Below are 115343 nucleotides of genomic sequence, written 5' to 3' on the forward strand. Positions count from 1 at the left end.
GGTTCCAGCGCCTCAAGGCCGGGCTGTTGCGCACCTCCTCGCAGCTTTCCGGCCAGATTGCCGCGCTTTTCACCAAGCGCAAGCTGGATGAGGAAACGCTGGAAGAGCTGGAAGACCTGCTGATCCGCGCCGATCTTGGCGTGGAAACCGCCATGCGCGTGACCGGCGCCTTGTCTTCCGAGCGCTATGGCAAGGATGTGACGGGAGAAGATGTCACTCGCATCATGGCGGGGGAAATCACCCGTGTTCTGCTGCCTGTCGCAAAGCCGCTGGCGCTCGATCTCAATCACAAGCCGCATGTCATTCTGGTGGTCGGCGTCAATGGCACGGGAAAGACCACGACCATCGGCAAGCTCGCGGCAAAGCTCTCCGGCGCAGGTCTCAAGGTCATGCTGGCGGCAGGCGATACCTTCCGCGCCGCGGCCATCGAGCAGTTGAAGATCTGGGCCGACCGCACCGGCTCCACCTTTATCGGCACCAGGCTTGGGGCCGATGCCGCAGGCCTTGCCTATGACGCCTTCGAAAAGGCAAAGGCCGAGAAATCCGATGTGCTGATTATCGACACCGCAGGCCGGTTGCAGAACAAGACCGAGCTGATGGCGGAGCTTGAGAAGATCGTGCGCGTCCTCGGCAAGCTCGACCCGGAAGCGCCGCACACCGTGTTGCAGACGCTGGATGCCACCACGGGCCAGAACGCCATGCAGCAGGTGGAGATTTTCCGCAATGTCGCAGGCGTCAACGGCCTGGTGATGACCAAACTGGATGGCACGGCGCGCGGCGGTATTCTCGTGGCCATTGCCGCCAAGCACAGGCTGCCGGTCTATTTCATCGGCGTCGGTGAAGGGGTAGACGATCTCGAACCCTTCGAGGCAGAGGATTTCGCCCGCGCCATTGCCGGCATCGGTGGGTAGCGCAGCGAAAACCGGGCGGAATTTCTGCATGTCCTGGAAACACCAGAAGAAGAAGAATGGCATGAACACGCAACATCAAGCCCCATCACCCAATAGCGCCGAACAGCATCACCCCCTGCTGAAGCTGGCGCTTGAGCTTGGACCGCTGCTCGTCTTCTTCTTCGGCAATCTGCGCGGTGAATGGCTGGCGCGGACTTTCCCCGTGCTTTCCAGCATCGGCAGCCCGCTGCTGATTGCAACAGCACTGTTCATGGTCGCCACCATTGTCGCGCTGGTCATTTCCCGCATCGTTTTCAAGCATTTGCCGCTCATGCCCTTTGTGTCCGGCGTCGTGGTGCTGGTGTTCGGCTCGTTGTCCCTCTGGCTGCATGACGATACCTTCATCAAGATGAAGCCAACCATCGTCAACACATTGTTCGGCACCGTGCTGCTGGGCGGCCTGTTCTTCGGCAAATCACTGCTCGGTTATGTCTTCAACGCCGCGTTTCAGCTCGATGACGAGGGCTGGCGCAAGCTCACCCTGCGCTGGGGCATATTCTTCCTGTTTCTCGCCGTGCTGAACGAAGTGGTCTGGCGCAATTTTTCCGATGCCGTCTGGGTGAATTTCAAGGTTTGGGGCACCATGCCCATCACCATTCTCTTCACGCTGGCGCAAATGCCGCTGGTCATGAAACATTCCCTGCCGGACGAGAGGACAACCGAAAACGACAAGCGGCCATGAGCACGCAAGCCCGGACCGGCACCCGTTTCTGGCTCAGCGTCGCCGCGCTGTTGCTACTGGTGCAAATCGTCGGCGAAGCGATGATGGGGCGGGTGTGGCTCTGCACCTGCGGCAGCGTCAAACTCTTCGAACCCGTCGTGAACAGTGCCGGAAACTCCCAGCATATCGCCGATTGGTACACGCCCTCCCACATCATCCACGGATTTCTGTTCTTCGCCCTCGGATGGGTTTTCCTGCGCAAAAAACCACTCGCTCCACGAATGGCGCTTGCCGTCTTCATCGAGGCTTTCTGGGAACTTCTGGAAAACTCTCCCGTCATTATCGATCGTTACCGCGCCACCACCATGGCCGTTGGTTATGAGGGCGACAGCATTCTCAATTCCGGCATGGATACCGTTTTCATGGCCGCAGGTTTTCTGTTTGCCGCCCGCGCGCCGGTCTGGCTGACGATCGCGATTGCGCTATGTTTCGAATTATTGACCGGCTATCTCATCCGCGACAACCTGACGCTAAACGTGCTGATGCTGGTCTGGCCCGTGGAGGCGGTGAGGAACTGGCAGGCTGGCGGATGACCATGAAGGCGATTTCGGGAGCCCTGCGCGGCACACCTGAGGCGCATCGGAGGAATGGATGAGTATCAGCATGATCGCCCTGCTATTGGTGGCGGGATTTCTATCAGGCGCCATCAATGCGGTGGCTGGCGGCGGCACCTTCTTGACCTTCGGCGCGTTGACGCTGGCAGGCCTGCCGCCCATTTCCGCCAATGCCACCTCGTCCATCGTACAGTTTCCCGGCTATATCACGTCAACGCTCGCCTATTGGCAGGAGATCCGCCGTTCATGGAAAAGTGCCGTGGCGCTGGTGGTGGTTTCCATAATGGGCGGCGCCATGGGGGCACTGACACTTCTCGCCCTTGATAATCCCTCTTTTCGGGCTCTGGTGCCGTGGCTTTTGGCGGGCGCCACCACGCTGTTTGCACTCGGCCCCCTGCTCAAGCCGAAAGTCGGGTCGGAGCAGCCGGTCATCACGCCCAAGGGTATTGCGGGCCAATTCTTCACCGCGCTTTATGGCGGCTTTTTCGGCGCGGGCATGGGCATCATGATGCTGGCGGTCCTGGGTCTGGCGGCGGGCGGAAGCTACCATCACCTCAATGCGCTGAAGAACCTTCTGGCCATCGTCATCGCCGCGATTGCCATCATCATCTTCGTGGGCGGCGGCATCATCGCCTGGACGCAAGCCGCCATCATGCTGCCAGCCGTGGCGCTCGGCGGCTATGCAGGCGTGTGGATGGCCCGGCGCGTACCACAAACCGCCATGCGGCTTGTGGTGATTGCGGTTGGTGCGGCACTGACGGCGTATTACTTTTTGACCGGCTGAGGAAGCAGGTCGGGGCGGCGCTCGCGCGTCAAGGCTAGGGCCTGTTGCTCGCGCCATGCCTCGATGGCGGCGTGGTTTCCGGAGGTCAGAATGGCCGGAATTTCGCGGCCCTCGAAAAGCTGCGGGCGCGTATAATGCGGATGCTCCAGCAAACCGCCCTCAAAACTTTCATGCAGGCCGGAAAGATCATTGCCCATCACACCGGGCAGAATGCGCACAACCGCATCCAGCAGCGTCAACGCGGCAGGCTCGCCACCGGAGAGAATGTAATCGCCGATGGAAACCTCTTCGAGCGCCCGCGCCTCGATCACCCGCTGGTCCACGCCTTCGAAACGGCCGCAGACCACGACGACGCCTTCGCCTGCGGCAAGTTCCCTGACACGCGCCTGCGTCAAAGGTCTGCCACGCGGGCTCATCAACAGGCGAGGCCGGACATCATCGGCAACCGAATCGATGGCACGCGCCAGAACGTCGGGCTTCAGCACCATGCCCGCCCCGCCACCTGCCGGTGTATCATCGACGCTGCGATGTTTATCAGCGGCAAAATCGCGTATCTGGACAGTCTCGATGGCCCACTGGCCGCGCTCAAGCGCTCTCCCCGCCAGCGAATGGCCAAGATGGCCCGGAAACATGTCCGGGTAGAGGGTCAGAATGGTCGCCTTGAATGTCATGGTCAGGAATTCGGCCTGGGCTGAAAAGGTTTGCCGTTTTCATCGTCCTTCAGGCCCGCGGCCAGCGGATCGATGAGAATGAAGCCGCCCTCGAGATCGATTTCCAGCACGGCAGTTTCAGAAAACGGAATGAGAACGGGACGCTTGCCCGGCCCCTTCACTTCCAGAAGATCGCCAGCGCCGAAATCGAATATGGCACTGACGGAACCATAGCTTTTGCCCTCGCCATCCACCACATCCAGGCCTTCGAGATCGGCATAGAAGAATTCATCCTCCTCCAGTTCCTCATCCGGCAGGGCGCCGCGCTCGATGAAAAGCTCCAGCCCGTTCAACGCCTCGGCGGCATTGCGATCGTTCACGCCGCGAAACCGCACGATCACGACATTTTTCCCCTCACGCACCTCCAGCACTTCGAAGCTGCGGCCGTCATTGGCGTGCAAATGGCCATAATCGCCAAGCGCCAGGGGATCGGCGGTGAAGGATTTCACCCGTACCTCGCCGCGCAGGCCTTGTGCAGCGCCGATCACGGCCATCAGAACGGGATTTTCGAGCTTGGTCATGGTCTTCCAGCGAATTAAGAACCTGGCGCCGTTCTAAAGCATTTGCAGGAAAAGTGGAAACCGGTTTTCCCTCTGGAAATGCGGAAAATAGAAAATCCCTGCATCGTCAGAAAAAGTGGAAGCTGCTGCTCTGTCCGGGAATGCGGAAAACAAAAAAGCGCGCCATCGCCGAAGAAACTGGAGCGGCTTGCCCTCGGCAGCCGCCATAAAATTTTGCAGGCGCAGCCGTAAAACGGTTTGCGCCTGCCGCGATCTTTCCGCGCTTCTTGAAGCACGGAAAGACCGGCAGTCGTATTCGATGCGTATTCCGGCCGGGAGACTGGATCCCCTTTTTTCGGAAAACGCTCTTGCAGATTATTCAGCAGCGGCGGCTTCCGCAGCCTTCTGAGCCTTCTCGGCAGCGCGCTCCTGCGCCTTCTTGCCGGGCTTTGCCTTTTCCGGGTTGCTGCGAGCAGCGCGCTCGCTCAGGCCGGCTTCAGCGAGGAAGCGCAGAACGCGGTCGGTCGGCTGTGCGCCCTTGGCCAGCCAGGACTTGATCAGTTCCACATCGAGAACGACGCGCTTGTCGCTGTCCTTGCCGAGCATCGGGTTCCAGGAACCGACCTTCTCGAGGAAACGGCCGTCACGCGGCGAGCGGGCGTCGGCAACGACGATCTGGTAGTAGGGACGCTTCTTGGAACCGCCACGGGCGAGACGAATCTTCAGGGACATGGGTTACTCCTTCGGTGTGTTATTCCGGACGGTCAGGCCGTTCCGGGGTGTTGTTGAGGCCGCCGTCAGGCGGTCTGTTCAGTCTTGCCGCCATGTTCGGCGGCGATGGCTTCATGATGCCGGATGACTTCCTTGATGATGAAGTTCAGGAACTTCTCGGCGAAATCCGGGTCCAGATTGGCGTCCTTGGCGAGCTGCCGGAGACGGGTTATCTGATATTCCTCACGCGCCGGATCGGCGGGCGGCAGGTGGTGCAGGGCCTTCAGCACGCCCACCGCCTTGGTACAGCGGAAGCGTTCGGCCAGAATGTGCACCAGCGCCGCGTCGATATTGTCGATCGACTGGCGGTAGCCGGCGAGTTCCTGTTTGATGGCGGGATCGATCATGGTCTGGGAACCTCACTTCTTCTTGGGCAGGCCGGGAAGACCGGGAAAGCCTCCGCCAAGGCCGGGCAGCTTTGCCCCGCCGAGACCGGGAAGCCCGCCACCCATGCCAAGGCCCGGAGGCGGCTTGATGCCTGCGGCTTCCGCCTGCTTGGCCAGCGCTTCCAGTTGCTTGGGGTCCATGGAGGAAAGGTCCGGCATACCGCCCATGCCGCCCAGTCCCATCTTGCCGGCAAGGCCGCCCATCAATTGCTTCATCATGCCGCCGCCCTTCTTGCCGCCCATCATTTTCATCATGTCGGCCATCTGGCGATGCATTTTCAAAAGCTTGTTGATTTCCGCGGCATCCGTGCCGGAGCCCGCCGCGATGCGCTTCTTGCGGGAATGCTTGAGAATATCGGGATTGGACCGCTCGGTCCGGGTCATAGAGGAAATGATGGCGAGCTGGCGCTTGAACATGCGGTCATCGAGACCGGCGGACGCCATCTTGTCCTTCATGCCAGCCATGCCGGGCATGAGGTTCATGATGCCGCCCATGCCGCCCATTTTCTGCATCTGCTTCAACTGTTCGGCCAGATCGTCCAGGTCGAACTTGCCCTTGGCCATCTTCTCGGCCATGGCCTTTGCCTTTTCGGCATCGATGGTTTCGGCGGCCTTTTCGACCAGCGAGACAATATCGCCCATGCCGAGGATGCGGTCGGCGATACGGCGCGGATGAAACTCATCCAGCTCCGTCATTTTTTCGCCGACACCGATCAGCTTGATCGGCTTGCCGGTCACGGCGCGCATGGACAGCGCCGCGCCGCCACGACCATCGCCGTCCATGCGGGTAAGAACGAGGCCGGTAATGCCGACACGCTCATCGAAATTGCGGGCGAGGTTGACAGCGTCCTGACCGGTCAGCGCATCGGCAACCAGCAGGATTTCATGCGGATTGGCCTTCTTGCGGATGTCGGCCATCTCGACCATCAACGGCTCGTCGATATGGGTACGGCCCGCCGTGTCGAGAATGACGACATCATGGCCGCCAAGCTTTGCCGCCTGCACGGCCCGCCCGGCAATATCGGTGGGTGACTGGCCCGCGATGATCGGCAGCGTGTCGATACCGGTCTGCACGCCAAGCTGGCGCAGCTGCTCCTGCGCGGCGGGACGGCGCGTGTCGAGCGACGCCATCAGCACCTTCTTGCGCTCGCGATCGGTCAGCCGCTTGGCGATCTTGCCGGTGGTGGTGGTCTTGCCCGAACCCTGAAGGCCGACCATCATGATGACAACCGGAGCAGGCGCATGGAGGTCGATGGCCACGCCTTCGGCGCCCAGCATCTCCACCAGTTCGTCATGAACGATCTTCACGACCATCTGGCCGGGCTTGATGGATTTGAGAACTTCCGCGCCAACCGCCTTTTCGCGCACACGATCGGTGAAGGAACGCACCACTTCCAGCGCCACGTCCGCTTCCAGCAGCGCACGGCGAACCTCGCGCAGCGCCGCCGAGACATCCGCCTCGGAAAGCGAGCCACGGCCGGTCAGTCCATTCAGAATGGAGCCAAGGCGGTCCTGGAGGTTTTCAAACATCGCATCTTCCTTCATCGATTTCCGGGATTTAAGCGTTTCCGGAGGGAAAAGCGCTATGCCCTTTTCCTGGAAATGCCCTGGCCTGAAATCTCGTGTCTTTCAGCGGCAAAAACAAGACGCAAAGCCAAAAAGCACCCGAGGGCGCATCGCGCTGTCGGGTGTTGACCTCCGGGATCTGTTTACACCAGTTCGGGTCCCGGTCGGCGGCTCAAGACGTCAGTCCTGTCGCAGAATTGCGGTGCTTTAAGCGCATTTGGCCCGGAGAGTCAAGGCAATCCGGGGCTTTTGGCATTTTGCTCAGTCGTCCTCGCCATGACCGACGATCATCATGGCCTCGAAAGCCAGCCGTTCGGTCTTGCGCATCCGCTCGGATTCCGACTTGAGCTGACCGCAGGCGGCAAGAATGTCGCGCCCGCGCGGCGTGCGGATCGGCGAGGCATAGCCTGCGGCATTGATGAAATCGGCAAATCTGGCGATCTGGTCCCAGTCGGAACACTGGTAATTGGTGCCGGGCCAGGGGTTGAAGGGGATGAGATTAATCTTGGCGGGAATGCCCTTCAAAAGCTGCACCAGCAGCTTGGCATCCTCAAGACTGTCATTCACACCCTTCAGCATCACATATTCGAAGGTAATGCGGCGCGCATTGGACAGACCCGGATAGGCCCGGCAGGCATCCAGCAGGTCTTTCAGGGGATATTTCTTGTTCACCGGCACCAGCATGTCGCGCAATTCGTCGCGCACGGCATGAAGCGAGATGGCCAGCATCACGCCGATCTCATCGCCCGTGCGATAGATTTCCGGCACCACGCCGGAGGTGGACAACGTGATGCGGCGCTTGGAGAGCGACAGTCCGTCACCATCGGAGGCAATCAGCAGCGCCTTCTTGACGTTTTCGAAGTTATAAAGCGGCTCGCCCATGCCCATCATGACGATATTGGTAATCTTGCGGCCTTCCGCAGGCACCATGGCGCCGATCGGCTGATCGCGATCGGGAAAATCGCCGAGGCGATCACGGGCCAGCAGCAATTGCGAGAGAATTTCTTCCGCCGTGAGATTGCGCACCAGCTTCTGCGTGCCGGTGTGACAGAAGGAACAGGTCAGCGTGCAGCCAACCTGGCTGGAAATGCACAGCGTGCCACGTCCTTCTTCGGGAATATAAACGCATTCCACCTCGACCGGACGGCCAGCCCCGCGCGAAGGATAGCGCAGCAGCCATTTGCGGGTGCCGTCATTGGACACCTGCTCCTCAACGATTTCCGGCCGCTGGATGGTGAAAGCCGCCTTCAGCTTTTCCCGCATATCCTTGGCGACATTGGTCATCTGGTCGAAATCGGAGACACCGCGCACATAGATCCAGTTCCAGATCTGGGCCACGCGCATTTTCACCTGCTTGTCGGCAACGCCAATGCCACGCAGCATATCGCCCATTTCTTCACGGGTCGCGCCGATCAGGGTCGGCTTTTCGCTGTGCGCGGCAAGCGGCGGACGGGCGCTTTTGGCGCGATCAATGACAATTTCCATGACAGCCTAGCCTCGCCAGAACCAAAGGACACAGGGCCTCAAGACGCAAGGGCATCTGCGAGACACGGTCCGATACGATCTTTCAAAGAAGAAACGCTCCGCAAACCAATCGGATCACGGCACAAGTTGGGCGGGCCTTTAGCATCAAAATGCCGCGCCGTCATCAGAAAATGCAAAAAGGCCGCAGGCGCTCAAAAACAGCGCTCACGCAAAGAGCCCAAAGCGCATCCGGGCCGGACACGCTTCAGGCAAAGGCAATCGAGCTTACTTGCACTTTTCGATGCGCTTCAGCGCATCGGAAATGCCTTGCAGCGAATAGGCGTAATTGGTCTGGGTGCCGCGGCCGGAAACAGCCTGCACGGTCAGCGTCTTGCCGGTCTTCATCGCCTGCACGAGCTGCGGCTCCTCGGCGGCGTTTTCAACCCAGGCGGCGCTGTCCTTGACGAACATCGAGAAGCTCTTGGCGTCGATTTTCACCGTAACCTTCGAGCCGGCCTTCAGCGGATAGCCCACCATGACCTGCGGCTCATAGGAGATATTCTGGCCGGGGCGCTGGGAAACGATGAAGAAAACATCGCCATGATTGACCGACGGCGGCTCCTTGCTGGTGGGCACGGACAGCACGTAGCAGACCGTATTGGCTCCGGATTTGTAGGAATAGGCGCCCCAGGCCTTGAACTGCTCGATGCGGGTCGGGCTGGGCGACTGCGCCGTCGCCACGCTGACGGTGGCCAGCATCATTGCGCATGCGGTTGCGATTCTTTTTACAAACATTTTTTCCTGCCGCTAATCTTGATCCAACACCACGACCGGCCCGGATGGCGCGACCGACGCCCCCGTCCTTGTCTTCACCATCGCAAGGCCGGATGCCGACATTTTGACGGTGCATCTGAATTGCATTCAATTTGACTTAATTTTGGTTACCAAACCCTGAAGATATGCTTCCCGTTCACAATCATTTCAGGTCCGATCCACCTGAAATCGACAGAATGCAGGCTCGCATTACCCGATTGCCGCGTGATGCGTTTTCAAGACGCTCATCCGGCAATGCAGTCGCAGGCAATGGAAACGTTACAGCGCCATGCGTTTTATCAAACGCACAAAGGACGCTGTAACACTTTAAATCTGCTGCATAATTCCTTAAATCGATTCCGATTTAAGGAATTATGCAGTAGGCAAGTTGAATGCGCCGGGCGAATCCCGGCTTCCCCACAAACACAAGGAATAGGGCAAGAGTTGGATCAGGCAGACGATTGCGTTTCGCCGGGTCTCAGCCCCTCGTCGCTCAAAACCGCATCGGCGGCGTCGTAATGCTTTTCCTTGATATGGCTGTTGATCATGGCAAGCGCCGTGGTTAGCACCGCAATATCATCGGTGAAGCCCACAAAGGCCAGCATGTCCGGAACCGCATCGAAGGGCAGAACGAAATATCCAAGGGCGGCCAGAAGAATGCCGCGCACCCGCAACGGCGTCTGCCGGTCGGTGGCGCAGAAGAAGGCAGCCACCACATCCCGGCTGAAGGGAATATGACGGATTGCCTTGCGCAGTGTGGGCCAGAAGCGGGCCTTGACCTGTTCTTCCTGGCGGGATTGCGTTTCCTCATCGCCGGGCAGCAGGATTTCACCGATTTTCACGTCATCCATGACAGCCTTCCTTTATCAATCAGGACAAGGGCTGATATGGGAAAGGGCGGCAGACATGTCAAACGCGACGGGCGGCAATCCTGTCCATCACCTCGGCCAGATCGAAATCGCGCGCGGTCAGGCCACCCGAATCATGGGTGGTGAGACAGACCTCCACCCGGCGATACACATTGAACCACTCAGGATGATGGTTGAGCTTTTCGGCCACGAGAGCGCATTCAGCCATGAAGCCGAACGCCTCGGCGAAGTCGCGGAAATCGAAATCCCGCCGGATGCAAAGCCCGTCATCGGACAGTTCCCATGCATCGAGACGGGCCATCCGTTCGTTGACGGCAGCGGTGGTGAGTTTAGGGTCGCGCATGAAATTCCTCAAAATGACGCATCAGGCCGGATGCTCAAGCCCGCCAGCCCAGCCATAATCGGGACTGTCTTCGTAAAGCGGGAAAACCTCCTCGGTCAGATAGGGCCCGCCACCGACCGATTCCCTGGAGGACATCAGCACGAAGCGGGAAACGGCAAAGGGCGCGGTATGAAAATTGCCGCGCCCTGAAAGATAGTGGATCACATCGTCGAGTCGAGCCGATTTCAATCTTGCCAGCGTCACATGCGGGGTAAATTTGCGTGGATCCGGCGGCAGGCCGATCCGCTGGCAGATCCGCTCGATCTCGCCCTGAAGCGCGCTCATCTCCGCATTGGGCTGGACACCGGCCCAAAGCGAGTGCGGTTTTTTCGAGCCAAAGGAGCCAATGCCGTTGAGGGTCAGGGAAAATTCCGGCCGCTCTATCCGATCCAGCCGATCGACGATTTCATCTGCGGTCCGGCCATCGACATCGCCGATGAAGCGCAAGGTGATGTGGTAGTTTTCCACATCGATCCAGCGGGCTCCGGGCAGTCCGCCGCGCAACAGGGAGAGGCTCAAGGCCGCGCTGCGCGGAATTTCGAGGGCAGTGAATAATCTCGGCATGGCGAGGTCTCCCCGAACAGATGCTGACGGCATTTTCCCAAACGGGTTTCCCGTTTCAGTCCCATGCCCCATGCGGAACGGCCCTGCGAATCGAAAGCCGCTCCACGGCTTTACTGCATGGTTCCTTAGATCGGGATCGATGTAAGGCAAAAATCATGCAGCAGATTTAAAGCGTTACAGCGTCCTTTATCCGCTTGGGCAAACGCAGGGCGCTGTAAAGTCCCGTCAGCTTTCGCGATTCACGACTGCACCGCGAAAGCCATCGTCAGCGAATCATGTCTTGCCTTGGTAAGCAAGACGTTAACTTTTGTTATCCTCCAGAGCTTTTGCGAAGCCTTCGACCACAGGCGCCATCCGGCCCGCCATAACGCCGACGCCCTGGGCGTTGGGGTGCATTCCATCGCCCAGCTTCAGCCCCTCATTGGTGGCAACGCCCTCCAGAATGAAGGGATAGAGCGGAATGCGGTACTTGTCGGCCAGACGCTTGTAGATGGGGTTGAAGCGTTTGGCATAATCGGGGCCCATATTGGGCGGGGCGATCACGCCCACCAGCAGCACGCCGATCTTGCGGGCCTGCAAACGCTCGATGATGGCGGCGAGATTCTTTTCCGTTTCCTCCGGCGCAATGCCGCGCAAGGCATCGTTGGCTCCCAATTCGACAATCACGCCATCGGTTCCATCCGGCACCGACCAGTCCACGCGCGAAAGGCCGCCCTCGGTCGTATCGCCGGAAACCCCGGCATTGGCGACCGACACGTTCAGGCCCCGATCATGCAACGCCTTTTCGAGCTGGCTGGGAAGGCTTTCCTCATTTTGAAGCTGATAACCCGCCATCAGGCTATCCCCCAGGCCGACAAGCTGGATCTGGCGCTCGCCCACCGGCGCATCCGCCATGGAATCCTCCTGGCCTGCCTGCCCGTCCTCGGCGGGCGCAACCTGCTCCGCCGGGTCCGGCGTCTGCTGGGCAAGCAGGCTGGCCGGCGCCGCCAAGGCAAGACCCGCCGCCATAATGACAGTGAAGTGAAGCCCTAAAGCTTTAAATCGCATGATCCGTTTCCTAAATTCGGCAAGACTGTGCCTCGATCCGCCAGACCTTCATAGCGTGTTCTTCGAATGCTGAAACGCTGTAGACCCTATATAGGATGAAATCGCGTGGGAAAAACCATTATCCAGCTCCGCAATGCCGATCTCACGCTGGGAAGCGCCGCCGCCTGCGTGCATGTGCTGAAAGAGATCGATCTCGACATTGCCGCCGGTCAGTCTGTCGGCATCGTCGGGCCGTCCGGATCGGGCAAATCGACGCTTCTGATGGTGCTGGCGGGACTGGAGCGGCTCGATCGCGGCGAAATCCATGTCAACGGTCATGCGCTGCACGGTTTGAGCGAGGATGCGCTTGCGGATTTTCGCGGCCGCAATATCGGCATTGTCTTTCAGAGCTTCCATCTCATCGCCAATATGACGGCCCTGGAAAACGTGGCCGTGCCGCTGGAACTGGCCAATATCCGCGACCCCTTCGCCATTGCTCGGGCAGAGCTTGAGGCCGTTGGCCTTGGCGAACGTCTGCATCATTATCCGGGCCAGCTTTCCGGCGGGGAACAGCAGCGCGTGGCCATTGCCAGGGCGCTTGCGCCCTCACCCGCCGTGCTGATTGCCGATGAGCCCACCGGCAATCTCGACGGGGCGACCGGGCGGCAGATTGCCGATCTCCTGTTTTCCAAGCAAAAGGAGCGGCAGATGACGCTGGTGCTGGTGACGCATGATCCGGCGCTGGCAGCGCGCTGCGAACGGCAGATCAGGGTTCGCTCCGGGCGGATCGAGCCGGATAAGCCATCGCTTTCTCCTGACATTCACGAGGCGGCCCGCGCATGATGGCCGCTTTTCCCGCGCGTCTGTTTCTGGCCTTTCGTCTGGCGCTGCGCGAAATGCGCGGCGGATTGCGGGGCTTTTACATCTTTCTCGCCTGTATCGCGCTTGGCACGGGCGCGATTGCTGCGGTCAATTCCGTTTCCAGCGCCATCACCCAGTCCATTGCCGCACAGGGCACCACGCTTCTCGGCGGCGATCTCAGGTTCGAACTGAATAATCGTGAGGCCAATGCTGAGGAGCGGGCCTTTCTCGACGGGCTTGGCACGGTGGCCGTTTCCACGGGCCTGCGCTCCATGGCGCGCCTGCCCGACGGGGCCGATCAGGCGCTGGTGGAAATCAAGGCGGTCGATGCGCTTTATCCGCTCTACGGCACCTTCAAGGCCACGCCCGACCAGCCTCTGCCGCAGGCGCTTGCCCGTCAGGGCGATGCCTTCGGCATGGTGGCGGCCCCCCTGCTTCTCGACCGCCTGGACTTGAAAACCGGCGACCGCCTGCTGATCGGCAACACCGCCCTGATCGTCAAGGGCAGTATCGAGACCGAGCCGGACTCGGTTTCGGAAGGCTTCGGCTTTGCCCCGAAAATCATCGTCAGCCGGGAGGCACTTCAGGCCTCCGGCCTGATAGACACGGGCAGCCTTGTCGAACATGCCTACAAGGTCCGCCTGAAGCAGGGCGCCCCCACCCCGGCAGCAGTGGAAGAACAGGCCAAGCGCGACTTTCCCGATGCAGGCTGGTCGATCCGCACCTCCGAACGCGCAGCGCCCAATCTCACCGAAAATATCCGCCGCTTCTCGCAGTTTCTCACCCTTGTCGGGCTGACGGCCCTGATCGTCGGCGGCGTGGGGGTCGCCAATGCGGTTCGGGCCTTTCTGGATTCCAAGCGGGGCGTCATCGCCACGCTGAAATGCCTCGGCGCGCCGTCGGCTGTCGTGGTCATGGTCTATCTGTTTCAGATCCTGCTGGTCTGCATCATCGGCATTGCGGCAGGTCTGGTCATCGGTGCGCTTGCACCGTGGATTGCCGGCTATTATCTGGCGCAATATCTGCCAATTCCAGCGGATTTCACGCTCTACCCACGCTCGCTGGCGCTTGCCACGCTGTTTGGCCTGCTCACCACCTTTGCCTTTGCGGCCATGCCGCTTGGCAATGCACGGCAGGTGCCAGCCACCGCGCTGTTTCGCGATCAGGGTTTCGACAGGCTGAAACTGCCCGCCTGGCCCTATGTGGCCGCAGCCGCGCTGGCGATTGCCGCACTTGCGGGCCTTGCCATTTTTACCGCCTATGACAGGCGGCTGGCAATGATTTTCCTCGTGGCCATGGCAGGCAGTTTTGTCGTGCTGCGGCTTGTCGCACTGGGTGTGGCAGCGCTTGCGCGTCGCAGCCCGCGCCTTTCATCTCCGGCGCTTCGGCTGGCGGTCGGCAATATCCACCGCCCCGGCGCATTGACGCCCGCCGTCATCCTGTCGCTTGGCCTGGGTCTGACACTTCTGGTGACGCTGTCGCTGATCGACGGAAATCTGCGCCGCAGCCTGACGGGCACGCTTTCCGAACGCGCCCCGAATTTCTTCTTCATCGACATCCAGCGCGATCAGCTCGATCCGTTCCGCGCCTTGCTGGCACGGGAATCTCCCGGCGGCACGGTGACGGAAGTGCCCATGCTACGCGGGCGCATATTAGCTTTCAACGGTCAGGACGTCACGAAAATGCAGGTGCCGCCGGAAGGGCGCTGGGTGTTGCGCGGCGACCGCGGCCTGACCTACGCCACCGAATTGCCCCGCAATTCCACCGTAACCCAGGGCCAATGGTGGCCAGAAGACTACAAGGGCGAGCCGCTGGTGTCCTTCTCCAGCCAGGAGGCCGAACAGCTCGGTCTCAAGCTGGGCGACACCGTGACGGTGAATATTCTCGGCCGCAACATCACCGCAAAGATTGCCAATTTCCGCAAGCTGGACTGGCAATCGCTGTCGATCAATTTTGTCATGGTGTTTTCACCCAATACCTTTGCAGGCGCCCCGCATGGCTGGATTGCCACCCTCACCGACCATGGCGCAAGCGCAGCAGACGAGGCGCGGATCATGCGCTCCGTCACGCAGGCCTTCCCGACCATCACGTCGGTTCGCGTCAAGGACGCGCTGGATACCGTGAACGAACTTGTAGGCCAACTGGCGGTGGCCATTCGTGCCGCCGCAGCCATTGCACTGATTTCCTCCGTTCTGGTTCTGGCGGGCGCACTGGCGGCGGGCAACCGTGCCCGCACCCATGATGCCGTGGTGTTGAAAACCCTTGGGGCAACCCGCGCCATGCTGATCCGGGCCTTTACCTATGAATATCTGCTTCTGGGGCTCGCCACAGCGCTCTTTGCCTTGCTGGCCGGAAGCGTTGCAGGCTGGTATGTCGTGAGCCAGGTCATGAAACTGCCCTCAAGTTTTCTGCCCATCGTCGCCTTGTCAACGCTGGTCATCGCGCTCGTCATGACTATCGGCATCGGTCTTGCTGGCACATGGCGCGTGCTGGGGCAGAAGGCCGCCCCCGTGCTGCGGGAGTTGTAACGGCCCTACATAGGCCGGATTACAGGAGTTTAACGCAAATCCTCTTGCCTCGGCGGGGCTGAGACCACATATTGACATAACCCATGCAAGGCTCCGCATGTGGCGGCGCAGTTCATGCTGCCGGATTTTCCGGAGTCGTTTGTTGCTGCGCCCTGCTTTAAAGTCCGGGCGCAGGTGAGAGGAAAACATGTCCGACTATCGCAATTATCAGGCACAGCGCGGCGTCGCTTCCGCCGAGATGATCGATCAGGGCCTGCGCGCCTATATGGTCAAGGTCTATAACCTGATGGCGCTTGGACTGGCGATCACCGGCATTGCGGCCTGGGGCATCGCCATGCTGGCCACCACCACCGACCCCTCGCAGGCCGCAGGCCATTTCGGCAACGGCGTCATGCTGACCAGCCTTGGTGCGGCCATTTATGGCAGCCCGCTGCGCTGGGTGGTGATGCTGGCGCCCGTGGCACTGGTTTTCTTCCTGAGCTTCCGCATCCAGTCGATGAGCGTTTCGTCAGCACGCACCACTTTCCTCGTCTATGCGGGTCTGGTGGGGCTGTCGCTGTCGTCGATTTTCCTCGTCTATACGGGCGCAAGCATCGTGCAGACTTTCTTCGTGACGGCTGCCTCCTTCGGCGCGCTCTCGCTTTACGGCTACACTACCCGCCGTGACCTCAGCGCCATGGGCTCCTTCATGATCATGGGCCTTTTCGGCATCATCATCGCCTCGCTGGTCAATATCTTCCTGCAATCCAGCGCCATGGCCTTCGTGATTTCGATCCTTGGCGTCGTGATCTTTGCTGGCCTCACCGCCTACGACACGCAGAAGATCAAGGAAATGTATCTGGAAAGCGATGGCTACGAGAATGCGGGCCGCAAGGCCATCATGGGCGCACTGACGCTCTATCTCGATTTCATCAATCTCTTCCTCTTCATGCTGCGCTTTCTGGGCGACCGTCGCTAAAGTCTTTGTCCAAAGCTGGAAAGACAAAGGTGCAATGATTGGAAAAAAGGGCAGCCCGGCGCTGCCCTTTTTTGTATTAAGACAAATCATGTCTTGCGCCGCCCTGTGTGGTGTGAATGATGACGGAAAATCAACCTGTTCCCTGTTGTCATGCCCGTTCAGATCCGCCCTGCCCAAGCCCTCGACATTCCCGCCATTACCGCGATTTACGCCGAGGCGGTGACGGGCGGCACCGCCTGCTACGAACTCGATCCACCGGACGAAGCCGAAATGTCGCGCCGTATGGCCGCGATCCTTCAAGGCGGCTTTCCCTATCTCGTGGCGGAGGAAGAGGGACAGGTTCTCGGCTATGCCTACGCCTCCTTCTTTCGCACGCGCCCGGCCTATCGCTTTCTGGTGGAAGATTCCATTTATCTCGGCAAAGAGGCGCAGGGCAAAGGCATTGGCAAACTGCTACTCTCCACCCTGATCGACCGCTGTACGATGCTGGGTTATCGGCAAATGATCGCGGTGATCGGCGGCGCAAGCCCCGTCTCCATCCGTCTTCACCGCGCCCTGAACTTCGAACACAGCGGCGGCATCAACGGCTCAGGCTTCAAATTCGGCCAGTGGCTGGATACCGTCTTCATGCAACGCCCCCTTGGCGAGGGCCGCAATACAACCCCAACAAAAGTCGAATAACCGCATCCAGAGCAAGAATTTATTAATTTTAAATATTTGCCGCAACTTTGATTCCGTGTATTTTAAGATCGGAGTACTTAGGGGCAAAATATGTTAGCGATTCAACCAAGAAACGGCCACCTGGATTTTCTGGATGGCTGGCGCGGTATTGCCGTAATATTAGTCATCATTGGGCACTTTTTTCCCAGTGGTCATATTAACCTCGGAACTCTCGGGGTTGAACTCTTCTTCGTATTGAGTGGCCGTCTGATGGCTGAAATCCTCTTCGTCCGCCAAACACCGCTGAAAATATTTTTTGTTCGACGGATAAATCGAGTCTATCCCGCGCTTATCGTGTTTGTGCTGGCGGCCTTCTTATGGGGAAATCTGACAGAAGAATTTCTAGTCGGGCCGAAGGCCGTGGCAAGTGTCTTTGCCCTTATCTATAATTACGTGCTGTGGATTCCCGGCCTCTACCGCACAGGGTTCTATGATCACCTGTGGTCTCTTGCCGTGGAGGAACACAGCTATATTTTCCTGGGCATCCTAGCCTTTCTGCAACGAAAGGCATCTCTTCCTCTCCTGCCACTGCTTTTCGCAGTAAGCATTGCCTGCTTTCTGAATGGGCTCGTCAGCAATGTCGTTTTAGGGCACGACTATTTCCAGACCTATTGGCGAACCGACGTCCATGCGGGCGCCATTTTTGTTGGTGCCGGACTTTATCTTGTCTTGGGACACGACGGAGAGAAAAGGGAATGGCTTTTCTGGACGAGCCTGCTGACCGGCCTGGTTTTAAGCCTTTCTGTATTTCCGTATCCCGTTCAATTCGGTCCGGCAACCCTTGCGCTCGCCGTGGCGGTCTGCACGCTTGACCGAGCCCCCATTGCCAAGCGGGTATTTTCCGAGCCTATCCTGCGAAAGGTCGGCATCATATCTTTCTCACTCTATCTGTGGCAGCAGCCGTTTTACAAGCTGTCAGCTCATGAGCTCCTATCCCCATGGCTTGGCATGACAGGGGCACTTGCCTGCGCGATTACAAGCTATTTCCTCGTGGAAAAACCTTTTCGACGCAGACTTAACAGGCTGGCCGATAGATTTGCTCAGCAACCCGCAGCCGCATAGACGGAGCAATACCAGGGAGAATTGAAAATGACTCTTGGTATTCCCTTTTCGAATATCTCAAGCCTTTGCCGCAGTTGAGATATTCGAAATCCCTTCAAGGCGAGGATGCGTTCGCATCTTCGATATTTGGTATAATGGACCTTCAATCAAGCAGCTTCAGCGTCTTGTCGAAAACCTTCAGCACCTGGCGAAGGTCATGGCCACGCTTGAGGATCATGCCATGCGCGTTTACCACGCTGAAGGCTCCCTGCTTGGCGGAGAGTTTCGGGTTTTTCTCGATGCGATAGAGCGGCATTTCTCCGGAGCGTTTGAAGATCGAAAAGACGGCCTTTTCCTTCAAATGATCCAGCGCATAATCGCGCCATTCGCCCTCGCCCACCATACGGCCATAGATCCACAGGATTGCATCCAGTTCGGTCCGGTGAAACGTGACGGGCAAGGGATCGAGATTCTGCCGGTATTCCCTCAGGTTTACCACCGAAGCCGAGCGGCTTTCCTGCTGCTCGATACGCTCTTCCGGCATCTCCGGCTGATCGGTCATTGCGACTCCTCAATGCTGCTACCCGCATGACAAGGCCATGACAGTTTGCCTGAGACCCATCAAAATGCAAGCCGGTCTTCCAATCCGTTGAGTTCAATGCTCGGACATCACCCGCGCCGACACGCGATTTGCACGCTGGAAATTCCAGAAGAATGAAAACGTAGTGCCCACTGCGAAAGAGCGGCGCAGGACAAAGCAGAGATGCAGGCGCCGGTTTTGCGAGGAAATGAACAATGGGATTTACCAAAAATACCGTGTCGCACCGGGCGTTTGCGCCAAAACCCTCACACGTTTAGCAGGTTTTTATGCGGCGCCGCATTTTGAACAAAACCCTGCCCAATTTAAAGGTAAGAGTGCGGCTGTCTTCAGATGACGCGCAAGCGTCAGGGTCCGGTCTGGCGCATTGACCCCTTACCCCCAGCCCCCCAATGTTCCGGCCGGACCCACCCCGCTTTCCCGATCACGTTGCACGCCATCGACATGGCGGTAGATACGCGTAAAAGTCTCTCTGTCCGGCTATTGTGTCGGCCCGATGGTTAGCGCGGTAGCGCCGATGATGGCGGACGGATCGCCCTTTTCGGTGGCGCTTTGCAGCAATACGGCTATGCCGTCGCTTCCCTCGTCGCGCAGCTTTTTGGCGGGAAGCGAAAGAGAAACAGCCTCTCCATGCCACATGCCCGCTGGCTGAATGTCGCTGACGCTGTTCCAGTAGGTGAAACGTTGCCCCTTGTTTTCACCCTTGAGCACATCGACATCCTTTTGCTGCCTGAAATAGACAACGACGATGTCGGCCTTGCCGCTTCCGGGGCCGATATTGATAGCCAGCGCATCACCTTGCAAAGCGGCATCGACCTTGACCCTTAGCCCGCCCTCGGTGCCGGCAAGCGTATTGATCTTGCCGGACAGGGCAGATGCATCGACGGCCTTCATCTGCACCCGGCCATTGATAACCGCTTGCGGGGTATAGACCCCGTTGCGGCCAAAGCTGCGGGCATAGCCATACTGGCGGGCCGTGTTACCGGGCGAGCCCAATGTGTCTGTCCAACCACGATAGTTCCAGTAATCAACGTGATAGGCCAGCGCGACAATGCCCGGCTGTCGCGTGAGGGTTTCGAATGCACGGTCGGCAGGAGGGCAGGAATTGCAGCCTTGAGAGGTGAAAAGTTCCACCACGCCCTTCACAGCCCCGGTTTCTCCTGCCAGCGCCAATCCCGCTGTCAGCACATAGGCTGCAAATGCTGCTGCAATCCGTTTCAAACCCATGAATTCTGATCCGTGCTTCCCTGCCCTGCAAGAATAAACAGAGCATACTTCAACTCCAAGTCACGTTGGGGTGACTCCGGCAAACCGTCATTGTGCATAGAGCATCGTGATTTGCCAGCCGAGGCCGCATTTTTGCCGTCAAAAGGCAAGGCGGGCGGGGCAGTTACGACAAAAGCCGCGAAGAAATTACGGCGCAAGCCCGGCTGCGCCCGGACGAACATCACCGATGATGGCCGGGGTGCAGCCTTCAGGGCAAGCAGAAGGACGCAAAAGCCGCCGGACAAACACGTCCGGCGGCCTTTCTCATTTCAATCAGGCAGCCAGATCGCGCAGAACGGTCTGGAGAATGCCGCCATTGTTGACGTAGGTCACTTCGTCCAGCGTATCGATGCGGCAGACAAGCGGAACATCCTTCACGGAGCCGTCCGCATAAGTGATCTTTGCGATCTTCTTCTCGCGCGGCTTGATTTCGCCGTCGAGGCCTTCGATCGTCACCGTCTCGTCACCCTTGAGGTTGAGCGAAGCCCAGGTCGTGCCTTCCTCGAAGACGAAGGGCACGACACCCATGCCGACGAGATTGGAGCGGTGGATACGCTCGAAGGACTGGGCAACGACGGCGCGAACGCCGAGAAGGTTGGTGCCCTTTGCAGCCCAGTCACGCGAAGAACCGTTGCCGTATTCCACGCCCGCGAAGATGACCAGCGGCGTGCCTTCGGCCTTGTACTTCATGGCCGCATCGTAAATCGACATCTCTTCCTTGGACGGATAGTGGATGGTGTAGCCACCTTCCTTGCCGTTCGGGCCGAGCATGTGGTTACGGATGCGGATATTGGCGAAGGTGCCGCGCATCATGACTTCATGGTTGCCGCGGCGCGTGCCGTACTGGTTGAAGTCAGCGACAGAAACGCCATTGTCCATGAGGTAGGCGCCAGCCGGAGACTGCGCCTTGATCGAACCGGCCGGAGAAATATGGTCGGTGGTGATCTTGTCGCCGAACAGGCCGAGAACGCGGGCATTGACGATGTTTTCCACGCCCTTGCCGGCCTGCTTCGCCATGCCGACGAAATAGGGCGGGTTCTGGACATAGGTGGACTTGTCGTCCCAGGCATAGGTCTGGCCTTCCGGCACCTGCACGGCCTGCCAGTTTTCATCGCCCTTGAACACGTCCGCATACTTGGTTTCGAACAGTTCGCGGGTGACGTATTTCTGGATGAATTCCTGCACTTCGGCAGAGGTCGGCCAGATGTCCTTGAGGTAGACGGGGTTGCCGTCCTTGTCCTCGCCGAGCGGCTCGGTGGTCAGGTCCTTCTGGACCGTACCGGCCAGTGCATAGGCAACGACGAGCGGCGGGGACGCCAGGTAGTTGGCCTGAACATCCGGAGAAATACGGCCTTCGAAGTTACGGTTGCCGGAAAGCACGCCAGCCGTGATCAGACCCTTGTCGTTGATGGTCTTGGAGATCGGGGCGGGCAGCGGACCGGAATTGCCGATGCAGGTGGTGCAGCCGAAACCGACAAGGTTGAAGCCGAGAGCATCGAGATCGGTTTGCAGGCCGGACTTGGCGAGATATTCGCCGACGACCTGCGATCCGGGCGCCAGAGACGTCTTGACCCACGGCTTGGACTTCAGGCCCTTGGCAACGGCGTTGCGGGCCAGAAGACCGGCTGCAATCAGCACGCTCGGGTTCGAGGTGTTGGTGCAGGAGGTAATGGCGGCAATGCAGACATCGCCATGGCCGAGATCGAAGTTTTCGCCTTCGACGGCATAACGGGCGTCGAGCTGGCCGGGCTTCTTGTAGTCGCCTTCGAGAGCGGTAGCGAAGTTCGGTGCGATGGTTTCCAGCGGCAGGCGGCCTTCCGGACGCTTGGGGCCGGCCATGGACGGCACGACGTCGCCGAGATCGAGTTCCAGCGTGTCGGTGAAGACCAGATCGGAACCGTCGCTGTCACGCCACATGCCCTGCGCCTTGGAATAGGCTTCGACCAGTGCGATGCGGTCCTTGGCGCGGCCGGACATGTCGAGATAACCGATAGTGGCGCTATCGACGGGGAAGAAGCCGCAGGTTGCGCCGTATTCCGGCCCCATATTGCCGATGGTGGCGCGGTCTGCGACCGGCATATTGTCCATGCCCGGACCGAAGAATTCCACGAACTTGGAAACGACGCCCTTCTTGCGCAGCATCTGCACCACGGTCAGCACGAGGTCGGTGGCGGTCACGCCTTCCTTGAGCTTGCCGGTCAGCTTGAAGCCGATGACTTCCGGCAGCAGCATGGAAACCGGCTGGCCAAGCATGGCGGCTTCAGCCTCGATGCCGCCCACGCCCCAGCCCAGAACGCCAAGGCCGTTGATCATCGTGGTATGGCTGTCGGTACCGACGCAGGTATCGGGATAGGCGATGGTTTCGCCGTCTTCTTCCTTGGTCCAGACGGTCTGGCCGAGATATTCGAAATTCACCTGGTGACAGATACCGGTGCCCGGAGGAACGACGCGGAAGTTCTTGAACGCCTGCTGGCCCCACTTGAGGAAGCGGTAACGCTCGCCATTGCGCTCGTATTCCAGCTCGACATTGCGGGCAAAAGCCTGCGGCGTGCCGAATTCATCGACGATGACGGAGTGGTCGATGACGAGATCGACGGGAACCAGCGGATTGATCTTCTCCGGATCGCCGCCGAGAGCCTTGATGCCGTCACGCATGGCGGCAAGGTCAACCACGGCAGGAACGCCGGTAAAGTCCTGCATCAGCACGCGGGCCGGGCGGTAGGCGATTTCGGCTTCGGTCAGGCCCTTGTTGACGAGCCAGGCGGCCACGGCCTCGATGTCGGCCTTGGTGACGGAGCGGCCATCTTCGTTGCGCAGCAGGTTCTCCAGCAGAACCTTCATCGAATAGGGGAGCTTCGACACGCCCGCAAGGCCATTGGCTTCGGCCTTGGGGATGCTGTAGTAGACATAATCCTTGCCGTTAACGGTCAGGACCGACCGGCAATTGAAACTGTCGAGCGATTTAGACACGGAATAAACCCCGCTTATTCTGATAGCCAACACGTTCGTGCGGACGCCTATGCACTTCATGCACATCAGGATGCGGGTACGACCATTTCCGCTGTCCGCCCGTGAAAATCGCATCTCGCAATCTTCAAGTTCGGCGCTAGGATGAAGATCACGCCGGCCGCTGGCGTGGTTGCAGGTCTTATAGATAATTTCTAAGAACTGTTCCAGACCGTGAAACGGTTCAGAGGCAGAATTTTTTGAAAGCCGAGGCTTTCCGTAAAGGCGAGGTAAACATGCGGCTTCAAGCCCTTAAACTGGCGGCCCGGCGCGGGGAGGATCTGCTGTTTTCCGGCGTCTCCTTCAGCCTTGCCGCCGGCGAGGCGCTGGTGCTGACGGGGCGCAACGGCACAGGCAAATCCACCCTGCTCAGGGTTGTGGCCGGACTGCTGCGGCCTGAAGCGGGAGAGGTCTTTTGCGAATCAGGCAGCGAGCGCCGCCCCGTGCGGGAGGTCTCGCATTATCTCGGCCATCGCAACGCCATGAAGGCGGAATTGACGGTTGCGGAAAACCTCGCCTTCTGGAAATCCTTTCTCGGCGCGACAGATAAAAGCCTGTCCATCGATGAGGCCGCCGAAACGGTGGGGCTTGGCGGCATTACCCATCTTCCCTATGGCTATCTTTCCGCGGGCCAGCAGCGGCGCTTCGCCATGGCCAGGCTTCTGGTCGCGGATCGGCCCGTCTGGCTTCTCGACGAGCCGACGGCGGCGCTGGACAAAAAGGCGGACGAGATGTTTTCCCGGCTGGTGACACGGCATCTCGAAGACGGCGGGCTGGTCATTGCCGCCACCCATCAGCCGCTCGGGCTTCTACGCCCGCAGCAATTGGAAATGACCGGTTTCGACTATGTGCGGCAGGACATCGCATTCTCATGATGGCTCTTTTTCTTCGCGATGTGAAACTGTCCGTCCGGGCCGGTGGCGGTGCGCTGATCGGCGTGCTGTTCTTCCTGACGGTGGTTGCCGTCATTCCCTTCGGTGTCGGACCGGACATGAACCTTCTTGCCCGCATCGGCCCGGCGATCCTGTGGATCGGCGCCCTGCTTTCGGCTCTTCTGGGGCTGGACCGGCTTTTCCAGGCGGATCGGGATGATGGCTCGCTCGATCTTTTGCTGATGCAGGAAACACCGCTGGTCGCGACGATCTTCGTCAAATGCCTTGCCCATTGGGTTGCCACCTGCCTGCCGCTGGTCATCGCCTCTCCCCTGCTCGGCCTGTTCATGAACATGAGCGAGGTGGGGATCGGCGCCGTCATGCTGACGCTGCTGGCCGGATCTCCGGCCATGGCCTTTATCGGGGCGGCTGGCGCCGCGGTGGCGGTGGCGCTTCCGCGCGGCGGATTGCTGGTCTCGATCCTCATTCTGCCACTGACCATTCCGGTGCTGATTTTCGGCGTCAGCGCTTCCTATGCGGCGGTGGAAGATCCCGCCCCCTTCCTGCCACCCTTCCTGTTTCTTCTGGCCCTGACGCTTTTCTTCGCGGTCATCGGGCCGCTTGCGGCAGCACTTGCGCTGCGTCAGGCCGTCGATTGACGGCGTTTTGATCCGCACCGTTTGACCACGATCAATTGCGGCGACCTCTGGATCGGGTTAAAAGGCAGCATGAGCGATACGAGCCTTGCCATTACGAAGATCAGCGATCTTGCCAATCCCACCCGGTTTCTGGCGCTGGTGCGGCGCATCCTGCCATGGATGAGCCTTGCGACCCTGCTGCTTTTTGCCGCCGGGCTTTATCTGAGCTTCAGCACGGAAGGTGATTACCAGCAAGGCTACACCGTGCGGATCATGTATATCCATGTGCCCGCCGCCTGGCTTGCCATGATGTGCTATTCCATCATGGCGGTTTCGGCCATTGGCACGCTGGTCTGGCGCCATCCGCTGGCCGATGTCAGCCACAAGGCGGCGGCGCCGCTGGGCGCGGGCTTCACGCTGATTGCACTGATCACCGGCTCCTTCTGGGGCAAGCCGATGTGGGGCACCTGGTGGGCCTGGGGCGATGCCCGCCTCACCTCCGTCTTCATTCTTTTTCTGATGTATCTCGGGCTGATCGCCCTCAACCGCGCCATGGATGACGCAGCACGGGCGGCGCGGGTCGGCGCCGTTCTCATTCTCGTCGGCTTCGTGAACATTCCGATCATCAAGTTTTCCGTGGAGTGGTGGAATACGCTGCACCAGCCCGCAAGCGTCATGCGGCTCGGCGGGCCGACGATCGATCCGGAATTCCTGCGCCCGCTTCTGGTCATGGCCGTGGCTTCCACCATGCTGTTCTTCACCCTGCATCTGGCCGCCATGCGCAATGAGATCTGGCGCCGTCGCATTGCCGCCCAAAGGCGGCTTGCCGCCCGCATGGCAAGCCGGGAGGACTAGCATGAATCACGACTTCTATATCTACAGCGCCTATGGCGCGGCGGGCCTGGTGTCGCTCTGTCTTGTCCTCTGGGTGGTTCTGGATGGTCGCGCCCGGCAAAGGGAGATGAAGGCGCTGGAGGCCGCAGGCCTGCGGCGGCGCTCTGCCGCAAAGGAAAAATCCTGACATGGAAACCGAAGAGAAGGGGTCTCCAAGGGCTTTAATCCGCTATGGGCTGGCGGCTCTGCCGCTGCTGGTCTTCCTCGTCATCGCGGGCGTGGCGGGCAAGATGCTCTATGACCAGGATGTTCACGGCAAGAATATTTCCGAAATCCCCTCGGCCCTGATCGGCACCAAGGCGCCGCCGGTCGATCTGCCGCCTCTGGAGGGTGCAGGCACACCCGCCCTGACCACGGCGGCCATGCGCGGCAAGCTGACCCTCGTCAACGTCTTCGCCTCCTGGTGCGTACCCTGCCGGGAAGAGCACCCGCTGTTGAAAGAACTGGCCCAGGACGGGCGGATCACCCTTGTCGGCATCAATTACAAGGACCGCAATGACAATGCGCTGCGGTTTCTGGGCGAGCTTGGCAACCCCTATCAGGCCATCGGCGTCGATCCGCGCGGCAAGGCGGCCATCGACTGGGGCGTATATGGCATACCGGAAACCTATCTGGTGGCCGCCGACGGCACCATTCTTTACAAGCGCGTCGGCCCCTTCGACCGCACGGCGATTGACACCGATCTCGAAGCCGCGATTCGCAAGGCCCTTTCCCCGGCAAAGGAGGCAGGTCCGGCCACAGGCTCCTGAGGCGCGTTTGGCATTTTACCAAGCCAGCGGGGGTGACAAGCGCGTGGAACTGGTGTAAAGGCCCGCTCGGAAATGGGCCAAGCCCGTCTACCACCAAGAAAGACAGGATAACCGCTCCCGCCGCAAGGCGTAACCTCTCAAGGCTGGTCCAAGGAGGAAAGGGTTGAGCGCTCTGGCTGTTGAGAAGAACTCGAAAGGTTAGACCAATGAACATCATTCAGCAGCTGGAAGCCGAACAGGCCGCCAAGATTGCCGCCAAGCGCACCCTGCCGGAATTTTCTCCGGGCGATACGCTGCGCGTCAACGTCAAGGTTACGGAAGGCAACCGTACCCGCGTTCAGGCCTATGAAGGCGTTTGCATTGCCCGCTCCGGCGGCGGCATCAACGAAAGCTTCACCGTTCGCAAGATCTCCTACGGCGAAGGCGTAGAGCGCGTATTCCCGATCTTCTCCCCGCTGGTCGAAAGCGTGGAAGTCGTTCGTCGTGGTAAGGTTCGCCGCGCCAAGCTCTACTACCTGCGCGACCGTCGCGGCAAGTCTGCCCGTATCGTCGAAAACACCGGCACCCGCGCCCGCAAGCTCAACGAAGCCGAGCGTCAGGCCGTTGCCGAGGAAAAGGCACGTCTGGAAGCTGAAAAGATTGCAGCAGCACAGGCTCTGGCCGCTGAAAAGGCCGCTGCCGAAGCCGCAAAGGCAGCCGAAACCTCTGCTGAATAAGCAGATCCGGCTCTTCTGATCCTGAAAGGGCGGTCTTCGGGCCGCCTTTTCTGTTTTCCGACGGGATAAGGTCCAGAGAAAAATCAGAAGGTTCGCGGCACCGCTCAACCCCGGATTTTGCCCAGTGATAATTTCAACATCATCCCGCCTTGCGCGCAGATTTTCCTGCTGCTAATCAAAACTAGAGCATTTTCAGGAAAAGTGGAAACCGGTTTTCCGTCCGGAAATGCGTAAAAACAAATAGTTAGAGACTTTCACCGTTTCCGTGAAACAGTGAAAGGCTCTAGTAACAGCAACGGGCGGATGATGCGGATCGACAGGTCGAAGCGATGGCAAATGGCAGTCCACGCAATCTGCGTGCTGGCCCTGCTGCTGCTTGGCTTTGGTCACAAAATGCCGCTGCTGGCGGCGACAGCAGCGCCGTCCATTGCCAGCGCCGTTCCCCGCCTGCCGGATGGCTCCCTTCCCGATCTCTGCATCACGGTTCACGAGAGCGAACAGGCCACCACCCTTTCCGCCGGAGAGGGGGCTGACAAGACCCGGCAGGACAACCGTCATCTGAAAGCGCAGGACTGCGAGGCCTGCCGCCTACAGGCAAGCGTTCTGCTGCCCGCCCCTGCCGTCTCCGATGGCCTTTTTGCCGGAGCGGCATCGCCTGCGGTTTTCCCCGCGCTGGCGCAGACCCTTCATGCGCGCCACTTTTCTCCGAACAGAACCTCTCGCGGGCCACCCCTTCCGGCCGTCTGAGCGTCGGGCATTCGTTTTGCCCACGGGTCCCTTCTGCTTTTCCTGAACATTTCGGCAGCGCGGCACAACCTTTTTGCAGGACCGCGCCGGGAACCGCTGAAGGCTTCTCTCCTCATTCCGTTCGGAACATCACCATGAAAAAGCTTCTTGCCCTGGCGTTGACCGCGCTTGGCCTTCTTTCTTTCGAGCCCGCCCGGGCCGACATCACCATCACCGACGTCAAGGGACGTCAGGTAACGCTTGCCAAACCCGCCGAGCGCGTCGTTCTCGGCTTCTACTACGAGGATTATCTGGCTGTTGCCGGGCCCGGCGCCATCGACAAGGTGGTCGCCCTGTCGCTTGGCACATGGAAGGACTGGCGTCCCTACCAGTTCGCCGCCTACGAAAAGGCTCTGCCGCGCCTTTCCTCCCTGCCGGATGTTGGCAATACCGAAGATGGCAACTTCTCCGTCGAGAAGGTCATTGCCGCCCGGCCCGATCTCGTGCTGCTGGCCGCCTGGTCCTATGATGCGCTGGGCGAGAATGTTCACCGCATCGAGGAGGCTGGCATTCCGGTTCTGACGCTGGATTACAACAGCCAGACCGTGGAAAAACATGTGGCCTCCACCCTGGCGCTGGGCAAGGCCATGGGAACGGAGAACCGCGCCGAGGCGCTGGCGCAAAACTACCGCGCCGCCATGGACGATATTGACCGGCGCATCCGCTCAGCAGGGCCGACGACGAAAAAGGTCTATGTGGAACTGGCCCAGAAGGGCGCGGGTGAAATCGGCAACTCCTACGGCGACACCATGTGGGGCGCCCTCGTGACCCGGCTGGGCGGACACAATATCGCCAACGGCCAGATCGGCAACTGGGGGCCGCTCAGCCCGGAATATGTCTTGAGCCAGAAGCCGGACCTGATCTTTCTCGCAGGCTCCGAATGGCTGAAGCGGCCACTTGCCGTTCCCGTGGGGTTTGGGGCAGACAAGGAGCGTATCCGGGCCGCCATGACGCCCTATATCAACCGTCCGGGCTGGCAGGATCTCCCCGCCGTGGCCAAGGGCGGCGTCCACGCCATCTATCATGGCGGCGCCCGTACACTTTCGGATTATGTTTATGCGCAATATGTCGCAAAACAACTTTATCCCGAAGCTTTCAAGGATGTAGATCCGGCGGAAAACCTGCGCCGCTTTTACGATAGCTGGCTACCGGTCAAGGCCGACGGCGTGTTCATGCTGCCCTATGATGCGGCCAGCCAATGAACAGCACGGCGAAGATCACGCCGGAAAACCTGCGCGACGTTCATCGTCGCGCAGTCACCCGGCAGGCAGGCATGGTGCTTGCCTTTTTCGCCCTGCTGCTGGCGCTGATGGTGGCTGATCTTGCGCTTGGCCCCTCCGGCCTGCCGCTCGATGCGCTTTTTGCCCAGTTGAAGGCTGGCCCCTTTGCCGGTGACAGGTTGAACGCCATCATTCTCTGGCAATTGCGGATGCCGCAAACCGTTCTGGCGGCCCTCGTGGGCGCCTGCCTTGGTCTGGCGGGAATGCAGATGCAGACGATTCTCGACAATCCGCTGGCAAGTCCCTTCACGCTTGGCTTTTCGGCAGCGGCGGGTTTCGGGGCGGCACTCGCCATCGTTTTCGGTGGCTATCTGCCCGTATCTTCCTATCTTCTGACGCCGCTTGCCGCCTTTCTCACGACCTTGCTGGCCTGCGCGCTGGTCTATGCCATCGCCCTGATGCGCGGCGCTGGCCCCACCATTCTCGTTCTGACGGGTACAGCGGTGATGTTTCTCTTTCAGTCGCTCCAGGCACTGCTGCAATATCTGGCAAGCCCGGAAGTGTTGCAGCAGATTGTCTTCTGGCTGTTCGGCAGCCTGCTCAAGGCCAATTGGCAGGGCGTTGTGATAACCGGGGGCGTTTTGCTCCTCTGCCTGCCCCTGACGCTTCGCCAATCCTGGCAGTTCACCCTTCTCAGGCTGGGAGAGGAAAATGCCGCGAGCCTCGGCCTCAAGGTGGAAAGATTGCGTCGCGGAAGCTTCTGCCTCGTGGCACTGCTCACGGCGGCGGCTGTCTCGTTCGTCGGCACCATCGGCTTTATCGGCCTGATCGCGCCGCATCTGGCGCGGGCACTGGTGGGCGAGGATCACCGTCTTTCACTGCCGTTATCGGCCTTGTCGGGAGCAGCCTTGCTGCTCTGCGCTTCGCTGATCGGCAAGATCATCGCGCCGGGCGGCGCCCTGCCGGTGGGCATCGTCACCGCCATTGCCGGTGTTCCGGTCCTGCTTGCCCTCGTCCTCCACCACGGGAGAGATTAATGACAGGACAGGCCCTGACCATTGAAGGCCTCACCGTCAAACGCGGCGGCAAGGCGATTGTCGAAAAACTTTCTCTTTCCCTGCCACAGGGTGCGCTGGTCAGTTGCATCGGCCCGAACGGCGCGGGAAAATCCACGCTGCTTGCCGCCCTTGCCGGCAGCCTTGCCTGCCATGGCGCGGTCTTGTGGAAGGGCGCCCCGCTTGCCCGGCACGAAATTGCCTATATGCCGCAGCACTGCCGGACGCAGGCGGGCCTGACCGTTCTTCAGGCTTTGCTGCTTGCACGCCACGAAAAGCTTGGCCTACGCCTCAAGAATGGCGATTTCAACGCCGCTGCCGAGGTTCTCTCAGCCCTTGGGCTTGCCGATCTTGCAGCCCGTCGCATGGACAGCCTGTCTGGCGGGCAACAGCAATTGGTCATGCTTGCCCAGCGGCTGATCCTGCGCCCGAAGCTCCTGCTGCTCGACGAAGCCACCAGCGCGCTCGATCTCTCCCACCAGATGCGCGTCATGCAATTGCTGCGCGGCTATGTTCGCGATCATGGAGCACTGGCCATCATCGCCATTCACGATCTTAACCTCGCCGCCCGCCATGGCGATCTGGTCATGCTGATGGACGCAGGCAGGCTGGAGGCGAAAGGCCCCTTCATAGAAGCCGTGACCGAGGAAAGACTGCGGCGCATCTACCGCATGGAGGCGAGAATTCTTGCCGATGTGCATCAGGCTCCCGTTGTGGTAGCCCTTGGCCCTTCCTGAAGCCGCCCTGCATGGCCGGCGCAGACATAAGCCGTTGTAAATATTAGAAATTAAAAATATTGATGGAGATATTCAAAGAGCCGTCTCATAACAGTCGCATCTCTCTTGAAGAAGCGCCCATTCCTGTGACACTGTCGTTCTCATATATGTCAGGAGAATGCCCTTATGCTGCTTCGCCGTCCTTTTCTCGCCGCTCTTGCGATATTTGCTCTTGCCGGATCGCTCATGGCTGGCGAATTGCCGGATATCAAGGGGCGAAAGGTGATCGTCGTGACGGAGAACGCCTATCCGCCACTGCAATTCGTGGATCCCAAATCCGGCCAGGCGATTGGCTGGGAATATGATGCGATGAACGAGATTGCGAAACGCCTGAATTTCAAGCTCGAGTACCAGAACACCTCCTGGGATGCGATGATCCAGGCGGTCGCGGACGGTCAATACAATATCGGCATGACCGGGATCACCATCAAGGAAGAGCGCAAGCAGCAGGTGGATTTTTCCGATCCCTATATGCGTTCGCAGCAATTGATGCTGGTGCGCGGCGATGAAAAACGCTTCACCGATGCCGCAAGCTTCAAGGCCTTCGACAAGGGGCTGATCGCAGCCCAGCCGGGAACGAGCCCCTTCTACACCGCCGTCTACGAAGTGCTGGACGGCAATGAGCAGAACCCGCGCATCAAGCTGTTCGAGACGTTCGGCGCCACAGTCCAGGCCTTGAAGACCGGTGACGTCGATCTCGTTCTATCCGACAGCACAGCGGCAAAGGGTTATGTGGATGCCTCCGGCGGTAGCCTGAAGATTATCGGCCAGCCGCTCGGCACGGAAGATTTCGGCTTTATATTCACCAAGGGATCGGATCTGGTCGCACCCGTCAATGCCGCGATTGCCGCCCTGAAGGCTGACGGCACGCTGGAAAAGCTGAACAGAAAATGGTTCGTCGATTACAAAATGGGCGAATAGGCCGGTTCCATGGCGCCAACCCATCGCCGACCCGCCGATAACGGCGATTTTCCCTGGTGGCTCGTGGCCATGGGTTCCTGCGCTCTTGGCCTTGCCACGATCATTGTCGTCAATGATCTTTATGCGCAGGTCTTTGCAACGGTCGCACGCGGCATCGGCATCACGCTCATCGTCACCGTCTGCGCCTTCTCGCTTGCCACGCTGATGGGTTTGCTGGTGGCGCTGGCCGGGCTTTCGGATTATCTGCTGCTGCGGCAGGCAGCGCGCTTTTATGTGGAACTGCTGCGCGGCATTCCCATTCTGGTGCTGCTTTTCTATATCGCCTTCGTTGGCGCGCCGGGCTTCGTCTGGCTTTACAACAGCCTCGCACAGCCAATTTTCGCCACCGGCCTGCTTGAGCCGTTGCAAGTGCGGGATGTCTCGTTGATGTGGCGGGCCATTTTCGCGCTCGCCATCGGTTATTCCTCCTTTCTCGCGGAAATCTTCCGGGCCGGTTTCCAATCGGTGGATCCAGGTCAGATAGAGGCGGCCAAATCGCTCGGCCTCAAGCGGGGCCAACGGTTTCGCCTTATCATCCTGCCTCAGGCATTCCGCGTTATCCTGCCGCCCTTTTCCAACGATTTCGTGTCCATGGTGAAGGACTCCTCCCTCGTCTCGGTGCTGGGCGTGGCCGATGTCAGCCAGGCCGGAAAGATCTATGCCTCCGGTTCCTTCCGCTTTTTCGAAACCTATTCCATCGTCGCCTATATCTATCTGGTTCTCACCATCGGGCTTTCGCTTGTGCTGCGCGGCGTCGAACGCAGGCTGAGGCAAAGGCAGGCCTCACGGTGAGCATTTTTCTCCCGTATCAACGAACGGGGTCAATCTCGGAAAAGCGCCTGTAGCTTTCGCCGAGACCCGGCTTCATCGCCTCGAAAACGGGAAGAACGGCCTCAAACGCTTGTTCTATGGTGGGAATACGCGCAAGAGCCGCAACATATTCGACAATTTCGTGCGGAAAGCGATCGGGCTCGCCCTGGACAGGTGCCGCAAAGCCTTTCAGATACCCCAGACATGTCCGATCGAGCACCTGCCGCCGTGCCTCTTGTTTGGCTGGCAGGCCAGACCAGCGGGTAAAACAGTAGATATCGGCAAACAGCAGAAGAGAGATCACCTCGGGAGGCACAGCCTCCAGGCCAATCTGGGACAGGATCGAAACGTTCGAGCCTTCCACGGCCTCATCTGTAGACCATTGCGCGACATCGTACATGTAAAGCCATGCCGGATTATGGACGATCTTGCCACAGGTCAGCACCGCAATGACGAAGGCCCAGTCGGCATAGAGGCCACGGGTCGGATGATGGCGGTGAAAATGCCGGATGATCTCCCGGAAAACGGCGGTTCTGTAGCAACTATAGTAGAGGGCGTTGGTCCCGCCCGTCTTCTGCCCGTAATCGCTGAGCCGCTCACCCGCCGTTTCGGCCATGAATGAAGGGCAGATGCGCTTGAGCGCGCCGCCAAAATCCGCCCAATGAATTGTTTGCGGGCGAAGCGCCACCACATCGACAGAAAGATCTTCCAGCGCCACCGACATCTCACCATCCATGGCAAACAGCGCATCGTCATCACCCATTGGGAAAAGATAGGGTGTCGCAACAGCATCAAGGCCATGGACGAGATTGTCTATTCCTGTCCGTGCTTGCGATTCAAGCCTCAAGAGCCGGGGGCCAAGTCCATCAAGCCATTGCTTTTTGGCTGGATCACCGGAATTGTCGGAAACAATGACAATCGCATCGCTTTTTTCCGCAAAGGTCAGGGCCGTTTCGATGGCAAAGCGCGACGCCTCAAGGCAACGCCGGCTTGGCATGACGATCGAAAGCTGCATGTCTGCTCCCTTGTTGCGATACCGATCAGAAGAAGGCGAAAGCCCGCGCATGAAATTGCGACTGCTGTAGCGGGATTGGTTTGCGCGACGCTGACCCTGCAAAATGAAAAGGGGAAAGCCCGGAGCAAAGCAGGCGCGCTAACAGGGGTCCTCAAACCAGAGAACGACGGATCACCAATAGCCATGGAAACGGCGCTTGCAGCCTATCAGACGGGAAATTTTGCGCTGGCCTATCAAGAGCTGTCGCGCATCGTGGCCGATGCATATCCCGTTCAGCCCCAGCATCTGCTGATGCTTGCCCAATCTGCCGCGAAAATGGGAAAGCTTTCGCAAGCCGGCAATCTCTATCTGCGCGCCGCGACGCTGCTGCCAGAGAAATCCGCCGCCCTGAGGAAGATCGCCGCCGAGATGAAGCGGCAAATCATCGAGGCGGACACCCCCAAAGCGCTATCGCGCATGGAGACTTGTCGAAAAATGCTGCGGAGCGGTCAGGAAACCCCGGCGATGCTTCGGGAGTATTTCCACGATCTGCGACGCTATATGGCCATCGACGAGCAAAGAATCATGACGCAACTCCTCCTCGATCGGTTGCGGGCGGGAGATGAGGCCTTGCTTGCACTGGAACCGCCCGAGCATTTTCTGGCCTGGTGCGAAGATGATGTGCTTCTCGACCGCAGGGTCCGTCTTCTTGCCGGCGGCGGGGGACAGGACGTGGTGGCTCCACAGGCAGCAGGAACGGGCCAACCGCTGAAGATTGGCTGGCTTGGCCATCGCGAGGAACAATATGACGGCAGCCGCTTGCTGCTCCAGTCTCTCGCCGCTTCTCCCTTCACCGAGGCCGCCGAAATCTGGTTCATCGACACCGGCGACGGAGAGCCGCCCGAGGGCGTCCACTCCTTGCTGATTGCCGGTCTGGACGACGATCAGGCGCGGGCAGCGCTCGCCGCCAAAGGGTTTGATGCGATTATCGATACCGGCGGCCCGGCCGCATGGCGACCGCAACTTCTCACCCGGCGCATAAGCCCGCTGCATCTGGCGCTTGCCGGCTATCCCGGCCCCCGCGAAGGACAGATTTGCGACGGCTTCATCCCGGACACCCATCTGGCTGGACCGGCAGGCAAAGGCCTTTGCGGCCTGCCGCAACTGCCGCCGTTCTCCTGCTTTACCGCAGCTCCCCCGGTGCCCGCCAGCGCCGCGACTAGCCGGGAAAGTCTTGGCCTGCCCGCCGACGCCGTGGTTATCGCAGCACTCCATCCGCCCGCGCATATCGGACCGAAGACCGCCGATCTCTGGGCGGAAATCCTGACGGCCGCTCCAAACACAGTCTTATGGCTCGGACTGCCGGATGCCTTGGCCAAGGCCAATGCGAAACGCTGGTTCGGCAGCCTCGATCTCCCGGAGGATCGGTTGATCGTCTCCCCCGCGCCCGCCGACACCGAAATCCCGGACTGGCTTTCACAGGCCGATCTGGCACTCGATACCGTGCCGTTCAACGGGCTGGGACAGACGAAGGCGGCGCTTTGGGCGCATCGGCCGGTGGTGACGATGCGCGGCAGGCTTGCTGGCGGACGGACAAGCGCCAGCCTGCTGGCCGCCGCAGGGCTGGACGATCTTGTCGCCACCGGCCCGGAAGATTACGTGCAGAAGGCAGTGGCGCTCGCCCAGCATCCTGGTCTTCGCCAGCAATGGACCGGCAGGATCGCGGAAAGCCTATCGGCAAGCCGTATTTTCGATATATCCGCTTTTGCCGCCGACCTCACGGCCCTGCTGACCAAAGGCCGGGCAGTCAAGACATAAGAAAAGACGTGCCATCATTTCTATGGCCGAAGCCTGCCCGCTGGATTGCCGAAGGCGGTGAAAACTGGTAGAGCAGCGCCATGGGATCGAAATTCGGATGTCTCACGCCGTATATCTGTGTGCTGCAAGACCACAAGCGTCTTCCGGCCCGCTTTTTCGCGCGCGTGCATGGCGCACTCAACGATTACGTTGCCGCCTGAGCCGAGCCTCGCAAGACTGTATCCCGACTTCCGCCCGAATTTCATGATGGCTTTGTGGTCGGGATGATCCATACCCCTTGAACCCGACGGATGAAGAGCCATGAGCGCACCCCGCACCCTGTACGACAAGATTTTCGATGACCATCTGGTCGATCGCCAGGAAGACGGCACCTGTCTTCTCTATATCGATCGTCATCTCGTTCACGAGGTAACGAGCCCGCAGGCCTTCGAAGGGCTGCGCATGGCAGGCCGCAAGGTTCGCGCACCGGAGCGCACGCTGGCCGTGGTTGACCACAACGTCCCCACCTCGCCGGATCGCCATCAGGGCATCAAGAACGAGGAAAGCCGCATCCAGGTCGAGGCGCTGGCCCGCAACGCCGCCGATTTCGGCGTGGAATATTACTCCGAAAAGGACAAGCGCCAGGGCATCGTTCATATTGTCGGTCCCGAACAGGGCTTTACCCTGCCGGGCATGACCATTGTCTGCGGCGACAGCCACACCTCCACCCATGGCGCCTTCGGCGCGCTGGCCCACGGCATTGGCACCTCCGAAGTGGAGCATGTTCTGGCCACCCAGACGCTGATCCAGAAGAAGGCCAAGAACATGCTGGTGCGCGTGGATGGTCAGTTGCCGGAAGGCGTGACCGCCAAGGACATCATTCTCGCCATCATCGGCGAAATCGGCACGGCTGGCGGCACCGGCCACGTCATCGAATTTGCCGGTGAAGCCATCCGTTCGCTGTCCATGGAAGGCCGCATGACGGTCTGCAACATGACCATCGAGGGCGGCGCCCGCGCTGGCCTGATCGCGCCGGACGAAAAGACCTTCGAATATATCCGCAACAAGCCGCGCGCGCCGAAGGGCGAGGCCTGGGATCGTGCCGTTTCCTACTGGCAGTCGCTGTTTTCCGATGAAGGCGCGCATTTCGACCGCACCGTGGTGCTGGATGCCGCCGCCCTGCCGCCGATCGTTTCCTGGGGCTCTTCGCCGGAAGACGTGATTTCGGTTCAGGGCGTGGTGCCGAATCCCGACGATATCGAAGATGAAACCAAGCGCGTCTCCAAGTGGCGGGCTCTCGACTATATGGGCCTGACTCCGGGAACGAAGATCACCGACATCACCATCGATCGCGTCTTCATCGGTTCCTGCACCAATGGCCGCATCGAAGACCTGCGAGCCGCCGCCGCCGTCATCAAGGACCGCAAGGTCGCTTCCACGGTTTCGGCCATGGTGGTTCCGGGCTCCGGTCTCGTCAAGGAACAGGCGGAAGCCGAAGGCCTGGACAAGATCTTCAAGGAAGCGGGTTTCGAATGGCGCGAGCCGGGCTGCTCGATGTGCCTTGCCATGAACGACGACCGCCTGAAGCCCGGTGAACGGTGCGCCTCGACCTCGAACCGCAACTTCGAAGGCCGTCAGGGCTATAAGGGCCGCACGCATCTCGTATCGCCCGCCATGGCCGCCGCTGCCGCCATTGCCGGTCACTTCGTGGACATCCGCGACTGGAAGTGACCCTTGCGCCATGGCGCATGTGGTTTTCTTTTTCCGTTTCGCCGATCTTTCCATGGAGATCGGCGAAACCGGACATGCTGAATGATTCACGTGAAATTAGAGCATGTCGCGCAAAAGTGTGCAGCAGTTTTAAAGTGTTACAGCGTCCTTCGTGCGCTTGATAAAGCGCACGGCGCTGTAAAGCACGTTGAGGCTGATAAGTCGCAACGTGCTTTAAAAGCTTGCCGTCATCGGATCCGGGCCGATGCGCGCGCTGCCGTTGTCTAGTGCCGCAAGTTCGGCCAGATCATGTTCAGTGAGACGGAAATCGAATACGTTGACGTTCTCGACAATGCGCGAAGGCGTCACGGATTTCGGGATCACCACCAGTCCATTGTCGATGTGCCAGCGGATAATCACCTGCGCAGGCGTCTTTCCATGGCGTCGGGCAATGCCTGCAATCGTCGCATTATCCAGAATTTTTCCCTGCCCCAGCGGGCTCCAGGATTGGGTGACAATCCTGTGCCTCTCATGAAAGGCGCGGGCTTCGCGCTGCTGAAAGTCGGGATGCAGCTCTATCTGGTTGATGACGGGCACGACGCCGGTTTCATCGATCAACTTCTGGAGATGCTCGGGATAGAAGTTGGACACGCCGATCGAGCGCACCCGGCCCTCCTCCCGCAGCCGGATGAAGGCTTTCCATGTCTCGACAAACAGGCCCCGATGCGGCGATGGCCAGTGAATGAGGTAGAGATCGACATAATCCGTCCCCAGCCGCGTCAGGCTTTTTTCGAAGGCTCTGAGCGTCTTGTCGAAGCCCTGCTCGTCATTCCAGAGCTTGGTGGTCAGGAAGATGTCCTTCCGGTCGAGACCCGAGGTGGCAATACCCTTGCCCACGCCCTCTTCGTTTTCATAGACCGCCGCCGTATCCACATGTCGGTAGCCGGCTTCCAATGCCGCCTTGACCGCCGGGGCGGCGCCATCATTCGGCGTTTGCCAGACACCAAGACCGATCTGGGGAATGGAATGGCCATCGTGAAAGGAAATCTGGGATTGCTGTGTCACGGGAAATCTCCGTTCTGTATGCGGAAGACAAAAGATGAAGGCGTCTCGCATTCCTCAAAAGCGTGAGAATTCAAGCGAGAGACGTCAATCCGGAAACAGATAGGCCGAAACCGCCGTGAAAAAAGGTTGGCGGCGGTATTTCGTAGCTTCACACGATCAGAACGGTGTCTGGTCCGATAAACGGCAGCAACCGGCGCATATCGCGGGCAGATAGCGCCACACAGCCTTCCGTGGGCAGAAAACCGGGCCGTGCCAGATGGAAGAAGATTGCCGACCCGCAGCCCCGCTTGCGCTGACGCATGTTCCAGTCCATCACGATGCAGACATCATAGAGGCGATCGTCCCGCCACAAGCGCTCGTGGCTGACGGGAAGCGGCAGGCGGCTCAGCCGGTTATAAGCGGGATGGGCCGGGGCGTCACACCACACCATGCGCCTGGTCAGCCGCGCAAGCGTCAGGGCGGCCGGGGGCCTTGCGCCGCGATAAAAGCCGTGAACCAGCCTGTGCCTGCCGCGCGGCGTGGCGCCATCGCCCTCCCGTTTGAAGGCGGATATGCCGCCGCGGCCCAGCGCTGCCGGGAAGGTGATGGACCCTGCCTGCAACAACCCCTGCATGGGATTTGCAGGCCGCCTTTGCAGCCTCAACAGTTTGACACCGCAGTTTTTTGCCATCTTCACGGATTTTTGCATAGTCTGTGACTTCTCTTGTCTTCCAGGCTCATTACGTAACACAATACGCACAAGGACAAGGCCTATCCGCCTTTCCATTCGACAATGGAGACAGATTTCAATGGCAGCCCGGACGATCCTTCTGGTGGATGACGATGACGATCTTCGCGAGACGCTGGTGGAGCAGCTTTCTCTCTACGAAGAATTTGCCATTCAGCAGGAGTCCAACGCAACGCGGGGCGTGCAGGCAGCCCGCGCCAACCAGATCGATCTGATGATCATGGATGTGGGCCTGCCTGACATGGACGGGCGCGAGGCGGTGAAACTTTTGCGCAAGGGCGGTTTCAAGGCTCCGATCATCATGCTCACCGGCCACGATACGGATTCCGATACGATCCTCGGCCTTGAAGCGGGCGCGAATGACTATGTCACCAAGCCATTCCGCTTTGCCGTGCTTCTGGCGCGTATTCGCGCCCAGCTTCGTCAGCATGAGCAGAGCGAAGATGCGACATTCACGGTTGGCCCCTACCTGTTCAAGCCCAGCCAGAAACTGCTGACCACCGAAGATGGCAAGAAAATCCGCCTGACGGAAAAGGAAGCGGCCATCATTCGCTACCTCTACCGCGCCGGGCAGAAGGTCGTGACCCGCGATGTTCTGCTGGAAGAAGTCTGGGGATATAATTCCGGTGTCACCACCCACACGCTGGAAACCCATGTCTACCGGCTTCGTCAGAAGATAGAGAAAGATCCGTCCAATGCCGAAATTCTGGTGACGGAAAATGGTGGCTACAAGATCGTGCCCTGATAGGATCACGATCGCAGCATCGCCGGTCGGCGAATTGCCTTGAGGTGAAAACATGGCGCTGAACGACGATATGCACATTCTGGCGGCCCTGCCCCTGTTTCAGGGGCTGGAGCCGGATCAGCTCCGGCTGATAGCCTTTGGATCGGAGCATCGCCCCATTTCGGCCGGGCATCTGCTGTTTCGGGAACGCTCGCCCGCCGAATGCGCCTATGTGGTCATCAAAGGCCGCTTTGAACTCTCCAATGCCGGGCGGGACGGAAAGCCGCAGGTCAGCGGCGTGGCGCAGCCGGGCACGATGCTTTCGGAACTTGCACTTGCCACCATGGTCGAGCGAAAATACACCGCCGTCGCCCTGGAAGAATCCGAGGTCATCCGCATCCCACGCCCCCTCTTTCACCGCCTGCTGGAGGAATATCCTCAGCTGGCACGCGTCATGCAGGAACGTATCCGGCGAAATCTCCTGGCGCTTGCCGAGGGAGCCAGGGCTTTGGGCGCCAAGTTCGAAGACGATAAAATTCGCCCGGAATGAAGCGACGCCGGCAAGATCGGCCTCCGAAAAGGACGCTGCAACACTTTGATTTGCACTGGGTGTGTAGAGATTCGCCCTTGAGCGGGGGCTGCAAACGGCAGTTTACTGCGCTTACCTAGGCTCATGTACATTAAGTACACTCCGCTCCGGTTCTCGCAAATCACCTTTTTCGCCTCTCCCAACGTCGAATCCACACACCCGAGAGCATATCCGATTATTCGGAAACGATCTTCACGCGGCTGCCGGGGGCAGGCGATTGCCCGACTGGCAGCGCGTTGATGACGCGAAACAGGTCGAGCTTTCGATCCGTCCCCATCATCCGGGCCGAAAGGGTAGCCAGCGAATCCTCGGCCTTCACTTCAACCACCCGCACCCTGAGAGGCTTGAGCGATTGCGCCTCCTGCGGGGTGATCTTGCGGAAGGTGCGGAGGAGCGTGTCTGCGGTCGGCTCCAGTTGGTCGCTGCCCTTGGGAACGGCGGTCACGAAGCGAAAAATCTGACTTCCCAGCCGGATGACGGTCACGTCGAAGTCCCAGCGGTCAGCGCTTGCGCGTGCGGTGGCGGCCTCCATGCCGTTTACGGTGGTTTGCTGCACGCTGTCGGGCACCAGTCCTGTCACCCAGCCGCTGGCGATATAATTGGTCAGGGTCCGGTTTTCCGGATCGGCAACGCCATCGAAGCGGATGGCGATGTCGCCGGGGCCAGTGACCATGACCGCTTCGACCTTGTTATCGATCTGGAAGCCGTCCGGCACGTCGAAGCGAATGCCAAGCGCCCCGTGCAGGAAGGTCTGGCCGCGCACATAGCCTTCCTGCGGGCTGTCCCCATAGAGCAGGCCATCGATACCATCGAGAAAATAATCCCGTCCCTTGTCGCCCGTCGTGCCCTCCGGGCCGAAATTGCGGGCATGGGAGCGGGCAAGCTCCACCCGCTGCGGCGTAGAGGGGTGGCTGGAAAGAAAGTCCAGGCTCTGATCGGCGGTGGGATCGGTGGAATTGAAATGCTGATAGGCAGCCATCGAATCCAGGAAGCGGGCAGCGGCATAGGGATCGTAACCGGCCTCGCCCAGCGTGCGGATGCCGATCATGTCGGCCTGCAATTCCTGCTGACGGGAAAAGGCGGCAAGGCGCAGCTTGCCACGGGCCAGCGCCTGCTTGCCGGCAAGGTCGCTTGAGAGAACCTCCGCCACAACCCGGCTGGCAATCACCTCCGCCTCCTCGCGCCGCTGCCGCTCTATGCCGTGATTGGCCGTGACATGGGCCATCTCATGCGACAGCACGGCTGCCACTTCCGAAGCATCATTGGCCAGCGCCAGCAGGCCACGGGTGACGTAAAGATAGCCGCCCGGCAGGGCAAAGGCATTGATGGCTGGCGAATTGAGAATGGTGATGCGGTAGGATTGCTTGGGATTTTCCGAGACAGCCGTCAAGGCACCGGCAATTTTCGCCACCAGCCGTTCGGTCTTGGCATCGTGATATTCCCCGCCGTAACTTGCCACGATGCGGGGATGCTCGCGCGCGCCCATTTGCGCCCGTGGGTCGTTCTTCTGGACCTGTTCGACAGTCTGCGGCGTGGAAGAGGGCGAAATGCTGGCCTGATAGGACTGGTCGAACATCGACTGGCAGGCGGAAAGTCCAAGCATCACAAGGCAGACTGCGGGAAGGCGCGCAACGGCGAAAGCACGTTGGCCCTTTAGCCCTGCCCTTTCACCCTGCCCGTTGCGGCAGGTGATCCTGCCCGCCTGCTTCCGGCTTTTCCTGTCCCCCGAGCCCGTCACGCGCTCTCCTGTTTCCCGTCTCATGCTTCCGGCCCGCATGTCTCTTCCGTAAGGCCGCCAACACTTTTACGCGACATGGTTTCTGCTCAGCATGTCGTTACCGTAAAACCGCTGACACTTTTACGCGACATGCTTTACTCCATGCAGCAGAAAACAGGCAGGATCGATAAGAATTTATTAATACTTGATCCATTTCCTGTTCATTCTGCGCTTCAATCCCATTTCTACACGTCCAAAATAAGGCTGGCAGATGGCAAGCCAGAGTCATGCATTGCCCAGAAATCCTTGCAGTTCAGGGACATCCCGCATTGCGATAAACTGGTCCCGGGCAAGCAGATGGTCAAGGCTTCCCTGATGAACAAACGCAATTTCATCGGCAAGCCGTGTGACGTCGTCGGGATTATGCGTGACCAGCAGGACGGTGGCATCGGCCTTTTGTCTCAGGGCGAGAAGCAGGTCTCCCATCTCGTTCCTCAGGCCGGGATCAAGGGCCGCGAAGGGCTCGTCCAGCAGCAATATGGGCCGCCTGCGGACCAGCGCGCGGGCAAAGGCAGCCCGCTGCTTCTCCCCGCCGGAAAGGGTTCCCGGTTTGCGCCGCTCATATCCGCCAAGACCGACCTGCGCCAGTGCCTCGCTGACGGCCGCACGGTCTTCAGCCGAAAGCCGCAATGCCGGATCGATGCCAAGGCCGATATTGGTGGCCAGGTCCAGATGCGCGAAAAGATTATTGTCCTGAAAGATCAGGGAGACTGGCCGCCGTGCCGCGGGCAGGTCGGTGAGGTCTTGACGCCGAAACAGGATTTTGCCCCGATCCGGCGTTTCAAAGCCTGCAACAAGATTGAGAAGCGTGGATTTTCCCGCGCCTGAGGGGCCGATGACCGCAGTGATGGCGCCTGAGGCAAAAGCGGCATTGAAATGGAGCGCGACCGCGCCAAGGTTGAGCCTGACATCATCTAGCCACAGGCCATTTTCCCGGCGTGTTTTCAGATCCCCCGTCATGACGGTTCCTCCTTCTGCTTTCCGGCCGTGCCGAGAAGCGTGAAAACCAGGCATAACAATCCAAGCAACAGGGCCAGCCCATCGGCATCCGTGCTGCGGTAACTGCCGAGGCGTGCAAAAATCAGCCAGGGCAATGTCGTCAACTGGTCGGCGCCAAACAGCGCCACGGCTCCCAGATCACCCAGCGACAGCGCCATGGCGAAGGACAGCGCCATGAAAAACGGGCGCCGCAGGGCTGGCCAATCCAGCCGCCGCAGCCGGGAAAAGCCTGAAAGGCCAAGGCTGAGCGCCAGCCGGTCATTGCGCTGATGGTGGACTTCCATGGCCGGTTGCAGGACGCGCATGGCAAAGGGCAGGGCCATCATCGCATTGATGACGACAACCACCGGCGCGGCAAAAGCCGAGACCTCGCCAAGCCTGCGCAGCAGCAGAAACCAGCCGGTTGCCAGCACCACTGCCGGAACCAGCAGCACCAGCGAGGAGGCGGCATCGATCAGCCAGATCAGCGCGCGCGCGCCTCGCCCGCCAGAGCGTGAGGCCTGCAATGCCATCCGTGCTTCAATGAAGGCAAACCCAAGCATGACCGAGAGGCAACCGGCAGGCAGCGCCACGGCAAGGCTTGTGGCAATGGCCCGGTGAACGGCGGCATCGGCAAGCAGCCTGCCGAGATCCGCCTTCAGGCCCGCCGCCGCGATGTCCACAAGCGGAGCGGCCACGAAAATCAGGGCAATCAGCAGAACAAGGTAGTCCGCCAGCCGCACGGCAAGGCCTTCGCCGTCGAAACGTCTGATTGGCCGCTGGTCGGTCAATCCGGCCTCCTCCGGTGCTGGCCAGAGCGAGAAAATCAGAAGAAGCAGCCCCGTCACCAGCAATTGCAGCCCTGCCAGCGAGACGGCCAGGGGTGGATCGAAGTCGAAGCGCAGTGCCTGATAAATCGCAACCTCCAGGGTCGTGGCACCCGGACCGCCGCCAAGAACCAGCACCAACGTGAAGCTTGTGGCGCAAAGCATGAAGATCAGCCCGGCAATGCCGGGAATGAGGCGGGACATGGCGGGCCATTCCACCAGCCGCAGCACGGCAAGCCTGCCCATGCCAAGGCTTGCCGCCATGCGCCAGTATTCGGCGGGAATGCGCTCAAGTCCGGCCAGAAGCAGGCGGGTGGCAAGCGGCATGTTGAAGAACACATGCGCCAGAAGAATGCCCGGCAGGCCATAAATGCTGATCGGCTGTTCCAGCCCCAATGCCGCAAGCCCCTGATTGACGAGCCCGTGCCGCCCCCAGATGCCGAGCAGCCCAAGCGCACCGATCAGCACGGGAAGCCCCAGGGGTATCGCCATCAGACGGATCAGCATTTGCCTGCCCGCAAACCGGCGTTGACGGGCCAGCGCCAGTGCCACGGGCAGGGCAAAACCAAGGGAGAGCAGGGTTGAAAGCCCTGCCTGCCACAGTGTGAAGCGCAAGATGGCGAAGGTTACGGCGCTGAAGGCGGCAAACCCGCTTCCAGCCGTTTCCAGCCAGAGCGCGGAGAGTGCCGTGCCGATGAACAGCGCAAGCAGAGCCAGACCGGCAAAGCCGCCAGCCAGTGCAGGGCGCGGGCTTGCGGTCAAAGTCATGCCTACTTCGCCGCCATGGCGGCCTGCCACTCCGCGATCCATGCCTTGCGGTTCTCCGCGACCGTTTCAGACGGCATGTCGAAGGTCTTTTGCGGCTTGATGAGGGTTGCGAAGGCCTCCGGCAGGGGCGCGGATGTTTTGGCCACCGGCATCATCCAGTTTTTCGTGGGGATCTGGTCCTGAAAGGCGGGCGACAGCATGAAGCGCAGGAAATCCCGCGCCAGCGCCGGCTGCCGCGATGCCTTGAGAAGGCCCGCCACTTCGATCTGGATGTAATGGCCCTCGGAAAATTCCGTGGCCTTGTAGCGGTCGGTCTTTTCCTCGACGATGTGATAGGCAGGCGAGGTGGAATAGGACAGAACCATCGGCGCCTCGCCCTTGGTGAACAGGCCATAGGCCTCCGACCATCCGGGGGTTACGGTCAGCACGCGGTCCTTCAGCCTTGCCCAGGCCTCCGGCGCCTTGTCGCCATAGATTGCCTTGATCCACAGCAGAAGGCCAAGGCCGGGCGTGGAGGTGCGCGGATCCTGGATGACGATTTTCTGAGCCGGGTCGCCCTCGATCAGTTCCTTCATGCTTTTCGGCGGGTTTTTCAGCGTCTGGCTGTCATAGACGACGGCAAAATGCCCATAGTCATAGGGAACGAACACGCTGTCCTTGTAGCCACCCGGCACGGATGCGGCGCTTGCATCAATGTCATGGGGGGCAAACAGGCCGGTTTTGCTGGCTTCTTCGGTCAGGCTCGTGTCGAGGCCGAGCACCAGATCGGCCTTGGCGGAGGGGCCTTCCAGCTTCAGCCGGTTGAGCAGGGCCACGCCGTCCTCTATGCCCACGAAGTTGACCTTGCAGGCGCAGGTCTTTTCGAACTCTTCCTTGACCTGCGGCCCCGGCCCCCATTCGGAGATGAAGCTGTCATAGGTATAGATCGTCAGCACCTTGTCTTCGGCCCTTGCCGCAGCGGCAAGGGACAGCGAAACCGCAGCAGCGGCGCAAGTGATGAAGCGGATGAAAGTCATGTCTGCCCCCTGTTAAAAACAAAATTGCGGGATGAGGGCGTGTTTGATCGACGCGTCTAATCCCTCCGCCGGTATGAGCCGGATCAGGTTCCGCGGGTTGGCGTCACGCCTCTCAGCAAGCAAGCTTGCACCCCGTTAGAGCTATGGGTGAAATAGCGCGAAGCGCTGCATCAGGCAAGGTGGCGACGGGTCGATTCGGCTTGCATCTTGGCGAATGCCGTTAACCGGAACATGTTAGTGTCATGCAGATTCGCTTCCGTGCGACGTGAAAGCCGACAGCATGACCCGATGCCATGAGACCTTTTGATGATGATGTCTGCCAAGCTACGTGCCCCTGAAGAGCCTGAAAACGTGCAGGAGATGCGCTTTGGTGAGCAATTGCGCGTTGCCGGGCAATCCTTCTGGGCAAGCCGCGTGCGCGGGCGGGTCATCCTGTTGTCGCTATCGCTTGTCGCGGTGATCCTTCTGCTGACCTATGGCCAGCTCCTGCTGAACCGCTGGAACCAACCCTTCTACAATGCCCTGGAAAATCGCGATCTGGTGGCATTCTGGCAGGAGTTGCAGAATTTCTTCCTGATTGCCGCCTTTCTGCTGGTCATCAATGTGGCGCAGACGTGGTTCAGCCAGACGACGGCGCTCTATATGCGTGAAGGCCTTGCCCGTGACATGGTCGATCAGTGGCTGAAGGGACGCCGCGCCTATCGGCTTTCGGTTTCAAGCCCGCTTGGCATCAATCCTGACCAGCGCCTGCATGAAGATGCGCGCAAGCTTGCGGAAACCACGACATCGCTGACCATAGGCCTCTTGCAATCCACAATCCTGCTGATCAGCTTCATCAGCGTATTGTGGCAGATGTCGAGCGATTTTTCATTGACGATATTCGGCCACCGGATTGCCATTCCCGGCTACATGGTCTGGGGTGCCCTTCTTTATGCGGGAACGGCAGCTCTCGCCTCCAATCTGGTGGGCGCCACGCTGACCCGCATCAATGCCGACCGTTATGCGCGAGAGGCGGAAATGCGTGCGGCGCTGATGCGCACCAACGAGCATCTGGAACCCATTGCCCTTGCCCGAGGCGAGGCCGTGGAGCTGCGCGCCATCCATGCCACGATCGATCAGGTTCTATCGGTCATTCGCAAGCTGGCCATGGGGCTTACCAATCTTACCTGGGTTTCCGCCTCCTTTGGCTGGCTGGCCTTGATCGTGCCGGTGCTGATTGCCTCGCCCGCCTATTTTTCCGGTACAATGACCTTCGGGGGCCTGATGATGGCGGCTTCCGCTTTTACGCAGGTCTATACTGCCTTGCGCTGGTATATCGACAATTTCAGCGCCATTGCCGACTGGAAAGCAACGCTGCTGCGCGTCATGACCTTGCGCTCCGCCCTGACCAGCCCGCAGTTGACGCAGGCTGGCAGCGGGCAGATTGCGATCACGACCGGAAAGCCCGGCGAACTGGCCTTTGAAGATGTCTATATCCGCACGCCCACGGAGGCCGAAGCCCAATGGGGTGGCTACCACATTAGTGAAAAGGCGCCGGTCATTCGCGCCGGAGAGCGCGTGATGGTCAATGGCGACCCCGGCGTGAACCGGCGGCAGTTCTTCAATGCCATGGCGGGCCTGTGGCCCTATGGCGAGGGAACCATTGTTCTGCCGGAGGAAGATCATCTTCTTTTCGTTCCCCAGACGCCCTATCTGCCGGAAGGCAGGCTGATCGATATTCTCGCCTACCCGGAAGAGGCCGACAGCTATGGCGAAGCCGAGGCAATTGCCGCGCTGAAGGCAGTAAAGCTCAGCCGTCTCGGCCCCGACCTGATGAAACGGCAGCGCTGGGACAGGATCCTGGACAAGGAAGAGCAGATGTCGCTGGCCTTTGCCCATATCCTGTTGCGAAAGCCGCGCTGGGCAATCTTCAACGATGTCCTGGAAGGGCTCGAACCCGAAACCGTCAAGCTGCTGACCGATGTCATGCAAGACCTCGATGGGACCACGCTGATCTATCTTGGCCGATCCGCGGCTTTCGCAGAGGCGTTTTCGCCACGGGTGCTGCATCTGGAGCGGATGGACGTGCCGGTGCCGGAATAGGCAACGTCGTCGATGCGCCGTATCCGGTGCGCAGTCCCGGCATTTCCGAAAGCTGACTTCCGGTTTTCCGTTTCTTGACCATGATGTCCTCCCATAGCATGATCCCGATCCGCTATGGGTGAAACACCGTCATCCGGTTGTGTCAGCTCTTCTGGAAAGTATAATCGGTTTCCTGCACCAGCCGCTCGCCCGGACGCAGCACCGCATTGGGGAAGCCGGGATGATTTATTGCGTCCGGCCAGATCTGCGTTTCCAGGCAAAGTCCGGAATAGGCGCCGTAAAGATGGCCGTGCAATCCGGGCACCGGCACATTCACATAGACGCCCGCATAAAACTGCACGCCGGGCTCTGTGGTGGCGACCTGCATGGTAATGCCTGAAAGCGGGCTGAAGACGCGGGCCACGGGGCGCTTTTCGACACGGGCGGCGGAAAGGCAGAAATTGTGGTCGTAAGGCACCTGCGCGCCCGCCTCCTCGAAGCGGATGGGCCGGCTGACGCGGAAATCGAAGGCGCTGCCTTCCACCTTCTGCTGGTGGCCAAGCGGAATGAGCCGCGCATCGACCGGCAGATAGGATTCGGCGGCGATTTCCAGCTCGTGATCGAGAATGTCTTGCGAACCGTCCAGCGTGAAATAGGAATGCTGACAAAGATTGGCGAGCGTGGGCGCATCCGTCACGGCCTCGTAACGCACGTTCAGCACGCCCTGCGGCATCAGCCGGTAGGTGGCGCGGGCGGTGAGATTGCCGGGATAGCCCGCACGGCCCGCCGGATCGAGGATCTCGAGCGTCACACGATCGTCGGCAAGATCAACGATCGACCAGTTGCGCAGGGCAAGCCCGTCACTGCCCCCGTGCAGATGGGTGACGCCACGCTCATTGCATTCCAGCGCGTGCTCCACGCCATCCAGCATGAAACGGCCATTGGCGATGCGATTGGCAACGCGGCCCGGCGTGACGCCGAAGAAGCGCGAATGGGCAAGGTAATCGGCCAGGGTTTCGAAGCCCAGCACCAGTGCCGGTGCATGGCCCGTCAGCCGCAGATCCTGGATCGTCGCGCCGAAGGTGAGAATTCTGGCGGTCAGGCCGCCACCGGCAAGCGTCACCCGCTCGACCGGGGTGCCGTCAGGCAGTTTTCCGAATTCTTCGCGCATCCTTGTCTCTCCTCTCGCAATCGCAGCGGTGTTTTACCGGCCTTTGCCGATTTCCTCCAGTTCATAGGGCGTGGTCTGGTACATTTCATTGATCCAGTTGCCGAAAAGAAGATGGGCATGGCTGCGCCAGCGGTTGAGCGGGGCCAGACTGTCGTCGTTATGGGGAAAGTAATCATGCGGCATCCGGATGGGCACGCCAGCGTTCACATCGCGGAAATATTCGTCGGCCAGCGAGGTCGAATCATATTCCACGTGGTTGAACATGTAGAGCCGGTTGCCCCGGCCTTCCTGCACGAGGCACACACCCATCTCGTCGGATTCCATGAGGATATCGAGTTCGGGATGCTTCTCGATGTCGGCGCGGCGAACCTCCGTCCAGCGGGAAACCGGCACCTGGAAGTCATCGGAAAATCCGTTGAGATAGATGGACGAAGGCGCAAGATTGCGATGGCGATAGACGCCGAACGCCTTTTCCTTCAGCGGATGTTTTGGAACCTTGTGAAAATGGTAGATGGCGGCCATGGCGCCCCAGCATACATTCATCGTGGAATGGACGTTGGTCTCGGTCCAGTCGAAGATCTGCTCGATTTCGTTCCAATAGGTCACGTCTTCAAAGGCCAGCGTTTCCACTGGCGCGCCGGTGATGATGAAGCCGTCGAACTTGCGGTGTTTTACCTCTTCCCAGGTCTGGTAGAACGACAGAAGATGGTCTTCCGACGTGTTCTTGGCCTTGTGGCCGCCGATCCGCACCAGCGACAATTCAACCTGCAAGGGGGATGCGCCGATCAGGCGGGCAAATTGCACCTCGGTCTTGATCTTGTTCGGCATGAGGTTGAGAAGCCCGATCTGCAAGGGGCGAATATCCTGGCGGATAGCCACCGTCTCGGTCATGACCCGCACACCCTCGTTCAGGAGGGTTTCAAAGGCGGGCAAGGTATCGGGAATCCTGATCGGCATGGTCCAACTTCCTGTTACGGCGAAGGTTTCGCGTATAGACCGGCGGCTTTTGAAAAAATCGCCATGACCTCGGAAGTTCATCGACTTGCCTCGGCCCTTTAGCGACTTTTTTAACGTGGCTGCAAGCCGGCCGGCCAAATCACCACGATGAGCGCGTTTCATACGCCGATGGCGGTCGCGAATCAACGAAAATCGCAGAAAGCTCCGCCGCAACCCATCCCCGCGCTGCATAATTTTCCCGCAAATCGATTCCGATTTCGGAAATTATGCAGTATGGCAGGGCATGAACCACGCCACCTTCACCATTCTGCTGGGCGGGCCTGTGCGCCTCACGCCACGCCTTGGGGCCGCGATTGCGGCAAGCCGCGTCATTGCTGCCGATGGCGGAATGCGCCATGCCTTGCCGCTTGGCCTGAAGCCGGAACTATGGGTGGGTGATTTCGACAGTTCCGATGACCTTGCGCAGGCCGATTTTGCCGATATTCCGCGCCAGACCCATTCACCGCGCAAGAACCTCACGGATGGCGAGATCGCCATCGAGGAGGCCTTGGCGCTGGGGGCGAGGAGGCTGGTGCTGGTGGGCGCCATGGGCGGGGCAAGGTCCGATCAGGCCCTGATGCACCTCATCCTGTCCGTGACGCTTGCCAATCAGGGGCTTGACGTTCATCTCACCTCCGGCGAGGAGGAGGCCTGGCCGCTTCTGGCGGGAAAACCCCTGACACCTGACCTGCCGCAGGGATCGCTGTTTTCCGTGCTGGGATTTTCCCGGCTGGAAGGGCTTTGCATCGAAGGCGCGCGCTATCCTCTGCGGGATTTCACGCTGCCTTTCGGCTCTTCCCGAACCATTTCCAACGTGGCGGACGGTGCCGTGACGCTCTCGCTTGCCAGCGGCGATGCCGTTCTGCTTGCCCGCCCCTATGACCTGACCGGAGCTTGACGCCATGGCGCCGCCCATTTTGAAACTCGACGATATTTTTCTCTCCTTCGGTGGCGCGCCCCTGCTGAATGGCGCGGGCTTGCAGGTGGAGCCGGGCGACCGCATCTGCCTTGTCGGCCGCAACGGCTCCGGCAAGTCCACGCTGATGAAGATTGCCGCCGGTCTGGTGGAGGCCCAGTCGGGCGAGGTGTTCCGGCATCCGTCCTCAACGATCCGTTATCTGGAGCAGGCTCCCGATTTTGCCGGTTTCACTACGGTTCAGGCCTATGCCGAAGCCGGGCTTGGGCCAGGGGACGATCCCTACCGCGTCACCTATCTGCTTTCGCATCTCGGTCTTTCCGGGCAGGAGGATCCCCAAAGCCTTTCCGGCGGGGAAGCCCGCCGTGCGGCACTGGCGCGCGTTCTGGCGCCGGAGCCCGATATTCTGATGCTGGATGAGCCGACCAACCATCTCGATCTTCCCACCATCGAGTGGCTGGAAGGCGAATTGCAGAAAACCCGCAGCGCGCTGGTGCTGATCTCGCACGACCGGCGCTTTCTGGAAAAGATTTCCACGGCCACCGTCTGGCTCGACCGCGGTACGTCGCGGCGGCTCGATCGCGGCTTTGCGCATTTCGAGGAATGGCGCGACAAGGTGCTGGAAGAGGAAGAGCTTGCCCAGCACAAGCTTGGCAAGGCCATCGAGCGGGAGGAGCACTGGCTGCGCTACGGCGTGACGGCGCGGCGCAAGCGCAACATGCGCCGCCTGGGGCAATTGCAGCAGATGCGTGCCGATTATCGCGGCCACAAGGGGCCGCAGGGCACCATTCAGGCCAGCGCCACCGAAGGCAAGGAAAGCGGCAAGCTGGTGATCGAGGCGGACAAGATCGCCAAGTCCTATGGCGAGCGGGCCATTGTCACGCCCTTTTCGCTGCGCGTGCATCGCGGCGATTGCATCGGTCTCATCGGTCCGAACGGTGCTGGCAAGACGACGCTTCTGAAGATGCTGACCGGCCAGTTCGAGCCCGATGGCGGCACGATCAAGCTCGGCACCAATCTGGACATTGCCGTGCTGGACCAGAAGCGCGAAGACCTCAATCCGGACGATTCACTGGCCCATTACCTCACCGATGGCCGTGGCGAAAACCTGCTGGTCAATGGCGAGCAGAAGCACGTGACCGGCTATATGAAGGACTTCCTGTTTCAGCCGGAACAGGCGCGCACGCCGATCCGCAACCTTTCGGGTGGCGAACGGGCGCGGCTGATGCTGGCGCGCATCATGGCCAAGCCCTCCAACCTGCTGATCCTTGACGAACCGACCAACGATCTCGACATCGAGACGCTGGACCTGTTGCAGGAAATCGTCGCGGGCTATTCCGGCACGGTCATTCTCGTCAGCCATGACCGCGATTTTCTCGACCGCACGGTGACATCCACCATTGCCCCCGCCAATCCCGAGGCGCCGGACGGCCGCTGGATCGAATATGCGGGCGGCTATTCCGATATGCTGGCGCAGCGCAAGGGCGCCGAAGACGAGCGCAAGCGGGTGGAAAAGGCCGAAAAGGCCAAGGCTGAAGCCGCAAACCCAAAGCCTGCGGATCAGGCCGGAAAAGGCAAGGGCAAGCTCTCCTTCAAGCAGAAATTCGCGCTGGAAAACCTGCCCAAGGAGATGGAGAAGACGGAGAAGGAAATTGCCGCCCGCGAGGCGAAAATGGCCGATCCCAATCTCTTTGCAAAAGACCCCGCCAGTTTCAACCGGCTGGCCGGGGAGATGGAAAAACTTCGCGACAGCCTGACCCGCATGGAAGAGGAATGGCTGGAACTGGAAATGCTGCGCGAGGAACTGGAAGGGTAAGGCGCTATCCGCCCGGCACGATGCACGTCAGGGATTTGGCCCTGGCAGGCAGAATCTGCGCCCGCCCGGTTTCTTCTTCGGTTCGGCTGTGCTAGGCGGGCGGCATCCCAATGTTTCGAGCGGGATCTTGCCGGAAAGCGGCCTTTCTTTTCGGCAGTCCTGCGCTATCGCCTTGACCGGAGAGCATCCATGGCCGTCGTTTCCAAGAAAATTCCCGCCCCTGAGAAAGTGCGTATCAGGACGGCCCTGTTGTCGGTTTCCGACAAGAGCGGCATTGTCGAACTGGCGCGGGCGCTTGCGGATATGGGCGTGAAGCTTCTGTCCACCGGCGGCACCTACAAGGCGCTGGTTGATGCGGGTCTGGCGGCCACGGATGTCTCGGACGTCACGGGCTTTCCGGAAATCATGGATGGCCGCGTGAAGACGCTGCATCCGAACGTGCATGGCGGGCTTCTGGCCATTCGTGACGATGCCGATCATGTGGCGGCCATGGAAAAGCACGGCATTGGTGCCATCGACCTTGCCGTCATCAATCTCTACCCCTTCGAGGCGGTGCGTGCTGCCGGTGGCGATTATCCGACCACGGTGGAGAATATCGATATTGGCGGTCCTGCCATGATCCGCGCTTCGGCCAAAAACCACGCCTATGTGACCGTTGTCACCGATCCCGCCGATTATGCCGAACTGCTGGAGGCACTGCATCAGGATGGCTGCCAGACGCCCTACAGCCTGCGCCAGAAATTTGCCGCTCGCGCCTATGCCCGCACGGCGGCCTATGATGCGGCCATTTCCAACTGGTTTGCCGAGGCGCTGTCGCTCGACATGCCGCGCCATCGCGTTCTGGGTGGAGTGCTGAAGGAGGAAATGCGCTATGGCGAAAACCCGCATCAGAAGGCGGGCTTTTATGTTACGGGCGAGAAGCGCCCCGGCGTGGCAACCGCGCGGCTTCTTCAGGGCAAGCAGCTTTCCTATAACAATATCAACGACACCGATGCGGCTTTCGAGCTGGTTTCGGAATTCCTGCCGGAAAACGGCCCGGCCTGCGCCATCATCAAGCACGCCAACCCCTGTGGCGTTGCCGTGGGCAAGAGCCTGAAGGATGCCTATACCCGCGCGCTGGCCTGTGACAGCGTTTCGGCCTTTGGCGGCATTATCGCGCTGAACCAGATTCTCGATGCCGAAACGGCGGAGGAAATCGTCAAGCTCTTTACCGAAGTCATCATCGCCCCCGGCGCCAGCGATGAGGCCCAGGCCATCATTGCCCGCAAGGCCAATCTGCGCCTGCTGGTTACGGATGGCCTTGCCGATCCGCGTGCGGCTGGCCTGACGGCCAAGACCGTGTCGGGCGGACTGCTGGTCCAGAGCCGCGACAATGTCGTGGTGGAAGATCTCGACCTCAAGGTCGTGACGAAGCGCGCTCCGACCGCAACCGAGCTTGAGGACATGAAATTTGCCTTCAAGATCGCCAAGCACGTGAAATCCAATGCGGTGATCTATGCCAAGGATGGCCAGACGGCAGGCATTGGCGCTGGCCAGATGAGCCGTATCGATTCCGCCCGCATCGCGGCCCAAAAAGCGGAAGAGGCAGCACAGGCCATGGGGCTGGCCGAGCCTTTGACGCGCGGTTCAGCCGTTGCCTCTGAAGCCTTCTATCCCTTTGCGGACGGATTGCTGGCCGCCATTGCCGCAGGCGCCACCGCCGTGATCCAGCCGGGCGGCTCCATGCGCGATGCCGAAGTGATTGCCGCTGCGGACGAGCATAACGTGGCCATGGTGTTCACCGGCATTCGCCACTTCCGGCACTAGAGCATTTTCAGGAAAAGTGGAAACCGGTTTTCCGTCCGAAAATGCGTAAAAACAAACAGTTAGAGCCTTTCCGGTGAACACGGGTTCAATGTTTCCGTGAAGCAATGAACCGCTCCAGGAAGCAGAACATCGAGCGCCTACCCCTTCAACAGGGTGGGCGCTTTTTCATTGTTAAATTATTACAAAGATAAATAAACAAGAGTAATGCATAGATATATACTGTCATAAATCGAGAAATTAAAATAAAAATATCCGTCATAATAGCTAAAAAAGCATAGATCTTGGTTTTTACTACAATTTAAAGAAGGTTTTACTTGTACATTATAAAAGTCTTACGGGCTTCAGAGGGGCGCGCTTGCTGTTGGATGCAGCTGGCGGACTTCTTGAAGAGAAGGCTTGGGGACGATCGACGGAGGGGTTTGCGATGTCGCTTTTTGCATCAATGAAGATTTCCACGAAAATATATGCCGCATCTGTTCTTGGTCTTGCGGTCGTGGCGGGAATGTTGCTGACCAATTCGGTGACGAACATGCGGATTGCGGACGCCGAGGCGGTGGTGGCGCGCGAACAGACGATTCTGGCCGGTATCCAGGAAGCGCAGGTCGCTTACATGAAAATGCAGACGGCAGCCCGGGACGTGGCGCTTTCCAAATCGGTTGCCGAAATGGATGCCGCCTATAATGCTGTCGATGCAGCCAAGCTTGCGGGTCAACAAGCATTACAGACCCCGATCAGCATCGCGGTCGTGCCAAAGGCGCTTCAGGACATCAACGACAGTCTGAATGTATACGGTTCAGCCATCAGGGTGATCGGCGACTATGTCAAGAGCACCGAGTTTGGCGATTTGAAGGATCTCGCCAAAGTCCGCGCCGCAGCCACGACTCCGATCCGCGATGCCTTGCAGACGGCTGTCGAGACGTCTGTCCAGAATGCCCGCCGTTTTACTGGCGAGGCAAAGGACAAGCTTGACGCGACAAAGCAATCCGCAAATCAGCTGATGCTGGTCTTCGAGATTTCCCTTCTTGTTATTCTGATCGGCACGTCATTCATGTTCCGGACGGTCGTGGTGCGCCCGCTTCGGACTTTAACGGAAGGCATGGTCCGGCTTTCGAAGGGCGATACGTCCATTGGCAGCGTCCGCGCTGTCAAGAATGACGAAATCGGCCAGATGTATCAGGCGTTTGAAGTCTTCCGGCAGAATGCGATCGAAAAGGTCACGCTTGAGGCTGATGCCGGACGCGCAAGGGTCGAGGCTGAGCAGGAGCGCCGCAGTGTGCAGCAGAGGGCAGAAGCCGAAGCGGCCGGCCGTCTTGCAGAAGCGACGGCAGGCCTTGCCGGTGGCCTTCGTCGCCTTGCCTCAGGCAATCTTTCCTTCCGCCTGACCGAGGCCTTCTCGCCGGATTTCGAGCCCTTGCGGCTGGATTTCAACAAGTCGGTCGATCAGCTGAATGAGACCCTTTCCCTCATTGCGTCTGGCATCCAGACGATGGATCACGGCACGCGGGAGATCGCTTCTGGCGCCAACGATCTTTCGAAGCGGACTGAACAGCAGGCTGCATCGCTGGAAGAGACGGCAGCGGCCGTGGAACAGATAACCTCCAACGTCGCCAACTCCACCAAGCGCACCGAAGAAGCCCGCAATGTTGCCATGCAGGCCAATGATTCAGCGTCCCGTTCCGCACAGGTGGTTTCCGATGCCGAAGAGGCCATGCGTAAAATCGAAGAATCCGCCCAGCAGATCTCCAATATCATCGGTGTCATCGATGAGATTGCTTTCCAGACAAATCTTCTGGCGCTGAATGCAGGGGTTGAGGCCGCACGTGCCGGAGACGCAGGCAAAGGCTTCGCCGTCGTTGCACAAGAGGTTCGCGAGCTGGCCCAGCGTGCAGCACAGGCCGCCAAGGAGATCAAGGGCCTTATCCAGAACTCCTCCATGCAGGTCGAAAGCGGCGTGAAACTGGTTCGCGATACCGGCGAGGCCCTTAAGACCATCGGCGGCTTCATCATCGAGATGAACAGCCATATGGAGTCGATTGCCACATCGGCGAGGGAGCAATCCACGGGCTTGAAGGAAGTGAATCAGGCCGTCAACGTTATGGACCAATCAACCCAGCAGAACGCTGCCATGGTAGAGCAGGCAACCGCGGCATCGGGCTCGCTCGCGGAGGAGGCGGTGAAATTGCGGGAGCTGATCGCCCAGTTCACGCTGAGCGGCGCGGACCTCCAGGTGGCAAACATGCGTCAGGTCTCGCAGACAATGGCCACGCAATTGCGCAATGAACGACCGAAGCTGCGTCAGCCAGCCGCTCGCAAGGTCGCGGCGGCAGGTGGTCCCGGCTGGGAGGATTTCTGAAGCATTTCCACGAGAAATGTAGTCACGGTTTTCTCGGGACAATGCTTGTTTTAACGCATGTCTTGGCCGCAAAACCGTTCGAGACTTCTGCGCGACGCATTTTACATCGCCATTTCGGGATGTGCTTCGACCAGTGCGTGGCGCAATTTTTCCAGCGCGCGCGTTTCGATCTGTCGGACCCGCTCCTTGGAGATGCCAAGCTCGCTGCCAAGCTCTTCCAGCGTTGCGGCGTCTTCGGCAAGGCGGCGCGCGCGGATGATGCGCATTTCCCGCTCGTTCAGCCGGGACATGGCACCACTCAGCCAGTGGAGGCGGCGTTCGCTGTCGATCATCTCCGAGACCTGTTCATCGGGCTGCGGCTCGTCGCTGGCCAGCATGTCGAGCTTTTCCGTGCCTTCGCCGCCGCTGCTCTGCGACACAGGGGCCTGAAGCGACGTGTCATTGGCTGAAAGCCTTGCATCCATGGCCTGAACATCGGCAAGGCTCACGCCCAGCGCGGTCGCGATTTCCTGGTGAATGGCCTGCTCCGTCAGCCGCTGATCGCCTTGGGAAAGCTTGGCGCGCAGACGGCGCAGATTGAAGAACAGCGCCTTTTGTGCCGAACTCGTGCCGCCACGCACGATGGACCAGTTGCGCAGAATGTAATCCTGCATGGAAGCCCTGATCCACCATCCGGCATAGGTTGAAAATCTGACGTCACGTGCCGGTTCGAACCTTGCCGCCGCTTCCAGCAGCCCTATGTAACCTTCTTGAATGAGGTCGCCGAGCGGCAGGCCGAAGCCGCGGAATTTCGAGGCCATAGCAACCACGAGACGCATATGCGCCAGCGCGATTCGATTGCGGGCGTGCTGGTCCTGATTGTCCTTCCAGCGCAGCGCAAGCTGCCTTTCTTCCTCCCTGTCCAGATAGGGAGCAGCCATGGCGAACTTGATGAGCTTCTTGTCTGCCTGCACGGAATTCATGAGCTTCCTCCATCGAGAACCCGAAAGGCGCGGGAAGCGGGAGCCGGCACCTTTGATCGCAATTCGCCTGAAACACGTGGACCGGCACGGCATGGTCAAGGCTGTCGTGTCGATGACACCGTTCCGGCCCGTCGCATCCTCACACCAGCGGCCGCTTTGCGTCATCGTTCATTACGCATCAGCAATCGACCTGGATTGACGCGCGGAAAAATTCCCGCGCGAGATGCCGGGGAAACGTGTGCGAGCGGGTTTTGTTCCTTGTCTTTGCCGCAGGGCACAGTGGTTCCGATGGGCGTGAAAGGAGGACGTCAGGAGGGGTAAGCTGCGTCAGGCCGCCAGATGCAGGAAGGTCCGCACCACTTCTTCGTAAACACCACGCTTGAAAGGCACGATCAGACCCGGCAAATCCTGCATGGGCTTCCAGGCCCATTCATCGAACTCCGCATGTTGACCGGCAGGCGGCGGATTGATGGCGATCTCGCTTTCGTCGCCCTCGAAGCGAAAGGCAAACCAGCGCTGCGTCTGGCCGCGATACTTGCCCCTCAGGCCGATGCCGATCAATTGCGGCGGCAGATCGTAATTGATCCAGTGCGGAGCCTCGGCCAGGAGGCTCACGCTTTTCATGCCGGTTTCCTCGTAAAGTTCGCGATAGGCGGCCTCAAGAGGATCTTCACCGGGATCGATGCCGCCCTGCGGCATCTGCCAGAGCTGCGGAGAGCCGTCATATTCGGAATTTTCCAGCGGAATGCGCCGCCCCGCCCACACAAGGCCCTGACTGTTCAGCACCATGATTCCGACACAGGGACGGTAGGGAAGATCTTCTGCCTTGATGGGAGCTGTCATGTCATCCTCTGCTTTTCCAGTGAAGAGGACAATGCGACCGTCCACCGATCGCACGGTCCCGGATTGATGTTACGAACCAGCATTCCGGCCAGCCGCCAGTGCTGGCGCAAGCCCTCGCAACCGGTCCCGCCTGCCGTCATTGCCCATTCTCAAGCGCCAGCGCCGATACGCCGACGATCTCGATGCCGCGTGCCTTTGCTTCATGGGTCCATTTGGTAATGGCTGCTATGCTTTCATCAAAGGCCGAGGCAACCCCGATCGCCGCTCCATTGCGCTTGGCAATCCGTTCAAGCTCATCGAGCCGCTTCAGAATGGCCTCGTCCTTCAACTGATCGTCGATTTGCAGGTCGGCGATGGCATGGGGCAGTTCCACGGTTCGGGCAAGGCTCTCGCTCAGGGACTGGGCCGAACTGCCATCGTCAACGAAAAGCAGGCCCCGCCCGGCCAGTTCGCGAAGCACCGGCTCGAAGGCGGCGGCATCGGCCATGAAACGCCCGCCCATATAATTGATGATGCCGGTATAATTGGTGATGCTGGCCATGGAACGGTGCAGGGACGTCAGCGTTTCCTCGGCGGATTTGCCCACCTGAAGCGTGCCGCGTCCCGGATCGTTTGCCGGATAGCCTATGGGTTCCATCGGCACTTGCAGCAGGATCTCGTGGCCTGCGCGGCGGGCCTCCTGCATCCAGCGGTTCAGGCTGTTGCCGGAGGCGGCAAAGGCCAGCGTCACCTCTTCCGGCAAAAGCTTGATCGCCTTTTGCGTCCCCGTCTGACTCAGTCCCATGCCGCCGACGATAATGGCGATGCGCGTGCCATGGGCCCCCGACCAGGGCCGCGCATATTGCTCGACCGGACGCAAACCGTCCGGGCCAATGATCGGCAAAGGCCCAACGGCGCTGTTTTCAATCAAATCCGGGTTGGGAATGGCGGCCATGCGCGGTTCCTGCCCAATGCGGGAAGCGGCAATCAGGGCCGGACCACCCTTTGTCCGGTCCGTGGGTTTGAAGGTGGTGACGACCGAACCATCCGCCATGGTGGACCGCTCCACCTGCGCACCGGAAAGAGGAGCCCGCATGGCCGGTGAGCGGCCCGTTGAAGGTGTTGCGCCGCGATCCGGCACGCTTGCCTTTTGCTGTTGCTGGCCGGGATCGGTCAGGCTGGCCACATCCTTCACCCCCAGCGGCTGCAAGGCCGCATAGGCTGAAAGTCCGACAATGGCCACCAATGCCGCAAGGCCTGGCAGGAACACGCCCCAGCGCAACCGCTTGCGGCGGCGTGGAGGGCGGTTTTGCCCCAGCGGTGCATGTAGATCGACGCCCACGCTTCTGCCCTGTTCGAATCATCTGCCGACGCGCCGACCATGCCTTCGCACCCGCGCCGGTTCAAGAAAAAAGCCGGGCGGAAGCGATCCGTCCGGCGTTTCAGGAAAGAAATCATATCTGCTGAGGAAGACGATGCGGTTCACCAGTTCCCGCGCAAAGCTTCCCAGACAGGCGCCGTCGGTACGGGGTTGCCCTGTCCCGGCGGCAATGTCGCCATTACTTCTTCTGGCTGCTTTCGGCTGCCTTCTTTTGCAGGGTTTCAACCGCCGCCTTGGCAGGATCCGGCGGGAAGGACGCATCCTTCTTGTTGCCGCGCAGCAGGTCCAGCGCATAGTTCAGCTGGATGTCGTCCTTGGCTTCCGGCGGCATATAGGCGAAGGAGCCGGAACCTTCTTCCGTTTCGCTCTGGCCCTGAATGTGGCCGCGCAGGGCCGATTCGCCCTCGGCCCGCACCTTGCCCTGCAATTCCGGAGGCAGCGGCTGCTCGACAACCACATCGGGATGGATGCCGGTCCCCTGGATCGACTTGCCGGACGGCGTGTAATAAAGCGCCGTCGTCAGGCGCAGCGCGCCCTTGTCACCCATGGGAATGATGGTCTGGACGGAGCCCTTGCCGAAGCTGCGCGTGCCGACCACCGTGGCGCGCTTGAGATCCTGCAAGGCGCCCGCCACGATTTCCGACGCCGAAGCCGAACCGCCATTGACCAGAACGATCAGCGGCTTGCCATCGGTAAGGTCGCCTGCCGTGGCATTGAAGCGGCGGGTATCTTCCGGATCGCGCGAGCGGGTGGAAACGATCTCGCCCTTCTGCAAGAAGGCGTCCGACACATAGATGGCCTGATCCAGCAGACCGCCCGGATTGAGACGCAGATCCAGCACATAGCCCTTGAGCTTGTCGGCGGGCACGTCCGTCTTGATCTTCTTGATCGCGGCTTCCAGATCGTCGAAAGTCTTTTCGCTGAACTTGAAGACACGCAGATAGCCGACATCGCCTTCAACGCGGGACTTTACCGCACGGATCGGAATGATTTCGCGGGTCACGGAAAGTTCGATCGGCTTGTCGGCGCCCTTGCGCAGAATGGTCAGCTTGATGGGCGTATTGACCGGACCGCGCATCTTTTCCACGGCATCGGAAAGCTGCATACCGCGCACCGGCTGGCCGTTGATTTCCGAAATCAGGTCGCCCGCCAGAATGCCTGCCCGCGCACCGGGCGTGTCGTCGATGGGGGTGATGACCTTGACCATCTCGTCTTCCATCGTCACTTCAATGCCGATGCCGCCGAATTCACCCTTGGTGTCGGTCTGCATGTCGGCCGCTTCTTCGGCGTTCATGAAGCTGGAATGCGGATCGAGCGAGGCCAGCATACCGTTGATGGCCGCTTCCACGAGCTTCTTTTCATCCGGCGGCGTCACATATTGCGCGCGAACACGCTCGAAGACATCGCCGAAGATCGCCAGCTCCTTATAGGTGGAATTGCTGGCCGCTTGCGCGGGCACTCCGGCCGAATAGATGACGCTCATTGCCGTCGCGCCCATCAGCGCGCCAACCACCATTAAAGAAGCCCTACGAATCATTGCGTACCTTTCCGGCGTCCTTCGCCCACCATGGTCGGGAATCAACCGAGTTTCCGTCCTTGCGAAACTCTATGTAAAGGGTTGGCCGATCCGTTTCCAGCGCGAAAGCCGCAGCACTTGCCACTCTTCTTTCTCCCATAACACCAATCGGCTCTCCTGACAGCACGAATTGTCCGGCATGACCCGTCACCCGTTCCATGCCAGACAAAATCACGTGATAGCCACCGCCCATATTGAGAATGACCATCTTGCCATAACTGCGGAATTGCCCGGCATAAACCACCGTTCCATCGGCAGGTGCCGTCACCACCGCGGCTGGCGCCGTCGCCATGACCATGCCCTTGGCATCGTGCCCGGTGCCGTCGGCATCGCCGAACTGGCGCATGACCTCACCCACGGATGGCAATTGCAGCTTTCCCTTCAATTCATCGAGGGAAAATGCGGGCGCAATGCGGTTTTTATCGGGCGCCGCCGCCTCGGCCTCCTGCCGCGCCTTTTCCCGCTCTGCCTCCGTCATCTGCTGGCGTTTGCGCTCTTCCAGCCGGGCCTGCTCCCCGGCAGCCTTCACAGAGGCGATTTCGCTTTCCAGTCCGGAAATCAGGCCTTCCAGCGAGGTCGATTTCTGCGCCAACGCTTCGGAACGGCGCATCTCGTCCTGCAATTGCGCGCTGTTTTCCTGTGACAAACGGGCGTTTTCGGCCAGAAGCAGATCCATGCGGGCCTCTTCCTCCTGGCGGCCCTTGAGGCTTGCCGTCAGGTCCTCGCGTTGTTTTTCGCCCGCCTTGCGCAAATCGGCCAGTTCCTGCAAATCCTGCGCCAGCTTCTCTGTTTCCTTGCGCATTCCCGGCACCACCGCACCAAGCAGAATGGCGGTGCGAACAGCCCCCAGCGCATCCTCCGGCTTGACAAGAAGGGCAGGCGGCGGATTGCGCCCCATGCGCTCCAGCGCGCCCAGAACCTCGGCAAGCACGGCGCGGCGGGACCGGAAGGATTTGCGGATCGCATCCTCCCGCACCCCGTATTCGGCAAGCTTCTTCTCGCCATCGGAAATTTTCTGCTCGATGTCCTTGCGGCGCGTGGCCGAATCGATGAGCGCCTGCTTCAGGCTGGCCGTGCTTTTGTCCAGGGTATCGATGCTGCGGCGCAGCTCCTCGGCCTTGCTTGCGGAAAGCTTCAACGTATCCGACAGCGCCGCAAGCTCCTTCGACACCTGATCACGCTTGGCCTCAAGAGCTGCGGCCGGATCGTCCGCCGCAAGTGCGGCAGCTGAGGCTGGCGGAGCGGAGGCGTCAGAGCCCGGAGCCACGCCCGGATCGGAAGCGGGAGGTGCAATGGCGGGCGCAGCCGCCTCCTGAGACAGTGCCAGCATCGGCATGGCCACGCTCAGGCCTGCCGCGAGCATTGCTGCACGCAGTCTGGATTGCCCTCTTTTTCCTGCCTTGGCCATCAAGCTGTTATCGCCCGCAAATCTCGGTGGGGACCCACCCTATCATAGCGGATCTTCCATCGGAATGAATTGCGGCGAAATCACAGCGCCGCCTCCGCCATGTCAGAAATCATCCCACAGATCAGAAATCGCCCCACAGGTCAGAAATCGATGGCACGGCCATTGATTTCCCAGTCACCGAAGCGGGCAGGATCGGCACCGCCGCGCCCGCCGATTTCCCTGGGCATCGCAGCCGCCTTTTCGGCCCTGCGGCGGGCCTCCGCCTCTTCCAGCGCGCGTCTTGCCGCCGGTGACAGCTCTTTCGCAGCGGCAAGCTGCGGCGTTTCTTCGTGTCCTTCGGTCATGGTCGGATCTCCGGAGATTGAAAGAATCCCTTCATACTCCCTATATCTAAGCGGTCCAGCGGAAGAAACCACCGCCGACGAAAAGAACCGCCCAACGGAGATGCCCCATGAACATCATGCGCACGGCCCTGCTGCTTGCCTTCATGACCGCCCTGTTCATGGGTGTGGGCTTTCTCATTGGCGGCAAGGGGGGCATGATGATCGCCCTGTTGATGGCCGGGGCGATGAACCTGTTTTCCTACTGGAATTCTGACCGCATGGTGCTTTCGGCCTATCGCGCACAGCAGGTGGATGAGCGCACGGCACCCGAATTCTACCGGATAGTGGCCGAGCTGAGTGCGCGCGCCAACCTGCCGATGCCCAAGGTTTATATTTTCGACAATCCGCAGCCCAATGCCTTCGCCACGGGCCGCAACCCGCAAAATGCCGCCGTGGCCGCCTCCACGGGGCTGTTGCAGGCGCTTTCGCCGGAAGAAGTCGCGGGCGTCATGGCGCATGAACTGGCGCATGTGGAGCATCGCGACACCCTGACCATGACCATTACCGCCACGCTGGCGGGCGCGATTTCCATGCTGGGCAATTTCGCCTTCTTTTTCGGTGGACGCCGCGATGAAAACGGCAATGGCGGCAGCATGATCGGCGCGCTGGTGGCAATGATCGTCGCCCCCTTCGCCGCCATGCTGGTGCAGATGGCCATTAGCCGCACCCGCGAATACGCCGCCGACAGGCGCGGCGCGGAAATCTGCGGCAACCCGCTGTGGCTTTCCTCGGCCCTGGCGAAGATTGCCGGATCACACCAGCCCAATTATGCCGCCGAAAACCATCCGGCCACCGCGCATATGTTCATCATCAACCCGCTTTCGGGCCAGCGGATGGACAATCTCTTCTCCACCCACCCGAATACGGAAAACCGCATTGCAGCGCTGGAGGCTTTCGCCCGCCAGACCGGCACAGGCGCCGGTATCCGGGGGCAGGCCTTCACAAAGACAGCGCAAACCGGCAATCAGGCCTCGCATGGCGTGTGGGGCGGCGAAATGCGGGAAAGCTCGACGGCCAACCCATGGGGTGCTAGAGCAGGCGGCATGAAAGAGGATGCGGCACAGTCCCGTCCCAGAACGCGCTCCGTTCCCTCGACCGGCAAGGGGCGCGACGACGAAGCCCCGAAGGGACCATGGAATTGAACGATACGACGAAGCATTCCGGCCAGAAGCGCAAACCTGGACACCAGCGCCACGCGGCAAAAGCCCATAAGCCTGCGCCATCTCATGCCGACAAGCCGGGGCTTGAAGCCCGCATGGCCGCGGCCAAGATGCTGGCGGCGGTGGTGGACAAGAAAGTTTCGCTGGACGGACTTCTCGACAACGACCACGGCAATCCTGCCTATACGGCGCTCAGCGAGGCAGATCGCGGACTGGTGCGCGCCATTGTAACGACCTCGCTGCGCTTTCTGCCGCGCATCGATGCCATGCTCAACGCATTGCTGGATGCACCGCTGCCCGCCGGCGCACGTTCCCTCTATCATATTCTGGCCACTGCGGCGGCACAGATCCTCTACCTCGACGTCCCCGATCACTCAGCGGTCGATCTCGCGGTGGAGCAGGCCAATCGCGATCCGCGCAGCCGCCGCTTTGCGGGCATGGTCAATGCCGTCCTGCGTCGTCTGGGGCGGGAGAAGGCCACCTTGCTTGAAACCACGCGCGACATTACCTGCGTGCCGGACTGGTTTTTCGCCCGCCTTTCGAGTGTTTATGGCGAAAGCGAAGCCCGCCGCATTGCCGAGGCACAGATGCTGCCTGCCGCCATCGACCTTTCCGTAAAGGGCGATCCGCAGCCCTGGGCGGAAATGCTGGGCGGGCATGTGCTTGCCAATGGCAGCCTGCGGCTTGCCGCCTTTGAAGGCGCCGTGACCACCCTTGCCGGTTACGAGGAGGGTGCGTGGTGGGTGCAGGATGCCGCCGCAGCACTTCCCGTGCTGATGTTCGGTGATGTGGCTGGCAAGACGGCAGTCGATCTCTGTGCCGCCCCCGGCGGCAAGACGGCACAGCTTGTGGCGGGAGGCGCCAGGGTTACGGCTGTCGAGCAATCGGCAAACCGCCTTCGCCGGCTGAAGTCCAATCTGGACCGGCTGGGACTGGAGGCCGAGCTTGTCCATTCCGATCTTCTGGCCTTTGCGCCGGAGGAAGGCTTCGATCTTGTCCTGCTCGATGCCCCCTGCTCTTCCACCGGCACCACGCGGCGGCACCCGGACGTGCTGTTTACCAAGGGGCCGGAAGACATAGCCAAGCTTGCGCAGGTGCAGGAAAAGCTGCTGCGCCATGCACTGACGCTGGTAAAGCCCGGTGGACAGCTTGTCTTTTCGAACTGTTCGCTGGACCCTGCCGAAGGCGAGGACATGATTGACCGCGTTCTGGCCGACACGGGCGGCTTTGCCCGCCTGCCGGTTGCCCCGCAAAACTGGCCGGGACTGGAGGAGGCGATCAGCCCGCAAGGCGATTTTCGCACAACACCCGCCATGCTGAGCGTGCCGGAGCCGTTTTCTTCCGGTCTGGACGGGTTTTACGCCTGCCGATTGCAGAAAATTTAAGGAAAATTTTACACAATTGACGGCTTATAAATCTTTCCGCATTCCTCGGGGTGGTTTGCGGAACTGTCACATCTTTTTGTTCAGCGTTTGATGGGTTCTGCCCCACAGGATGGTCATGGCAAAGAAAAAGGGGCCGTTTCTACCCGCCCTTTATCTCGGCGAAGCGTGGCGGCGCACCGCTCGCCATGGGCGGCGCAGCTTGCGCAGCACAGCCGCGCTGTTGCCGCAACGGGGCCTCAAGCTCTTGGTGGCGCCAACCGATCTCAGGGTGGTGGATCCGCATGTGGCAGATGAAATCCTGCAAGGCCGCCTTCCGCTCGCCGGACGCATTCTGGAATTCGGCAGGGTGTCGCCCTTCACGCTGGAATTGCCATCCCATACATTCGCCGAAAGCCTTCATTCCTTTTCCTGGCTCCGGCACATTCGCGCCCACCGCAGCCGGGAAGCCGCCGCACAGGCCCGTTTCATTCTCGACAGCTGGATCCGGCTGAACACCAAACGCCGCGGCATTGCCTGGCAGCCGCAAGTGCTGGCACAGCGCATCATTTCCTGGCTTTCGCATTCGCCCGTCGTACTTCAGAATTGCGAGGCAGGATTTTATCGCCGCTTTCTCAAAAGCTTAGGCCAGCAGGTGGCCTATGCGCGGATCATCGCACGCGATGCGCCCGATGGATTGCCCCGCATGAAGCTGGCCATTGCGCTGGCCATGGCATCTCTGGCGATGGCGGCCTCCGAGCGACGCATAAGGGCAGCCTCGCGCGCACTCGATCTGGAACTGGAACGCCAGATTCTACCGGATGGGGGCCATGTCTCGCGCAATCCGCAGGCGGCGCTGCGCATTCTCTTCGATCTGCTGCCGTTGCGGCAAACCTATGTGAATCTTGGCCATGATCTGCCGCCCCGCCTGATCCCAACCATAGACCGCATGTATCCGGCCCTGCGCTTCTTCCGCCATCAGGATGGGGATCTCGCCCTTTTCAACGGCGCGGGCGCCACCCTCGCCAACGATCTCATGTCGGTGCTGCGTTATGACGAAAGTGCTGGCCAGACCTTCAAGGCCCTGCCCCACAGCCGCTATCAGCGGCTTTCGGCAGGCGGGGCCGTGGCCATCGTCGATACCGGCCCCGCCCCGGCAGGCGAGATCAGCAGCACGGCTCATGCCGGTTGCCTCGCCTTCGAATTCTCATCGGGGCGGCATCGTTTCATCGTCAATTCCGGCCAGCCCCGCTTTGCGGGCGACCGTTACCAGCAGATGGCACGCGCAACGGCGGCCCACTCCACACTGGTTCTGGGCGACAAATCATCGGCGCGGATTTCGAAATCGCGCCTGCTCGGGCCTGTCATGATCGGTGGCGTTTCGGAAGTCGCGGTCCTCAGGCGCAATGGCGAGGATGAAAGCGATCAGCTTTGCGCCCGTCATGACGGCTATCTGCGCCGCTTCGGCGTGCTGCATGAGCGTGATCTGCGTCTCAATGTCAGCGGTACCAAGCTGGTGGGCCACGACAGGCTGCTTACCGAAAAGGGCGAGGCCCTGAAGAACGGCCTGCCAGCCACCGCCATGCTACGCTTCCACATTCATCCGCAGATACGGTTGATGGAGGAAGATGACCACACCATTCTTCTTGAAGCTCCCGGCGGCGATGCGTGGTTCTTTTCAGCCCCCAATGCCTTTCCCGTGGTTGCCGAGGATGTTTTCTTTGCTGGCCTCTCCGGCATCCAGCCCTCGCACCAGATCGAGGTTTCGCTGGAAACCCCGGAACTATGGTGGTTTCTGTCAAAACGGGCCTGACAGCATCCGAGCTGCGACAAAGGCTATCAACACCTGTTTGCCAAGACTGGAATATTCGACCATTTCAGGGAAAAATTGAAAAAAACGGCTCTGAAGCTAAACCCGAGAACCATGTCTTTCGGGAAACTGGAGCGGGCGAAGGGATTCGAACCCTCGACCCCAACCTTGGCAAGGTTGTGCTCTACCCCTGAGCTACACCCGCTCATCAATCCATCGGTTCGGGGTAGTTCGCTGAACCGTGGGTCGCTGCGTTGCGGCGACGAGGGCTATATGGCCCAACTGCCTTTCGATTGCAACAGGGAAATGACAGGCATTCGGCGAAATTTCGCATGAAAGCAGGAAGCCTTTGCCAAAAAAGAGAAATTTCAACTCGGAAATATGCTTCTTATGCCCCATTGCCTTGCCGGCAGGATTTGCCCTACGAAAAGCGAATAACAGTTTCAGGAATGGTTCCAATGACAGATGCACCCGCCAGCGCCGCGCCAAAAACCCGCCAGGAGCTGCTGGCATATCTCGATGGCCTCGGCATTTCCCACACAACCAAAGACCATGCTCCGGTTTTCACCGTGGCAGAATCGGTTTCGTTGCGGGATGAAATTCCCGGCGGCCATACCAAGAACCTCTTCGTGAAGGACAAGAAGGACCAGTTCTTTCTGCTGACGGTGGAGGAGAATGCCAGCGTGGACCTGAAGACCGTTCACACGATCATCGGTGCGGCCAGCAAGGTATCTTTCGGCAAGCCGGAAAAGCTCATGGAATATCTGGGCGTCATTCCCGGCTCCGTGACGGCCTTCGGCGCGATCAACGACGTGCATAACAACGTCACCTTCGTTCTCGACGAAGACCTGATGAAGGAAGAGGTCATCAATTGTCATCCGCTTTCCAATGATGCCACCACATCGATCGGGCGGGAGGATCTTATCCGCTTTCTTGAGGCAACCGGTCACACACCGCTTGTCTTGAAAGTCACGGCCTGACATACGATCTAGTGGTTTTGAGGATTGTGACGATCCCAGCAACGCGCTGCACCTGTGAATGGAAGGCGCAAGGCCGCTGAAACAGCATTGCGCGCGGTCTGCCCTCACGCCCGGCACACGGGCGTGTCGCGCAAGACGGTAGAGCGGCGTTGCAAGAATGCGGGCATAAGGATTTGAGGCGTGGAAGGCTGATCGGGGCGATCACGGCACGTCTTGCAACAGAGAATGACCGGCAGGACCGGCAGACAGGCGGGAGTTTCCGATGAGCAATGCAGGCAATCCCTATGGCGGTTATGGTGGACAGATGACCGGGCAGGCAAGCTTCGGCACGGCACCGCAGGCCCCTGCGGCGGGAGGGCTTATCAAGGATACCACCACGCAGGCCTTTGGCCGTGACGTCATCGAGGAATCGCGCCGCCAGCCGGTATTGGTGGATTTCTGGGCGCCATGGTGCGGCCCCTGCCGCCAGCTCACGCCGGTGATCGAGAAAGTGGTCAATGAGGCACAGGGCAAGGTCAAGCTGGTCAAGATGAATATCGATGACCATCCCTCCATCGCCGGGCAGCTCGGTATCCAGTCCATCCCGGCCGTCATCGCCTTTGCCGACGGACGTCCGGTGGATGGCTTCATGGGGGCGCTGCCGGAAAGCCAGGTGCGCCAGTTCGTTGAAAAACTGGGCGGCCCGCAGGGCGGCGCCGATCAGGCCGCCGAAATTGCCGCCGTACTGGAAGAGGCCAAGGGCCTTTACGATGCAGGTGACTTCGATGGCGCAGCGCAGCTTTATGCCGCCGTCATGCAGGCGGATCCCGAAAATGCGGCCTGCGTGGCTGGCATTGCCGATTGCATGATTGCGCTGAACCAGCATGAGCGCGTTCGCCAGATTCTCGACGGCCTCCCGGAAGACATGGCGAAGGCGCCGGAAATTCAGGCCGTTGCCACAAAGCTTGCCCAGATCGAGGAGGCCCGCAAGCTGGGCGACCCGGTGGCGCTGGAACATCAATTGGCCCTGAACCCTGACGATCACGCCGCCCGGCTGAAACTGGCCAAGATACGCAATGTCGAAGGCCGTCGCGAAGAAGCCGCCGACCACCTGCTGCTCATCATGAAGAAGGACCGGGAGTTCGAGGATGATGGCGCGCGCCGCCAGCTTCTGGAATTCTTCGATGTCTGGGGCTTCAAGGATCCGGCCACCATACAGGGACGCCGCAAACTCTCGGCCATTCTTTTTTCCTGAGGCTGGCCGTGGCGCCACCCCTTGCGTTCCGCGGGCAGGGCGCCACATTATTGTCATCAGGCCGGACGTCAGGAGGCCGGTTCCCGGACCGGCCTGATGCGGAGACACAAAGCTGGAGCAAGGGACCATGGCCGTTTTGGTGGCCCCTGCTGCGGATCGGCCATGCCGGACATCATATCCGGCGCGTCAGGAGGCATGAATGCAAGTCGGCAATGCAAGATATATCAGTGCTACGGACCTTCCGGACAGTCTGCCGGTTTTTCCGCTGACGGGTGCCTTGCTGCTGCCAGCCGGGCAACTGCCCCTCAATATCTTCGAGCCGCGCTATCTAGAGATGTTCGATCATGCGCTGCGCGGCAATCGGCTGATCGGCATGATCCAGCCATCGCTGGTCGAACCGCTGGAGCTTGAACCCGGCCTGCCAGCGCTCTCGAAAATGGGCTGTATCGGGCGCATCACATCTTATGCGGAAACGGGCGACGGGCGCTATATTCTCTCGCTCAGCGGTATTTGCCGCTTCCGTTTTCTGGAGGAAGTGAAAACCAGTCTTCCTTTTCGTCAGGCGAAAATCTCCCCCTTCATCGCCGATCTCAACTCGGCGCAGGAAGAAGACAGCGTGGATCGGGAAAAGCTGCTTGCCACCTTCCGCAGCTATCTTGAGGCCAACAAGTTGGAGGCCGACTGGGAAAGCGTGCAACGCGCCAGCAACCTCACCCTGGTCAATTCACTCTCGATGATGTCGCCCTTCGGCCCGGCAGAGAAGCAGGCGCTTCTGGAGGCTCCGGACCTGCGCGCCCGCGCCGACACCCTGATTGCCATTACCGAAATCCACCTTGCCCGCGGCTTCGGCGATCCCGATACCGTGCTTCAGTGAGGACGCCATGGACCAGAGGATGAATGGGGTGGACCGAAAGATGCTGGAGCTTCTCGTCTGCCCGCTGACGTCGGGACGCCTGACACTGGACCCGGAGCGCAACGAACTGATCTCGGAAAAGGCCCGTCTTGCCTATCCCGTTCGCGACGGCATTCCCATCATGCTCGTGTCCGAGGCCCGCAAGATCGAGGACTAAAGCATGTCGCGCAAAAGTGTGCAGCTGTTTTGCGATTACGACATGCGTTAAAACAAGAACTTAAAGCCCGTTGCTTGAGGCTGATCACAGTACACGACGCTTAGGCATGTGGCGTGGCCTACCCCCCTCTGCCTTGCCAGGCATCTCCCCCTCAAGGGGGGAGATTGCAATGCCGACAAAGCGCCATTCTTCAACGACTATTTGTGATGACGGCCTTTTTCAGGAATGCAGGCAGGGCCTTGATCTTGCCGATCTCCCCCCTTGAGGGGGAGATGTCCGGCAGGACAGAGGGGGGTAAGCCACACGCAAAACCTTAGCGTCGTGTACAGTGGAGGCTGATAAGCCGCAACGTGCTTTAGAGCATTTGCAGGAAAAGGGGGAACCGGCTTTCCTGAAAATGCTCTAAGGTCGCTCAGATCTTCTCTCCCGCCAGAAGCTTCGGCCCGCTTTTCGCCGCTGTTCCTGCTGCTTCGGAGATGAAATAACCCTTCAGCTTCGGCAGGCGATCCACCATTCCCAGCCCGAAATCCCGCAGGATGCGAAGCGGTGTGTTGTCGTTGGAAAACAGCCGGTTGAGCACGTCGGTCGTCACCCCCATGCGGAAGGTATCGAAGCGGCGCCACGTCTGGTAGCGCTCCAGTACGCCCACATCGCCAATGTCCAGCCCAAGCCGGTCGGCATCGACAATGGTTTCGGCCAGCGCCGCCACATCCTTGAAGCCGAGATTGAGGCCCTGACCGGAAATCGGGTGAATGCCGTGGGCCGCATCGCCCGCAAGCGCCAGACGGGGGGCGACGAATGCCCGCGCCAGCGTCAAACCAAGCGGAAAGGCCCGCCGGTCGCCAATAGCCCGGATCGCACCGAGTTTATGGCCGAAGCGGCGTTCCAGTTCGTCTTCGAACACCAGATCATCCGCCGCCACCAGGCGGTCGGCATCGTCGCTGCGTTCTGTCCAAACCAGCGAGGAGCGATTGCCGGTAAGCGGCAGGATGGCAAAGGGTCCGGCCGGCAGGAAATGTTCCTCCGCCACACCCTCATGCGGACGCTCATGCTCCACCGTGGTGACAATGCCGGATTGGCCATAGGCCCAGGTCACGGTCTTGATGCCCGCCATCTGCCGCAGTGCCGAGCGTACGCCGTCACAGGCCACGATCAGCCGGGCTGTCAGCTCAGTCCCGTCGGAAAGGCCAAGACGGGCCTCTGCCGGGCCGGATTCGAAACGGGTGGCCTTCACGCCGTTGATGACGCGGATGCCAGCCTTTTCGGCGGCGGCCAGCAAAGCGCCCACCATGGCCACGTTCGGCACCATATGGGCAAAGGGCCTGCCTTCTTCCACATCGCCATCGAAGGTCAGGAAAACCGGCCGAACCGGATCGCCAGCCCGCGAATCGGTGACAACCATCTTGCGAATCGGCTGGGATTGCGGCTCGATCTCGTTCCAGACGCCAAACACATCCAACATGCGCGTGGCGGCGGCAATAATGGCCGAGGCGCGCGGATCCTTTTGCCACTGCCCGGCCGGTGCGGCCTCCACAACCACAATTTCCATGTGCGGAGCCGCCTGCTTGACCGCCAAAGCCGCAGCAAGGCCTACATAGCCGCCACCCACCACGATCATGTCCGCCATCAGAGAAGCTCCTTCAACCTTGTCCGCGTCCTGGCTCTTATATAGATCAGCAGATACGCAGTTCCTACCCACCGGAGCCAACCAAGATGCCGCAGACTTCAGCCTCAAGCGCCGCCATGCAGCAATTGCTGCAAACGCTCGATCTCGAAGCACTTGAAGTCAACCTGTTTCGCGGCACGAGCCCGCAGGTTGGCTGGCAGCGCGTATTCGGCGGCCAGGTCATTGCGCAGGCACTGGTTGCCGCCCAGCGAACCGTGGAGGGCGAGCGCTTCGTTCACTCGCTTCACGCCTATTTCATGCGGCCGGGCGATCCGTCGGTCCCCATCATCTATCAGGTTGAACGGACCCGCGACGGCGCAAGCTTCGCCACCCGCCGGGTGCTAGCCATTCAGCATGGCAAGGCGATTTTCTCCATGTCGGCCTCCTTCCAGGATGATGAAGAAGGCCTTGAACATCAGGTGGAACTGCCAGGAATTGCCGATCCCGAAAGCCTGATGGGCGAAAAGGAATTTCGCGAGCTTTTCCTCGCGCAGGCGCCGGAAAACGTGCGCAAATACTGGGGCCGGGAGCGGCCTGTCGAATTTCGCCCCACATCGCTCGTCCATTATCTCAGCCGCGAAAAGCTGAAGCCGGAAGCCAATATCTGGGTGCGCTTTACCGGCGCCATCCCGGACGACCGGCGAATTCAGGCCGCAATGCTCGCCTATCTTTCAGACATGACGCTGCTCGATACCTCGCTTTACGCCCACGGCATGTCGATCTTCGACCAGAACCTGCAAGTGGCGAGCATCGACCACGCCATGTGGTTTCATCGTCAGGACCCCATGGATGACTGGATGCTTTACACCCAGGACAGTCCCAGCGCATCGGGCGGACGCGGCATGACGCGGGGAAGCCTTTATAGCCGCTCCGGCAAGCTGATCGCCTCCGTTGCCCAGGAAGGATTGATCCGCAAAAAGGCATAAGACTATTTTTTGTGCATTTTTGCCGTTTTGCCCAAAAAACGAAAGCCTATTGCACAATCAATTGCCTTTTTATTGACGCAATAGGTTGGATCCCATGATTTTCAAGGGGTTAACCTCCATTTTCAATCTGGCACGCACTTTGAATGTATGTCCGTGACTGCCTCCTGCTTGGGCGGGGCGGTAAGGGCATTCGGCGTTCAGCCGAGCATAACCAGAGGATTGGAAACCAGATGAAGATTGTGATGGCCATCATCAAGCCGTTCAAGCTGGACGAGGTGCGCGAAGCCCTCACGGCTGTCGGCATTCAGGGCCTGACCGTCACCGAGGTGAAGGGCTACGGTCGTCAGAAAGGGCATACGGAAATCTATCGCGGCACCGAATATGCCGTGAGCTTCCTGCCGAAACTCAAGATCGAAATCGCCGTGGCGTCGGACCTCGCCGACAAGGCCGTCGAAGCCATCGCATCCGCCGCCAAGACGGGTCAGATCGGCGACGGCAAGATTTTCGTCTATTCGATCGATCAAGCCGTGCGCATCCGTACGGGCGAAACCAACAGCGAAGCCTTGTAAGAGCCACGGCAGGGGAGTTCTTTCACATGCAATTTTCCAAGTTTACCACCCATAGCCGGCGTCTGGGCCTTGCTGCGGCGGTGTTTCTGGCACCGGCCATCGCCTTCGCGCAGGACGCAGCTGCTGCGGCACCCGTGCCGAACAAGGGCGACACCACCTGGATGCTGGTTTCCTCGGCATTCGTGCTGCTGATGACCGTACCCGGTCTTGCCCTCTTCTATGGCGGCCTGGTGCGCTCCAAGAACATGCTGTCGGTGTGTATGCAGGTCATGATGATCGCAGCCGTCGCCATGGTTCTGTGGGTCGCCTATGGCTACTCGCTTTCGTTTACGGCCGGTGGCGGCCTGAACGGCTTTGTCGGCGGTTTCTCCAAGGCCTTCCTGGCTGGCGTAACCCCAAGCTCGGTCGTTGAAACCTTCAGCAAGGGCGTCGTCATTCCGGAACTGACCTTCGTGGCGTTCCAGATGACCTTTGCCGCGATCACTCCCGGCCTGATCATCGGCGCATTTGCCGAACGTGTGAAGTTTTCGGCCGTCATTCTCTTCGTCATTCTCTGGCTGACATTCATCTACTTCCCGATTGCCCACATGGTCTGGTTCTGGGGCGGCCCGAGCGCCTATGCCGATCCGGCTGGCATGATCTTCGGCTTCGGCGCCATCGACTTTGCTGGCGGCACCGTCGTTCACATCAATGCAGGCATTGCCGGTCTCGTCGGCGCGATCATGATCGGCAAGCGCACCGGCTACGGCAAGGATATGATGGCTCCGCATTCCATGACGCTCACCATGGTCGGCGCTTCGCTGCTGTGGGTTGGCTGGTTCGGCTTCAATGCCGGTTCCAACCTGGAAGCCAATGGCGGTGCGGCTCTCGCCATGATGAACACCTTCGTTGCAACGGCAGCCGCCATCATTTCGTGGTCGCTGGTGGAATCCTTCGCACGCGGCAAATGCTCCATGCTGGGCGCGGCTTCGGGCGCAGTCGCAGGCCTCGTCGTCATCACCCCGGCTGCCGGCTTCGTCGGCCCCATCGGTGGCATCGTCATGGGCCTCATCGTCTCGCCGGTCTGCTACTTCTTCGTCTCCACGGTGAAGAACAAGTTCGGCTATGACGACACCGCAGACGTCTTCGGCGTTCACTGCGTCGGCGGCATTCTCGGCGCTCTGCTGACCGGCATCTTCGTCAACCCCGCTTTGGGCGGCGCCGGTATCGTCGATTATTCCACCGCCGATTTCGCCGCCACCTATGCAGGCACCGCCACGCAGTTCATGGCACAGCTCAAGGGCGTTGCCGTGACCCTTCTGTGGTCGGGCGTCGGTTCTGCGATCCTCTACAAGATCGTGGACGTGATCGTCGGCCTGCGCGTGCCGGTGGAAGCCGAACGCGAAGGTCTGGACCTCGCCTCGCACGGCGAAGCCGCCTATCACTCCTGAGCGGTTGCTACATCCCCTCGGAAGATGGACCCCGGCATTTGCCGGGGTCTTTTTTTGTTCATCCGGCCACGGAATTGGCATGGTTAAAAGAACATTAACCGTGATGACGCTAATCTGCCCTGTGTCGTTGCCATTGTCGCAAAACCGATAATGGCAGCGGCAGACATGAAAGAACAAAGTCGGGGCACGGGCTGCGGACAGGAATGTCGCCCCACCCCCGGTTTTTCGGAGCGCCGCTGATGCAAAGCGTGTTCCGCCGGATGGTCAACAGGATTGGCAGGCAAAACGGATGAGCAGAACCTCGCTGGCAGCAATGGAAAGACGATCGCCGCGCAGCATCGTGTTCGGCTTTGTCTATCGTCAGTTTCTGGCATTGGTCGGCTTTTCCATTTTTCTTGTGCTGATGGCGGCTGTGGCGGCACTGGCCACGTGGAATGTCACAGATCCCAGCCTGTCCTATGCCACGGCCCGCGAACCCACGAATATCCTCGGCTATTCCGGCGCCGTTTTTTCAGACCTCGCCATGCAGTTTCTGGGGCTTTCGGCGGTGCTCTCGCTGCTTCCGGTTCTGGCATGGTCGCTTTCGCTGATTTCCGGACGCCGCATTCGCCGCCTTCCCAAGCGATTGCTCGCCTGGGGCGCCAGTGCCGTGACCGGCTCGGCGGTTCTGGGCTGCTTTGCACCTCCGGCGACATGGCCTTTGCCCAACGGCATTGGCGGCGTGATCGGCGACATGATTCTGCGGTTTCCAGCCCTTTTCATCGGGGCCTATCCCACCGGTACTTTCGCCATGGTGCTGGGTGCAGTCTTCTGCATTCCCATGGTCTGGCTCATGCTGTTTGCCGCGGGCATCATCGGCACGGAAGATGACGACGACATTGTCGAGCCTCCGCTTCGCGAAGAAAGCCGCTCCAAGGCCATCGCCATCGATGACGAGGAAGACGAGCCATCGGGCAGTCTTGCACTGTTTTTCGGCTGGGTGGGCCATGCCTGGTTTACCTCGCAGGCCAGGCTGCGGCGTATTGCCGGTCTGCCGCCACTGCGCCGGGAGCGGGCCGACTTCGATCAACCCTATGATTTCAACGAGGACGGCGAATTTGCCGCGCCGCTGGCGGAGCCACGCGGCGAACGCCGCGCCGATCCCTCCTTCGCGCCTGCGACCCGCCGCCGGATCGGTGCACCTTCGGTTGCCCTTGAAGACGAACTGGACATGCCGATGCCGGACCTGCGGGCCAGAGGCCGCTCGCATGACGACATTCTCTTCGATGACGAGGAAGACGATCCGGCCCCCCAGCCTGCGCGCCGCCGCGTAGCGCCGCCGCCGGCGGAACGCTCGCGCCCCGCCACCTTCGTGCCGAACAATGGCCGCGGCTACCAATTGCCATCCATCGAGCTTCTGGCGCCGCCACGCAGCGTTGCCAAGGATGCCAGCCTCTCCGCCGACCAGCTCGAACACAATGCCCGCATGTTGGAAGGCGTTCTGGAAGACTTTGGCGTCAAGGGCGACATCATCGAAGTGCGCCCCGGCCCCGTCGTCACCCTTTATGAACTGGAACCCGCGCCGGGCATCAAATCCTCCCGCGTCATCGGGCTTGCCGATGACATTGCACGCTCCATGAGTGCCATCGCCGCCCGTGTCGCGGTCGTGCCCGGCCGCAATGCCATTGGCATCGAGCTACCCAATCGCAGCCGTGAAACGGTCTTCCTGCGCGAATTGCTGTCCAACCGTGAATTCGAAGGCTCCAAGGCCAAGCTGCCCATGGCGCTGGGCAAGACCATCGGTGGCGAACCGGTGATTGCCGATCTTGCCAAGATGCCGCATCTTCTGGTCGCCGGCACCACCGGCTCCGGCAAGTCGGTGGCGGTCAACACCATGATCCTGTCGCTGATCTACCGCCTGCCGCCGGAGAAATGCCGCCTCATCATGATCGACCCGAAAATGCTGGAACTGTCGATCTATGACGGTATTCCGCATCTGCTCTCCCCCGTCGTCACCGATCCGAAGAAGGCCGTCGTGGCGCTGAAATGGACGGTGCGGGAGATGGAAGAGCGCTACAAGAAAATGTCAAAGATCGGTGTGCGCAACATCGACGGCTTCAACAGCCGCGTCGAGCAGGCCATCGAGAAGGGCGAGGTTTTGACCCGCACCGTGCAGACCGGATTCGACCGGCAGACAGGCGAGGCCATCTATGAAACCGAAACCTTCGACCTGAAACCCATTCCCTATATCGTCGTCATCATCGACGAAATGGCCGACCTGATGATGGTTGCAGGCAAGGACATCGAGGGCGCGGTGCAGCGACTGGCGCAAATGGCGCGCGCTGCGGGCATCCACGTCATCATGGCCACGCAGCGCCCCTCGGTGGATGTCATTACCGGCACGATCAAGGCAAACTTCCCCACGCGCATCTCCTTCCAGGTCACATCCAAGATCGACAGCCGCACCATTCTGGGCGAGCAGGGCGCGGAACAATTGCTGGGCATGGGCGACATGCTCTACATGGCGGGCGGCGGGCGCATCCAGCGCGTTCACGGGCCATTCGTCTCCGACAACGAGGTGGAAGACATCGTTGCCTATCTGAAAACGCAAGGCGCGCCCGACTATCTGGATGCCGTCACCATCGACGAGGATGACGAAGACGGCGGCGGCCCTGCCGGAACCGGCAATCTTGCTGAATCCGACGATCCCTACGATCAGGCGGTCGCCATCGTGCTGCGCGACGGCAAGGCCTCGACCTCCTACATCCAGCGCCGCCTGGGCATCGGCTACAACAGGGCCGCCTCGCTCATCGAGCGCATGGAGCAGGAAGGGATTATCGGCCCCGCCAATCACGCCGGCAAGCGCGAGATCCTTGTTCCAACCGAAGCCGACATCGTGGAGCGTTGACCGGCATAACCGGCCACGGGAACGCCCGGCGGCGTCCATCGTTAACAAGGCCGGGCGTTAACAAGGTCGGGCGTTAACACGGTCGGGCCTTGGCCTGCCGCGCCGGAAGATTCTTGCGGCTTTGCGGCACCGGCCTTGTCCTAACCCGTTGAAACACCCCGCTCCATTGCCCATCTCACAATCATGTATCCGTCATCATCGCGCCTGCTTGATGATGAAGAAGAGACAAAAGGAGACGAGAATGATGAAAAAGACTGCCGCCGCACAGCGGCCTTTTGTCGAACTGAAGCGACGGAATTTTCTGGGCATGGCAGCGGCCGGGGTTTTTGCGGCAGGCGGCGTTGCCATTGCCGGGCCCGCCTTTGCCCAGGCTGAATCCAGCACCGCCCAGAAAATCGCCGACCATTTTTCCAGCGTGAAAACCATGATGGGCGAATTCGTGCAATTCGGCCCGCGCGGCGAACAGACGGCTGGCAAGTTCTACATCCAGCGCCCCGGCAAGCTTCGCTTCAACTATGAACAGCCCTCGCCGATGCGCGTCATTTCCGATGGACGCAACGTGGCCATCGGAAATCTGAAAATGAAGACCTGGGATGTCTACCCGCTTTCCAAAACACCGCTCAGCCTGCTTTTGTCGGACCGGATCGACCTGACCCACCAGATGGTCCGGCAGGTCAAGGAAGAGCAGGATCTCACCACCATCGTGCTGGGCGACAAATCGATCTTCGGCGATCAGACGATCACGCTGATGTTCGATCCCAAAACCTTCGAATTGCGCCAGTGGACCGTGACCGATGCCCAGGGCAAGGATACCTCCGTCACGATATTCAATGTGCAGCAGGGCGTAAACTTCGATGACAAGGTCTTCACCGTGCCCTATGACGACATCAACAAGCGCGGCCAGTAACCGCGCGGCAAGGGACATGCCCGCCACCTCGCCGGTGCTGGCATGTCCGCTTATGGCGCAAGGATGCTCGCATGGCCTTTTCTCTTACCACCTGGAACATCAATTCCGTCCGCTTGCGTATGCCCATCGTGCAGCGTTTCGTGGAGAGCTTTCAGCCAGACATTTTGTGCTTGCAGGAAATAAAGTGCCAGAATCACGAGTTTCCGATGGCGGAGATGACAGCCCTTGGCTATCCGCATATCGTCGTCCATGGCCAGAAAGGCTATCACGGCGTTGCCATTGCCTCGCGCTTCCCCCTTACCGAAGATCACCGGCAGGATTATTGCGGTGTCGGCGACAGCCGCCATATCTCGGTGATCTTCGAGCGCGGCGGCAAGCGTATTCGCCTTCATAACTTCTATGTTCCGGCCGGTGGCGACGAACCTGACCGCAACATCAATCCGAAATTCGGTCACAAGCTTGATTTTCTGGAGGAGATGAAGGCGCTATCGGCAAGCGCCGAAGCCGGAACTTCGGCCATCCTCGTCGGCGACCTCAACATCGCCCCTCTGGAAAACGACGTCTGGTCGCACAAGCAATTGCTGAAAATCGTTTCGCATACGCCGGTGGAAACGGAAGGCCTCACGCAGGTTATCCGCCGTGGCGGCTGGGTGGACCTGATGCGCGAACTGGTGCCTGCCAGCGAAAAACTCTATACGTGGTGGAGCTACCGCGCGAAGGACTGGGACGCAGCCGATCGCGGACGCCGCCTCGACCATATATGGTCTTCTCCCGATCTGCGCCCGGCCCTGCAACGCATCGATATTTTACGTGAGGCTCGCGGCTGGGAAAAGCCGTCGGACCACGCGCCGGTAACGGTCCACTTCGACCTGTAACCCGCAAGCAGACCTGAAAAAGCCGCCCCACATGGAGCGGCCCGCCCCTTGCAGCCTCAAGGCCGCCGCTGCGCATGTCAGGAAGACGTGCCGGCCCTCGCATAGCCCAGCTCTGCTGCGGCCTCGCCTTCCCATTCGGGCGGGCTCACCGCGTCCGCAACGGCAACAATCCCCTTGGGCGAGGAAAAACGCGGCGGCGGGGTCATGAAGGCGTCCGGTTCATTCACGCGGTCTTCCGTGATCCTTGCGACCATGGCATCGATAGCGGCCTTGCGGCCTTCAGAATTGAAGAAATCGCCCTTTACCTGGATCGTCCCCGCCATGGCGTGCACCAGATCACTGATAAGCTGCGGATCGACCGGCTGAGGACGCAGCCAGAAATCCTCCAGCCGCCCCTGATGCGTCAGGCCCGGCATATCGAACACGGCAGCGCCAAGCACGATCGTCGGCTTCAAGGCCCGCAGACTATGAAGACCAACCGTAGAGTTCACCACCACAACGCCCTTGGCATGTTCCAGCATGTCATGCAGATTGCCCTCGTCAATGAAGATCACCCGGTCTTCCATGCCGAATTCCCGACAGAGCGCCTTCACCACCTTGTCCCACCGCTCCAGGCCGTTATCCAGCGGATGCTGCTTGAACACCAGCCGGCTGCTTTTCGGGGCATGACGCGCAAAGGAGGAGACGACCTGCCGCATCATCTCCCGCAGGTGCCGATAGGGCGAGTTGGCGCGGATCTGGTAGTCGCTTTGCAATTGCAGGGCCACGACGAAAAAGTCCTGATCGTGGTCTTCCAGGAAGCCTTCCGGCAGCGCCTTGGCCTTGCGTCCGAATTTCAGCAGCCATGGCAGATAATCCACCAGCGCCGAATAATATTTGTCGGCGGTATAGAGCGGGTAGAACGGCCGCCCGAAGAAATTCAGCAGATTGTAGACGACCTCGTTGAAGGCCTCCTGATCGAAGGTATGCGGATATTGCACCATCAGATTGGCCGGTTCGACCTTCGCCGCGATCTCGCGAATACGGGCCGGATCGTTGGGGAAATGCGAAAACCGGCCCATTCCGCCGCGCTCCAGCGTGATCCAGTCGGGCCGCAGATAGCCCCATTCCACGGCGTGACATTGCACATCCATGGTCGCGGCAAGACGTGCAGCCTCACGATGATAAGGCAGCCGATCGGCATAATAGACGATGTCGGTCACGCCATGCTTTTCGATCAGGCGCTTGAGATAATGCGGCCAGGACGTCAAGGTGCCACGGTAATTCAATCCGCCCCGCTTGCGCCAGAAAAGCCGGTCGCCGAGCGTGAAATTCACACGAAGCGTCTTTGAGCCCTGCGCCTCGAAAGCCTTTGCAAATTCGCTCCAAAATACCGAGGGCGGCCCCTGGAGGAATAGCACGGTCTTTTCTCTGGCCTGCAAAGTCATCAAAAACTGCTCCCTCATTCAGCCTCGGCGCAACTTCTTATAGTCCAAGCCCCGGAAATATCCTATCACTTCCTTACCACAGAAGCCCACAAAACATTAACCAAGCCTTAATTCACCGTGACAAATCCTCGCAAATTCCTCTTCCTCCAAGGTCCGGCCTCTCCCTTTCTGCGGGTATTGGCCGAGGCGCTGGAGCAGCGGCACGCAAGTGTGATGAAGGTCAATATCTGTCTGGGCGATGTGATCTTCTGGCGGCGGCAGCCATCCGTCTTCTTTTCCGGCCGGGAAAGCGAATGGCCGGCCTTCCTCGAAAAACTGCTGAAAAAAGAGAATATCACCGACATTCTGATGCTGGGTGACGGGCGGGCGAAACATGCCAGCGCCATTGCCGTCGCCCGGCGCCTTGGGCTTCATGTGCATATTTTCGAACATGGCTATCTCCGGCCCGACTGGCTGACGCTCGAACCCTTCGGCATGTCCAGCCAGTCCTGTTTTCCGGCAGACCCGCAGGCCATTCGCACGCTTGCCCGGCAATGTCCCGAAACAGTGCAGGCAGCGCCCCGCTACAGCAACAATTTCCTCAGATATGCGCTCTACGACCTCGCCTTCCACATTCCAAATGTCTTGCTGGGCTGGCTCGCTCATCCGTATTACCGCGCGCATGGGCCGGTTCATCCCGCTGTCGAATATGCGGGCTGGATCGGCAAGGCGCTGACACGTTCGGCGCGGCAGGCAAAGGCAAGCCAGCTACAGTCCCTCTATCTTGGGCAGGGCGCGCCCTTTTTCTTTTTCCCCCTGCAATTGCCCGGGGATTACCAGATCCGCCACCACGCCCCTACCGGAAACCTGATGACCATCATGGAGGCCGTGGTCGCCTCCTTTGCCCGACACGCTCCCGCGCAGGCCCGCCTGCTGTTCAAGGCCCACCCCATCGACAACGGCCTCAATCGCTGGCCCGCCCGCATCGCGGCCATGGCCGCACGGCACGGCCTCAGCGACCGGGTGGATTTCATCGATGGCGGCAATCTCGATATTCTCATTGCCGCCAGCAGGGGTGTGGTCACGGTCAACTCCACTGTCGGCCTCACCGCGCTTCAGGCGCAAGTTCCGGTCATTGCACTGGCACCTGCCATTTACGATGTGCCGGGATTAACCCATCAGGCCAGCCTTGCCAGCTTCTGGAATGCCCCGGAGCCGCCCGATCCGCTGCTCCTCAACGATCTCATCCGCGCCATGACCGGCACGATCCAGCTACGCGGCGGCTTTCTTGATCCGCAATCCGTCGCCGACGGCGCACAGGCCATGGCCGGGATGCTTCTTGCCCCCTCGCCCCTGCCCTCCGAGCCCGCAGCAGAGCGCGGAAAATATCGCTACGACTCAGAAATCCGCGCCGCCTTCGCGTGACCCGATAGCAGCCGGAAAACCGCTACGCACTTTTCCTCAAAATGCTTTGAACCAACGATAGATCAAAGGTCTGACCAGCGAGCCGAAACGGGCCAATGCCCAGAGCGTGAGACCGAAATGGATTTCATGTCGGTTGCGGCGAAGGCCTTGGTAAATCTGTGTGGCCACGTCATCTGCCGTCCAGGGCTGCACCTTGCCCATCAGGCGCTCCGCCTCGGGGCTTCGCAGTGGCAGTTCCGCTTCCAGTTGCGGCGTATCCGTATCCGGTGGAAAGCAGATTGCAATGCGAAGGGACGTACCCGCCGCTTCCTGCCGAAGCGAATCGGCCAGACCGACAAGGGCAGCCTTCGTGGCGCAATAGGGCGCATAGCCATGCAGGCCGATATGGGCGGCACCGGAGGAGATGAACACCATCTGTCCCCCATGCTCTTTCATGGAAGGCCATAGCAGCTTTGCCGCGTAGATCGTGCCAAGCAGATTGGTTTCCACCTGCCTGCGCAACATGGCCGTATCCTGCCTTTCCAGCGAGGCGGGATGCACCACGCCCGCCGACGTCACCAGAAGATCACAAGGGCCGAAGCGCTCCTGTGCCGCCTTCAAAGCCTCACCCAGGGCGTCGAAATCGGCCACATCGGCACCGTAACATCCGTGCCGACTGTCCGCTCCCAGCAACAGGGCCGCCTCTGCCAGTCTTTGCGGCGAACGGCCGATCAGACTGACCGCCGCCCCCTGAAGCGCATAGAGCCGCGCCAGTGCCAGACCAATTCCGCTCGACCCGCCGGTTATGATGACATGGCGCGGCAAAAAGCCGGGTTGCATGTCAGCCACCAGCCATGCTGGCCAGCAATTTCTGGACATCCATGGAACCGATGCCGAAGTTGCGGGCCGTCAACTCGCCCAGATGCTGCGCCGTCAAATCCACGGCGCGGTTGATCTGTTCCTCGCTATGGGCGCTGGTGATGAAGAAGCGCAACCGCGCCAGACCTTCCGGCACCGCCGGATAAATGATCGGCAGGGCATTGATCCCCTCTTCGAACAATTGATTGGACAGCGCCACCGCCCGCAAGGAATCGGCCACGATGACCGGAACGACCGAAAAGCCTTCGCTAAGGCCGGTATCGAGACCCTTTTGCCGGGCGCGCTCCAAAAAAATCCGGCTATTGTCGCGCAGACGCTGAACGCGGCCCGGCTCCTCCTGCAAGATCTTCAGGCTCTCCAGCGCCGACGCGGCCAAGGCCGGTGCCAGGCCGACGCTGTAGACGAAGCCGCCTGCCTGCGCCTTCAGCAGCGTGATCAGCGCTTCGCTTCCGGCGATATAGCCGCCGCAACTGCATGTGGTTTTGGAGAGCGTTCCCATCCAGATATCCACGTCGCGGGCATCGAGGCCAAAATGCTCGAACGTCCCCCGCCCCGTCGACCCAAGCACGCCAAGCGAATGCGCCTCGTCCATCATCAGCCAGAAGCCGAAGCGCTGCTTCAGCGCCAAAAGCCCCGGCAGGTCGGCGAAATCGCCGTCCATGGAGAAAATGCCCTCGGAAATCACCAGCACACGCTCATGCTGGGGCGCAATGGTCGAAAGGATCCGCTCCAGATCGGCCATGTCATTGTGCTTGTAGAAGCGGCGGTTGGCGCCGGAAAGCTTGATGCCGGTCAGCGCGCTGTTGTGAATGAACTCGTCATGAATGACCAGATCCTTCGGCCCCATGAGACAGCCGATCGCCGTGACATTGGTGAGATAACCGCTGACAAAACAGACTGCGTCCTCAACGCCGTAGATTGCGGCAATCGCCGTTTCCAGTTCGCCGTGAATGGTACGCTCACCGGCCACCACACGGCTTGCCGAAGCCGAAATTCCGTAGCGGGCAATGGCATTCGCCGCCGCGCGCTGCACGCGGCCATCCCCGTTCAGGCCGAGATAGTCGTAGGAGGCAAAATTATCATAGCTGCGATTGCCGATCAGCGCGGTCGGGCCGCTCGTGCCTTCATGGCCGCGATAGAAGGGGTTGGCCATGCCCAGTTGCTGGCTGGCCATTTCCTGCAATTTCACCTGCTTGTATTCCGGCAGATCGGCAAAGCCGGGCTGCTGGCGCGTGACCTGCTGCTGCAATTGCTCGCTGCGCACGCTGCGGCCCTGCTCGACATTCTTCTGCACGCCGCGCATACGGGCCAACAGGTCCTGACGCTTGTTCTCATTCATCCGAAATTTCCCTATCGCGGCAGGCCTGCGCCATGCGAGCCTGCCGGTCATGCCCCTCGCGGATTTGATGCCGCATGGATGACGGCTGTCCGAATTATTCCCTTGAGTGAATTGTGACACCGGAATGTCGGAAATGACAAGGCCATCCTGCACGGAATGTCAAATTCCGGCACAGAACGGCCTTACCCGGCCTGACTCGTATGGCGGCGGCTCAATTCATCCATGATCCTTGCCTCGGCAGGCGCATCCGGCTCGTCTTCACCGGAACGGCTGCGGGCACTGACTTTTTCGTAAAGACGTCGCGTCACGTCGCCAACGGTTGCGCTGTCGCCCAGACTGCTGAGGGGAATCTCGAAGCCGGTCATCTGCTCGAAGCTCATGCCCAGTTCCACGGCCATCAGGCTGTCCAGGCCGATTTCCTTCAACACGCTGTCCAGCAAAACCGTTTCCTTCGGCACACGCAGCGTTTCGGCAATCGAGGCCGCCAGAATGGCAAACAACGCTTCCTGCGCTTGCGCGGGGGCCTTGCCCTCCACCAGCGCCAGAAGATCGATGTCGCCGCCCTCGGTGCCGCTTGAAATCTGCCCAACGCGGCGCATCACCACTTCGAACAGATCCTCCCGGATAACCCGCAGCGATTGCGCCGTTGCCCAGTCGAAATCGGAAATCGTCACCACCGCCGCATCGGCCTCAACCGGCTGCATGGAAAGATAGGCCTCTACGCCGCTCAATGCCTCATATGCGCCAAGAGCTGTCTTGCCGATGCGCCGTCCCAGCCGTTCATTCACCTCCATGTTGCGGGCCAGATAGCCCGCATCGGCAATGGCGCCGAAACCGACGGCCAGAGCAGGCAGGCCCTGCGCCCGGCGTGAGCGGGCCAGCCCTTCAAGGAAGCCATTGGCCGCAACGTAATTGCCCTGTCCGGGACTGCCAACCAGCGTCGTGACCGATGAAAACAGGATGAAATTGTCCAGCCTGTCTTGCCGCGTCAGCCGATCCAGCAGCGTGGCGCCCGCAGCCTTGACGTCGATGACCGGGCGGTTGCGCTCGCGGTTGAGGTTGGAGAGGAAGGCATCATCCAGAACCATGGCCGCGTGGATGACCGTTTTCAGCGGAGCGATGCCGCGCAGTCTTGCCAGCAGGGCTTCCACCTCCGCCACCTTCGTCACGTCGCAGGCGTGAATATGCGCGGTAACGCCAAGTTCGGCCCAGCGCGCCACGGCGGCTTTGGTATCCTCATCAGCCACGCCGCGGCGGGTGGAAAGCGCCACATGCCGCGCGCCCTGCTGCACCAGCCAGTCGGCCGTGGCAAGCCCGAACCCGCCAATGCCACCCACCACCAGATGCATCCCGTCCGGATCGACCTTCCTGCCGGAAGCGACCCTTGCCACCACGCTGTCATGGCCTGCAACCGGTGGCAGCACCACGATCTTGCCGATATGGCCGGCATTCTGCATCAGGCGGAAGGCATCGCCAATCTCGTCATGCTCGAAGGCGCGGAACGGCAGGGGCGTAAACACACCCTCCTCGAAGAGCCTGCCGATTTCGCCGAGCAGGCGCCGGGAGAGATCCTGCTGGAAAACCAGCAACTGATCCGCATCGATGCCGAAATAGCTGATATTACGGCGGAAAGGCCGCAGCCCGATCTTGCTGTCGGCATAATAATCGCGCTTGCCCAGTTCAAGGAAGCGGCCGAACGGCTTGACCAGCGACAGGGATTTTTCCATTGCCTCGCCAAACAGCGAGTTCAGCACCAGATCCACCCCTTCACCGCCGGTAACGCGGCGCACATCCTCGACGAAACCGAGCGAGCGGCTGTCGAACACATGGTCCGCACCCAGCGTTTCCAGGAAGGCGCGCTTTTCGCGTGTGCCTGCCGTGGCAATCACGGTTGCGCCGAAATGCTTGGCCACCTGAAGGGCGGCAAGCCCCACGCCGCCTGCGGCACCGTGGATGAGAATGGTTTCACCGGCGCGAATGCGGCCAAGCTCATGCATGGCATAATAGGCCGTGAGGAAAACCACCGGAATGCTGGCCGCCGAAACCGGATCCACACCAGCAGGCAACCGCGCCACACCGGCCCGATCCACCTTGACATGGGTGGAGAAGGCATGGGCGGCGATTGCCATGACCTTGTCGCCGGGTCGCAGATCATCGACCTGCGAACCGGTTGCGACGACTTCACCGGAAAATTCCATGCCGATGGACGCGCCTGCAAAACCGTCTTCCAGCGCTTCTTCCGGCAACAAGCCCATGGCCCACATGACATCGCGGAAGTTCAGGCCGGTGGCGGCGGTCTTAACCACCACATCGCGCGGGCCGGGAACCGGCACGGCAGCACTTTCCCAATGAATGCTGGTGACTTGCGAGGGCGCCTGCTGGCGAATGGTCGCCGCCTCATAGGCCGCCGTCATGCGGCGGGCCTGCGGCAGCGGGCCGGGAACAGCGCGCAGCTCCCGCCAGGCGCCACTCAGCGAATCGGCCAGAATTTCACGGGCCCCATGCCCGCGAGCCAGAAGCCGCAGGCCGTGGTCCAGCATGATCTCCGGCGCATTCTTGGAAGGGCCGGTATCCACCGCCACCATGTCGAGGAAGTCGAATTCATTGCGCAGCACACGCGCAAAGGCCCAAAGGCCGGCATTGACAGGGCTTGCAAAGGCGCCTGATGCCGTACCGATGACCGGCGCACCGCCGGGAGCCACCATGACCAGCTTCAGCGGCTTGCCGCCCGCGCCCTGCGGGGCTTCATTCCAGCCAAGGCAAAGCGTGCTGAGAGAAAGAACGCGATTTTGCAGCACAAGCGACGGATCACCCTCCATGCCGGGCTCGGCGGAGAGGAAGACGATGCCCGCAAGCTCTGGAGCCGCATTTGCCAGCGCCGCCTGCAAGGCGTCCTGATCGATCTGCTCGTCGCCGCTCAGCGCAAGGGCGCTCAAGCCCGTGCCGCCCAAAGCGCGGATTGCCGCCGCAACAGCGCCCGGCTCCAGCACGCCATCATGCAGCACAAGCACCGGTCCGGAGACGGAAACCGCATCCGCAGCCTGTGAGGCCACCGGCTGACGGCGCTGTGCCGCAAGGCCGATCAGCCCGCCGCCTGCCGTCTTCAGCGTTTCTGCTTCCGCCGAAAAGCCAAGGCCTTCCAGCAGCTTGATCCAGCTTGTCGCATCCGCGATGCGGCCAAGTGGAAATTGCTGCAAACCACCGGGCAGGAACCAGCCATCCGAAAGTCCAAAGACGAAATCGGCAAAGACATTGGGCTGCGTCTGCACCGCAAGCAGCGCAGGCACTTTTGCAAGAAGCGTGCCGCGCAAACGTGCCGCCTGCTCCCCCTCGATGAGTTCCCGAAGACCCTCGCTGCCGCTGACCACCAGGCAAAGCCCTGACAGACCGTCCAGCCCGGCCTCACCGATCACCCGCACGCCGGGATCGTTTTCAAAGGCAAGTTCCAGATTGCGGCGCGCTCCACCCTCCGGCTCGAAGATGGTGAGGATGCCGCCGCGCCGACAGATCTGCCCGGCAAGCTTGCGGCTGACATGCACGGAAATCGAGCCTAGCTCCAGCACATGCAAAGGCTGGTCCTCGGCCATTTCGGCAAGCCGGGCGTCGAGCGCTGCGGCCAGGACATCGATGCGCGTCCGCGCCAGCGGCGAATGCACGGCGAAATGCTCGATCGTGGCATCGGACAAAGGCCCCGAGGCCTGCACAGACGGATCGGCCGCACCGGATGTCAGCATGTCGCAAATGCCGCGATAGACATCGTTGATCATCACCAGTTCGACGGTGCGCGCACCATGATCGCGATAAAGCTCCTGCAACAACTCCCCGGCGGGCGGCAGGGGCGCATCGGCATCGAGTGTCCAGACGCCGTCGTCGAAGGCGGCAAAGCCACCGTCTGCCAGAAGATGCAGGCAGTTGACCAGGAAGGGCCGCAGCTTTTCTCCCTGCGGCAGGTCGTTGAGACTGATCCGGTCATTGGTTTGCAACAGCCGGGCAATGCCGTAGATCGCGCTGAAGGTCGCGGCCTGAATGAGCAGGGTGGCATTGTCCGCCTCGGCGTTGGCAGACGCGAAAAGCCGGGTTGCCAGATTGTCGGAGGCCAGCAGTTCGACCTCGGCCCCACCCATGCCCGTCACCGGTACGGCCTCATAGTGGAAGGCAAGGGTCTCCAGGGACTTGTGCTGTTTCAGGAAGGTCCGGCGGAAGCGGCTCTCTCCGAGGCTTGCCACCAGCCTGCCCTCACCATCATAGAGATGGAAATTCGCCTTGATGGACGTGGGGCTGATCCGCTCGATCTCGATGACGGCCCTTTGCACGGGCTGGCCCAGCCTGCGGCTGACGACACGGCCAAAACGCACCGGAATGTAGGGCGCACCGCCGCTTTCGCCGCTCAGGCGGCCAAATAGCGCCACAAGGCCGTGGAACACGGCATCGACACTCATGGGATTGAGATGGAAGGACACCAGCGGGTGGCCGGGGCTTGCTGCCTCGTGCAGGAAGACCTCCACCAGCCGCTCGCCATGCAGCACGGCCCGCTCCAGCAAGCGGAAGCGGGGGCCGTAATCCAGCCCGAAGCTCCTGGCCGTGCGATAGGCGGCGGCGGCATCCACTTCCGACTCCGGCGCGCTGAGGTCGAAATCCGGTTCCTCCGCCTCTTCCGAGGCCGTCAGCTTGCGCAGCCGCGCCACGGCGTGCAAAGTCCAGTCGTCATCGCTCAGCCGCTCGCGGGAGCGGATCTGCATATCGCCCGTCTCCGGCGAAATCAGCGTTGACAGCTCCACCATGCGGCTGTCGCTGAGTTCCAGCGGCCGCAGGATTTCGACATTGGAAATTTCCAGCGCATCGGAGCCGAAATGCACCCTTCCCGCCGCAAGCGCGATTTCGAGAAAACCGCTGCCCGGCAGAATGGCGCGTCCGTCCACCACATGCTCGGCGAGGTCGGGAAAGAGCCTTGCATCCAGATGGTTCTTCCAATGCGGCGCATTCGGATCGACCCGCCAGCCATGCATATGATAGGCGCCATCCGAATAGCGCCCATAAAGGTCGGCGCGATCGGTGGTCGGATCAGGGTGGATCGGTGTCTTTTCAAAGGGCAGACCGGGCAGCTTCAGCGCCGCCTGTCTTGCGCCGAAAATCCGGGCCTCGTCGGCGCTCGCACCATTGGCGATGGCGCGCGCCAGTGATTGCGCCACAGGGTCGATCCCCTCGGCGGGTGCATCGCGGCTGAGCGTCGCCACGACATTGACCGGCGAAGACAGTTGCTGCGCCGTATCCGCCACGTAACCACCCAGAATGGCGCGGGGCGAAATCTCGAGGAAGACGCTACAGCCAAGGGCGAGCGCGGCTTCGGTGGCGCCGTTGAACTGCACCGGCTGGCGCACGTTGCGCCACCAGTATTCCGCATCCAGCCGCTCGCCCTCCAGTACGCCGCCGGTGACGGTGGATATAAAGGAAAGCGTGCTCTTGCGGGGCGCGATTTGCGGTGCATCCGCGAAGAAGGCAGCCTTGGCCTTGTCGATCAGCGGATGGTGGAAAGGATAATCGATTTCCAGAACCTGCGCGGGGATCTTGCGCTTGCGGGCGGCCTCCTTCAGCGCAACGATGTCTTCACGCGCACCGGAAATGGTCACGGAATTGGGGGCATTCACCGCCGCCACCACGAGACTTTCCAATCCAAGCGCCTCCAGCAGCTCGCGGGCCGCCTTGTCGCCAAGCTTCAATGCCGCCATGGTGCCTTCACCGGCCAGCACCGCCTGATGCAGCGAACGCTTGGCAATGACGGACACGGCATCCTCAAGCGATAGCGCACCGGATGCATAGGCCGCGGCGACCTCCCCGACCGAATGGCCGTAGACCGCCGTCGGCGTGAGCCCCCCTGCGTTCAGCGCATCGGTGAGCGCCACCTGAATGGCAAACAGCAGCGGCTGGGCAAGGCGGGTGTCGCCAAGCTTGCCCTCCAGTGCCTCGTCATGCAGGGCTACGGTCAGATCGGTTGCCGAATGACGGCGGAAGAGTTGCGAGACACGGTCGAAGCTCTCCCGGAAGAGGCTGTTCTGGCGATAGGCGTCCACGCCCATGCCCGCCCATTGCGAGCCGTTGCCGGAATAGACATAGGCAAGCTTGCCCTGACGCGAATGGCTTTCACCCACCTCGCCGCCGGTCTTGCCGGTTTCCAGCCGCTCGGCCATGGCAGAGGCAATGGCCTGTGGCGTGCCCTTGGCAACGAAGCGGTGGCGAAGCGGCGCACGATTGGCGGCAGCCGCCGAAAGCAGCGCCGCCTGCCGGCGCGGGTCAGTCTCTTCGGCCAGTCTTGCGTGGTAATCCGCGACAAGTCGCTTCAGGCTTTCGGCCGTATGGGCGCTGGCAAGGAAGAGGGGTTCGTCCGGCACCTCCGCCACCTCTGCGGGGGCTGCGGGATCGGCAATGACGATATGGGCATTGGCACCGCCAAAACCGAAGGAATTGATCCCGGCAAGACGCGGTATGACGCCGCGCTCCAGCGTCACCCCTTCACGGGCCACCCGCACATTCAGGCCTTCGAAATCGATGGCGTCGTTCAGCTCATCGCAATGCAGAGAGGCGGGCAGGTAGTCCTGCTCCAGCGCCATCATCGCCTTCATCACGCCCAAGAGGCCCGATGCCGGTTCGGAATGCCCGATATTGCTCTTGATCGAGCCGACGAGAACCGGCTCCTTGCGCCGCTGACCGATGACGGTTCCAAGCGACCAGACTTCTGCCGGATCGCCGACCTTGGTGCCCGTACCATGGCCTTCGACGAAGGCCAGCCGTTCCGGATCAAGCCCGTTGCCGTCATAGACGGCGCGCAGCAGCACCGCCTGCGCCTCGCGGGAGGGAAGCGAAATGCCGTTGGTGCGGCCCGCCGCATTGATGCCACTCGCCATGATGGTGGCGTGGCTGCGATCGCCCTCACGGGCGGCGCGCGCGCTGCTGCGCAGCACCAGAACAGCTGCACCCTCGGCGCGCACATAGCCTATACCGTCATTGGAATAGGCCTTGCACAACCCGTCGATGGAAAGCATCCGCGCCTGCGCGAAACCCACGAAAGGCAGCGGGTGCACCAGCACATTGACGCCCGCCACGATGGCGGTATCCACCAGGCCGGAATTGATGGATTTCACGGCATGATCCAGCGCCACCAGCGAAGAGGAGCAGGCCGTATCCACCGTGAGGCTTGGACCGTTCAGCCCGAAGACATGCGAGATGCGGTTGGAAATGACCGACAGCGTGTTTCCCGTCATGAAATGCGGGCCGGGGCCCGCCGGATCTTCCGCCGCAAGGTTGGCGTGGTCGATGTTGGATGCCCCGACATAGACGGCAACATTTTCGCCATGCAGGCTGCTGGCGGGAATATTGGCGTCTTCCAGCGCCCGCCACGTCAGTTCCAGCAGAATGCGCTGCTGCGGATCCATGAAGGCCGCTTCGCGACGCGACATGCCGAACAGGCCCGGATCGAAATCGTAGATTCCCTCCAGCACGCCGGCTGCAAAGGTGTAATACTTGCCTGGGATGCCGATTTCCGGATGCCAGTAGCGCGCAATGTCCCAACGATCGCGCGGAACGGTCGAAACCGTGCAGGCGCGATTGCGCAGCAAAGTGAAAAGCTCTTCGGGAGAAGCGGCTCCCGGCGCGGCACAAGCGCGCCCAATAATTTCTACCGTCATCAGATCTTTCGGGCTCAACGGTCTGATCACAACCGGACTTGACGCAATTTAGCTTCATCCCTTAGACAACGGTGGTTCTGGCGTCAATGACAGAGCGTCCTTACCTGTCGCCCAGCGGGAGAACCTTCCCCAAATTCCGGCAATCCATGGTAGCCGTGGCCTTTTCCCGCTCAGGCAAGCAATTAAAACCCACGGCAATCCTTTCGCCCGCACATAAAATGTGAGCCTGCCGCCCCGGTCGGGACGTTGCGCCGGAAAAGGGCTGCACTATCCTCCCGCCACACCGAATGGGAGGAAGCATGACCCCGTATATTACCCGCGCAAGAACGGCCGTATCTTTGCTGTTTCTATGCAATGGCTTCGTCATCGGCTCGTGGGCCAGCCAGATCCCGCTTCTTGCCCTGCGACTCGATCTCAGCGAAAGCTTGCTCGGCCTGATGATTCTCGTTTTCGGTCTCGGATCCGTCACCATGATGCCGATTGCCGGAGGCCGGATTGCGCGGGCAGGCTCCCGCAGTGTCAGCATCGTGACAAGCCTGCTCTTTCTCCCGGCCTTGCCGGCAGTGGTGCTGGCACCCGATCTTGCGCTGGCCGCAATTGCCCTTTTCCTGTTCGGCGGCCTGACCGGGGCCATGGACGTGGCCATGAATGCAAATGCCGTGGAAACCGAAAAGGCCATGGGACGCGCCATCATGTCGTCCTGCCATGCCTTCTGGAGCCTTGGCGGCCTGCTGGGGGCGGGCCTTTCCGGCCTCGCTCTCGTCTCGGTCGGGGCGGTTGGCCATGCCTTTCTCGTGGCGATGCTTGCAGGCATCATGGTTGCCCTTGCCTGGCCGATGCTCCATCACGATCAGGGCTCCACGGCAAATGCCGTTCCCGGACGCAAGCTGCTGCCCATGACACCCTTGCCATGGCTCATTGGCATCGTTGCACTGTTTTCCATGATCCCGGAAGGCGCGGTGCTGGATTGGGGAGCGCTTTATCTCAGCCGGGAGCGGGGCGCCGACCTTGCGCTTTCCGGCTATGGTTATGCCGCCTTTTCACTCACCATGGCCGTGATGCGTTTTGCCGGAGACCTGGTGCGCGATCGCTTCGGTGCGGTCGCGACGTTGCGCGCCTGCGCGGTATTGGCCATGGCAGGCCTGATCGTCATCGGCTATGCCGACAATATAATCCTCGGCATCGCCGGTTTTGCGCTGGCGGGCATCGGCATATCCAATCTCGTGCCCATCGCCTTTTCCGCCGCAGGCAACCTGCCGGGGCTTGCTGCGGGCGTTGGACTGTCCATTGTCACCACCATGGGCTATTCCGGCATTCTGGTGGCGCCCTCGCTGATCGGCTTCATCGCCGATCACAGCTCGCTTGGTCTGGTCTTTCGCGCAATGCCGATACTGCTGGCCGTCGTGCTGCTCCTTTCCGGCCTTGCCAGGCACGCAGAGAGGCAATCGCCGCCGCAAGGCGGCAAAGCCACGCAGGAAATGTGATACCGTCATGCTGTTGACAAGGCGGCGTGATTGATCCACCTGAAAGCAAACAGCCTGAAAAGAGATGGACCGCCATGGCGTCTGCCGCAGATTACGAGCCGAAACCCCGCCGCGCCTCCGTTGCCGTCGATGTGGGCGGCGTCATCGTCGGAGGCGGTGCGCCGGTTGTCGTCCAGTCCATGACCAATACCGATACCGCCGATGTGGATGCCACGGTGGCACAAGTTGCCGCCCTCTTCCGTTCGGGATCGGAAATCGTGCGCATCACCGTCGATCGCGATGAAAGCGCTGCTGCCGTTCCAAAGATCCGCGAACGCCTGCTGCGGCTGGGCATGGATGTGCCGCTTGTCGGTGACTTCCATTATATCGGCCACAAGCTGCTGGCCGATCATCCGGCCTGTGCCGAAGCTTTGGCGAAATATCGCATCAATCCCGGCAATGTCGGTTTCAAGGACAAGAAGGACAAGCAATTCGCCGAAATCGTCGAAATGGCCATCCGCTACGACAAGCCGGTGCGCATCGGCGTGAACTGGGGATCGCTGGACCAGGACCTGCTGACCCGGCTGATGGACGAGAACCAGAAGAACGGCTCGCCGCTCTCGGCCCGGCAGGTCATGCATGAGGCCATCTGCCAATCCGCCCTGCTCTCGGCGGAACTTGCCGAGGAAATCGGCCTGCCGCGCAATCGTATCATCCTCTCGGCCAAGGTCAGTCAGGTCCAGGATCTGATTGCCGTCTATTCCATGCTGTCGGAACGCTCCGATCACGCGCTGCATCTGGGGCTGACGGAAGCGGGCATGGGATCGAAGGGCATCGTCGCCTCGTCCGCCGCCATGGGCTATGTCTTGCAGCAGGGCATTGGCGATACCATCCGCGTATCCCTGACGCCGGAACCGAACGGCGACCGCACCCGTGAGGTGCAGGTGGCGCAGGAATTGTTGCAGGTCATGGGCTTTCGCCAGTTCATTCCCGTCGTTGCGGCCTGTCCGGGCTGCGGGCGCACCACATCCACGGTGTTTCAGGAACTGGCCCAGAAGATCCAGGACGACATTCGCAAGAACATGCCCGTCTGGCGCGAGAAATATCCCGGTGTCGAGGGCTTGAACGTTGCCGTCATGGGCTGCATCGTCAACGGGCCGGGCGAAAGCAAACATGCAGATATTGGCATTTCCCTGCCCGGAACCGGCGAAAATCCCGCCGCGCCGGTGTTTATCGACGGCGAAAAGGCACTCACCTTGCGCGGTCCGCGCATTGCCGAAGACTTCGAGGCGCTGGTGATCGATTACATCGAAAAACGCTACGGGCGCAAAACCGCGGCGGAATAATTCGCCGCATCTCTTCCTCCTCGCTTATGCCGCAATTCATGGTAAATGAAGGTGCGGAAGATGACGGGGAAACCTCACCAATGATCAAGAGACTTGCAATTGTCGCCCTTACGGCGACCTATCTTACCTCCTGCACCACCACTGATCCCTATACCGGCGAGCAGAAGATGTCGAACACCGCAGGCGGCGCGCTGATCGGCGCAACCGTCGGCGCGCTCGGCGGTCTGGCCGTCGGTGGCCGTGGCCATGGCAAGCGCGATGCCGCCCTGATCGGCGCCGGTATCGGCGCACTGGCGGGCGGTGCCATCGGCAATTACATGGACAATCAGGAATCGGAGCTTCGCGCCCAGCTACAGGGCACGGGCGTCTCCGTCACCCGCCAGGGCGACCGGATCATCCTGAACATGCCGTCCAATATTACCTTCCCGACCGATCAGGATCAGGTGCTGCCGCCCTTCTATCCGACACTGAATTCGGTGGCGATCGTGCTGAAGAAGTTCAACCGCACGCTGATCGACGTGAACGGCCACACCGATTCCACCGGCAGCCTGCAACATAATCAGGATCTGTCGCAGCGCCGCGCCGAGTCGGTATCCAATTACCTGGCATCGCAAGGCGTGGATCCGCGCCGCATGTCCTCCATGGGCTTTGGCCCCAGCCAGCCGGTGGCAAGCAATGCCACGCCGGAAGGCCGAGCCCAGAACCGCCGCGTGGAAGTGGCCATTTCCCCGCTCAAGCAGAACTGACGCTCACGGATTACAGCGCCGTGCGTTTTATCAAACGCACGGCGCTGTAACATTTTAAATTTGCTGCATAATTTCACCTTAAATCGATTCTGATTTAGAGCATTTTCAGGAAAAGTGGAAACCGGTTTTCCGTCTGAAAATGCGTAAAAACAAATAGTTAGAGCGGTTCAATGTTTCCGTGAAACAATGAACCGCTCTAAGGAATTATGCAGTCACCAAAACCACGGCCCGATTTTCGGGCCACCGCCCGGCGATCAGACGAAGAACTGGCCGCCATTGGCCGAAATCGTCGAGCCGGTGATGAAGCCGGCATCGTCGGAAGCCAGGAACACCACGATCCGGGCAATTTCCTCCGGCTCGCCAAGGCGTCCCACCGGAATTTGCGGCAGGATACGCTCAGCGAGAACCTTTTCCGGAATGGCGCGCACCATTTCCGTGGCAATATAACCGGGGCAAATGGCATTGACCGTAATGTTTTTCGCCGCCCCTTCCTGCGCCAGCGCCTTGGTGAAACCAAGATCGCCCGCCTTGGCCGCCGAGTAATTCACCTGCCCCATCTGGCCCTTCTGACCATTGATGGAAGAGATATTGATGACCCGGCCAAAACTGCGATCCCGCATACCGCCCCACAGCGGATGCGTCATGTTGAACAGGCCGCTGAGATTGGTGGAGATCACCTCGCCCCACTGCTCCGGCGTCATCTTGTGGAACATCGCATCGCGCGTGATACCGGCATTGTTCACCAGAATATCGACCGGCCCCAATGCCTCCTGCACCTTGGCAATACCGTCCACGCAGGCCTGATAGGACGAAACATCCCATTTAAACACCGCAATCCCGGTCTCCGCCTCGAAGGCCTTGGCCTTCTCGTCATTGCCCGCGTAATTGGCGGCAACCTTGTATCCCGCCTTGCTCAAGGCCACGGAAATTGCCGCACCAATGCCGCGTGTTCCCCCCGTTACCAGTGCTACCCTGCTCATGGATCGTTCCTCTTCGACGTTTCTGGGTTTTGTAATCGCAGACAACAGAAACCCGCCCGCCCCCGAAGGCCGGTTCCGATTGCCAGTGATGGAGAAATCTCAAAATCTATCCAGCGAAAACCAATTCGCCGGATAGAGCGGTTCATCGTTTCGCGAAAGCAATGAACCGCTCTAACTGTCTGATTTTACGTATTTTCCAGGGAAAAGCAGTTCCACCTTTCCTGAAAATGCTTAGGCCTTTCCTGCCTGGAGCATGTCCTGAAAGGAAACCGCAAACCGGCTTCCCCGGACGTTCATTTCATGGGCATTCCAGACGGGGAAAAGGCCTCAAGCCCTTAGAGCGCTTCCAGGCACATGGCCACGCCCATGCCGCCGCCGATGCAAAGCGTTGCAAGGCCCTTGCTTGCACCGCGACGACGCATTTCGAACAGCAGCGTGTTGAGAATGCGCGCGCCCGATGCACCCACCGGATGGCCGATGGCGATAGCGCCACCATTGACGTTGACGATCGACGTATCCCAGCCGAGATCCTTGTTGACGGCGCAGGCCTGCGCGGCAAAAGCTTCATTTGCCTCGACAAGATCGAGATCGCCGATTTTCCAGCCAGCCTTTTCCAGCGCCTTGCGTGAGGCAGGGATCGGGCCGGTGCCCATGATCTTGGGATCGACGCCCGCCGTTGCCCAGGACGCGATGCGCGCCAGCGGACGAATGCCGCGACGGACCGCTTCGGCCTCGGTCATCAGCAGGGCAGCGGCCGCACCGTCATTGATGCCGGAGGCATTGCCCGCCGTGACCGTGCCTTCCTTGTCGAAGGCAGGCTTCAGCTTGGCAAGATTGTCGATCGTCGTGCCGGGACGGATATATTCGTCGGCATCGACAATCACGTCACCCTTGCGGCCCGATACGGTGAAGGGAACGATTTCGTCCTTGAACTTGCCGGCCGCCTGCGCGGCCTCCGCCTTGTTTTGCGAGGCAACGGCAAAAGCATCCTGCTCGTCGCGGCTCAACTGCCATTGGCGGGCCACGTTTTCAGCGGTCGTGCCCATGTGATAGCCATAAAATGCGTCCGTCAGGCCATCCTTGATCATGGTGTCGATCATCTTCATGTCGCCCATCTTGGTACCGGCGCGCAAGTGGGCGCAATGCGGAGCCATGGACATGGATTCCTGACCGCCCGCCACGATGATGTCGGCATCGCCGGAAACGATCTGCTGCATTCCCAGCGCCACGGCCCGCAGCCCCGAACCACAAAGCTGGTTCATGCCCCAGGCTGTCTTTTCCTGCGGAATTCCGGCCTTCATGGCCGCCTGGCGCGCCGGGTTCTGGCCCTGTCCCGCCGTGAGAATCTGTCCGAGAATGACCTCATCCACCTCGCCCGCCTCGACACCGGCGCGCTCAAGCACGGCCTTGATGACCGTTGCACCCAGATCGTGAGCGGCAACATTGGCAAACGCACCATTGAAGGAGCCAACCGCCGTGCGGGCAGCGCTGGCGATGACGATGGATGGCGTGGTCATTGGAAGTCTCCTCGAATTTTCCTCTTTGGCGGGAGACTGGCAAAGCTTTAACCAGAAGTCAAACCCGACGATTGAGCCTTATACATGCGTCGGTTGCATAATCAATAACTTGTTCACCGCTGGGGATCAGGTTCCCGCAACGCACAAATGAATTGTCAATTCACGGCATTTGCGCATAAGGTTGTGGACGGGAAGAGCAAGAACAATCACAATTCTGGGTCAGGAGACAAAAATGGCAAAAGCAGATGGCGAAATCATAATCAAGAAATATGCCAATCGCCGCCTCTACAACACCGGAACCAGCACCTATGTGACGCTGGAGGATCTGGCGAAAATGGTAAAGCGGGGCGAGGACTTTACCGTTCAGGATGCAAAATCCGGCGAGGACATTACCCATTCCGTTCTGACGCAGATCATTTTCGAGCAGGAAGCCAAGACCAGCAACACGCTTCTGCCGATTTCCTTTCTACGCCAGCTTATCAGCTATTACGGCGACCAGATGCAAATGGTCGTGCCGAGCTTCCTCGAACATTCGATGAAAGCCTTCAACGACCAGCAGGCCCAGATGCGTGAGCAGATGACCAAGGCCTTCGGCGGCACGCCCCTTGGCAAGAACCTTCATGCGCCGATGCAATTGATGGAAGAGCAGGTCAAGCGCAACACCGAAATGTTCCAGCAGGCCATGCAGATGTTTTCTCCCTTCATGACAGCGCAGACACCGAAGGAAGTCAAAAAGCCGGAAGCCAGCGACATCGATGAATTGAAGGAACAGTTGCGAAACCTGCAAAGCAAGCTCGACAAGCTTTGAGGGCTCCCTTTCAAATGGGGGGCCGTCAGATGCGGGAAACACCCAAACGAAAGGCATAAAAAAGGCCGGGACGACCCGGCCTTTAAACTGTCTGCCAAGAGGCGCGGATTATGCGCTTTCCTTCGGCGTCAGAACCTGGCGACCGCGATACATGCCCGTCTTCAGGTCAATGTGATGCGGACGGCGCAGTTCGCCGGAGTTCTTGTCTTCGACATAGGTCGGGTTCTTGAGAGCGTCAGCAGAGCGGCGCATACCGCGCTTGGACGGGCTCGTTTTTCTTTTCGGTACAGCCATTTAATTTACTCCAGGTGTCGGTCGAAAGCGCCTTTCCGGCCTCGCGGAGGCCGCATGGCACGCGCATCGATCTCGGAATTTGGCGGGCTTATACATGCCAAGTCCGGCTTTGACCAGCCCCTCCACCCATTTTTTTGATTCTTATGAGGAGCTTGGCCCTGTCTTGTTCGGACAAAATCATGGCTGCAAAGCGGGCAACTCGCCGGGCACTTCGTCTTCCGGGACAATCCACGGCTCCAGAAGCGCCGCAGCCTGCCACTGGATAAAGGCGGGATGGCTGCTCATTGCCTGCATGTAGCGGGCCGCGGTGTCATCCCGCGTCAGCAGAAAGCTGGAAAAACGGTTGACCACCGGCGCGAACATCGCATCGGCCGCGCTGAAGGCGCCAAACAGGAAGGGGCCGCCGGAACGGTTGAGGCATTCCGTCCAGATAGCCTCGATCCGCCGCACATTATCCATCACGCCGTCCGGGAGCGCGATGGATCTGGGCTTGCGGCGCATGTTCATCGGGCAGGCGTTGCGAAGGGCGCGAAAGCCCGTTGCCATCTCCATCGAGAAGGCGCGGGCCAGCGCTCGCTGGCCCACGTCCCGCGGCCAGAGTCCCGCCTGCGGGAAAAGCTCCGCCACATATTCGATGATCGCAAGCGACTCGCAAATCTTCAGCGCGCCGTGCTGTAGCACCGGTACCTGCCCCGTGGGGGAAATGGCGCGAATATCCGGATTGCCCGCCGGAAAATCGAAACGCACCAGCCTCTCCTCGAAGGCGATGCCGCACCCTGTCATGGCCATCCACGGCCGGAAGGACCATGAGGAATAGTTCTTGTTGGCGATATAAAGGATGAGGCCGGACAACGATAACTTCCTTTCCTACGGTCTTCAAAGGGAACGACAGTCGGGCAACGTCAAAGCCGAACCTAAACCTAGCGCTCGATACAGGCAACATAGGGCGCCGCGTTGCGCGCCCGGCCCTGTACGGTGCCTGCGAGCCTTCGCAGGCCTGCTCCGGGCCGGGCGGCATTGCGGGTGATGGGATTTGGCAGAACCACCGCCAGCAGCGAGGCCTGCCGCGAGGTGAGCCTTGCGGCGGGAACCTTGAAATAGTGCTGCGCCGCCGCTTCGATACCGTAAATGCCCGGCCCCCATTCCGCGACATTCAGATAGATTTCCAGAATCCGGCGTTTGGGCCATACGAGGTCTGCGGCAAGCGCCATGGGAACTTCCAGCCCCTTTCGCACGAAGGAACGGCTGTTCCACAGGAAGAGGTTTTTTACGGTCTGCATGGTGATGGTGCTGGCGCCGCGGGTCGGCTCGCCATCCAGCGCATCGTCGATGACGCTTCGCATCTGCACCCAGTCCACCCCGTTATGCGAACAGAACTGCCCGTCTTCCGACATCAGCACGGAGCGGATGAGATTGGGGGAAATATTGTCGAGCGGCACCCATTGCCGATCATAGCCTTGCAGCAAGGCAAGATCGGCCAGCATCAGCGTGGACACGGGGTGAACGAAAGAGGGCCTGTAAAGGATCATCAATACCAGCGGCAGCAGCGCCAGCCCCAGAAGGATCTTTCCAATACGCGACAGCAAGACCCGCCTTTCCTCCCGCTCCTCTTCCGCCGCGCCATGCTGCGGTTCACCGGACGCCTCATCGACGGTCAAGCATATCCCCCTTGCCCCTGTTGCCCCACGGGCTTTTGCCGGACACCAATCCCGCTCCCCGGCATTATGCGCCTGTCTGCGCGCCATGAGGGAGCCCTTTGCTTTTCCGATCTTTCCAACGCCCTGTCCACGGCCTGCGCCATAAATTTTCGATTGCCCCCAACCCAAGGCCATGCAAAACAGCCCCCGACCCACCAAACAGCCCGAAAAGGGCGCAAAGAGGCCGTGATGTTCCAAGATCGTTTGCAGGAAGCCGCGTCGCGTGTGCAGGCGCTTCTGGCGGATTTGCTGGGCGCCGCCGTGCAGGACGATGAGATTGCCCGGCCCGAGCAGCTTCTTTCCGCCATGCGTCATGCCGTACTCAATGGCGGCAAGCGGCTTCGCCCGTTTCTGGTTCTGGAAACCGCCCGTCTTCTGGGCGGCAATGAAGAGGCAGCGCTCAGGGTGGGAGCCGCGCTGGAATGTCTGCACTGCTATTCGCTGGTCCATGACGACCTGCCGGCCATGGACGACGACGATCTGCGCCGCGGCCAGCCCACGGTGCATGTGGCCTTCGACGAGGCGACAGCAATATTGGCGGGCGACAGCCTGCTGACCCTTGCCTTCGACATCATTGCCGATCCCCGCTGCGGGCTTAACGATGGCGCGCGCGCCAGCCTCGTGCTGGCGCTTGCACGGGCCGCGGGCCTTGGCGGCATGGCAGGCGGGCAGATGCTGGATCTGGCCGCCGAACGCCAGGCCCCGGATGAGCAGGCAATCGTCACCCTCCAGGCGATGAAAACCGGCGCCCTGCTGCGCTTTGCCTGCGAGGCCGGCGCCATGATTGCCGGTACAGACCAGCAGGACCGGCAAAGGCTGCGCCGCTTCGGTGAACTGGTCGGCCGGGCCTTCCAGCTGGCCGACGATCTTCTCGACATCACCGCCGATGCCGCCACCATGGGCAAGGCGACCGGCAAGGATGCCGGACGCAACAAGGCAACGCTCGTATCGCTGAAGGGACAGGACTGGGCCGAGGCTGAACTGGACCGCCTCGTGGCAGAAGCAGTTGCGCTTCTGGAGCCCTATGGCGAAAAGGCCGCCGTGCTGATGGAGGCAGCCCGCTTCATCGCCCAGCGCAAGAGCTGACACCGCGCATGGGCGGCGTGGCAACCACCACCCATAAGCGCACGCCCGCAACCGATCACAAGATTTGACTTTTTTGCCCGCCACTGCGCGCTACAGTGCCGTGCGTTTGATAAAAACACGGCGCTGTAACGATGCGTTTTTACACATTTTCGCACGGAAAACCGGTTTCTACTTTTCCTGAAAATGCTCTGAAATTCTGGAGTTTCCCATGTCGGACATCATGCAGCACCTGCCGCAGATCGGTGCAGCCTACATGCTTTATCTGGTCGCGGTCATCAGCCCCGGCCCTGCCAATATTGCCATTATCAGCACCGCCATCCAGCGGGGACGCAAAAGCGCCTTTGTCATCATGCTGGGCATTTTCTGCGGGTCCTGCACCTGGGCGCTTGCGGCGGCCATGGGGCTTTCCGCGCTGCTGATGCAATATGGCCAGATCCTCGAAGTGCTGAAAATCGTCGGCGGGCTCTACATGCTTTATCTGGCCTACAAGGCATCGCGCAGCCTTTTTGCAGGCGCATCTTCGGCAGACCTGCCACAAGCTGCGCCGCAGGCCAGCCTGAGACAGCTTTTTTTGAAGGGCTATGCCATCCACCTCACCAATCCCAAGGCGATCTTCGGCTGGGTAGCGACAATCTCGCTGGGGCTGCCAGAAGGTTCCTCCCCGGCAACGGTGGCGCTGATCGTCGGAGGCTGCCTTGCCACTGGCTTCACGATATTTTCGGCCTATGCGCTGCTGTTTTCCACCGCGCGCGCCGCCCGTCTTTATACCAGCGCAAAACGCCCGATGGATGCGGCCATGGCGCTGATCTTCGGTGCAGCGGGCTTCAAGATGCTGGCCAGCGCCACATGAAAGAAACCCGCCGGAGGCGGTCCGGCGGGCTTCTTCCCATTGAAGGTTTTAGCGGCAGCGCGCCTCGTAGCGATGCCCGTAACGGTCGCGATAGATGCAATAGCCGCGGCGCTCATGCGACTGGCCGATCAGCGCGCCGATCACCCCGCCGCCAACGGCGCCAACCGCCGCTCCGCCCCAGGAATTGGTTGCGACGCCGCCGATGACTGCGCCGGAGGCCGCGCCGATCGAGGCACCCCGTTCCGTGGCCGTACAAGAAGCGACCAGCGGCAGAAGAAGTGCAACTGCAACAGCTTTCATTTTCATGACGATGTTCCTTTCTTACGGCCCGGACAGCTTATATGCGGCCCATGAGCAGCAGAATGATGATGATGAGAACGACAAGACCCAGACCGCCGGAAGGACCGTAACCCCAACTGCGGCTGTAACCCCAATTCGGCAGCGCACCAATCAGCAGCAGAATGAGAATGACGAGAAGAACTGTACTGAGCATGAAATGCCCTCCCTACGATAACCCCTTGCGGGACGATGTCTGTTTCTTTCGACTCCATAATGCAGGGCTGCATTTTTTGTTCCACGCCTGTCACAATGGAAAAACCCGATGGCACACCGGCCAAGCGATTCAATGCATTGAGCTTTTCCTGTCATATTAAAAGGGGAGCGGACATGAACAAAGGCTGAACCGGCCTATCAGCGATTCGTCCGCCTTTCGTTCCCACCCCGTTCACGCCCATGCGCGATGGAAGGGCGGCTTTTTCCGGAAAAATTGGCCCTTGCCGCCGATAAAATCGATTGGCATGTCATTCTTTGCTTGCCTTTGCGGCAAAGCGTCTCCATGTGTGCCGCAAGGGGAAAGCACCCCCAATGCCAAATCCGGAGTGCCGATTTGTCTTCGCAACCCATGATCCTGAGCGGCCGCGGCGTGGTGGCCGTACTGGGGCCGACCAATACCGGCAAGACGCATTATGCGATCGAGCGGATGGTAGCTCACGGGTCCGGCATCATCGGCCTGCCGCTTCGCCTTCTGGCGCGCGAGGTCTATACACGGCTGGTGGAGAGAGTGGGCGCCAAGAACGTGGCGCTGGTGACGGGCGAGGAAAAGATCGCTCCGCCCAATGCGCGCTATTCTGTCTGCACCGTGGAGGCCATGCCGCGCGAAACGCGCTCGGCCTTCGTGGCCATCGATGAAATCCAGCTCGCAGGCGACCTGGAGCGGGGCCATATTTTCACCGACCGGTTGCTGAACCTGAGGGGCCGCGAGGAAACCCTGCTTCTGGGCTCGGCCACCATGAAGCCCATTCTCACGCAATTGCTGCCGGGCATAACCGTGGTGGAGCGCCCGCGCCTTTCGCATCTCTTTTATGCAGGGCAGAAGAAGATCACCCGCCTGCCGCAGCGTAGCGCCATTGTCGCCTTCTCCGCCGATGAAGTCTATGCCATTGCCGAGCTGATCCGCCGCCAGCGCGGCGGGGCCGCCGTCGTGCTGGGCGCGCTCAGCCCCCGCACGCGCAATGCCCAGGTCGGCCTCTATCAGTCGGGCGATGTGGACTATCTCGTGGCAACCGATGCCATCGGCATGGGCCTCAATCTCGATGTCGATCACGTCGCCTTCGCGCAGGACCGGAAATTCGACGGCTACCAGTTCCGTAACCTCAACCCCGGAGAACTGGGCCAGATTGCCGGACGCGCAGGACGCCACCTGAAAGACGGAACCTTCGGCGTGACCGGCCGTGTCGATCCCTTCGATCCCGAACTGGTGGACCGGCTGCAAAATCACGAATTCGACCCGGTGAAGGTGTTGCAATGGCGCACCCCCGATTTCGACTTTTCATCCATCTCCAGCCTGCAACGCAGCCTGGATGCGCCGCCGCGCGTGCCGGGGCTTGCCCGCGCCCTGCCGGCGGTGGACCAGCAGGCGCTGGAACATCTGGCGCGCTATGCGGAAGTGCAGGATCTGGCCAGCTCCCCGCAGCGGGTTTCGCTGCTGTGGGACGCCTGCGCATTGCCGGATTATCGGCGCATTACACCGGCCCAACATGCCGATCTTATACTTTCGCTGTTTTCAGACCTTGCCAGACATGGCACTGTGAACGAAGATTTCCTGGCCGAACAGGTGCGCCGGGCCGACCGCACCGATGGCGAGATCGATACGCTCTCTGCACGGATTGCACAAATCAGAACTTGGACTTATGTGTCGAACCGGCCGGGCTGGCTTGCCGATCCGACACACTGGCAGGAAAAGACGCGGGAAATCGAGGATCGATTGTCCGATGCGTTACATGAAAGGTTGACGAAACGCTTTGTTGATCGCAGGACATCTGTGCTCATGAAGCGCTTGAGAGAGAATGCGATGCTGGAAGCAGAAATCAGTGTGAACGGTGATGTCTTCGTCGAGGGACATCACATGGGGCAACTCTCCGGATTCCGGTTCTCGCCAGTGGCGGGTATGGAAGGCCCGGACGCCAAGGCGGTGCAGACTGCCACGCAAAAGGCGTTGGGTCTGGAGTTCGAGGCCCGCGCGGCAAGGCTTCATGCCTCCGGCAATGGCGATCTGGCGCTGGGCGCGGACGGCTATGTCCGCTGGCTTGGCGAGCCGGTGGCGCGTCTGGCGGGCTCGGATCACATCATGCGTCCGCGCGTGATCCTGCTGGCGGACGAACAGCTGACCGGCAATGCCCGCGATCACGTCGTGGCCCGCATCGAGCGCTTCGTCAATCATCACCTCGTCACCGTTCTGAAGCCCCTGGACGATCTGTCCCGCGCCGAAGACCTGCAAGGGCTGGCCAAGGGGCTGGCCTTCCAGCTTGTCGAAAATCTCGGCGTGCTCTTCCGCCGCGATGTCTCGGAAGACGTGAAGTCGCTGGATCAGGACGGGCGCGCCTCCATGCGCCGTTACGGCGTGCGATTCGGCGCCTACCACATCTTCATGCCGGCACTGCTGAAGCCCGCACCCGCCGAACTCATCACCCTGCTCTGGGCGCTGAAAAACGACGGCATGGACAAGACCGGCTATGGCGACCTCATCCCGGTTCTGGCAGCTGGCCGCACCTCCGTTGTCACCGATCCGGCCTTCGAACGCGATTTCTACAAGCTGGCGGGCTTCCGCTTCCTTGGAAAACGCGCTGTCCGCATCGACATTCTCGAACGTCTGGCCGACATTATCCGCCCGCTGCTGCAATGGAAGCCGGGCAGCGGTTCGCGCCCGGACGGCGCCTATGACGGCCGCCGTTTTACCACCACCACGGCCATGCTCTCCATTCTCGGTGCAACGCCCGACGATATGGAAGAAATTCTCAAAGGCCTCGGCTATCGCGCCGATAGCGTGAAGGCTGAAGAAGCGCAGGCCTACCTCGCCTCGCAGGATGGCGGCAACGCACCATCCGAGGCCTTGGCCAGCGAAGCTGCGGGCGAAAAAGCCGATCAGGACGACAGCGATGGCGTTCAGGAGGCCGACGGAAACGAGGAGGCCCAGGCCAGCGAGGCGAAAGCCGGCGAAGCGCAAACGGATGAAGCCCGGACGGACGAAGCCAATATTGCCGAAACCGATCCCGCCGCGCTGGTGGCAGAGCCCGATCAGCCCGTGGAACCAAAGCCGGTTCTCCTGTGGCGTCCGGGCGGACGCAACGACCAGCAGCGTCAGGGCGGTCGCCCGCAAGGCGAACGCCGCCACGGCAACCGCGACGGTGGCCGGGAAGCTGGAAGGGACGGCAACCGCGAAGGCGTCCAGGGTCGCCCCGGCCACAACCGTGGTGAAGGCCGCGGAGAAGGCGCTCGCAATGAACAGCGCCGCGAGGGCCACGGCGGCAAGCCGCGTGACCGTGACAACAATCGCGACAAGCAGGGCCAGCGTGGCGACCGCCAGGAGCGGGGTCCGCGTCAGGACAGGGACAACCGTCCCGCCCAGAACCAGCGCTTCGAGGCCAAGCCGCCACGCAAGGACAAGCCGATCGATCCCGATTCGCCCTTCGCAAAGCTGGCTGCCCTGAAAGAGCAGATGAAGAAGTAAGTCATGGCCGAAGAACAGCCTCCGTCCGCGCCACAACGCATCGACAAATGGCTGTTCTTCGCACGTGTCTCGAAATCCCGCACCCTGGCGCAGGAACAGATTCAATCCGGTCTCGTTCAGATCAATGCCAGGGTCGTAAAACAGCCGAGCGCAACGGTGCGCCCCGGTGACGAGGTAAGAGTGGCCCTGCCACGCCGGGATCTCGTTCTCAAGGTTCTCAAAGCCGGAGACCGTCGCGGCCCCTACGAGGAAGCCAGATGCCTCTATGAGGATCTCTCGCCCCCACCTGAAAGCCGCCCGGAACTGACCGCACTTGAACAGGCCCAGCGCCTTCCCGGATCAGGCCGTCCGACAAAGCGCGAGCGCCGCCAGCTTGACCGGCTTTTCGACCCGGACGAGTGAAAGCGCGTGCCTCGCTGGGCCATCGCTCCACCCGTGGCCAGGGAAAAATCTACCTCCTGACGGCGAAAACTGACATGTTTTATTCTTGCTAAAGCGGCAGGAAAGCAGTAGCTCACTCACCTGTGGAAAAAGGCGGCATCTCCCGCAGCCGACCGACCGATCGTCCACAATCCTTTGCGGGGTCTGGGGTCAAGCCCCCGTCGCAGATAAGCCTGGAGTGCCGCATGACGTATATCGTGACCGACAATTGCGTACGCTGCAAATATACCGACTGCGTTGAAGTATGTCCGGTGGATTGCTTTTACGAAGGCGAAAATTTCCTCGTAATCAATCCCGACGAGTGCATCGATTGCGGCGTCTGCGAGCCTGAATGTCCCGCCGAGGCCATCAAGCCCGACACCGAGCCGGGCCTCGACAAGTGGCTGAAGATCAATGCCGAATATGCGCAACAATGGCCCAACATCACCGTGAAGCGCGACGCCCTGCCGGAAGCCAAGGAAATGGACGGCGTTGAAGGCAAATATGAACTCTACTTCTCCCCCAAGCCCGGCGCCGGCGACTGACCAGCCCGCCACGGGACCCGCCAAATAAAGAGCGGCAGTGAAGCCGGATGCCAGAATGCGTCCGGCTTTTGTATTTTCGGCCGCTATTTTCGCATTTCCGGACGCAAAACCGGGGCCCACTTTTGTTGGAAATGCTTTCCTCTGCGCATTTCCGGACGCAAAACCGGTTCCCACTTTTGCTGGAAATGCTTGTGCAAGCACCAAGGAGTTGTCGCGATTTCATAACACAGCCATGCAAATTTGCAGGTGCTGAATTCGCAGGAAAATAAGCACATATCTCTGTGCCGAGCACCCGGTGCAAACCAGGCTCGATGGCAAGGTTAGGCCTTGAAATCCTTGACTTAAGCAAGGTTTGCCGGGCCACCTCCGCCCCTGTGCGAAGCAGTTGGCGCGCGCCGGTTAGGCTTAGACGCTTCTTCCGTCAAGGGAGAATGAGGCAGCAAAATATTGATTTCCTCACTTTTTTATGTTAGACAACGAGAACTGATCCACCGTGCGGGCATAATTGTGCCCAAACCTGCCACGAAAGCCAAAAAATCCGCGCCTCCAAATCTGTGACATTCTATCCACTGGGGTGGGTCGCCGATGCGAGGGTTTGTTTTGCTGAAAATCGCGGCTGGACCAGCAGCGTGAAGTCACCCCGACGGTTCCCCCGTCTCATCCGGGCCCTCCCGGGCCCGGCATCGGCTGCTGCCGATATTGTAACAGGGAGTTTTTAGAGCGAATGACGACCCAGCAGAAAAAATCCTCTACGCGCCAGGGCTTCAAGACGGGCGAAGCAATCGTCTATCCGGCCCATGGCGTCGGCACGATCACTGCTATCGAGGAGCAGGAAGTCGCGGGCATGAAGCTTGAGCTTTTTGTTATTGACTTCGAAAAGGACAAGATGCGCCTCAAGGTGCCTGTCACCAAGGCAGTTGCCATCGGTATGCGCAAGCTTTCCGAAACCGACTTCGTTGACCGCGCGTTGAAGGTGGTTCAAGGCAAGGCCCGCGTCAAGCGCACCATGTGGTCGCGCCGCGCCCAGGAATATGATCAGAAAATCAATTCCGGCGATCTTATCTCCATCGCTGAAGTCGTTCGCGATCTTTACCGCGCCGAGCATCAGCCGGAGCAGTCCTATTCCGAGCGCCAGCTTTATGAAGCCGCCCTTGACCGCATGGCCCGCGAAATCGCCGCCGTGAACAAGATGTCGGAAACCGAAGCCGTGCGTCTGGTGGAAGTCAATCTGGCCAAAGGCCCGAAGCGCGGCAAGACCGTCGAAGAAGAAGACACCCACGAGGAAGAGGAAGAAGCAGCATAAGATTGCGCTGCCTTTCAGATTTCAAAAAACCCGGATCTTTATCCGGGTTTTTTATTTGGTCGGAATGGGGGCCCCTACAGCGCCCGCAACCATTACCCCTGCAACCACTCCAGCATACCCAGCCCGGCGGCGCGGCCAGTGGCGAAACAGGCTGTCAGAAGATAACCGCCGGTCGGCGCCTCCCAATCCAGCATTTCGCCCGCGAGAAAAACCCCCGGCAAGTCTTTCAACATGAAGCGGCAGTCGAGCTGTTCAAGGTGCACGCCGCCCGCTGAAGAGATCGCTTCCTCGATTGGCCTTGGCCGCAAAAGGGCAAGCGGCAGCGCCTTCAGCCGGGAGCCCAGCTCTTCCGGGGCAAGTTGCGCAAGCTCAGGCGTGGTCTCACGCAACAAGGCGAGCTTGACCCCCTCCAGTCCCGTGGCCTTTCGCAGCCGGTTGGACAGGCTGAGTTTCGCTGGCTGACGGGCGAGATCCCTGACAAGTTTTTCCAGACTTCGCCCCGGCAGAAGATCGAGCATCAAATCTGTCTTCCCCTTCTCCAGCCCGTCACGCAGGGCTGCGGAATGGGCATAGATCAGGCTTCCTTCGACCCCATGCCGGGAAATGACGAACTCGCCCTGAATGCGCCCGGCAGCCGACATGATGGCCACCGACTTGACCGGCGCACCGGCGAAGCGCTCCCGGAAGGTCTCGCTCCAGGCGCAATCAAAGCCGCAATTGGCAGGTCGGAACGGTGCAAAGGTAACTCCGGCACCTGCAAGCGCGGGAATCCATGCCGCATCCGATCCAAGCCTCGGCCAGCTTGCGCCGCCAAGCGCCAGAAGCACCGCGTCGGGCTCGAAGGTTTTTTGTCCTTCCGGCGTGTCGAAATGCAGTAAGCGTCCGGAAAATCCCGTCCATCGATGCCGCGTGAGAAGCCTGACCCCCTGCCGCTCCAATCGTGCCAGCCAGCTCCGCAACAAAGGAGATGCCTTCATGACGCTTGGAAAAACCCGTCCCGAGCTGCCGGTGAAGACCGTCTGGCCAAGCCCTTCTGCCCACGCGCACACCGCCTGCGGGGTAAAACCGTCCAGCGCGGGTCCAAGCGCCTCCGTCGCCGCACCGAAGCGCTGACGGAAACGGTCATAATCCTCGGAATGCGTAAGGTTGAGCCCGGATTTTCCCGCCAGCAGGAACTTGCGCCCCATGGTTGGCATAGCCTCATAGACGTTTACCCGATGGCCGTGACCTGCCACGACATCTGCCGCCATGAGCCCCGCCGGTCCACCGCCAATGATCGCAATCGTCTTCTGCTGCATTATTGTTGCTTTACCTTGACCGCAAACCCGCTGCACCAAAACGGTTACAGCGTCCTTTGTGCGTTTGATAAAACGCACGGCGCTGTAATGAATTACGCACCCGGCAAAAGCTGCCGACCCTCCTCAGCCAATCGCCATCAGGCTGGCATTGCCACCAGCGGCGGCCGTGTTGGTCGAGATGGAAACCTCCTCGACAAGCCAGTCCAGACAATAGGCATCATGGCCTTGGCCCTCACTGGATGCGGCCTGCACCAGTATCAGCGGACCGGGCAATTCGGCAATGGCCTTGTTGAGCGCAACCAACCCATCGCCTTCCGCCTCCAGCAAAGCCCCGGCAAAGGGCGCGGCTTTCGCCCATCCGCCCCGGCCAACCGGCGAAATCCGCCCTTTCAGCGTTTCGGGCAGTTCGGCAAGCAATCGCTGAAGACCCGCATCTGCATCGACAAAGGCATGATTGCCCGTGGCGAGTGTTGCGGCAAGCTGGCGGTAAAGCCCTTTTTGCGTTTGCGCCACCAGCAGAATGCTGCCACGGGGATGCAAGGCATAAAGGTTTTTTTCTCCCACCGGTCCCGGCAGCTCCACGCAGACATTCAGCCGTGAAGCGGCGGCAATCTCACGGACGGTCTGCGCCTCGTCACGCTGCCCTCGCCCTTCGAGCCATTGCGCGAAATCCACCAAACCCTGATCCGGCGGCAATAGCCCCGGATGCGGAAAGGCATGACCCGGCAGGCCAGATGTGTTCCCATGGCGCGGGACACTGCCGCTCCCTGTCTGTCCTGAAATACCCGAACCAAGAGTGGAAAGGGCGCTATGCTGCGGTTCTGTATTTTCGGACCGGACTTTTGCAAAAAGCCTTTCCTGCCTTTCCGTCTGATGCCGCAGCCTGCCGAGATAGAGCGGCCCGCCTGCCTTCGGCCCCGTGCCGGAAAGACCACGGCCACCAAAGGGCTGCACGCCAACCACCGCACCAATGATGTTGCGATTGATGTAAAGATTGCCCGCCTTGATGCGGCTGGTGACGTGGGCAATGGTTTCATCAAGCCTTGTATGCAGGCCAAAGGTCAGGCCATAGCCTGTGGCATTGATCTGGTCGATCAGCCCATCCAGCTCGCTGCGCCGGTAACGCAGCACATGCAGCACGGGCCCAAAGACCTCGCGGCCAAGCTCTGCCAGCGACGAAATTTCGATGATGGTTGGCGGCACGAAGGTGCCATGCGCGGTGCCATTGCCAGCGCCAATCTGCTCCACCGCTTTGCCGGCTTTGCGCATGGTGGAGATATGCGCATCTATCGTGGCCTTGGCTTCGGCGGTGATCACCGGGCCGATGTCCACCGAGAGCCGCGTGGTGGGTCCAAGCGTCAGCTCGTGCAACGCGCCCTTCAGCATGGACAGAATGCGATCTGCAACCTCCTCCTGAAGGCACAGCACGCGCAGCGCCGAGCAGCGTTGACCCGCGCTATCGAAGGCAGAGGCGATCACATCCATCACCACCTGTTCGGCCAGCGCCGAGGAATCGACGATCATGGCATTCTGTCCGCCCGTCTCGGCAATCAGGGGAACGGGCTTTCCATTCGGCAAAAGACGCACCGCAAGCTGTTTCTGGATGAGCTTTGCCACCTCCGTCGAGCCGGTAAACAGCACCCCCGCCACGCCATCCGCCGCCACAAGCGCTGCCCCGACCCGGCCATCTCCCGGCAACAATTGCAGCACGCCTTTCGGGATACCCGCGGCATGAAGGATCCGCACGGCCTCCGCAGCAATCAGCGGCGTTTCCTCGGCAGGCTTGGCCAGCACGGGATTGCCCGCCACAAGGGCTGCGGCAACCTGCCCCGTGAAGATCGCCAGCGGAAAATTCCAGGGACTGATGCAAACGATCGGCCCCAGGGCGCCATGCAGTGGCAGTGGCAGCTGCCGGGCCTGATCGGCATAATAGCGCAGGAAATCGATAGCCTCGCGCACCTCGGCAATGGCGTTCGGGGCGGATTTTCCCGCTTCCCGCATGATGAGGCCCAAAAGCACCGGCAGGCGCTCCTGCATGGTATCAGCCGCCCGCTCCAGCGCCGCAGCCCGCTCTGCGGCAGGCGTGGCCGCCCAGCCCATGGCAGCCTCACCAGCCAGAACAACAGCCTGTACAGCCTCCTGCTCATCCGCCTCCACGACCTCTCCTACCCGGTCGCGGTGATCACCCGGCGCCAGCACCGGCCGGGCGGTCCCCTGCCCCTGCCCGGCGGCCAGAAGCGGCTGCGAGCGCCAGTCTATGGCAGCACTTTCCTGCAAAGCCTCGCTCAAAGCCGCCAACACATTTTCATCCGACAGGTCGAGCCCTGCCGAATTCTGCCGTGACGGACCGAACAGATCCGCAGGAAGCGCGATCCTGTCATGCTTGCCGCCCGGCACCGCCATTGCCCTCACCTGATCGACGGGATCGGCCACAAGTTCCTCGACGGAAATGGCCGGATCGGCGATCCGGTTGACGAAGGAAGAATTGGCGCCATTTTCCAGAAGGCGGCGCACCAGATAGGCCAGAAGGGTTTCATGGGTGCCGACTGGCGCATAGATCCGGCAAGGCCGGTCCAGATGGCTCACGCCCACCACTTCATCGTAAAGCGGCTCTCCCATGCCATGCAGGCACTGGAATTCATAAGAACCGGTCTGGAAGGCATCGCCCGCCAAATGGTAGATCGTCGCCAGCGTCTGGGCATTATGGGTGGCAAACTGCGGAAAAACCACATCTCGCGCCGCCAGAAGCCGTCGCGCGCAGGCCACATAGGAAACATCCGTGTGGATCTTGCGGGTAAAGACCGGAAAATCGGCCAGTCCATCCACCTGCGCCCGCTTGATTTCCGCGTCCCAATAGGCTCCCTTCACCAGCCGCACCATGATACGGCGGCCAGCACGGCGGGCGAGATCGATGATGAAATCGATTACGAAGGGGCAGCGCTTGCCATAGGCCTGCACCACGAAACCCATTCCGTTCCACCCCGCCAGATCGGGATCGAGACTGAGTTCCTCCAGAATATCCAGCGAAAGCTCCAGCCTGTCGGCCTCTTCGGCATCGATGTTCAGGCCAATGTCATAGCGCTTCGCCAGCATGGCCAGGATTTTCACACGCGGCAAAAGCTCCGCCATTACCCTTTCGGCCTGAGCGCGGGCATAGCGCGGATGGAGCGCCGAAAGCTTGATGGATATGCCCGGACCATCGTAAATGCCCCGCCCGCCGGATGCCTTGCCAATGGCGTGAATGGCCTGCTCATAGTCACGGAAATAGCGCGCGGCATCGGCAGCGGTGGTGGCCGCCTCACCCAGCATGTCGTAGGAATAGCGGAAGCCGCGCGCTTCCAGCGGGCGGGCGCGTTTCAATGCTTCCTCAATGGTTTCGCCGGTCACGAACTGCTCGCCCATCATGCGCATGGCCATATCCACCCCCCGGCGGATCACCGGCTCGCCACACCGGGCAATCAGGCGCGTCAGGGCTGCCGAAAGACCACGATCATTGACCGTGGCCGTGAGCTTGCCCGTCACCACCAGCCCCCAGGTGGCGGCATTGACGAAGAGCGATCGCCCGCCGCCCAGATGCGCCTTCCAATCCCCTTCGGCGATCTTGTCGCGGATCAGTGCATCGCGGGTCGCATCGTCGGGTATGCGCAGCAGCGCTTCGGCAAGGCACATCAGCGCCACGCCCTCCTGCGAGGAGAGCGAATATTCATGAACCAGCCCCTCGACACCCGAGCCGCGATGCTTGGCCCTGAGCGCGGTAATGAGGCCTCGCGCCGTGGCGGCAATCGCCTCCTTCTGGGCGTCCGTCACGCTTGCAGCCGCAAGAAGCGGTGCAAGGCAGGCCGTTTCGTTCCAACGACAGGCCGCTGTTATGGCCGCCCGCAATGGCGTCCGGGGTCGGACCGGCGGAGCAAACCGGGCAAAGGGCAAAGCAGGTAAAGCCTGCGGGTCGATGATGGCGGCCTCTGTCATGGCGAAATCCTTGCTCACGAAACGGGAAAGGGACACACGTCAATCTATCATGCGCGGCGGAAGATGAGCTGACTTGAAATCAAGCCCGTTCTGGTGAAAATCTCCTATTATTTGCGTCTTTGTGGAGAAACAGATGTCAAAAGCCAAAATGGATGGAGAATTGGACCAATTCGATCGCAAGATCGTCGATGCGCTGGCGCGCGACGGGCGCATGTCGATCACCGAGCTTTCCGCCCTTGTCGGGCTTTCCAAAACCCCCTGCCAGCTCCGGCTGAAGCGCTTGCAGGACGAGGGCT

Annotated in this window: 98 protein-coding genes, 1 tRNA gene and 2 riboswitches (2 of these 101 only partly in view); of the genes, 55 read left to right on the top strand and 44 right to left on the bottom strand. The window is 60.5% G+C overall.

Annotation, left to right across the window (positions count from 1 at the left end):
* The 4 genes from ftsY to T424_RS0106420 form a co-directional block, all read left to right on the top strand.
* Positions 1 to 911, top strand: the 3' portion of a protein-coding gene (gene ftsY / locus T424_RS0106405) for a signal recognition particle-docking protein FtsY (RefSeq protein ID WP_027486999.1). 397 nt of this gene lie to the left of the window's left edge; the window shows 911 of its 1308 coding nt (coding positions 398-1308); its start codon lies beyond the left edge, outside the window; the stop codon is at positions 909 to 911.
* A gap of 61 nt (positions 912 to 972) precedes the next feature.
* On the top strand, positions 973 to 1632 hold the full coding sequence (locus T424_RS0106410; RefSeq protein ID WP_027487000.1) for a septation protein A: 660 nt from the start codon (positions 973 to 975) through the stop codon (positions 1630 to 1632).
* Positions 1629 to 2204, top strand: a complete 576-nt coding sequence (locus T424_RS0106415; RefSeq protein ID WP_027487001.1) for a DUF2585 domain-containing protein — start codon at positions 1629 to 1631, stop codon at positions 2202 to 2204. The genes T424_RS0106410 and T424_RS0106415 overlap by 4 nt, the downstream gene beginning before the upstream one ends.
* 58 nt (positions 2205 to 2262) lie before the next feature.
* Positions 2263 to 3009 (top strand): sulfite exporter TauE/SafE family protein, encoded by a 747-nt coding sequence (locus tag T424_RS0106420; RefSeq protein ID WP_027487002.1) that lies wholly within the window; start codon positions 2263 to 2265, stop codon positions 3007 to 3009.
* Here T424_RS0106420 and trmD read toward each other — a convergent pair.
* The 11 genes from trmD to T424_RS0106480 all read right to left on the bottom strand — a co-directional run bounded on the left by trmD (position 2991) and on the right by T424_RS0106480 (position 12081).
* Positions 2991 to 3680, bottom strand: a complete 690-nt coding sequence (trmD, locus tag T424_RS0106425) for a tRNA (guanosine(37)-N1)-methyltransferase TrmD (RefSeq protein ID WP_027487003.1) — start codon at positions 3678 to 3680, stop codon at positions 2991 to 2993. The genes T424_RS0106420 and trmD overlap by 19 nt on opposite strands.
* Before the next feature lie 2 nt (positions 3681 to 3682).
* Complete coding sequence (rimM, locus tag T424_RS0106430) at positions 3683 to 4240, bottom strand: ribosome maturation factor RimM (protein ID WP_027487004.1); 558 nt, start codon at positions 4238 to 4240, stop codon at positions 3683 to 3685.
* 354 nt (positions 4241 to 4594) lie between these two features.
* The gene (rpsP, locus tag T424_RS0106440; protein ID WP_027487005.1) at positions 4595 to 4951 is read right to left on the bottom strand and encodes a 30S ribosomal protein S16; all 357 of its coding nucleotides are present in this window, start codon (positions 4949 to 4951) and stop codon (positions 4595 to 4597) included.
* A gap of 65 nt (positions 4952 to 5016) precedes the next feature.
* On the bottom strand, positions 5017 to 5337 hold the full coding sequence (locus T424_RS0106445) for a chorismate mutase (RefSeq protein ID WP_027487006.1): 321 nt from the start codon (positions 5335 to 5337) through the stop codon (positions 5017 to 5019).
* 12 nt (positions 5338 to 5349) lie between these two features.
* Entirely contained in the window at positions 5350 to 6906 is a 1557-nt protein-coding gene (gene ffh / locus T424_RS0106450; protein WP_027487007.1) for a signal recognition particle protein, read from the bottom strand.
* Between the two features lie 297 nt (positions 6907 to 7203).
* Positions 7204 to 8427: a 23S rRNA (adenine(2503)-C(2))-methyltransferase RlmN gene (rlmN, locus tag T424_RS0106455; protein WP_027487008.1), complete on the bottom strand. Its 1224-nt coding sequence runs from the start codon at positions 8425 to 8427 to the stop codon at positions 7204 to 7206.
* A 264-nt stretch (positions 8428 to 8691) separates the two neighbouring features.
* On the bottom strand, positions 8692 to 9201 hold the full coding sequence (locus T424_RS0106460) for an invasion associated locus B family protein (protein ID WP_027487009.1): 510 nt from the start codon (positions 9199 to 9201) through the stop codon (positions 8692 to 8694).
* 467 nt (positions 9202 to 9668) lie between these two features.
* On the bottom strand, positions 9669 to 10070 hold the full coding sequence (locus T424_RS0106465; protein ID WP_027487010.1) for a YkvA family protein: 402 nt from the start codon (positions 10068 to 10070) through the stop codon (positions 9669 to 9671).
* A 58-nt stretch (positions 10071 to 10128) separates the two neighbouring features.
* Entirely contained in the window at positions 10129 to 10431 is a 303-nt protein-coding gene (locus T424_RS0106470; RefSeq protein WP_027487011.1) for a 4a-hydroxytetrahydrobiopterin dehydratase, read from the bottom strand.
* Between the two features lie 21 nt (positions 10432 to 10452).
* A complete protein-coding gene (gene thpR / locus T424_RS0106475; protein WP_027487012.1) occupies positions 10453 to 11034 on the bottom strand; it encodes an RNA 2',3'-cyclic phosphodiesterase in 582 nt (193 codons plus the stop codon).
* A 300-nt stretch (positions 11035 to 11334) separates the two neighbouring features.
* Positions 11335 to 12081 carry an arylesterase gene (locus T424_RS0106480; protein ID WP_027487013.1) on the bottom strand — a complete coding sequence of 249 codons (747 nt, stop codon included), beginning with the start codon at positions 12079 to 12081 and terminating at the stop codon, positions 11335 to 11337.
* A 105-nt stretch (positions 12082 to 12186) separates the two neighbouring features.
* On the opposite strand from T424_RS0106480, the gene T424_RS0106485 reads away from it, so the two are divergent.
* From T424_RS0106485 to T424_RS0106505, 5 genes are all read left to right on the top strand, one after another.
* Complete coding sequence (locus tag T424_RS0106485) at positions 12187 to 12903, top strand: ABC transporter ATP-binding protein (protein WP_027487014.1); 717 nt, start codon at positions 12187 to 12189, stop codon at positions 12901 to 12903.
* Positions 12903 to 15449: an ABC transporter permease gene (locus T424_RS0106490; protein ID WP_027487015.1), complete on the top strand. Its 2547-nt coding sequence runs from the start codon at positions 12903 to 12905 to the stop codon at positions 15447 to 15449. Before T424_RS0106485 ends, T424_RS0106490 begins: the two co-directional genes overlap by 1 nt.
* Positions 15450 to 15636: 187 nt before the next feature.
* Positions 15637 to 16407: a Bax inhibitor-1/YccA family protein gene (locus T424_RS0106495; protein ID WP_027487016.1), complete on the top strand. Its 771-nt coding sequence runs from the start codon at positions 15637 to 15639 to the stop codon at positions 16405 to 16407.
* Between the two features lie 150 nt (positions 16408 to 16557).
* Positions 16558 to 17088 (top strand): GNAT family N-acetyltransferase, encoded by a 531-nt coding sequence (locus T424_RS0106500; protein WP_027487017.1) that lies wholly within the window; start codon positions 16558 to 16560, stop codon positions 17086 to 17088.
* Between the two features lie 90 nt (positions 17089 to 17178).
* The gene (locus T424_RS0106505) at positions 17179 to 18189 is read left to right on the top strand and encodes an acyltransferase family protein (RefSeq protein WP_027487018.1); all 1011 of its coding nucleotides are present in this window, start codon (positions 17179 to 17181) and stop codon (positions 18187 to 18189) included.
* A 142-nt stretch (positions 18190 to 18331) separates the two neighbouring features.
* Here T424_RS0106505 and T424_RS0106510 read toward each other — a convergent pair whose 3' ends face one another.
* The 3 genes from T424_RS0106510 to acnA form a co-directional block, all read right to left on the bottom strand.
* Entirely contained in the window at positions 18332 to 18730 is a 399-nt protein-coding gene (locus T424_RS0106510; RefSeq protein ID WP_027487019.1) for a DUF2794 domain-containing protein, read from the bottom strand.
* A gap of 516 nt (positions 18731 to 19246) precedes the next feature.
* Positions 19247 to 19993 (bottom strand): DUF1223 domain-containing protein, encoded by a 747-nt coding sequence (locus T424_RS0106515; protein WP_027487020.1) that lies wholly within the window; start codon positions 19991 to 19993, stop codon positions 19247 to 19249.
* Between the two features lie 312 nt (positions 19994 to 20305).
* Complete coding sequence (acnA, locus tag T424_RS0106525) at positions 20306 to 23002, bottom strand: aconitate hydratase AcnA (protein WP_027487022.1); 2697 nt, start codon at positions 23000 to 23002, stop codon at positions 20306 to 20308.
* 272 nt (positions 23003 to 23274) lie between these two features.
* Between acnA and ccmA the strand changes: the two genes are divergently transcribed.
* From ccmA to T424_RS0106585, 12 genes are all read left to right on the top strand, one after another.
* Positions 23275 to 23913, top strand: coding sequence for a heme ABC exporter ATP-binding protein CcmA (gene ccmA, locus T424_RS0106530; RefSeq protein ID WP_027487023.1), 639 nt, complete (start codon positions 23275 to 23277; stop codon positions 23911 to 23913).
* A complete protein-coding gene (gene ccmB, locus T424_RS0106535) occupies positions 23910 to 24569 on the top strand; it encodes a heme exporter protein CcmB (protein WP_027487024.1) in 660 nt (219 codons plus the stop codon). The genes ccmA and ccmB overlap by 4 nt, the downstream gene beginning before the upstream one ends.
* A gap of 69 nt (positions 24570 to 24638) precedes the next feature.
* Positions 24639 to 25403: a heme ABC transporter permease gene (locus T424_RS0106540; protein WP_027487025.1), complete on the top strand. Its 765-nt coding sequence runs from the start codon at positions 24639 to 24641 to the stop codon at positions 25401 to 25403.
* A 1-nt stretch (position 25404) separates the two neighbouring features.
* Positions 25405 to 25569: a heme exporter protein CcmD gene (gene ccmD / locus T424_RS0106545; protein WP_027487026.1), complete on the top strand. Its 165-nt coding sequence runs from the start codon at positions 25405 to 25407 to the stop codon at positions 25567 to 25569.
* Position 25570: 1 nt separating this feature from the next.
* Positions 25571 to 26191 carry a DsbE family thiol:disulfide interchange protein gene (locus T424_RS20320; protein ID WP_037066803.1) on the top strand — a complete coding sequence of 207 codons (621 nt, stop codon included), beginning with the start codon at positions 25571 to 25573 and terminating at the stop codon, positions 26189 to 26191.
* A 206-nt stretch (positions 26192 to 26397) separates the two neighbouring features.
* Entirely contained in the window at positions 26398 to 26907 is a 510-nt protein-coding gene (rplS, locus tag T424_RS0106555; RefSeq protein WP_027487027.1) for a 50S ribosomal protein L19, read from the top strand.
* 336 nt (positions 26908 to 27243) lie between these two features.
* Positions 27244 to 27654 carry a DUF2946 family protein gene (locus T424_RS20325; protein ID WP_161712537.1) on the top strand — a complete coding sequence of 137 codons (411 nt, stop codon included), beginning with the start codon at positions 27244 to 27246 and terminating at the stop codon, positions 27652 to 27654.
* A gap of 134 nt (positions 27655 to 27788) precedes the next feature.
* The gene (locus T424_RS0106565; RefSeq protein ID WP_027487028.1) at positions 27789 to 28895 is read left to right on the top strand and encodes an ABC transporter substrate-binding protein; all 1107 of its coding nucleotides are present in this window, start codon (positions 27789 to 27791) and stop codon (positions 28893 to 28895) included.
* Positions 28892 to 29950 carry a FecCD family ABC transporter permease gene (locus tag T424_RS0106570; RefSeq protein WP_027487029.1) on the top strand — a complete coding sequence of 353 codons (1059 nt, stop codon included), beginning with the start codon at positions 28892 to 28894 and terminating at the stop codon, positions 29948 to 29950. Before T424_RS0106565 ends, T424_RS0106570 begins: the two co-directional genes overlap by 4 nt.
* Positions 29950 to 30705 carry an ABC transporter ATP-binding protein gene (locus tag T424_RS0106575; RefSeq protein WP_027487030.1) on the top strand — a complete coding sequence of 252 codons (756 nt, stop codon included), beginning with the start codon at positions 29950 to 29952 and terminating at the stop codon, positions 30703 to 30705. Before T424_RS0106570 ends, T424_RS0106575 begins: the two co-directional genes overlap by 1 nt.
* A gap of 165 nt (positions 30706 to 30870) precedes the next feature.
* Positions 30871 to 31665 (top strand): transporter substrate-binding domain-containing protein, encoded by a 795-nt coding sequence (locus T424_RS0106580; protein ID WP_027487031.1) that lies wholly within the window; start codon positions 30871 to 30873, stop codon positions 31663 to 31665.
* Between the two features lie 9 nt (positions 31666 to 31674).
* Positions 31675 to 32496 (top strand): amino acid ABC transporter permease, encoded by an 822-nt coding sequence (locus T424_RS0106585; RefSeq protein WP_027487032.1) that lies wholly within the window; start codon positions 31675 to 31677, stop codon positions 32494 to 32496.
* A 16-nt stretch (positions 32497 to 32512) separates the two neighbouring features.
* Here the strand turns inward: T424_RS0106585 and T424_RS0106590 are convergent, their stop codons facing one another.
* Complete coding sequence (locus T424_RS0106590) at positions 32513 to 33529, bottom strand: glycosyltransferase (RefSeq protein WP_037066806.1); 1017 nt, start codon at positions 33527 to 33529, stop codon at positions 32513 to 32515.
* Positions 33530 to 33712: 183 nt separating this feature from the next.
* On the opposite strand from T424_RS0106590, the gene T424_RS0106595 reads away from it, so the two are divergent.
* A complete protein-coding gene (locus T424_RS0106595; protein WP_027487034.1) occupies positions 33713 to 35326 on the top strand; it encodes an O-linked N-acetylglucosamine transferase family protein in 1614 nt (537 codons plus the stop codon).
* A gap of 300 nt (positions 35327 to 35626) precedes the next feature.
* Positions 35627 to 37036, top strand: coding sequence for a 3-isopropylmalate dehydratase large subunit (leuC, locus tag T424_RS0106605; protein WP_027487035.1), 1410 nt, complete (start codon positions 35627 to 35629; stop codon positions 37034 to 37036).
* A 213-nt stretch (positions 37037 to 37249) separates the two neighbouring features.
* Here leuC and T424_RS0106610 read toward each other — a convergent pair whose 3' ends face one another.
* Together T424_RS0106610 and T424_RS0106615 are read right to left on the bottom strand one after the other, a co-directional pair.
* Positions 37250 to 38080 carry an aldo/keto reductase gene (locus T424_RS0106610; RefSeq protein WP_027487036.1) on the bottom strand — a complete coding sequence of 277 codons (831 nt, stop codon included), beginning with the start codon at positions 38078 to 38080 and terminating at the stop codon, positions 37250 to 37252.
* Positions 38081 to 38228: 148 nt separating this feature from the next.
* The gene (locus tag T424_RS0106615; RefSeq protein ID WP_051558822.1) at positions 38229 to 38768 is read right to left on the bottom strand and encodes a L,D-transpeptidase family protein; all 540 of its coding nucleotides are present in this window, start codon (positions 38766 to 38768) and stop codon (positions 38229 to 38231) included.
* Between the two features lie 100 nt (positions 38769 to 38868).
* Here T424_RS0106615 and T424_RS0106620 point away from each other — a divergent pair, with 100 nt between their 5' ends.
* Together T424_RS0106620 and T424_RS0106625 are read left to right on the top strand one after the other, a co-directional pair.
* Complete coding sequence (locus T424_RS0106620) at positions 38869 to 39552, top strand: response regulator transcription factor (RefSeq protein WP_027487038.1); 684 nt, start codon at positions 38869 to 38871, stop codon at positions 39550 to 39552.
* A 52-nt stretch (positions 39553 to 39604) separates the two neighbouring features.
* The gene (locus T424_RS0106625) at positions 39605 to 40081 is read left to right on the top strand and encodes a cyclic nucleotide-binding domain-containing protein (protein WP_027487039.1); all 477 of its coding nucleotides are present in this window, start codon (positions 39605 to 39607) and stop codon (positions 40079 to 40081) included.
* Positions 40082 to 40295: 214 nt separating this feature from the next.
* Here the strand turns inward: T424_RS0106625 and T424_RS0106630 are convergent, their stop codons facing one another.
* The 4 genes from T424_RS0106630 to thiB all read right to left on the bottom strand — a co-directional run bounded on the left by T424_RS0106630 (position 40296) and on the right by thiB (position 45486).
* Positions 40296 to 41723: a M48 family metalloprotease gene (locus T424_RS0106630; RefSeq protein WP_037066865.1), complete on the bottom strand. Its 1428-nt coding sequence runs from the start codon at positions 41721 to 41723 to the stop codon at positions 40296 to 40298.
* Positions 41724 to 42122: 399 nt separating this feature from the next.
* Positions 42123 to 42857 carry a thiamine ABC transporter ATP-binding protein gene (locus T424_RS0106635; protein WP_027487041.1) on the bottom strand — a complete coding sequence of 245 codons (735 nt, stop codon included), beginning with the start codon at positions 42855 to 42857 and terminating at the stop codon, positions 42123 to 42125.
* Positions 42854 to 44470: a thiamine/thiamine pyrophosphate ABC transporter permease gene (gene thiP / locus T424_RS0106640; RefSeq protein WP_027487042.1), complete on the bottom strand. Its 1617-nt coding sequence runs from the start codon at positions 44468 to 44470 to the stop codon at positions 42854 to 42856. Before thiP ends, T424_RS0106635 begins: the two co-directional genes overlap by 4 nt.
* 2 nt (positions 44471 to 44472) lie before the next feature.
* Positions 44473 to 45486 carry a thiamine ABC transporter substrate binding subunit gene (thiB, locus tag T424_RS0106645; RefSeq protein WP_027487043.1) on the bottom strand — a complete coding sequence of 338 codons (1014 nt, stop codon included), beginning with the start codon at positions 45484 to 45486 and terminating at the stop codon, positions 44473 to 44475.
* A gap of 43 nt (positions 45487 to 45529) precedes the next feature.
* Positions 45530 to 45631: riboswitch (TPP riboswitch) on the bottom strand.
* A gap of 161 nt (positions 45632 to 45792) precedes the next feature.
* On the opposite strand from thiB, the gene T424_RS20330 reads away from it, so the two are divergent.
* The gene (locus tag T424_RS20330) at positions 45793 to 47568 is read left to right on the top strand and encodes an ABC transporter ATP-binding protein/permease (protein WP_051558823.1); all 1776 of its coding nucleotides are present in this window, start codon (positions 45793 to 45795) and stop codon (positions 47566 to 47568) included.
* 142 nt (positions 47569 to 47710) lie between these two features.
* Here T424_RS20330 and T424_RS0106655 read toward each other — a convergent pair whose 3' ends face one another.
* Both T424_RS0106655 and metA read right to left on the bottom strand, forming a co-directional pair.
* Positions 47711 to 48718 (bottom strand): aldose epimerase family protein, encoded by a 1008-nt coding sequence (locus T424_RS0106655; protein ID WP_037066809.1) that lies wholly within the window; start codon positions 48716 to 48718, stop codon positions 47711 to 47713.
* 33 nt (positions 48719 to 48751) lie between these two features.
* Positions 48752 to 49675, bottom strand: a complete 924-nt coding sequence (gene metA, locus T424_RS0106660; protein WP_027487045.1) for a homoserine O-acetyltransferase MetA — start codon at positions 49673 to 49675, stop codon at positions 48752 to 48754.
* Between the two features lie 78 nt (positions 49676 to 49753).
* Positions 49754 to 49831: riboswitch (SAM riboswitch) on the bottom strand.
* 127 nt (positions 49832 to 49958) lie between these two features.
* Between metA and T424_RS0106665 the strand changes: the two genes are divergently transcribed.
* The 4 genes from T424_RS0106665 to T424_RS20335 all read left to right on the top strand — a co-directional run bounded on the left by T424_RS0106665 (position 49959) and on the right by T424_RS20335 (position 56605).
* The gene (locus T424_RS0106665; RefSeq protein WP_027487046.1) at positions 49959 to 50612 is read left to right on the top strand and encodes a thiamine diphosphokinase; all 654 of its coding nucleotides are present in this window, start codon (positions 49959 to 49961) and stop codon (positions 50610 to 50612) included.
* 4 nt (positions 50613 to 50616) lie between these two features.
* Positions 50617 to 52446 (top strand): ABC-F family ATP-binding cassette domain-containing protein, encoded by a 1830-nt coding sequence (locus T424_RS0106670; RefSeq protein ID WP_027487047.1) that lies wholly within the window; start codon positions 50617 to 50619, stop codon positions 52444 to 52446.
* Positions 52447 to 52635: 189 nt separating this feature from the next.
* Positions 52636 to 54252 (top strand): bifunctional phosphoribosylaminoimidazolecarboxamide formyltransferase/IMP cyclohydrolase, encoded by a 1617-nt coding sequence (gene purH, locus T424_RS0106675; protein ID WP_027487048.1) that lies wholly within the window; start codon positions 52636 to 52638, stop codon positions 54250 to 54252.
* A gap of 424 nt (positions 54253 to 54676) precedes the next feature.
* Complete coding sequence (locus tag T424_RS20335) at positions 54677 to 56605, top strand: methyl-accepting chemotaxis protein (protein ID WP_051558824.1); 1929 nt, start codon at positions 54677 to 54679, stop codon at positions 56603 to 56605.
* Positions 56606 to 56706: 101 nt separating this feature from the next.
* Here T424_RS20335 and T424_RS0106685 read toward each other — a convergent pair whose 3' ends face one another.
* The 6 genes from T424_RS0106685 to T424_RS0106710 form a co-directional block, all read right to left on the bottom strand.
* The gene (locus T424_RS0106685; protein WP_027487049.1) at positions 56707 to 57567 is read right to left on the bottom strand and encodes an RNA polymerase factor sigma-32; all 861 of its coding nucleotides are present in this window, start codon (positions 57565 to 57567) and stop codon (positions 56707 to 56709) included.
* Positions 57568 to 57894: 327 nt separating this feature from the next.
* Complete coding sequence (locus tag T424_RS0106690) at positions 57895 to 58410, bottom strand: RNA pyrophosphohydrolase (RefSeq protein WP_027487050.1); 516 nt, start codon at positions 58408 to 58410, stop codon at positions 57895 to 57897.
* A gap of 136 nt (positions 58411 to 58546) precedes the next feature.
* The gene (locus T424_RS0106695) at positions 58547 to 59731 is read right to left on the bottom strand and encodes a divergent polysaccharide deacetylase family protein (RefSeq protein WP_027487051.1); all 1185 of its coding nucleotides are present in this window, start codon (positions 59729 to 59731) and stop codon (positions 58547 to 58549) included.
* Positions 59732 to 59948: 217 nt separating this feature from the next.
* Positions 59949 to 61307 carry a S41 family peptidase gene (locus T424_RS0106700; protein WP_027487052.1) on the bottom strand — a complete coding sequence of 453 codons (1359 nt, stop codon included), beginning with the start codon at positions 61305 to 61307 and terminating at the stop codon, positions 59949 to 59951.
* Entirely contained in the window at positions 61297 to 62682 is a 1386-nt protein-coding gene (locus tag T424_RS0106705; RefSeq protein ID WP_245269453.1) for a murein hydrolase activator EnvC family protein, read from the bottom strand. Before T424_RS0106705 ends, T424_RS0106700 begins: the two co-directional genes overlap by 11 nt.
* Positions 62683 to 62894: 212 nt before the next feature.
* The gene (locus T424_RS0106710) at positions 62895 to 63098 is read right to left on the bottom strand and encodes a DUF1674 domain-containing protein (RefSeq protein ID WP_027487054.1); all 204 of its coding nucleotides are present in this window, start codon (positions 63096 to 63098) and stop codon (positions 62895 to 62897) included.
* Between the two features lie 107 nt (positions 63099 to 63205).
* Between T424_RS0106710 and htpX the strand changes: the two genes are divergently transcribed.
* The 3 genes from htpX (at position 63206) to T424_RS0106725 (ending at position 67471) form a co-directional block, all read left to right on the top strand.
* Positions 63206 to 64279, top strand: coding sequence for a zinc metalloprotease HtpX (htpX, locus tag T424_RS0106715; RefSeq protein WP_027487055.1), 1074 nt, complete (start codon positions 63206 to 63208; stop codon positions 64277 to 64279).
* Complete coding sequence (locus T424_RS0106720; RefSeq protein ID WP_027487056.1) at positions 64270 to 65682, top strand: RsmB/NOP family class I SAM-dependent RNA methyltransferase; 1413 nt, start codon at positions 64270 to 64272, stop codon at positions 65680 to 65682. The genes htpX and T424_RS0106720 overlap by 10 nt, the downstream gene beginning before the upstream one ends.
* 115 nt (positions 65683 to 65797) lie before the next feature.
* The gene (locus T424_RS0106725; RefSeq protein ID WP_027487057.1) at positions 65798 to 67471 is read left to right on the top strand and encodes a heparinase II/III family protein; all 1674 of its coding nucleotides are present in this window, start codon (positions 65798 to 65800) and stop codon (positions 67469 to 67471) included.
* Between the two features lie 127 nt (positions 67472 to 67598).
* Here T424_RS0106725 and T424_RS0106730 read toward each other — a convergent pair.
* A tRNA-Gly gene (locus T424_RS0106730) sits at positions 67599 to 67673 on the bottom strand.
* A gap of 253 nt (positions 67674 to 67926) precedes the next feature.
* Here T424_RS0106730 and T424_RS0106735 point away from each other — a divergent pair.
* The 4 genes from T424_RS0106735 to T424_RS0106750 all read left to right on the top strand — a co-directional run bounded on the left by T424_RS0106735 (position 67927) and on the right by T424_RS0106750 (position 70752).
* Positions 67927 to 68448 (top strand): prolyl-tRNA synthetase associated domain-containing protein, encoded by a 522-nt coding sequence (locus T424_RS0106735; protein ID WP_027487058.1) that lies wholly within the window; start codon positions 67927 to 67929, stop codon positions 68446 to 68448.
* A gap of 262 nt (positions 68449 to 68710) precedes the next feature.
* Positions 68711 to 69682, top strand: coding sequence for a thioredoxin (gene trxA, locus T424_RS0106740; RefSeq protein WP_027487059.1), 972 nt, complete (start codon positions 68711 to 68713; stop codon positions 69680 to 69682).
* A 199-nt stretch (positions 69683 to 69881) separates the two neighbouring features.
* On the top strand, positions 69882 to 70556 hold the full coding sequence (locus T424_RS0106745; RefSeq protein ID WP_027487060.1) for an LON peptidase substrate-binding domain-containing protein: 675 nt from the start codon (positions 69882 to 69884) through the stop codon (positions 70554 to 70556).
* 7 nt (positions 70557 to 70563) lie between these two features.
* A complete protein-coding gene (locus T424_RS0106750) occupies positions 70564 to 70752 on the top strand; it encodes a Trm112 family protein (protein WP_027487061.1) in 189 nt (62 codons plus the stop codon).
* Between the two features lie 412 nt (positions 70753 to 71164).
* Here the strand turns inward: T424_RS0106750 and T424_RS0106755 are convergent, their stop codons facing one another.
* Positions 71165 to 72487 (bottom strand): ubiquinone biosynthesis hydroxylase, encoded by a 1323-nt coding sequence (locus T424_RS0106755; RefSeq protein WP_407921382.1) that lies wholly within the window; start codon positions 72485 to 72487, stop codon positions 71165 to 71167.
* On the opposite strand from T424_RS0106755, the gene tesB reads away from it, so the two are divergent.
* The 6 genes from tesB to xth all read left to right on the top strand — a co-directional run bounded on the left by tesB (position 72466) and on the right by xth (position 80012).
* Entirely contained in the window at positions 72466 to 73344 is an 879-nt protein-coding gene (gene tesB / locus T424_RS0106760; protein ID WP_027487063.1) for an acyl-CoA thioesterase II, read from the top strand. The two genes, T424_RS0106755 and tesB, sit on opposite strands and share 22 nt — an antisense overlap.
* 218 nt (positions 73345 to 73562) lie before the next feature.
* Positions 73563 to 73913, top strand: a complete 351-nt coding sequence (locus tag T424_RS0106765) for a P-II family nitrogen regulator (RefSeq protein ID WP_027487064.1) — start codon at positions 73563 to 73565, stop codon at positions 73911 to 73913.
* A gap of 26 nt (positions 73914 to 73939) precedes the next feature.
* Complete coding sequence (locus T424_RS0106770; protein ID WP_027487065.1) at positions 73940 to 75343, top strand: ammonium transporter; 1404 nt, start codon at positions 73940 to 73942, stop codon at positions 75341 to 75343.
* A 289-nt stretch (positions 75344 to 75632) separates the two neighbouring features.
* Positions 75633 to 78230, top strand: coding sequence for an FtsK/SpoIIIE family DNA translocase (locus T424_RS0106775; protein ID WP_027487066.1), 2598 nt, complete (start codon positions 75633 to 75635; stop codon positions 78228 to 78230).
* Positions 78231 to 78471: 241 nt separating this feature from the next.
* A complete protein-coding gene (locus tag T424_RS0106780; RefSeq protein WP_027487067.1) occupies positions 78472 to 79137 on the top strand; it encodes an outer membrane lipoprotein carrier protein LolA in 666 nt (221 codons plus the stop codon).
* Positions 79138 to 79208: 71 nt separating this feature from the next.
* Positions 79209 to 80012: an exodeoxyribonuclease III gene (xth, locus tag T424_RS0106785; protein ID WP_027487068.1), complete on the top strand. Its 804-nt coding sequence runs from the start codon at positions 79209 to 79211 to the stop codon at positions 80010 to 80012.
* A 77-nt stretch (positions 80013 to 80089) separates the two neighbouring features.
* Here xth and T424_RS0106790 read toward each other — a convergent pair whose 3' ends face one another.
* Complete coding sequence (locus tag T424_RS0106790) at positions 80090 to 81439, bottom strand: capsule biosynthesis protein (protein WP_027487069.1); 1350 nt, start codon at positions 81437 to 81439, stop codon at positions 80090 to 80092.
* 117 nt (positions 81440 to 81556) lie between these two features.
* Between T424_RS0106790 and T424_RS20340 the strand changes: the two genes are divergently transcribed.
* Positions 81557 to 82843, top strand: coding sequence for a capsule biosynthesis protein (locus T424_RS20340; protein WP_037066819.1), 1287 nt, complete (start codon positions 81557 to 81559; stop codon positions 82841 to 82843).
* Between the two features lie 36 nt (positions 82844 to 82879).
* On the opposite strand, the gene T424_RS0106800 is transcribed toward T424_RS20340, so the two are convergent.
* From T424_RS0106800 to T424_RS0106810, 3 genes are all read right to left on the bottom strand, one after another.
* Positions 82880 to 83662, bottom strand: a complete 783-nt coding sequence (locus tag T424_RS0106800) for an SDR family oxidoreductase (RefSeq protein WP_037066822.1) — start codon at positions 83660 to 83662, stop codon at positions 82880 to 82882.
* A gap of 1 nt (position 83663) precedes the next feature.
* On the bottom strand, positions 83664 to 85040 hold the full coding sequence (locus tag T424_RS0106805) for an aminotransferase class I/II-fold pyridoxal phosphate-dependent enzyme (RefSeq protein WP_037066825.1): 1377 nt from the start codon (positions 85038 to 85040) through the stop codon (positions 83664 to 83666).
* Positions 85041 to 85222: 182 nt separating this feature from the next.
* Positions 85223 to 92719 carry a type I polyketide synthase gene (locus T424_RS0106810; protein ID WP_027487072.1) on the bottom strand — a complete coding sequence of 2499 codons (7497 nt, stop codon included), beginning with the start codon at positions 92717 to 92719 and terminating at the stop codon, positions 85223 to 85225.
* A gap of 299 nt (positions 92720 to 93018) precedes the next feature.
* Here T424_RS0106810 and T424_RS0106815 point away from each other — a divergent pair, with 299 nt between their 5' ends.
* The 3 genes from T424_RS0106815 to T424_RS0106825 all read left to right on the top strand — a co-directional run bounded on the left by T424_RS0106815 (position 93019) and on the right by T424_RS0106825 (position 96274).
* Complete coding sequence (locus tag T424_RS0106815; RefSeq protein ID WP_245269455.1) at positions 93019 to 94203, top strand: MFS transporter; 1185 nt, start codon at positions 93019 to 93021, stop codon at positions 94201 to 94203.
* A gap of 74 nt (positions 94204 to 94277) precedes the next feature.
* Positions 94278 to 95528 carry a flavodoxin-dependent (E)-4-hydroxy-3-methylbut-2-enyl-diphosphate synthase gene (gene ispG, locus T424_RS0106820; RefSeq protein WP_027487074.1) on the top strand — a complete coding sequence of 417 codons (1251 nt, stop codon included), beginning with the start codon at positions 94278 to 94280 and terminating at the stop codon, positions 95526 to 95528.
* Between the two features lie 80 nt (positions 95529 to 95608).
* Positions 95609 to 96274 (top strand): OmpA family protein, encoded by a 666-nt coding sequence (locus T424_RS0106825; protein WP_027487075.1) that lies wholly within the window; start codon positions 95609 to 95611, stop codon positions 96272 to 96274.
* A gap of 254 nt (positions 96275 to 96528) precedes the next feature.
* On the opposite strand, the gene phbB is transcribed toward T424_RS0106825, so the two are convergent.
* Together phbB and T424_RS0106835 are read right to left on the bottom strand one after the other, a co-directional pair.
* Positions 96529 to 97254: a beta-ketoacyl-ACP reductase gene (gene phbB, locus T424_RS0106830; RefSeq protein ID WP_027487076.1), complete on the bottom strand. Its 726-nt coding sequence runs from the start codon at positions 97252 to 97254 to the stop codon at positions 96529 to 96531.
* Positions 97255 to 97589: 335 nt separating this feature from the next.
* A complete protein-coding gene (locus tag T424_RS0106835) occupies positions 97590 to 98771 on the bottom strand; it encodes an acetyl-CoA C-acetyltransferase (protein WP_027487077.1) in 1182 nt (393 codons plus the stop codon).
* 232 nt (positions 98772 to 99003) lie between these two features.
* Between T424_RS0106835 and phaR the strand changes: the two genes are divergently transcribed.
* Positions 99004 to 99579: a polyhydroxyalkanoate synthesis repressor PhaR gene (gene phaR / locus T424_RS0106840; protein ID WP_027487078.1), complete on the top strand. Its 576-nt coding sequence runs from the start codon at positions 99004 to 99006 to the stop codon at positions 99577 to 99579.
* A 108-nt stretch (positions 99580 to 99687) separates the two neighbouring features.
* On the opposite strand, the gene rpmF is transcribed toward phaR, so the two are convergent.
* From rpmF to mtgA, 3 genes are all read right to left on the bottom strand, one after another.
* Positions 99688 to 99873, bottom strand: a complete 186-nt coding sequence (gene rpmF, locus T424_RS0106845; protein ID WP_027487079.1) for a 50S ribosomal protein L32 — start codon at positions 99871 to 99873, stop codon at positions 99688 to 99690.
* Positions 99874 to 100050: 177 nt separating this feature from the next.
* The gene (locus T424_RS0106850; protein ID WP_027487080.1) at positions 100051 to 100725 is read right to left on the bottom strand and encodes a glutathione S-transferase family protein; all 675 of its coding nucleotides are present in this window, start codon (positions 100723 to 100725) and stop codon (positions 100051 to 100053) included.
* Between the two features lie 68 nt (positions 100726 to 100793).
* Positions 100794 to 101459 carry a monofunctional biosynthetic peptidoglycan transglycosylase gene (gene mtgA / locus T424_RS0106855; protein WP_027487081.1) on the bottom strand — a complete coding sequence of 222 codons (666 nt, stop codon included), beginning with the start codon at positions 101457 to 101459 and terminating at the stop codon, positions 100794 to 100796.
* A 300-nt stretch (positions 101460 to 101759) separates the two neighbouring features.
* Between mtgA and T424_RS0106865 the strand changes: the two genes are divergently transcribed.
* Positions 101760 to 102656: a polyprenyl synthetase family protein gene (locus tag T424_RS0106865; protein WP_037066828.1), complete on the top strand. Its 897-nt coding sequence runs from the start codon at positions 101760 to 101762 to the stop codon at positions 102654 to 102656.
* Between the two features lie 208 nt (positions 102657 to 102864).
* Complete coding sequence (locus tag T424_RS0106870; RefSeq protein ID WP_027487083.1) at positions 102865 to 103506, top strand: LysE family translocator; 642 nt, start codon at positions 102865 to 102867, stop codon at positions 103504 to 103506.
* 48 nt (positions 103507 to 103554) lie between these two features.
* Here T424_RS0106870 and T424_RS0106875 read toward each other — a convergent pair whose 3' ends face one another.
* Both T424_RS0106875 and T424_RS21985 read right to left on the bottom strand, forming a co-directional pair.
* A complete protein-coding gene (locus tag T424_RS0106875; RefSeq protein ID WP_154664827.1) occupies positions 103555 to 103806 on the bottom strand; it encodes a YMGG-like glycine zipper-containing protein in 252 nt (83 codons plus the stop codon).
* Between the two features lie 37 nt (positions 103807 to 103843).
* Positions 103844 to 103999, bottom strand: coding sequence for a DUF3309 family protein (locus tag T424_RS21985; RefSeq protein ID WP_084268410.1), 156 nt, complete (start codon positions 103997 to 103999; stop codon positions 103844 to 103846).
* 408 nt (positions 104000 to 104407) lie between these two features.
* Here T424_RS21985 and T424_RS0106890 point away from each other — a divergent pair, with 408 nt between their 5' ends.
* The 4 genes from T424_RS0106890 to T424_RS0106905 all read left to right on the top strand — a co-directional run bounded on the left by T424_RS0106890 (position 104408) and on the right by T424_RS0106905 (position 109780).
* The gene (locus T424_RS0106890; RefSeq protein ID WP_027487085.1) at positions 104408 to 107512 is read left to right on the top strand and encodes a helicase-related protein; all 3105 of its coding nucleotides are present in this window, start codon (positions 104408 to 104410) and stop codon (positions 107510 to 107512) included.
* A gap of 3 nt (positions 107513 to 107515) precedes the next feature.
* Positions 107516 to 107914: an RNA-binding S4 domain-containing protein gene (locus T424_RS0106895; protein ID WP_027487086.1), complete on the top strand. Its 399-nt coding sequence runs from the start codon at positions 107516 to 107518 to the stop codon at positions 107912 to 107914.
* Positions 107915 to 108138: 224 nt separating this feature from the next.
* A complete protein-coding gene (fdxA, locus tag T424_RS0106900) occupies positions 108139 to 108477 on the top strand; it encodes a ferredoxin FdxA (RefSeq protein WP_027487087.1) in 339 nt (112 codons plus the stop codon).
* A gap of 724 nt (positions 108478 to 109201) precedes the next feature.
* A complete protein-coding gene (locus T424_RS0106905) occupies positions 109202 to 109780 on the top strand; it encodes a CarD family transcriptional regulator (protein WP_027487088.1) in 579 nt (192 codons plus the stop codon).
* 92 nt (positions 109781 to 109872) lie between these two features.
* On the opposite strand, the gene T424_RS0106910 is transcribed toward T424_RS0106905, so the two are convergent.
* On the bottom strand, positions 109873 to 111078 hold the full coding sequence (locus tag T424_RS0106910; RefSeq protein WP_027487089.1) for a TIGR03862 family flavoprotein: 1206 nt from the start codon (positions 111076 to 111078) through the stop codon (positions 109873 to 109875).
* Between the two features lie 123 nt (positions 111079 to 111201).
* Positions 111202 to 115047, bottom strand: a complete 3846-nt coding sequence (putA, locus tag T424_RS0106915; protein WP_027487090.1) for a trifunctional transcriptional regulator/proline dehydrogenase/L-glutamate gamma-semialdehyde dehydrogenase — start codon at positions 115045 to 115047, stop codon at positions 111202 to 111204.
* 133 nt (positions 115048 to 115180) lie between these two features.
* Between putA and T424_RS0106920 the strand changes: the two genes are divergently transcribed.
* Positions 115181 to 115343 carry the 5' portion of an Lrp/AsnC family transcriptional regulator gene (locus T424_RS0106920; RefSeq protein ID WP_027487091.1) on the top strand. 311 nt of this gene lie beyond the right edge of the window, so the window shows 163 of its 474 coding nt (coding positions 1-163); the start codon lies at positions 115181 to 115183; the stop codon falls past the right edge of the window.

Origin of the sequence: Allorhizobium undicola ORS 992 = ATCC 700741 (assembly GCF_000621665.1) — a bacterium.
GTDB lineage: Bacteria > Pseudomonadota > Alphaproteobacteria > Rhizobiales > Rhizobiaceae > Allorhizobium > Allorhizobium undicola.

Excerpts from the sequence above, each read along its gene's own strand:
- T424_RS0106410 (WP_027487000.1), top strand. The coding sequence starts at position 973 with ATGAACACGCAACATCAAGCCCCATCACCCAATAGCGCCGAACAGCAT.
- T424_RS0106415 (WP_027487001.1), top strand. The coding sequence starts at position 1,629 with ATGAGCACGCAAGCCCGGACCGGCACCCGTTTCTGGCTCAGCGTCGCC.
- T424_RS0106420 (WP_027487002.1), top strand. The coding sequence starts at position 2,263 with ATGAGTATCAGCATGATCGCCCTGCTATTGGTGGCGGGATTTCTATCA.
- trmD (WP_027487003.1), bottom strand. The coding sequence starts at position 3,680 with ATGACATTCAAGGCGACCATTCTGACCCTCTACCCGGACATGTTTCCG.
- rimM (WP_027487004.1), bottom strand. The coding sequence starts at position 4,240 with ATGACCAAGCTCGAAAATCCCGTTCTGATGGCCGTGATCGGCGCTGCA.
- rpsP (WP_027487005.1), bottom strand. The coding sequence starts at position 4,951 with ATGTCCCTGAAGATTCGTCTCGCCCGTGGCGGTTCCAAGAAGCGTCCC.
- T424_RS0106445 (WP_027487006.1), bottom strand. The coding sequence starts at position 5,337 with ATGATCGATCCCGCCATCAAACAGGAACTCGCCGGCTACCGCCAGTCG.
- ffh (WP_027487007.1), bottom strand. The coding sequence starts at position 6,906 with ATGTTTGAAAACCTCCAGGACCGCCTTGGCTCCATTCTGAATGGACTG.
- rlmN (WP_027487008.1), bottom strand. The coding sequence starts at position 8,427 with ATGGAAATTGTCATTGATCGCGCCAAAAGCGCCCGTCCGCCGCTTGCC.
- T424_RS0106460 (WP_027487009.1), bottom strand. The coding sequence starts at position 9,201 with ATGTTTGTAAAAAGAATCGCAACCGCATGCGCAATGATGCTGGCCACC.
- T424_RS0106465 (WP_027487010.1), bottom strand. The coding sequence starts at position 10,070 with ATGGATGACGTGAAAATCGGTGAAATCCTGCTGCCCGGCGATGAGGAA.
- T424_RS0106470 (WP_027487011.1), bottom strand. The coding sequence starts at position 10,431 with ATGCGCGACCCTAAACTCACCACCGCTGCCGTCAACGAACGGATGGCC.
- thpR (WP_027487012.1), bottom strand. The coding sequence starts at position 11,034 with ATGCCGAGATTATTCACTGCCCTCGAAATTCCGCGCAGCGCGGCCTTG.
- T424_RS0106480 (WP_027487013.1), bottom strand. The coding sequence starts at position 12,081 with ATGCGATTTAAAGCTTTAGGGCTTCACTTCACTGTCATTATGGCGGCG.
- T424_RS0106490 (WP_027487015.1), top strand. The coding sequence starts at position 12,903 with ATGGCCGCTTTTCCCGCGCGTCTGTTTCTGGCCTTTCGTCTGGCGCTG.
- T424_RS0106495 (WP_027487016.1), top strand. The coding sequence starts at position 15,637 with ATGTCCGACTATCGCAATTATCAGGCACAGCGCGGCGTCGCTTCCGCC.
- T424_RS0106500 (WP_027487017.1), top strand. The coding sequence starts at position 16,558 with ATGCCCGTTCAGATCCGCCCTGCCCAAGCCCTCGACATTCCCGCCATT.
- T424_RS0106505 (WP_027487018.1), top strand. The coding sequence starts at position 17,179 with ATGTTAGCGATTCAACCAAGAAACGGCCACCTGGATTTTCTGGATGGC.
- T424_RS0106510 (WP_027487019.1), bottom strand. The coding sequence starts at position 18,730 with ATGACCGATCAGCCGGAGATGCCGGAAGAGCGTATCGAGCAGCAGGAA.
- T424_RS0106515 (WP_027487020.1), bottom strand. The coding sequence starts at position 19,993 with ATGGGTTTGAAACGGATTGCAGCAGCATTTGCAGCCTATGTGCTGACA.
- ccmA (WP_027487023.1), top strand. The coding sequence starts at position 23,275 with ATGCGGCTTCAAGCCCTTAAACTGGCGGCCCGGCGCGGGGAGGATCTG.
- ccmB (WP_027487024.1), top strand. The coding sequence starts at position 23,910 with ATGATGGCTCTTTTTCTTCGCGATGTGAAACTGTCCGTCCGGGCCGGT.
- T424_RS0106540 (WP_027487025.1), top strand. The coding sequence starts at position 24,639 with ATGAGCGATACGAGCCTTGCCATTACGAAGATCAGCGATCTTGCCAAT.
- ccmD (WP_027487026.1), top strand. The coding sequence starts at position 25,405 with ATGAATCACGACTTCTATATCTACAGCGCCTATGGCGCGGCGGGCCTG.
- T424_RS20320 (WP_037066803.1), top strand. The coding sequence starts at position 25,571 with ATGGAAACCGAAGAGAAGGGGTCTCCAAGGGCTTTAATCCGCTATGGG.
- rplS (WP_027487027.1), top strand. The coding sequence starts at position 26,398 with ATGAACATCATTCAGCAGCTGGAAGCCGAACAGGCCGCCAAGATTGCC.
- T424_RS20325 (WP_161712537.1), top strand. The coding sequence starts at position 27,244 with ATGGCAGTCCACGCAATCTGCGTGCTGGCCCTGCTGCTGCTTGGCTTT.
- T424_RS0106565 (WP_027487028.1), top strand. The coding sequence starts at position 27,789 with ATGAAAAAGCTTCTTGCCCTGGCGTTGACCGCGCTTGGCCTTCTTTCT.
- T424_RS0106570 (WP_027487029.1), top strand. The coding sequence starts at position 28,892 with ATGAACAGCACGGCGAAGATCACGCCGGAAAACCTGCGCGACGTTCAT.
- T424_RS0106575 (WP_027487030.1), top strand. The coding sequence starts at position 29,950 with ATGACAGGACAGGCCCTGACCATTGAAGGCCTCACCGTCAAACGCGGC.
- T424_RS0106580 (WP_027487031.1), top strand. The coding sequence starts at position 30,871 with ATGCTGCTTCGCCGTCCTTTTCTCGCCGCTCTTGCGATATTTGCTCTT.
- T424_RS0106585 (WP_027487032.1), top strand. The coding sequence starts at position 31,675 with ATGGCGCCAACCCATCGCCGACCCGCCGATAACGGCGATTTTCCCTGG.
- T424_RS0106590 (WP_037066806.1), bottom strand. The coding sequence starts at position 33,529 with ATGCAGCTTTCGATCGTCATGCCAAGCCGGCGTTGCCTTGAGGCGTCG.
- T424_RS0106595 (WP_027487034.1), top strand. The coding sequence starts at position 33,713 with ATGGAAACGGCGCTTGCAGCCTATCAGACGGGAAATTTTGCGCTGGCC.
- leuC (WP_027487035.1), top strand. The coding sequence starts at position 35,627 with ATGAGCGCACCCCGCACCCTGTACGACAAGATTTTCGATGACCATCTG.
- T424_RS0106615 (WP_051558822.1), bottom strand. The coding sequence starts at position 38,768 with ATGCAAAAATCCGTGAAGATGGCAAAAAACTGCGGTGTCAAACTGTTG.
- T424_RS0106620 (WP_027487038.1), top strand. The coding sequence starts at position 38,869 with ATGGCAGCCCGGACGATCCTTCTGGTGGATGACGATGACGATCTTCGC.
- T424_RS0106625 (WP_027487039.1), top strand. The coding sequence starts at position 39,605 with ATGGCGCTGAACGACGATATGCACATTCTGGCGGCCCTGCCCCTGTTT.
- T424_RS0106630 (WP_037066865.1), bottom strand. The coding sequence starts at position 41,723 with ATGCTTGGACTTTCCGCCTGCCAGTCGATGTTCGACCAGTCCTATCAG.
- T424_RS0106635 (WP_027487041.1), bottom strand. The coding sequence starts at position 42,857 with ATGACGGGGGATCTGAAAACACGCCGGGAAAATGGCCTGTGGCTAGAT.
- thiP (WP_027487042.1), bottom strand. The coding sequence starts at position 44,470 with ATGACTTTGACCGCAAGCCCGCGCCCTGCACTGGCTGGCGGCTTTGCC.
- thiB (WP_027487043.1), bottom strand. The coding sequence starts at position 45,486 with ATGACTTTCATCCGCTTCATCACTTGCGCCGCTGCTGCGGTTTCGCTG.
- T424_RS20330 (WP_051558823.1), top strand. The coding sequence starts at position 45,793 with ATGATGATGTCTGCCAAGCTACGTGCCCCTGAAGAGCCTGAAAACGTG.
- T424_RS0106655 (WP_037066809.1), bottom strand. The coding sequence starts at position 48,718 with ATGCGCGAAGAATTCGGAAAACTGCCTGACGGCACCCCGGTCGAGCGG.
- metA (WP_027487045.1), bottom strand. The coding sequence starts at position 49,675 with ATGCCGATCAGGATTCCCGATACCTTGCCCGCCTTTGAAACCCTCCTG.
- T424_RS0106665 (WP_027487046.1), top strand. The coding sequence starts at position 49,959 with ATGAACCACGCCACCTTCACCATTCTGCTGGGCGGGCCTGTGCGCCTC.
- T424_RS0106670 (WP_027487047.1), top strand. The coding sequence starts at position 50,617 with ATGGCGCCGCCCATTTTGAAACTCGACGATATTTTTCTCTCCTTCGGT.
- purH (WP_027487048.1), top strand. The coding sequence starts at position 52,636 with ATGGCCGTCGTTTCCAAGAAAATTCCCGCCCCTGAGAAAGTGCGTATC.
- T424_RS20335 (WP_051558824.1), top strand. The coding sequence starts at position 54,677 with ATGTCGCTTTTTGCATCAATGAAGATTTCCACGAAAATATATGCCGCA.
- T424_RS0106685 (WP_027487049.1), bottom strand. The coding sequence starts at position 57,567 with ATGAATTCCGTGCAGGCAGACAAGAAGCTCATCAAGTTCGCCATGGCT.
- T424_RS0106690 (WP_027487050.1), bottom strand. The coding sequence starts at position 58,410 with ATGACAGCTCCCATCAAGGCAGAAGATCTTCCCTACCGTCCCTGTGTC.
- T424_RS0106700 (WP_027487052.1), bottom strand. The coding sequence starts at position 61,307 with ATGATTCGTAGGGCTTCTTTAATGGTGGTTGGCGCGCTGATGGGCGCG.
- T424_RS0106705 (WP_245269453.1), bottom strand. The coding sequence starts at position 62,682 with ATGCCGATGCTGGCACTGTCTCAGGAGGCGGCTGCGCCCGCCATTGCA.
- T424_RS0106710 (WP_027487054.1), bottom strand. The coding sequence starts at position 63,098 with ATGACCGAAGGACACGAAGAAACGCCGCAGCTTGCCGCTGCGAAAGAG.
- htpX (WP_027487055.1), top strand. The coding sequence starts at position 63,206 with ATGAACATCATGCGCACGGCCCTGCTGCTTGCCTTCATGACCGCCCTG.
- T424_RS0106720 (WP_027487056.1), top strand. The coding sequence starts at position 64,270 with ATGGAATTGAACGATACGACGAAGCATTCCGGCCAGAAGCGCAAACCT.
- T424_RS0106725 (WP_027487057.1), top strand. The coding sequence starts at position 65,798 with ATGGCAAAGAAAAAGGGGCCGTTTCTACCCGCCCTTTATCTCGGCGAA.
- T424_RS0106735 (WP_027487058.1), top strand. The coding sequence starts at position 67,927 with ATGACAGATGCACCCGCCAGCGCCGCGCCAAAAACCCGCCAGGAGCTG.
- trxA (WP_027487059.1), top strand. The coding sequence starts at position 68,711 with ATGAGCAATGCAGGCAATCCCTATGGCGGTTATGGTGGACAGATGACC.
- T424_RS0106745 (WP_027487060.1), top strand. The coding sequence starts at position 69,882 with ATGCAAGTCGGCAATGCAAGATATATCAGTGCTACGGACCTTCCGGAC.
- T424_RS0106750 (WP_027487061.1), top strand. The coding sequence starts at position 70,564 with ATGGACCAGAGGATGAATGGGGTGGACCGAAAGATGCTGGAGCTTCTC.
- tesB (WP_027487063.1), top strand. The coding sequence starts at position 72,466 with ATGCCGCAGACTTCAGCCTCAAGCGCCGCCATGCAGCAATTGCTGCAA.
- T424_RS0106770 (WP_027487065.1), top strand. The coding sequence starts at position 73,940 with ATGCAATTTTCCAAGTTTACCACCCATAGCCGGCGTCTGGGCCTTGCT.
- T424_RS0106775 (WP_027487066.1), top strand. The coding sequence starts at position 75,633 with ATGAGCAGAACCTCGCTGGCAGCAATGGAAAGACGATCGCCGCGCAGC.
- T424_RS0106780 (WP_027487067.1), top strand. The coding sequence starts at position 78,472 with ATGATGAAAAAGACTGCCGCCGCACAGCGGCCTTTTGTCGAACTGAAG.
- xth (WP_027487068.1), top strand. The coding sequence starts at position 79,209 with ATGGCCTTTTCTCTTACCACCTGGAACATCAATTCCGTCCGCTTGCGT.
- T424_RS0106790 (WP_027487069.1), bottom strand. The coding sequence starts at position 81,439 with ATGACTTTGCAGGCCAGAGAAAAGACCGTGCTATTCCTCCAGGGGCCG.
- T424_RS0106800 (WP_037066822.1), bottom strand. The coding sequence starts at position 83,662 with ATGCAACCCGGCTTTTTGCCGCGCCATGTCATCATAACCGGCGGGTCG.
- T424_RS0106805 (WP_037066825.1), bottom strand. The coding sequence starts at position 85,040 with ATGAATGAGAACAAGCGTCAGGACCTGTTGGCCCGTATGCGCGGCGTG.
- T424_RS0106810 (WP_027487072.1), bottom strand. The coding sequence starts at position 92,719 with ATGACGGTAGAAATTATTGGGCGCGCTTGTGCCGCGCCGGGAGCCGCT.
- T424_RS0106815 (WP_245269455.1), top strand. The coding sequence starts at position 93,019 with ATGACCCCGTATATTACCCGCGCAAGAACGGCCGTATCTTTGCTGTTT.
- ispG (WP_027487074.1), top strand. The coding sequence starts at position 94,278 with ATGGCGTCTGCCGCAGATTACGAGCCGAAACCCCGCCGCGCCTCCGTT.
- T424_RS0106825 (WP_027487075.1), top strand. The coding sequence starts at position 95,609 with ATGATCAAGAGACTTGCAATTGTCGCCCTTACGGCGACCTATCTTACC.
- phbB (WP_027487076.1), bottom strand. The coding sequence starts at position 97,254 with ATGAGCAGGGTAGCACTGGTAACGGGGGGAACACGCGGCATTGGTGCG.
- T424_RS0106835 (WP_027487077.1), bottom strand. The coding sequence starts at position 98,771 with ATGACCACGCCATCCATCGTCATCGCCAGCGCTGCCCGCACGGCGGTT.
- phaR (WP_027487078.1), top strand. The coding sequence starts at position 99,004 with ATGGCAAAAGCAGATGGCGAAATCATAATCAAGAAATATGCCAATCGC.
- rpmF (WP_027487079.1), bottom strand. The coding sequence starts at position 99,873 with ATGGCTGTACCGAAAAGAAAAACGAGCCCGTCCAAGCGCGGTATGCGC.
- T424_RS0106865 (WP_037066828.1), top strand. The coding sequence starts at position 101,760 with ATGTTCCAAGATCGTTTGCAGGAAGCCGCGTCGCGTGTGCAGGCGCTT.
- T424_RS0106870 (WP_027487083.1), top strand. The coding sequence starts at position 102,865 with ATGTCGGACATCATGCAGCACCTGCCGCAGATCGGTGCAGCCTACATG.
- T424_RS0106875 (WP_154664827.1), bottom strand. The coding sequence starts at position 103,806 with ATGAAAGCTGTTGCAGTTGCACTTCTTCTGCCGCTGGTCGCTTCTTGT.
- T424_RS21985 (WP_084268410.1), bottom strand. The coding sequence starts at position 103,999 with ATGCTCAGTACAGTTCTTCTCGTCATTCTCATTCTGCTGCTGATTGGT.
- T424_RS0106890 (WP_027487085.1), top strand. The coding sequence starts at position 104,408 with ATGATCCTGAGCGGCCGCGGCGTGGTGGCCGTACTGGGGCCGACCAAT.
- T424_RS0106895 (WP_027487086.1), top strand. The coding sequence starts at position 107,516 with ATGGCCGAAGAACAGCCTCCGTCCGCGCCACAACGCATCGACAAATGG.
- fdxA (WP_027487087.1), top strand. The coding sequence starts at position 108,139 with ATGACGTATATCGTGACCGACAATTGCGTACGCTGCAAATATACCGAC.
- T424_RS0106905 (WP_027487088.1), top strand. The coding sequence starts at position 109,202 with ATGACGACCCAGCAGAAAAAATCCTCTACGCGCCAGGGCTTCAAGACG.
- T424_RS0106910 (WP_027487089.1), bottom strand. The coding sequence starts at position 111,078 with ATGCAGCAGAAGACGATTGCGATCATTGGCGGTGGACCGGCGGGGCTC.
- putA (WP_027487090.1), bottom strand. The coding sequence starts at position 115,047 with ATGACAGAGGCCGCCATCATCGACCCGCAGGCTTTACCTGCTTTGCCC.